General features: G+C 67.9%; 101 protein-coding genes, 2 tRNA genes and 4 pseudogenes (2 of these 107 running past the window's edge). 55 read left to right on the forward strand and 52 right to left on the reverse strand.

Annotated features, from left to right (window positions below; all coding sequences use genetic code 11):
* Together ACQ86G_RS10810 and ACQ86G_RS10815 are read right to left on the reverse strand one after the other, a co-directional pair.
* Positions 1-290 carry the 5' end (the start) of a pilus assembly FimT family protein gene (locus ACQ86G_RS10810; RefSeq protein WP_431260559.1) on the reverse strand. 355 nt of this gene lie to the left of the window's left edge, so 290 of the gene's 645 nt are visible here — the first part of the coding sequence; its start codon is at positions 288-290; the stop codon falls past the left edge of the window.
* Complete coding sequence (locus ACQ86G_RS10815; RefSeq protein ID WP_431260560.1) at positions 284-754, reverse strand: type IV pilin protein; 471 nt, start codon at positions 752-754, stop codon at positions 284-286. The genes ACQ86G_RS10810 and ACQ86G_RS10815 overlap by 7 nt, the downstream gene beginning before the upstream one ends.
* A gap of 271 nt (positions 755-1,025) precedes the next feature.
* Here ACQ86G_RS10815 and ACQ86G_RS10820 point away from each other — a divergent pair, with 271 nt between their 5' ends.
* From ACQ86G_RS10820 to ACQ86G_RS10845, 6 genes are all read left to right on the forward strand, one after another.
* The gene (locus tag ACQ86G_RS10820; protein WP_431260561.1) at positions 1,026-1,868 is read left to right on the forward strand and encodes an ABC transporter ATP-binding protein; all 843 of its coding nucleotides are present in this window, start codon (positions 1,026-1,028) and stop codon (positions 1,866-1,868) included.
* Positions 1,865-2,644, forward strand: a complete 780-nt coding sequence (mlaE, locus tag ACQ86G_RS10825; RefSeq protein ID WP_431260562.1) for a lipid asymmetry maintenance ABC transporter permease subunit MlaE — start codon at positions 1,865-1,867, stop codon at positions 2,642-2,644. Before ACQ86G_RS10820 ends, mlaE begins: the two co-directional genes overlap by 4 nt.
* A gap of 61 nt (positions 2,645-2,705) precedes the next feature.
* Positions 2,706-3,194 carry an outer membrane lipid asymmetry maintenance protein MlaD gene (gene mlaD / locus ACQ86G_RS10830; RefSeq protein WP_431260563.1) on the forward strand — a complete coding sequence of 163 codons (489 nt, stop codon included), beginning with the start codon at positions 2,706-2,708 and terminating at the stop codon, positions 3,192-3,194.
* The gene (locus ACQ86G_RS10835) at positions 3,191-4,240 is read left to right on the forward strand and encodes an MlaA family lipoprotein (RefSeq protein WP_431260564.1); all 1,050 of its coding nucleotides are present in this window, start codon (positions 3,191-3,193) and stop codon (positions 4,238-4,240) included. Before mlaD ends, ACQ86G_RS10835 begins: the two co-directional genes overlap by 4 nt.
* A gap of 126 nt (positions 4,241-4,366) precedes the next feature.
* Positions 4,367-5,011 carry an MlaC/ttg2D family ABC transporter substrate-binding protein gene (locus ACQ86G_RS10840; RefSeq protein WP_431260565.1) on the forward strand — a complete coding sequence of 215 codons (645 nt, stop codon included), beginning with the start codon at positions 4,367-4,369 and terminating at the stop codon, positions 5,009-5,011.
* Positions 5,012-5,015: 4 nt separating this feature from the next.
* Positions 5,016-5,330, forward strand: a complete 315-nt coding sequence (locus ACQ86G_RS10845; RefSeq protein ID WP_431260566.1) for an STAS domain-containing protein — start codon at positions 5,016-5,018, stop codon at positions 5,328-5,330.
* A 94-nt stretch (positions 5,331-5,424) separates the two neighbouring features.
* Here the strand turns inward: ACQ86G_RS10845 and ACQ86G_RS10850 are convergent, their stop codons facing one another.
* Positions 5,425-6,285, reverse strand: coding sequence for a MurR/RpiR family transcriptional regulator (locus tag ACQ86G_RS10850; RefSeq protein ID WP_431261376.1), 861 nt, complete (start codon positions 6,283-6,285; stop codon positions 5,425-5,427).
* Between the two features lie 10 nt (positions 6,286-6,295).
* Positions 6,296-7,741: a glucose-6-phosphate dehydrogenase gene (gene zwf, locus ACQ86G_RS10855; RefSeq protein ID WP_431260567.1), complete on the reverse strand. Its 1,446-nt coding sequence runs from the start codon at positions 7,739-7,741 to the stop codon at positions 6,296-6,298.
* 230 nt (positions 7,742-7,971) lie between these two features.
* Between zwf and tal the strand changes: the two genes are divergently transcribed.
* The 3 genes from tal to ACQ86G_RS10870 are packed head-to-tail and all read left to right on the forward strand — an operon-like array spanning position 7,972 to position 11,209.
* Positions 7,972-8,922 carry a transaldolase gene (gene tal / locus ACQ86G_RS10860; RefSeq protein ID WP_431260568.1) on the forward strand — a complete coding sequence of 317 codons (951 nt, stop codon included), beginning with the start codon at positions 7,972-7,974 and terminating at the stop codon, positions 8,920-8,922.
* Positions 8,919-10,547 (forward strand): glucose-6-phosphate isomerase, encoded by a 1,629-nt coding sequence (gene pgi / locus ACQ86G_RS10865; protein WP_431260569.1) that lies wholly within the window; start codon positions 8,919-8,921, stop codon positions 10,545-10,547. Before tal ends, pgi begins: the two co-directional genes overlap by 4 nt.
* A gap of 41 nt (positions 10,548-10,588) precedes the next feature.
* On the forward strand, positions 10,589-11,209 hold the full coding sequence (locus tag ACQ86G_RS10870) for an HAD family hydrolase (RefSeq protein ID WP_431260570.1): 621 nt from the start codon (positions 10,589-10,591) through the stop codon (positions 11,207-11,209).
* A 34-nt stretch (positions 11,210-11,243) separates the two neighbouring features.
* Here ACQ86G_RS10870 and ACQ86G_RS10875 read toward each other — a convergent pair whose 3' ends face one another.
* The 8 genes and pseudogenes from ACQ86G_RS10875 to ACQ86G_RS10910 all read right to left on the reverse strand — a co-directional run bounded on the left by ACQ86G_RS10875 (position 11,244) and on the right by ACQ86G_RS10910 (position 18,396).
* Positions 11,244-11,453 (reverse strand): DNA gyrase inhibitor YacG, encoded by a 210-nt coding sequence (locus tag ACQ86G_RS10875; protein WP_431048699.1) that lies wholly within the window; start codon positions 11,451-11,453, stop codon positions 11,244-11,246.
* A gap of 53 nt (positions 11,454-11,506) precedes the next feature.
* Positions 11,507-12,262 carry a cell division protein ZapD gene (gene zapD / locus ACQ86G_RS10880; protein ID WP_088407952.1) on the reverse strand — a complete coding sequence of 252 codons (756 nt, stop codon included), beginning with the start codon at positions 12,260-12,262 and terminating at the stop codon, positions 11,507-11,509.
* Between the two features lie 69 nt (positions 12,263-12,331).
* The gene (gene coaE, locus ACQ86G_RS10885; RefSeq protein WP_431260571.1) at positions 12,332-12,925 is read right to left on the reverse strand and encodes a dephospho-CoA kinase; all 594 of its coding nucleotides are present in this window, start codon (positions 12,923-12,925) and stop codon (positions 12,332-12,334) included.
* A gap of 28 nt (positions 12,926-12,953) precedes the next feature.
* Complete coding sequence (locus tag ACQ86G_RS10890; RefSeq protein WP_431261377.1) at positions 12,954-13,913, reverse strand: prepilin peptidase; 960 nt, start codon at positions 13,911-13,913, stop codon at positions 12,954-12,956.
* A 21-nt stretch (positions 13,914-13,934) separates the two neighbouring features.
* Positions 13,935-15,169 (reverse strand): annotated as a pseudogene (locus tag ACQ86G_RS10895) (type II secretion system F family protein).
* Between the two features lie 125 nt (positions 15,170-15,294).
* A complete protein-coding gene (gene pilB, locus ACQ86G_RS10900; protein ID WP_431260572.1) occupies positions 15,295-16,962 on the reverse strand; it encodes a type IV-A pilus assembly ATPase PilB in 1,668 nt (555 codons plus the stop codon).
* Between the two features lie 388 nt (positions 16,963-17,350).
* Positions 17,351-17,427 (reverse strand) — tRNA-Pro (locus tag ACQ86G_RS10905).
* 39 nt (positions 17,428-17,466) lie between these two features.
* Positions 17,467-18,396: a polyprenyl synthetase family protein gene (locus ACQ86G_RS10910; protein WP_431261378.1), complete on the reverse strand. Its 930-nt coding sequence runs from the start codon at positions 18,394-18,396 to the stop codon at positions 17,467-17,469.
* 319 nt (positions 18,397-18,715) lie between these two features.
* Between ACQ86G_RS10910 and rplU the strand changes: the two genes are divergently transcribed.
* The 4 genes from rplU (at position 18,716) to proB (ending at position 21,962) form a co-directional block, all read left to right on the forward strand.
* On the forward strand, positions 18,716-19,027 hold the full coding sequence (gene rplU, locus ACQ86G_RS10915; RefSeq protein WP_067065598.1) for a 50S ribosomal protein L21: 312 nt from the start codon (positions 18,716-18,718) through the stop codon (positions 19,025-19,027).
* Between the two features lie 37 nt (positions 19,028-19,064).
* Positions 19,065-19,322, forward strand: coding sequence for a 50S ribosomal protein L27 (gene rpmA, locus ACQ86G_RS10920; protein WP_088407914.1), 258 nt, complete (start codon positions 19,065-19,067; stop codon positions 19,320-19,322).
* Between the two features lie 234 nt (positions 19,323-19,556).
* A complete protein-coding gene (cgtA, locus tag ACQ86G_RS10925) occupies positions 19,557-20,753 on the forward strand; it encodes an Obg family GTPase CgtA (RefSeq protein WP_431260573.1) in 1,197 nt (398 codons plus the stop codon).
* A gap of 39 nt (positions 20,754-20,792) precedes the next feature.
* Positions 20,793-21,962: a glutamate 5-kinase gene (gene proB / locus ACQ86G_RS10930; RefSeq protein ID WP_431260574.1), complete on the forward strand. Its 1,170-nt coding sequence runs from the start codon at positions 20,793-20,795 to the stop codon at positions 21,960-21,962.
* Between the two features lie 92 nt (positions 21,963-22,054).
* On the opposite strand, the gene ACQ86G_RS10935 is transcribed toward proB, so the two are convergent.
* A complete protein-coding gene (locus ACQ86G_RS10935; protein ID WP_431260575.1) occupies positions 22,055-22,780 on the reverse strand; it encodes an RNA pyrophosphohydrolase in 726 nt (241 codons plus the stop codon).
* 136 nt (positions 22,781-22,916) lie between these two features.
* Between ACQ86G_RS10935 and ACQ86G_RS10940 the strand changes: the two genes are divergently transcribed.
* From ACQ86G_RS10940 to ACQ86G_RS10950, 3 genes are all read left to right on the forward strand, one after another.
* Positions 22,917-24,659 (forward strand): proline--tRNA ligase, encoded by a 1,743-nt coding sequence (locus tag ACQ86G_RS10940; RefSeq protein ID WP_431260576.1) that lies wholly within the window; start codon positions 22,917-22,919, stop codon positions 24,657-24,659.
* Complete coding sequence (locus ACQ86G_RS10945) at positions 24,656-25,756, forward strand: DUF418 domain-containing protein (protein ID WP_431260577.1); 1,101 nt, start codon at positions 24,656-24,658, stop codon at positions 25,754-25,756. The genes ACQ86G_RS10940 and ACQ86G_RS10945 overlap by 4 nt, the downstream gene beginning before the upstream one ends.
* An 88-nt stretch (positions 25,757-25,844) precedes the next feature.
* Positions 25,845-26,486 carry a lytic transglycosylase domain-containing protein gene (locus ACQ86G_RS10950; RefSeq protein WP_431260578.1) on the forward strand — a complete coding sequence of 214 codons (642 nt, stop codon included), beginning with the start codon at positions 25,845-25,847 and terminating at the stop codon, positions 26,484-26,486.
* On the opposite strand, the gene ACQ86G_RS10955 is transcribed toward ACQ86G_RS10950, so the two are convergent.
* The 9 genes and pseudogenes from ACQ86G_RS10955 to ACQ86G_RS10995 all read right to left on the reverse strand — a co-directional run bounded on the left by ACQ86G_RS10955 (position 26,477) and on the right by ACQ86G_RS10995 (position 34,841).
* The gene (locus ACQ86G_RS10955) at positions 26,477-27,070 is read right to left on the reverse strand and encodes a UbiX family flavin prenyltransferase (protein WP_431260579.1); all 594 of its coding nucleotides are present in this window, start codon (positions 27,068-27,070) and stop codon (positions 26,477-26,479) included. The genes ACQ86G_RS10950 and ACQ86G_RS10955 overlap by 10 nt on opposite strands.
* A complete protein-coding gene (grxD, locus tag ACQ86G_RS10960) occupies positions 27,070-27,384 on the reverse strand; it encodes a Grx4 family monothiol glutaredoxin (RefSeq protein WP_431260580.1) in 315 nt (104 codons plus the stop codon). Before grxD ends, ACQ86G_RS10955 begins: the two co-directional genes overlap by 1 nt.
* A 193-nt stretch (positions 27,385-27,577) precedes the next feature.
* Entirely contained in the window at positions 27,578-28,195 is a 618-nt protein-coding gene (locus tag ACQ86G_RS10965; protein WP_431260581.1) for a hypothetical protein, read from the reverse strand.
* Between the two features lie 298 nt (positions 28,196-28,493).
* Positions 28,494-29,240 (reverse strand): annotated as a pseudogene (gene prmC, locus ACQ86G_RS10970) (peptide chain release factor N(5)-glutamine methyltransferase); the annotation flags it as partial.
* On the reverse strand, positions 29,237-30,328 hold the full coding sequence (prfA, locus tag ACQ86G_RS10975) for a peptide chain release factor 1 (RefSeq protein ID WP_431260582.1): 1,092 nt from the start codon (positions 30,326-30,328) through the stop codon (positions 29,237-29,239). The pseudogene prmC and the gene prfA, both read right to left, overlap by 4 nt.
* 112 nt (positions 30,329-30,440) lie before the next feature.
* Complete coding sequence (gene hemA / locus ACQ86G_RS10980) at positions 30,441-31,769, reverse strand: glutamyl-tRNA reductase (protein WP_431260583.1); 1,329 nt, start codon at positions 31,767-31,769, stop codon at positions 30,441-30,443.
* 441 nt (positions 31,770-32,210) lie between these two features.
* Complete coding sequence (gene miaB, locus ACQ86G_RS10985; RefSeq protein ID WP_431260584.1) at positions 32,211-33,551, reverse strand: tRNA (N6-isopentenyl adenosine(37)-C2)-methylthiotransferase MiaB; 1,341 nt, start codon at positions 33,549-33,551, stop codon at positions 32,211-32,213.
* Between the two features lie 95 nt (positions 33,552-33,646).
* Positions 33,647-34,111: a hypothetical protein gene (locus ACQ86G_RS10990; RefSeq protein WP_431260585.1), complete on the reverse strand. Its 465-nt coding sequence runs from the start codon at positions 34,109-34,111 to the stop codon at positions 33,647-33,649.
* Between the two features lie 61 nt (positions 34,112-34,172).
* Positions 34,173-34,841 carry a L,D-transpeptidase gene (locus tag ACQ86G_RS10995; protein WP_431260586.1) on the reverse strand — a complete coding sequence of 223 codons (669 nt, stop codon included), beginning with the start codon at positions 34,839-34,841 and terminating at the stop codon, positions 34,173-34,175.
* Positions 34,842-35,309: 468 nt separating this feature from the next.
* On the opposite strand from ACQ86G_RS10995, the gene ACQ86G_RS11000 reads away from it, so the two are divergent.
* From ACQ86G_RS11000 to ACQ86G_RS11010, 3 genes are read left to right on the forward strand one after another with little or no spacing between them, the layout of a single operon-like run.
* Positions 35,310-38,558, forward strand: a complete 3,249-nt coding sequence (locus ACQ86G_RS11000) for an efflux RND transporter permease subunit (protein ID WP_431261379.1) — start codon at positions 35,310-35,312, stop codon at positions 38,556-38,558.
* A complete protein-coding gene (locus tag ACQ86G_RS11005; RefSeq protein ID WP_431260587.1) occupies positions 38,548-39,771 on the forward strand; it encodes an efflux RND transporter periplasmic adaptor subunit in 1,224 nt (407 codons plus the stop codon). The genes ACQ86G_RS11000 and ACQ86G_RS11005 overlap by 11 nt, the downstream gene beginning before the upstream one ends.
* Entirely contained in the window at positions 39,768-41,255 is a 1,488-nt protein-coding gene (locus tag ACQ86G_RS11010) for an efflux transporter outer membrane subunit (protein WP_431260588.1), read from the forward strand. The genes ACQ86G_RS11005 and ACQ86G_RS11010 overlap by 4 nt, the downstream gene beginning before the upstream one ends.
* A 19-nt stretch (positions 41,256-41,274) precedes the next feature.
* On the opposite strand, the gene ACQ86G_RS11015 is transcribed toward ACQ86G_RS11010, so the two are convergent.
* Entirely contained in the window at positions 41,275-41,595 is a 321-nt protein-coding gene (locus tag ACQ86G_RS11015; RefSeq protein WP_431260589.1) for an addiction module antidote protein, read from the reverse strand.
* On the reverse strand, positions 41,592-41,804 hold the full coding sequence (locus ACQ86G_RS11020) for a type II toxin-antitoxin system RelE/ParE family toxin (protein WP_431260590.1): 213 nt from the start codon (positions 41,802-41,804) through the stop codon (positions 41,592-41,594). The genes ACQ86G_RS11015 and ACQ86G_RS11020 overlap by 4 nt, the downstream gene beginning before the upstream one ends.
* A gap of 423 nt (positions 41,805-42,227) precedes the next feature.
* Here ACQ86G_RS11020 and ACQ86G_RS11025 point away from each other — a divergent pair, with 423 nt between their 5' ends.
* Complete coding sequence (locus ACQ86G_RS11025) at positions 42,228-43,682, forward strand: pectate lyase family protein (RefSeq protein WP_431260591.1); 1,455 nt, start codon at positions 42,228-42,230, stop codon at positions 43,680-43,682.
* A 26-nt stretch (positions 43,683-43,708) separates the two neighbouring features.
* Here the strand turns inward: ACQ86G_RS11025 and ACQ86G_RS11030 are convergent, their stop codons facing one another.
* Positions 43,709-44,905, reverse strand: coding sequence for an FAD-dependent monooxygenase (locus tag ACQ86G_RS11030; protein WP_431260592.1), 1,197 nt, complete (start codon positions 44,903-44,905; stop codon positions 43,709-43,711).
* Positions 44,906-45,036: 131 nt separating this feature from the next.
* Between ACQ86G_RS11030 and ACQ86G_RS11035 the strand changes: the two genes are divergently transcribed.
* A complete protein-coding gene (locus ACQ86G_RS11035; RefSeq protein WP_431260593.1) occupies positions 45,037-45,876 on the forward strand; it encodes an AraC family transcriptional regulator in 840 nt (279 codons plus the stop codon).
* Positions 45,877-45,958: 82 nt separating this feature from the next.
* Here the strand turns inward: ACQ86G_RS11035 and ACQ86G_RS11040 are convergent, their stop codons facing one another.
* The 5 genes from ACQ86G_RS11040 to ACQ86G_RS11060 form a co-directional block, all read right to left on the reverse strand.
* Positions 45,959-46,261, reverse strand: coding sequence for a hypothetical protein (locus tag ACQ86G_RS11040; RefSeq protein WP_431260594.1), 303 nt, complete (start codon positions 46,259-46,261; stop codon positions 45,959-45,961).
* A gap of 131 nt (positions 46,262-46,392) precedes the next feature.
* On the reverse strand, positions 46,393-46,968 hold the full coding sequence (locus ACQ86G_RS11045) for a hypothetical protein (protein ID WP_431260595.1): 576 nt from the start codon (positions 46,966-46,968) through the stop codon (positions 46,393-46,395).
* Positions 46,969-47,283: 315 nt separating this feature from the next.
* Entirely contained in the window at positions 47,284-47,505 is a 222-nt protein-coding gene (locus ACQ86G_RS11050; RefSeq protein ID WP_431260596.1) for a hypothetical protein, read from the reverse strand.
* The gene (locus ACQ86G_RS11055; protein ID WP_431260597.1) at positions 47,502-47,894 is read right to left on the reverse strand and encodes a T6SS effector amidase Tae4 family protein; all 393 of its coding nucleotides are present in this window, start codon (positions 47,892-47,894) and stop codon (positions 47,502-47,504) included. The genes ACQ86G_RS11050 and ACQ86G_RS11055 overlap by 4 nt, the downstream gene beginning before the upstream one ends.
* Positions 47,895-47,921: 27 nt before the next feature.
* Positions 47,922-47,998: transfer RNA gene (locus ACQ86G_RS11060), tRNA-Met, on the reverse strand.
* 99 nt (positions 47,999-48,097) lie between these two features.
* On the opposite strand from ACQ86G_RS11060, the gene ftsY reads away from it, so the two are divergent.
* Positions 48,098-49,399, forward strand: a complete 1,302-nt coding sequence (ftsY, locus tag ACQ86G_RS11065; RefSeq protein WP_431260598.1) for a signal recognition particle-docking protein FtsY — start codon at positions 48,098-48,100, stop codon at positions 49,397-49,399.
* A 42-nt stretch (positions 49,400-49,441) separates the two neighbouring features.
* Here the strand turns inward: ftsY and ffh are convergent, their stop codons facing one another.
* Positions 49,442-50,836: a signal recognition particle protein gene (ffh, locus tag ACQ86G_RS11070; RefSeq protein WP_431260599.1), complete on the reverse strand. Its 1,395-nt coding sequence runs from the start codon at positions 50,834-50,836 to the stop codon at positions 49,442-49,444.
* Positions 50,837-50,881: 45 nt separating this feature from the next.
* Here ffh and ACQ86G_RS11075 point away from each other — a divergent pair, with 45 nt between their 5' ends.
* From ACQ86G_RS11075 to ACQ86G_RS11105, 7 genes and pseudogenes are all read left to right on the forward strand, one after another.
* Entirely contained in the window at positions 50,882-51,715 is an 834-nt protein-coding gene (locus tag ACQ86G_RS11075) for a cytochrome C assembly family protein (RefSeq protein ID WP_431260600.1), read from the forward strand.
* Positions 51,716-51,767: 52 nt separating this feature from the next.
* A complete protein-coding gene (locus tag ACQ86G_RS11080) occupies positions 51,768-52,070 on the forward strand; it encodes a PP0621 family protein (protein ID WP_431260601.1) in 303 nt (100 codons plus the stop codon).
* Between the two features lie 14 nt (positions 52,071-52,084).
* Positions 52,085-54,508 carry a response regulator gene (locus tag ACQ86G_RS11085; RefSeq protein ID WP_431260602.1) on the forward strand — a complete coding sequence of 808 codons (2,424 nt, stop codon included), beginning with the start codon at positions 52,085-52,087 and terminating at the stop codon, positions 54,506-54,508.
* Positions 54,496-55,553 (forward strand): annotated as a pseudogene (locus tag ACQ86G_RS11090) (sigma-54 interaction domain-containing protein); the annotation flags it as partial. The gene ACQ86G_RS11085 and the pseudogene ACQ86G_RS11090, both read left to right, overlap by 13 nt.
* Before the next feature lie 736 nt (positions 55,554-56,289).
* Positions 56,290-59,226, forward strand: coding sequence for a ribonucleoside-diphosphate reductase subunit alpha (locus tag ACQ86G_RS11095; RefSeq protein WP_431260603.1), 2,937 nt, complete (start codon positions 56,290-56,292; stop codon positions 59,224-59,226).
* Between the two features lie 282 nt (positions 59,227-59,508).
* Entirely contained in the window at positions 59,509-60,681 is a 1,173-nt protein-coding gene (locus tag ACQ86G_RS11100; protein ID WP_431260604.1) for a ribonucleotide-diphosphate reductase subunit beta, read from the forward strand.
* A 220-nt stretch (positions 60,682-60,901) separates the two neighbouring features.
* Positions 60,902-61,534, forward strand: a complete 633-nt coding sequence (locus ACQ86G_RS11105; protein ID WP_431260605.1) for a histone — start codon at positions 60,902-60,904, stop codon at positions 61,532-61,534.
* Positions 61,535-61,689: 155 nt separating this feature from the next.
* Here the strand turns inward: ACQ86G_RS11105 and ACQ86G_RS11110 are convergent, their stop codons facing one another.
* The 11 genes from ACQ86G_RS11110 to ACQ86G_RS11160 form a co-directional block, all read right to left on the reverse strand.
* Positions 61,690-63,258 (reverse strand): DUF3426 domain-containing protein, encoded by a 1,569-nt coding sequence (locus tag ACQ86G_RS11110; RefSeq protein WP_431260606.1) that lies wholly within the window; start codon positions 63,256-63,258, stop codon positions 61,690-61,692.
* A 163-nt stretch (positions 63,259-63,421) separates the two neighbouring features.
* Entirely contained in the window at positions 63,422-64,318 is an 897-nt protein-coding gene (gene prmA, locus ACQ86G_RS11115) for a 50S ribosomal protein L11 methyltransferase (protein ID WP_431261380.1), read from the reverse strand.
* Between the two features lie 168 nt (positions 64,319-64,486).
* Positions 64,487-65,836: an acetyl-CoA carboxylase biotin carboxylase subunit gene (gene accC, locus ACQ86G_RS11120; protein WP_088406404.1), complete on the reverse strand. Its 1,350-nt coding sequence runs from the start codon at positions 65,834-65,836 to the stop codon at positions 64,487-64,489.
* A gap of 12 nt (positions 65,837-65,848) precedes the next feature.
* Positions 65,849-66,319 (reverse strand): acetyl-CoA carboxylase biotin carboxyl carrier protein, encoded by a 471-nt coding sequence (gene accB, locus ACQ86G_RS11125; protein ID WP_431260607.1) that lies wholly within the window; start codon positions 66,317-66,319, stop codon positions 65,849-65,851.
* 86 nt (positions 66,320-66,405) lie between these two features.
* The gene (gene aroQ, locus ACQ86G_RS11130) at positions 66,406-66,858 is read right to left on the reverse strand and encodes a type II 3-dehydroquinate dehydratase (RefSeq protein ID WP_431260608.1); all 453 of its coding nucleotides are present in this window, start codon (positions 66,856-66,858) and stop codon (positions 66,406-66,408) included.
* 167 nt (positions 66,859-67,025) lie between these two features.
* A complete protein-coding gene (locus ACQ86G_RS11135) occupies positions 67,026-67,580 on the reverse strand; it encodes a TlpA family protein disulfide reductase (RefSeq protein WP_431260609.1) in 555 nt (184 codons plus the stop codon).
* Positions 67,581-68,177, reverse strand: coding sequence for a hypothetical protein (locus tag ACQ86G_RS11140; protein WP_431260610.1), 597 nt, complete (start codon positions 68,175-68,177; stop codon positions 67,581-67,583).
* A 63-nt stretch (positions 68,178-68,240) separates the two neighbouring features.
* A complete protein-coding gene (locus ACQ86G_RS11145) occupies positions 68,241-68,987 on the reverse strand; it encodes a transglycosylase domain-containing protein (RefSeq protein ID WP_431260611.1) in 747 nt (248 codons plus the stop codon).
* An 11-nt stretch (positions 68,988-68,998) separates the two neighbouring features.
* Positions 68,999-69,922: a shikimate dehydrogenase gene (gene aroE / locus ACQ86G_RS11150; RefSeq protein ID WP_431260612.1), complete on the reverse strand. Its 924-nt coding sequence runs from the start codon at positions 69,920-69,922 to the stop codon at positions 68,999-69,001.
* A gap of 40 nt (positions 69,923-69,962) precedes the next feature.
* On the reverse strand, positions 69,963-70,820 hold the full coding sequence (locus tag ACQ86G_RS11155) for an energy transducer TonB (RefSeq protein ID WP_431261381.1): 858 nt from the start codon (positions 70,818-70,820) through the stop codon (positions 69,963-69,965).
* 16 nt (positions 70,821-70,836) lie between these two features.
* On the reverse strand, positions 70,837-72,894 hold the full coding sequence (locus ACQ86G_RS11160) for a ribonuclease catalytic domain-containing protein (protein WP_431260613.1): 2,058 nt from the start codon (positions 72,892-72,894) through the stop codon (positions 70,837-70,839).
* Between the two features lie 179 nt (positions 72,895-73,073).
* Between ACQ86G_RS11160 and ACQ86G_RS11165 the strand changes: the two genes are divergently transcribed.
* Both ACQ86G_RS11165 and ACQ86G_RS11170 read left to right on the forward strand, forming a co-directional pair.
* Positions 73,074-73,568 (forward strand): MFS transporter, encoded by a 495-nt coding sequence (locus ACQ86G_RS11165; RefSeq protein WP_431260614.1) that lies wholly within the window; start codon positions 73,074-73,076, stop codon positions 73,566-73,568.
* The gene (locus tag ACQ86G_RS11170; RefSeq protein ID WP_431260615.1) at positions 73,526-74,317 is read left to right on the forward strand and encodes a hypothetical protein; all 792 of its coding nucleotides are present in this window, start codon (positions 73,526-73,528) and stop codon (positions 74,315-74,317) included. Before ACQ86G_RS11165 ends, ACQ86G_RS11170 begins: the two co-directional genes overlap by 43 nt.
* A gap of 171 nt (positions 74,318-74,488) precedes the next feature.
* On the opposite strand, the gene ACQ86G_RS11175 is transcribed toward ACQ86G_RS11170, so the two are convergent.
* Positions 74,489-75,745, reverse strand: coding sequence for a glycosyltransferase family 4 protein (locus ACQ86G_RS11175; protein WP_431260616.1), 1,257 nt, complete (start codon positions 75,743-75,745; stop codon positions 74,489-74,491).
* A 174-nt stretch (positions 75,746-75,919) separates the two neighbouring features.
* Here ACQ86G_RS11175 and ACQ86G_RS11180 point away from each other — a divergent pair, with 174 nt between their 5' ends.
* The gene (locus ACQ86G_RS11180; RefSeq protein ID WP_431260617.1) at positions 75,920-76,561 is read left to right on the forward strand and encodes a hypothetical protein; all 642 of its coding nucleotides are present in this window, start codon (positions 75,920-75,922) and stop codon (positions 76,559-76,561) included.
* A 101-nt stretch (positions 76,562-76,662) separates the two neighbouring features.
* Complete coding sequence (locus tag ACQ86G_RS11185) at positions 76,663-77,589, forward strand: alpha/beta fold hydrolase (RefSeq protein ID WP_431260618.1); 927 nt, start codon at positions 76,663-76,665, stop codon at positions 77,587-77,589.
* A 66-nt stretch (positions 77,590-77,655) separates the two neighbouring features.
* Here the strand turns inward: ACQ86G_RS11185 and ACQ86G_RS11190 are convergent, their stop codons facing one another.
* Entirely contained in the window at positions 77,656-79,326 is a 1,671-nt protein-coding gene (locus ACQ86G_RS11190) for an aminotransferase class III-fold pyridoxal phosphate-dependent enzyme (protein ID WP_431260619.1), read from the reverse strand.
* A gap of 77 nt (positions 79,327-79,403) precedes the next feature.
* Between ACQ86G_RS11190 and ACQ86G_RS11195 the strand changes: the two genes are divergently transcribed.
* The 3 genes from ACQ86G_RS11195 to ACQ86G_RS11205 are packed head-to-tail and all read left to right on the forward strand — an operon-like array spanning position 79,404 to position 81,347.
* Positions 79,404-79,652: a hypothetical protein gene (locus ACQ86G_RS11195; protein ID WP_431260620.1), complete on the forward strand. Its 249-nt coding sequence runs from the start codon at positions 79,404-79,406 to the stop codon at positions 79,650-79,652.
* Complete coding sequence (asd, locus tag ACQ86G_RS11200; RefSeq protein WP_431260621.1) at positions 79,634-80,296, forward strand: archaetidylserine decarboxylase; 663 nt, start codon at positions 79,634-79,636, stop codon at positions 80,294-80,296. Before ACQ86G_RS11195 ends, asd begins: the two co-directional genes overlap by 19 nt.
* On the forward strand, positions 80,283-81,347 hold the full coding sequence (locus tag ACQ86G_RS11205) for a transporter (protein ID WP_431260622.1): 1,065 nt from the start codon (positions 80,283-80,285) through the stop codon (positions 81,345-81,347). The genes asd and ACQ86G_RS11205 overlap by 14 nt, the downstream gene beginning before the upstream one ends.
* 3 nt (positions 81,348-81,350) lie before the next feature.
* On the opposite strand, the gene ACQ86G_RS11210 is transcribed toward ACQ86G_RS11205, so the two are convergent.
* Positions 81,351-81,989 carry a YqiA/YcfP family alpha/beta fold hydrolase gene (locus tag ACQ86G_RS11210; RefSeq protein WP_431260623.1) on the reverse strand — a complete coding sequence of 213 codons (639 nt, stop codon included), beginning with the start codon at positions 81,987-81,989 and terminating at the stop codon, positions 81,351-81,353.
* Positions 81,990-82,283: 294 nt separating this feature from the next.
* Here ACQ86G_RS11210 and ACQ86G_RS11215 point away from each other — a divergent pair, with 294 nt between their 5' ends.
* Positions 82,284-85,034 (forward strand): zinc-dependent metalloprotease, encoded by a 2,751-nt coding sequence (locus tag ACQ86G_RS11215; RefSeq protein WP_431260624.1) that lies wholly within the window; start codon positions 82,284-82,286, stop codon positions 85,032-85,034.
* 154 nt (positions 85,035-85,188) lie between these two features.
* Here ACQ86G_RS11215 and ACQ86G_RS11220 read toward each other — a convergent pair whose 3' ends face one another.
* The 6 genes and pseudogenes from ACQ86G_RS11220 to ACQ86G_RS11245 all read right to left on the reverse strand — a co-directional run.
* Positions 85,189-86,469 carry a hypothetical protein gene (locus ACQ86G_RS11220; RefSeq protein WP_431260625.1) on the reverse strand — a complete coding sequence of 427 codons (1,281 nt, stop codon included), beginning with the start codon at positions 86,467-86,469 and terminating at the stop codon, positions 85,189-85,191.
* Positions 86,470-86,631: 162 nt separating this feature from the next.
* A complete protein-coding gene (locus ACQ86G_RS11225; protein ID WP_431260626.1) occupies positions 86,632-87,711 on the reverse strand; it encodes an AI-2E family transporter in 1,080 nt (359 codons plus the stop codon).
* Positions 87,712-87,823: 112 nt separating this feature from the next.
* Positions 87,824-89,188, reverse strand: coding sequence for a UDP-N-acetylmuramate:L-alanyl-gamma-D-glutamyl-meso-diaminopimelate ligase (gene mpl / locus ACQ86G_RS11230; protein ID WP_431260627.1), 1,365 nt, complete (start codon positions 89,186-89,188; stop codon positions 87,824-87,826).
* Positions 89,189-89,336: 148 nt separating this feature from the next.
* Entirely contained in the window at positions 89,337-90,623 is a 1,287-nt protein-coding gene (gene hemL / locus ACQ86G_RS11235; RefSeq protein ID WP_431260628.1) for a glutamate-1-semialdehyde 2,1-aminomutase, read from the reverse strand.
* 114 nt (positions 90,624-90,737) lie between these two features.
* Entirely contained in the window at positions 90,738-91,334 is a 597-nt protein-coding gene (locus ACQ86G_RS11240) for a bifunctional hydroxymethylpyrimidine kinase/phosphomethylpyrimidine kinase (protein WP_431260629.1), read from the reverse strand.
* 101 nt (positions 91,335-91,435) lie between these two features.
* A pseudogene (locus ACQ86G_RS11245) lies at positions 91,436-91,612 on the reverse strand (bifunctional hydroxymethylpyrimidine kinase/phosphomethylpyrimidine kinase); the annotation flags it as partial.
* Between the two features lie 217 nt (positions 91,613-91,829).
* Here ACQ86G_RS11245 and ACQ86G_RS11250 point away from each other — a divergent pair.
* The 18 genes from ACQ86G_RS11250 to ACQ86G_RS11335 all read left to right on the forward strand — a co-directional run bounded on the left by ACQ86G_RS11250 (position 91,830) and on the right by ACQ86G_RS11335 (position 112,729).
* Entirely contained in the window at positions 91,830-92,021 is a 192-nt protein-coding gene (locus tag ACQ86G_RS11250) for a rubredoxin (RefSeq protein WP_088406382.1), read from the forward strand.
* A 125-nt stretch (positions 92,022-92,146) separates the two neighbouring features.
* Positions 92,147-92,542 carry a response regulator gene (locus tag ACQ86G_RS11255; RefSeq protein ID WP_331615093.1) on the forward strand — a complete coding sequence of 132 codons (396 nt, stop codon included), beginning with the start codon at positions 92,147-92,149 and terminating at the stop codon, positions 92,540-92,542.
* 122 nt (positions 92,543-92,664) lie between these two features.
* Entirely contained in the window at positions 92,665-93,030 is a 366-nt protein-coding gene (locus ACQ86G_RS11260) for a response regulator transcription factor (RefSeq protein WP_088406380.1), read from the forward strand.
* 4 nt (positions 93,031-93,034) lie between these two features.
* On the forward strand, positions 93,035-93,553 hold the full coding sequence (locus ACQ86G_RS11265) for a chemotaxis protein CheW (protein WP_431260630.1): 519 nt from the start codon (positions 93,035-93,037) through the stop codon (positions 93,551-93,553).
* Between the two features lie 61 nt (positions 93,554-93,614).
* Entirely contained in the window at positions 93,615-95,879 is a 2,265-nt protein-coding gene (locus ACQ86G_RS11270) for a methyl-accepting chemotaxis protein (protein ID WP_431260631.1), read from the forward strand.
* Between the two features lie 87 nt (positions 95,880-95,966).
* Positions 95,967-102,731 (forward strand): Hpt domain-containing protein, encoded by a 6,765-nt coding sequence (locus ACQ86G_RS11275; RefSeq protein WP_431260632.1) that lies wholly within the window; start codon positions 95,967-95,969, stop codon positions 102,729-102,731.
* A gap of 62 nt (positions 102,732-102,793) precedes the next feature.
* Complete coding sequence (locus tag ACQ86G_RS11280) at positions 102,794-103,852, forward strand: GGDEF domain-containing protein (protein WP_431260633.1); 1,059 nt, start codon at positions 102,794-102,796, stop codon at positions 103,850-103,852.
* Positions 103,853-103,856: 4 nt separating this feature from the next.
* On the forward strand, positions 103,857-104,888 hold the full coding sequence (locus tag ACQ86G_RS11285) for an alpha/beta hydrolase family protein (RefSeq protein WP_431260634.1): 1,032 nt from the start codon (positions 103,857-103,859) through the stop codon (positions 104,886-104,888).
* Between the two features lie 328 nt (positions 104,889-105,216).
* Positions 105,217-106,662 carry a CHASE3 domain-containing protein gene (locus tag ACQ86G_RS11290; protein ID WP_431260635.1) on the forward strand — a complete coding sequence of 482 codons (1,446 nt, stop codon included), beginning with the start codon at positions 105,217-105,219 and terminating at the stop codon, positions 106,660-106,662.
* A complete protein-coding gene (locus ACQ86G_RS11295) occupies positions 106,643-107,281 on the forward strand; it encodes a response regulator (RefSeq protein ID WP_297526560.1) in 639 nt (212 codons plus the stop codon). The genes ACQ86G_RS11290 and ACQ86G_RS11295 overlap by 20 nt, the downstream gene beginning before the upstream one ends.
* 154 nt (positions 107,282-107,435) lie before the next feature.
* On the forward strand, positions 107,436-108,320 hold the full coding sequence (locus tag ACQ86G_RS11300; protein ID WP_431260636.1) for a response regulator: 885 nt from the start codon (positions 107,436-107,438) through the stop codon (positions 108,318-108,320).
* A gap of 40 nt (positions 108,321-108,360) precedes the next feature.
* A complete protein-coding gene (locus ACQ86G_RS11305) occupies positions 108,361-108,834 on the forward strand; it encodes a Csu type fimbrial protein (RefSeq protein ID WP_431260637.1) in 474 nt (157 codons plus the stop codon).
* 124 nt (positions 108,835-108,958) lie between these two features.
* On the forward strand, positions 108,959-109,717 hold the full coding sequence (locus ACQ86G_RS11310; RefSeq protein ID WP_431260638.1) for a fimbrial biogenesis chaperone: 759 nt from the start codon (positions 108,959-108,961) through the stop codon (positions 109,715-109,717).
* The gene (locus ACQ86G_RS11315) at positions 109,701-110,003 is read left to right on the forward strand and encodes a hypothetical protein (RefSeq protein WP_431260639.1); all 303 of its coding nucleotides are present in this window, start codon (positions 109,701-109,703) and stop codon (positions 110,001-110,003) included. The genes ACQ86G_RS11310 and ACQ86G_RS11315 overlap by 17 nt, the downstream gene beginning before the upstream one ends.
* Positions 110,000-110,701, forward strand: a complete 702-nt coding sequence (locus tag ACQ86G_RS11320; protein WP_431260640.1) for a hypothetical protein — start codon at positions 110,000-110,002, stop codon at positions 110,699-110,701. The genes ACQ86G_RS11315 and ACQ86G_RS11320 overlap by 4 nt, the downstream gene beginning before the upstream one ends.
* The gene (locus ACQ86G_RS11325; RefSeq protein WP_431260641.1) at positions 110,632-110,913 is read left to right on the forward strand and encodes a hypothetical protein; all 282 of its coding nucleotides are present in this window, start codon (positions 110,632-110,634) and stop codon (positions 110,911-110,913) included. Before ACQ86G_RS11320 ends, ACQ86G_RS11325 begins: the two co-directional genes overlap by 70 nt.
* Complete coding sequence (locus ACQ86G_RS11330; protein WP_431260642.1) at positions 110,910-112,223, forward strand: fimbria/pilus outer membrane usher protein; 1,314 nt, start codon at positions 110,910-110,912, stop codon at positions 112,221-112,223. The genes ACQ86G_RS11325 and ACQ86G_RS11330 overlap by 4 nt, the downstream gene beginning before the upstream one ends.
* Positions 112,220-112,729: a spore coat protein U domain-containing protein gene (locus ACQ86G_RS11335; protein ID WP_431260643.1), complete on the forward strand. Its 510-nt coding sequence runs from the start codon at positions 112,220-112,222 to the stop codon at positions 112,727-112,729. The genes ACQ86G_RS11330 and ACQ86G_RS11335 overlap by 4 nt, the downstream gene beginning before the upstream one ends.
* Positions 112,730-112,774: 45 nt before the next feature.
* Here the strand turns inward: ACQ86G_RS11335 and ACQ86G_RS11340 are convergent, their stop codons facing one another.
* Positions 112,775-112,965, reverse strand: partial view of a cryptochrome/photolyase family protein gene (locus ACQ86G_RS11340; protein ID WP_431260644.1) — the final stretch only. It continues 1,276 nt past the right edge of the window; only the last 191 of its 1,467 coding nucleotides appear in the window; its start codon lies beyond the right edge, outside the window; the stop codon is at positions 112,775-112,777.

Raw genomic sequence — 112,965 nt, forward strand, 5'->3', positions numbered from 1 at the left:
ATCACCTTGACGATCCAGTACTCGCCACCGGCGCTGGCGCGCTCATTGCCTGTGCAGCTGGTGTCGTTGGTGCGGAAGAGGACCACGGGCTGATAGCTCTTCACGGCCTCTGTCTGGGCCAGACGGATGGTCGTGCTCAGGCTGCTGCCAGCGGTCCGGGTTTGGGCGTTGGCTGCCAATCCGCGGATCGCGGGTACTGCCAAGGCCGTGGATAGCCCGATGATCGAGATGACGATGAGCAGCTCGATCAGGGTGAAGCCCCGTTCAGCGGTCCGGATCTGGCTCAGCATGGGTCACCCTTGCGCAGCAGCCATTTGGTCGTGCAGGTGTTCCATCCGGTGGGCGCAGCCTCTGTCGCCCGAACGTCGGCCTGAGTGACCGAGAACCGGAAACCGGTGAGATTGGCCTCGCTGCTGGTGGCCGTCACCTTGTAGCCTAAAGCGGTGGGGGCCTCTGTGCACTGGATGCGGAACTTCCCGGGCGTCTGCGCCGTGAGGCAAGGTGGAGAAGCTCCGCCGCTCGCTGCATAGGTACGGAAATTCTGATAGTAGGCTTCCATGTCGGTACGGGCCTGCGTCAGGCCGGAGGCTGCGTCGGTCAACGATCCTCGTATCACGTAGTCCCGGTAGGTGGGCATCGCAATCGCCGCGAGCACGCCGATGATCGCCACGACGATCATCAGTTCGATCAGCGTGAAGCCCCGGGCGGCCTGGCTGCCACCGTGAGCGGAAGAGATCTTGAGGTTCCCGAACATGAAGCACTCCTTGTTTGCGAAATTATCGACAGCGGCCTCTAGAAGGCGAGCCCGCTCGTCGTGCCTCGGATTCCGCCCGTCTCGCGACGATCTCCGAATGTGACGTCTGTCACGCCCGGGTCGCGGCGGTCGACCGTGGGGCAGATGCAGCGTCCTCTCATATATCTGCACCCCGCCCCAGGTGTCCTCCGGCATCAATTCGGGCTTTACCCTATGATCCCGGCTCCCGGACGGCTGCCGCCCGGCATCGTCCCGGATCGATCCCAACGAAATGGCCTTTACTGATCCCAATTCATCCAGAAGCGTCCGCCCACTGATCGAGGTGAAGGATGTGACCGTCGGCTATGGCGACAGGATCATCCTGAAAGACGTCAATGTGACGTTGCCACGCGGCAAGGTGATGGCGCTGATCGGCTCATCGGGCGGCGGCAAGACCACGTTGCTGCGGCTGCTGACCCGCCAGTTGAGGCCCCGTTCCGGACAGGTGCTGTTCGACGGCCATGACCTCGCGCCGATGGACCAGACCCAGCTCTACGCCCAACGACGTCGAATGGGGATGCTGTTCCAGTTCGGCGCGCTGTTCACCGATCTGAGCGTGTTCGAGAACGTGGCGTTCCCGCTGCGCGAGCACACCCGGTTGCCGGAACCCATGATTCGCGACCTCGTGCTGATGAAGCTCAATGCGGTCGGGCTGCGCGGCGCCCGCGATCTGATGCCCAGCGAGGTGTCCGGCGGCATGGCGCGTCGTGTCGCGCTGGCGCGCGCGATCGCGTTGGATCCGGACCTGGTGTTGTATGACGAACCCTTCGCGGGCCTGGACCCGATCTCGCTGGGCGTGACCGCCCGCCTGATCCGTGATCTCAATGACGCACTGGGTCTGACGAGCGTGATCGTCTCCCATGACATCCATGAGACCTTCGGCATCGCCGACCATGTCGTGATGGTCGCCAACGGCAGCGTCGTCGCCCAGGGAGCGCCGGACGAGTTGCGGCACAGCACCGACCCGCTCGTGCACCAGTTCGTCAATGCCGAATCCGACGGCCCCGTGCGCTTCCACCAGCCCGCCAAGCCGGTCCGAGAGGACTTCGGCCTGCCGCAGGAGGTGTCGGCATGATCGGTTTTGCCACCTCGATCGGACGCGGTCTGCGCCTGAAGCTTGGCGACTGGGGCGCTTCGGCCCGGCTCCTCGGCACATTGCTGTTGTGTCTGGGTGCCTGCCTGCGCCGCTTCTCCCTGGTGCGCGAGCAGATCTTCTTCGTCGGCAACCGCTCTCTGTCCATCATCGGTGTGTCCGGCCTGTTCGTCGGTTTCGTGCTCGCGCTGCAGGGTTACTACACGCTGCAGCGTTATGGCTCCGCCGAGGCTGTCGGCCTGCTGGTCGCGCTGAGTCTGGTGCGCGAGCTCGGGCCAGTGGTGGCGGCGCTGCTGTTTGCCGGCCGCGCCGGGACCTCGCTGACTGCCGAGATCGGCCTGATGAAAGCCGGTGAACAGCTCAGTGCCATGGAAATGATGGCGGTCGATCCGGTGCAGCGTGTCCTGGCGCCGCGCTTCTGGGCCGGTTTCATCGCGATGCCGCTGCTGGCGGCGGTGTTCTCCGCGGTTGGCATCATCGGCGGCTGGTTGGTGGCGGTGCCGCTGATCGGCATCGATGCGGGATCGTTCTGGTCGCAGATGCAAGGCGGCGTCGACGTGTTCAAGGACGTCGGCAACGGCTTCGTGAAGAGCGTGGTGTTCGGCGTGACCGTCAGTTTCGTCGCGTTGTTGCAAGGCTACGCCTGCAAGCCGACGCCCGAAGGGGTATCCCAGGCGACGACGCGCACGGTCGTGCTGTCGTCGCTGGCTGTGCTGGGGCTGGATTTCATCCTCACCGCCATGATGTTCTCGATCTGACGCGCGGCGCGCGATCCATCGACACCACAACCGAATTCAAGAGATATCTCGGAGTTGCCTGATGCAATCCTCTCGTTATGACGCGCTGGTCGGATTCTTCGTGCTGCTGGGCGGCGCGGCCTTGCTGTTCCTGGCCCTGAAGGCCGGCAATCTGCTGTCGCTGAATTTCCAGGACACCTACACCGTGACGGCCAAGTTCGACAACATCGGCGGTCTGAAGCCTGGCGCGGCCGTCAAGAGTGCGGGTGTCGTGGTCGGTCGTGTCGGCACGATCAGCTTCGACGACAAGAGCTTCCAGGCGCGCGTGATCCTGAACATGAGCCAGGGCGTCGCGTTCCCGAAGGACAGCTCGGCCAAGATCCTCACGTCCGGCCTGCTGGGCGAGCAATACATCGGCCTGGAGCCGGGTGCGGAAGAAAAGAACCTCGCCGCGGGTGACATCATCACGCAGACGCAGTCGGCGGTGGTGCTGGAGAACCTGATCGGCCAGTTCCTCTATAACAAGGCGGCCGACGCGTCCTCGACGCCGGCCTCGGGAGAGAAGCAATGACCACCACCACAACGGTCGGGACCGCTGGAGCGGGCCGGACCGAACTTGCGGCCGTCCTGTTGAGTGCCGCGCTGCTGTGCGCCGCAACGCCGGCGATGGCGCAGGCCGCTCAGCCGCTCGAACAGGCGCAGACGCCTGCCCAGCAGGCCGTCGCGGCACCACAAGCCGCGGAGCAGCAGGTCGACGAGTCGACGGCTGCGCCGCAGGCCGGCCCGGATGAAGCCGCGCAGGACCAGGCCGCCGCGCCGGCGTCCGCCGCTTCTGCGGCTGCGCCCGAAGCCGGGGCTTCTGCTGCCGAGCCGGCGGCGGCGGGACAGGCCGGTGCGGCCGCGGCAGCGGTGCAGGACGCTCCGACTCCGGGCCCGCGCGTGCGCAACCGCCTGGATCCCTGGGAAGGCTGGAACCGCAAGGTCTTCAACTTCAACGAGAAGCTCGACGAGAACCTGCTGCGTCCGGTCGCCACGGCCTATTCGGACCTCGTTCCGCAGCCGGCACGTCAGGCCGTGGACAACTTCTTCGGCAACTTCTCGGACGCATGGTCGGCGGTCAACCTGTTCCTGCAGGGGCGCTTCAAGACCGGTGCCACCCAGACCATGCGCGTCGCCGTGAATTCGGTGTTCGGCATCGCCGGCCTGATCGACATCGCCACGCCCGCAGGCCTGGAAAAGACCTCGGAAGACCTCGGCCGCACACTCGGCTACTGGGGCGTCAAGACAGGCCCGTACATCGTGTGGCCGCTGCTGGGGCCGTCGTCGCTGCGCGATTCCGTGACGCTGCCCGCCAACATCTATTACTCGCCGGCCTATCTGTTCGACGATGGCGAATACAAGTTCGCGATCTCCGCGCTCCAGCTGATCAACACCCGCGCCAACCTGCTGCGGGTGACCGACATGCTGGATGGCATCGCGCTGGACAAGTACACCTTCGTGCGCGACGCCTACCTGCAGCGTCGAACCATCAAGACGCACAAGGAACAGGAAGAAGAAGACGACTACGAGGTCATCACGCCGGACGAGAAGCCGGTCAACCCTCAGGGCGATCGCTGAACGACAGTGAAGACTCGTTGACCGCTGCAACAACCGGTAACGCCCATGGGGGCGACCGGTGAACCGGAACCGGACTTGCCACGTTGTGATCCGGTCCGTGTCATGAAGAGAGAGAAAGGACAACGCATGAATGCCACCAAACGACTGCTGCTGGGCGCGATCGTCTCGATCGCCGCGCTGAGCCCGCTGGCCTCCTTCGCCGCCGACAGCTCGGCACCGGATCAACTGATCCGTGAGCTGTCGATCGAGACGCTGGATGCCGTGAAGGGAGACAAGGCCATCCAGGGCGGCGACGTCAACAAGATCATGGAGCTGGTCGACACCAAGGTGATGCCGCACGTCGACTTCCAGCGCATCACTGCCACGGCGGTGGGCCGTTTCTGGCGTCAAGCGACGCCGGAGCAGAAGCAGCGTCTGCAGGACGAATTCAAGACGCTGCTGGTGCGCACGTATGCCGGCGCGCTGACGCAGGTCAAGGACCAGACGATCGCGATGAAGCCGATGCGTGCGTCGCCCGAAGACAAGGAAGTCATCGTGCGCACCGAGATCCGCGGCAAGGGTGATCCGATCCAGTTGGACTACCGCCTGGAGAAGCTCGATTCCGGTTGGAAGATCTATGACGTGAACGTCCTGGGCATCTGGCTGGCCGACCAGTACAAGAACAGCTTTGCGCAGGAGATCAATGCCAAGGGCATCGACGGCCTGATCAAGTCGCTGGCGGAGCGCAACGCGCGCCCGGCCCCGGCCGCTTCGGGCGCCAAGAAGGGCTGACGCGATGCTGAAGCTGCCGTCGCGGCTGCGTCTGGAGAATGTGCCCGAGGAGTGGGTGCGGCTCGAGAGCGCGTTGCGCGCCGAACTGGCGCAGGTCGGCAACGCGGCAGGTCGCAGCGTCACGTTGGACGCCAGCGGACTGAACGACTTCGATTCCGCGGCGCTGAGCCTGTTGCTCAGCGCGCTGCGACTGTGCGGTCAGGACGGCTGGCAATTGACGCTGCAGCAGGCGCCTCGTGAGCTGCGGGAGCTGGCTCGCGTGTACGCCCTGGAACACTTGTTCTGGGCAGATGCCCCGGCGCCCGCCGAGGTGGCCTGACGCGAGAGGTGTCCAACGAGAACAGGCCGCTGATGCGGCCTGTTTCCTTTCAGCGATGCCAGTCCTCTTGCGGAGGGTCGAGGGTCGCGAAGTCCTACTGCGCGTAGCGTTTGGTGCGGAGGTTGCGCTTGATCTCCTGCAGCATCGGACGGAGGTTCTCGCCTAGTCGCAAGGCGACGCCGGTGGTCAGCACGTCCACGACGATCAGGTGCAGCAATCGCGACACCATCGGACTGTAGCGGTCGTAGTCTTCCGGATGATCGACGGCCAGCAGCACCTGGCCTGGCAACTGTCCCATCTGGGCCAACGGCGAGCCGCTGGCGGTGATGATGATCGTCGTCGCCCCCTTCTTGCGGGCGATCTCGGCGGCATCCATCAGGTCGCGGCTACGACCCGAGTTGGAGATGATCACCGCGCAGTCGCCGGCGCCCAGCATCGTCGCGCTCATCAACTGCACATGGCCGTCGCTGCAGGCGAAGGTGTTGGCGCCGAGCCGGAAGAACTTGTGCTGCGCATCCTGCGCCACGATGCCGGAGTTGCCGACGCCGTAGAACTCGATGCGCTGACGCTGGCGGGCTGTCTCGGACAGTGCCGCGATGGCACGCTCGAAGGCGTGGCTGGCGGCATCGTTGCGGTAGTGAAGCAGCGCCGCGACGGCGTTGTCGACCACCTTGACGATCAGGTCTCCGGGCTTGTCATCCTCGTCGACGGCGCGATGCACGAAGGGCACGCCTTCATTGACGCTGCCGGCCAGCTTCAGCTTGAAATCGGCCAGGCCGTCGTACCCGACGCTGCGACAGAAGCGCACCACCGTCGGCTTGCTGACGTGGGAGCGGTCCGCGAGCTCGCTGACCGGCAGGCTCGCGAACGCGCGCGGATCGGCCAGCAGCAGCTTGGCGACGCGCTGTTCAGCGGGCGGCAGCGCGGGCAGCGCGGCCTTGACTCGTTCGAGCATGCTCATCGCGTCAGCATTCCTCGATCCAGGAGTGACCGTCGCGCGCCACCAGCGCGCTCGATGCCGGTGGCCCCCAGCTGCCGGCGACATAGGTGCGCGGTCCGGTGCTGTCCTGCTTCCAGAAGTTCAGGATCGGCTCGACCCAACGCCAGGCCTGTTCCTGCTCATCGCTGCGCACGAACAGGTTGAGGCGTCCGGCGATCGCATCGAGCAGCAGCCGCTCATACGCGCCGACGCGCGTGTGCGCGAAGGCCTTGTCGAAGTCCAGGTCGAGGGAGACCGGGCTCAGGGCCTCGGTGCTGGATCCGCCCTTGTTGGCCATCAGCTGGAGCTCCAGCCCGTCCTCGGGCTGCAACTTGATGATCAGGCGATTGGGACAGCTGCTGCCCGGGAAGATCGGGTGCGGCACCGGGCGGAAGTTGATGACGATCTGCGCGTCACGCGCGGCGAGGCGCTTGCCGGTGCGCAGGTAGAAGGGGACGCCTGCCCAACGCCAATTCTGGATCTCCGTCTTCAGCGCGACGAAGGTCTCGGTATGGCTGTCCGCCGGGATCTTGCCTTCGTCCAGGTAGCCCGGTACCGGCTTGCCCTCGGCGTTGCCCGCGCGGTACTGGCCGCGCACGACATCGCGCGCAACGCTCTCCGCCGTGAAGGGCTTGAGCGCGCGCAACACCTTCAGCTTCTCGTCCCGGATCGCGTCGGCGTCGTTGCTGGACGGCGCTTCCATCGCGATCATCGTCAGCAGCTGCAGCGCGTGGTTCTGGATCATGTCGCGCAGCGCGCCGGTGCCGTCGTAGAACGGACCGCGCGTGCCGACGCCCAGGCCTTCGGCCAGGGTGATCTGGATGTTGGCGATGCTCTCGCGCCGCCATAGCGGTTCGAACAGCGCGTTGCCGAAGCGCAGCGCCATCAGGTTCTGCACCGACGGCTTGCCCAGATAGTGGTCGATGCGGAAAGCCTGCGTCTCGGAGAACACCGAGCGCACGACGCGGTTGATCTCCTGCGCGCTGGCCAGATCGTGGCCCAGCGGCTTTTCCAGCACCACGCGCACGTTGTCTCCGTTCAGTCCCGCCGCGCCAAGCTGCTGGCAGATCTGCGTGAACAGGTGGGGACTGGTCGCCAGGTAGAACACGACGGTGTCGGCATCGCGCTCGCCCAGCCAGTCCTTCAGTCGCGCATAGTGATCGGGCTGCGACAGGTCCATGCGGCGGTAGTGCACCAGCTCGGAGAAGCGGGAGAACTCTTCGTCGTTCGGTCGCTTGCCGGCCTCGACTTCCTGGAAACGCTCCTTCAGCCATTCGCGGTACCGCTCGTCGGACTGCTCGTCGCGGGCGACGGCCAGGATGCGGCCGCCTTCGGGCAGCTTGCCGTGGCGGAACGCCTGGAACAGCGCGGGCATCAGCTTGCGCCAGGTCAGATCACCGGTGCCACCAAAGAAGACGAGGTCGAAGGACATGGGCGCGGCGCCCCGCGTCGGGGCGTAAGAGTTGTTGGCGATGTCTTGATGTAACGAAGTTACCGGAATTATGATGCCCCAGTTTCTTGGGCCGGTCAACGTGCGCGGCGCCTCCGAAGGCAGGGGGCCGCCAGCAGTTCTAATAGGGGTTTCTCCGTCGGTGGACTGGGGCAATGCCCATGCCTCCGACGCGTCCCGTCCGTTTTCGACCGCCCCAGGCGCCTACGCACATGAACCAGCTCGAACAACTCAAGGCCTTCACCACCGTCGTCGCCGACACCGGCAATTTCAAGCAGCTGGCGCAGTTCACGCCACGCGACGCGACGACGAATCCGTCGCTGATCCTGAAGGCGGTACAGTCCCCGGACTATGCCCACCTGCTCGAGGACACCGTCGCCGCGAACAAGACGGACGCGCTGGACCTGATCGTCGACAAGGTGCTGGTCGCTTTCGGTCTGGAGATCCTGAAAGTCGTGCCGGGCCGCGTATCGACCGAGGTCGATGCCCGTCTGAGCTTCGACACCGTGGCGACGCTGGCGCGTGCCCGCCGCCTGATCCAGATGTACGAAGACGCCGGCATCGGCCGCGACCGGGTGCTGATCAAGGTCGCCTCGACCTGGGAGGGGATCCAGGCGGCGCGCGAGTTGGAGCTTGAGGGCATCCACACCAACCTGACGCTGCTGTTCTCGTTCTGCCAGGCGGTGGCCTGCGGCGAGAACGGCATCCAGCTGATCTCGCCGTTCGTCGGCCGGATCTACGACTGGTACAAGAAATCCGCCGGTGCGAACTGGGACGAGGCGGCCAACGCCGGTGTCAACGACCCCGGCGTGAAGTCGGTGGCTGCCATCTACAACTACTTCAAGAAGCACGGCATCCAGACTGAAGTGATGGGCGCCAGCTTCCGCAACGTCGGCCAGATCCAGGCGCTCGCCGGCTGCGACCTGCTGACGATCAGCCCCGACCTGCTCGCCCAGTTGCAGGGCAGCGAGGCCCCGCTGGCACGCGCGCTCGACGCGGACGCTGCCAAGGCCCAGGACTTGCCCAAGGTCTCCTTCAACGAGGCGGCGTTCCGCTTCGCCCTCAACCAGGATGCGATGGCCACCGAGAAGCTGGCCGAAGGCATCCGCCTGTTTGCCGTCGATGCCGGCAAGCTGGACCAGATGATCGAAAGCCTGCGATGACCGAGTTCCCGCGTTGCGACCGCAGCCCGACCTGGGCGGCCTTGCACAGCCATTTCCAGCAATCCGGACGCGCGTTCGACGTGCGTCAGGCCTTCGCGGCCGACGAGGGCCGCTTCGCGGCCTGGTCGCTGCAGGCGCCGGAGGTGTTCGCGGACCTGTCGAAGAACCGCATCGACGCCCGCACGCTGGAGCTGCTGCTGACGCTGGCCCGGGACGTGCAACTGGAGTCGCAGCGCGAGGCGCTGTTCAACGGCGATCCCATCAATGCGACGGAAGGTCGCGCGGTGCTGCACACGGCGCTGCGTGCACCGGCGGGGCAGGGGCCGCACTCGGACGAGGTGCAGGCCTCGCTCGCGCGCATGCTGGCGTTCGCCGATTCGGTCCGCGACGCGGCCCGCAGCGGCATCACCGACGTCGTGCACATCGGCATCGGCGGCTCGGACCTCGGGCCGGCGATGGTCGTGCAGGCCTTGCAGTCGTATGTGCCGGCCGGATTGACGCTGCATTTCGTGTCGAACGTCGACGGGCACGACCTGGCCCCGGTGCTGCGGGACCTGGATCCGAAGACCACGCAGTTCGTGGTCGCCTCCAAGACCTTCACGACGCAGGAGACGCTGGCCAACGCGATGGCCGCGAAGGCCTGGTTCCTGCAGAACGGCGGGACCGACATCGCGAAGCATTTCGCCGCCACGACGAGCAACGCGAACGCGGCCGCCGAGTTCGGTATCACGACGACCTTCGGATTCTGGGACTGGGTCGGCGGGCGCTATTCGCTGTGGTCGGTGATCGGATTGCCGATCGCGATCGCCGTGGGCTCGGCACACTTCCGTGCGCTGCTGTCCGGCGCGCATGCGATGGACCAGCATTTCCGCAGCGCGCCGCTCGACAGGAATCTGCCCGTCCTGCTGGGCCTGCTGGACGTCTGGTATCGCAATTTCCACGGCTTCACGAGCCGCTCGGTGGCGCCCTATCACCAGGGTCTTCGCCGGCTGCCGGCCTACCTGCAGCAGCTGGAGATGGAGAGCAACGGCAAGGGCGTGGACCGTACCGGCGATCCGCTGGGCTACGCCACCAGTCCGGTGGTCTGGGGCGAAGCCGGCACCAACGGCCAGCACGCCTACTTCCAGATGCTGCACCAGGGCACCGACGTGATCCCGGTGGAGTTCATCGCCGTGAAAACGCCGAACTTCGGTGCGCATGTCCGCGGCGAACTGCTGGACAAGCTCCAGGACCAACACGTGAAGCTGCTGGCGAACTGCCTGGCGCAATCGCAGGCGCTGATGCAAGGCAAGACCGCGGAGGCCGCGCGCACGGAGAAGGCGCCGACGGCGTCCCAGGACCTGGACCCGGATGTGCTGGCGCGGCATCGGAGCTTCACCGGCAACCGGCCGAGCACGACGCTGCTGCTGGAGGCGCTGACGCCGTCGTCGCTGGGCGCACTGATCTCGCTGTACGAGCACCGCGTGTTCGTCAGCGGTGCCGTGTGGAACATCAACAGCTTCGACCAATGGGGCGTGGAGCTCGGCAAGGCGCTGTGCAACAGCCTGCTGCCGCGCCTGACCAGCGGCGATGCGTCGGGCCTGGACGCCTCCACGGCCGGCCTGCTGGCCAAGGTGCGCGGTTGAACGCGCTTTCCCCGATTTCAACGCTGTAGAGAACGAGTCAGATGAAGATCGTGTTCGATTTCGGCGCGGTGCTGTTCCGTTGGCACCCGCCGAGTTTCCTGGCCCGCGTCTGGGCCCACCGCGTCGCCGATGAAGTCGAGGGGGCGGCCGTCGCCAAGGACTTCTTCCAGGCCTACAGCGGCGACTGGGGTGCGTTCGACCAGGGGCTGGCGGATGCGCCGACCACGGCGGACCGCATCCACGCGCGCACCGGCTGGCCGCGCGAGGACATCGTCGCGGTGATGGACGCCGTGCCATCGGAACTGAAGCTCATCGAAGGATCGGCGGCGCTGATCCTGGAATTGAAGGCCCAGGGGCACACGCTGCACTTCCTGTCCAACATGCCCGAGCCCTATGCCGATTACCTTGAGCAGACCTTCCCGTTGAAGGACTGGTTCGTGTCGGGCGTGTTCTCGGGGCGTGTGAAGCAGTCGAAGCCGTCGCGCGAGATCTTCGACCTCGCGCTCGAGCAGTTCGGCGCCAAGCCCGACGAGGTGCTGTTCCTGGACGACCATCCGGACAACATTGCCGCGGCGAAGGCGCTCGGCTGGCACACGCACCTGTTCACGACGCCGGAGCTGGCGCGGCAAGACCTGGTACGTCGGGAACTGCTGCCGGCCTGAGGGATGGCGTTCGGCGCGCGCTGAGCGCGGCGACCTACTTCGAGGCGTCGTCCTCGTCGATCGTCGTCGGCGGCGCGGCCACGCGGAACGATTCGTCGGACCAGTGGCCCAGGTCGATCTGGCGGCAGCGCTCGCTGCAGAACGGGCGCCACAGGTTGCTCGGCGCGAACAGGCTGTCACCGCCGCAGGTGGGGCAGGGGACGATGCGAGGCGCCGGCGTGGCGGGGATGAATTTCTCGGGCATGACGGAGTCGGCACTACGGGTGGCGCGAGGCGCTCAGCGCCGCGCGCACCGGGTCAGGAACACAGGGTCAGTTCGAAGGTGGCGTCGACCGGCGCCGGTTTCAAGCGCCCGTCCTCATCCTGGCGCATCAGCCGGATCGAGACCATCAGCCGGTGGCCGCTGATCTCCGGGATCAGGCCCAGGCTGGGATCGATCCGCATGCGGAGCATGTGGAAGCTGCGGCCCGGCGGGAGGCTCTGCTGATACTGACCGCCGTGGGCGGCCACCTTGTGCGGCGAGCCGCTGTCGCGCAGCAGGCCCAGCAGCACGTTGAGCGCTTCGGCCAACGGCATCAGCGTCTGCGCCCACTGCATCAGGTCATTGCGCCGGCGCACCGGCAGCAGCTGCTGCCACGCGTAGTAGGCCGGCAGGTCGAACTCGCAGGTGCCGCCGGGGATCGAGATCCGGCTGCGGATGCTCATCAGCCACTCGTTGGTCGTGAGCGCGTGACCGGCCTTGCCGGGCAACTGGTTGAGCTTGTCGAAGGCGGCGTCGATGCGGCCAACCACCTCGTCCAGCACGGCTTCCGATACCGCAGGATTGCCGCGGTAGCTGTTGAACTGCGTGCGGTGACGTTCCAGCTCCTTGAGCAGGTCGGCCTTGAGGTCGGCGCGCGAGGCGACATCCATCACCTCGAAGATGGTGGCCAACGCGAAGTGGTGATCCATCGCCGTGTCGCGCGCCATCAACTGACCGAGCCGGTCGAACAGGTGTTCGAGTCTGAGCATCGTGCGGATGCTCTCGTTGAACGGGTATTCGTAGAGGACCAAGTCGACATCCCTTTGCGGCAAGTGACCATTGTTCCACAGTGTCACAGCGCCGCCCGATCGGGGGCGGTGTCAGAGCAGGGGACTCGTCAGCAGCAGGCGGACCTCGTCCTTCAGCTGTTCAAGCGTGAGGCCCTCGTTGTGGATCACCGCATCGGCGGCGGCCCGGCGTTGAGTCCGCGTCGCCTGTTGCGCCAGGATGGCGCGAACGGCCGACTCGCTCAGGCCCGATCGCGCGATGACGCGGGCGACCTGGGTCTCTTCTTCGCAGTCGACGACCAGCACCCGGTCGACCTGTCGTCGCCAGCGACCGGATTCGACCAGCAGCGGCACGTCGAACAAGATGAGCTGCCCAGGCGCTGCGAGTGCCGCCTGCCGTGCGGTCTCGACGCTGATCATCGGATGCAGGATGGCTTCGAGCGCCGTTTTGGCACGCGGGTCCCGGAACACCAGGTCGCGCATGGCGGCGCGATCGAGAGCGCCTTCCGGTGTGATGAGCGTCCGTCCGAAATGTGTCGAGAGGGCCGGCATCGCAGCGCCGCCGGCCAGGGTCAGTGCGCGGGAAATGGCGTCGGTGTCGACCAGCAACGCGCCGCCCAGATCCACCATCGCCATTGCCACAGTGCTCTTGCCGCTGCCGATGCCGCCCGTCAGGCCGATGCGCATGATGCGGGTCTTCGCTGGCGGACCGGAGTCAGGCAGGGGGAATCAGCCAGGTGGCGATGCGGGCCGGGCCGACCAGCAGCACCGCCAGTCCGCCGCCGGCCAGGAATGGGCCGAACGGGACGACATTCCCCTCGCGCAGACCGCCGTTGAACTTCATTGCCAGTCCCACCAGCGCACCGACAAGCGAAGCGCACAGCGCCACTGGAATCAGCATCTGCCACCCCAGCCATGCGCCAAGTGCCGCCAGCAATTTGAAGTCACCGTGGCCCATGCCGTCCTTGCCGGTCAACAGCTTGTAGCCCCAGTAGATGGACCACAACGACAGGTAGCCGATGACCGCGCCGATGAAGGCGTCATTCGGCGTCACCGGTATCCAGCCCAGGAATGCCCCCAGCAGGCCGGCCCAGAGCAGCGGCTGGTTGATGTGGTCGGGCAACAGCGTCGTGTCCCAATCGATGCCGGCGAGCGCCACCAGCGTTGCCGCAAATCCGCAATAAAGCAGCGCGACGGGCTCCGAATCCAGGCGCCAGGCGATGGCTGCGAACAAGGCACCGGTCAGCAACTCGATGAATGGATATCGGGCCGAGATCGGCGCCTTGCACGAGGCGCATTTGCCGCCGAGCCGCAGCCAGCCGAGCAGCGGCAGGTTTTCATGCCAGCGGAGCTGGTGCCCGCAATGTGGGCAGCGCGAAGCCGGTCGCAACAACGAGAAGGGCGGTTGCGCCGCCAGGGCCTCCCCCATCGGCGTGGCAGCCTCCGCCAGGTGACCCGCCTGGGCGGCGTCGATACCCGTATACCGCTGTAGCTCATCCGTGCGCGTCATCTGTTCCGCGCACTCGGACAGCCATTCCCGGTGCAGCATCACCGGCGTGCGGAAGATGACGACGTTCAGGAAGCTGCCGACGCACAGTCCGATCACCGCCAGGAATGCCGGTGACAGCAAGATCTCCCGCAGGATCGGATCCCGCAGGATCGGATCCCGCAGGATTTCCAACACGGCATCTTCCACTTACACCACCGCGCCCAGCTTGAAGATCGGCAGGTACATCGAGATCACGATGCCGCCGATCAACGTGCCCAGGAACACGATGATGAGGGGTTCCATCAAGCTGGACAGCGCCTTGACGGCGTCATCCACCTCTTCCTCATAGAAGTCGGCTGCCTTGCCCAGCATGTGGTCCAGTGAGCCGGATTCCTCGCCGATCGACGACATCTGCAGAACCATGATCGGGAAGATGCCCGTGGTCTGCATCGACGTCGTCAGCGACGCGCCGGTTGACACGTCGCGTTGGATCTTCTCCGTCGCCTCGACGAATACCGCATTGCCGGAGGCGCCACCCACCGAGTCCAGCGCTTCCACGAGCGGCACACCCGCAGCGAACATCGTGGCCAGCGTGCGGGTCCAGCGGGCAACGGCGGACTTGTAGAGCAACTGGCCGAAGATCGGAACCTTCAGCAGGAGTCGGTCCATGAACTTCTGCATCTTCTCGGAGCGCTTCCAGCTCTGGAAGAAGAAGTACAGGCTGCCGCCGATGACGCCGAAGATCAGCCACCAGTAGGCAACGAAGATCTCCGACATCGCCATGACGAACAGTGTGGGGGCAGGGAGATCAGCACCGAAGGACTTGAACACATCCTTGAAGGCCGGGATCACGAAGATCATGATCACGGCCGTCACCACGAAGGCCACGATCAGCACCGCGATCGGGTAGGTCAACGCTGACTTGATCTTGCCCTTCAGCGCAACGGTCTTTTCCTGATAGATCGCCAGTCGATCCAACAAGGCTTCCAGGATGCCCCCTGCTCGCCAGCCTCCACCAGGTTGCAGTACAGCGCATCGAAGTAGAGCGGATGCTTGCGGAAGGCGGCCGACAGTGAGGTGCCGGTTTCGACGTCCTGCCGGATGTCGGTCAGGAGCTTGGTCATGCGGGGGTTCGGGCTACCGCGGGCAACGATGTCGAACGACTGCAGCAAGGGCACGCCGGCGCGCATCATGGTTGCGAGCTGCCGCGTGAAGACGGCGATGTCCTTCTGCTTGATGGACTTGCCGCCGGAGCTGCGCCGCTTCTTGATCTTGCTGACCAGGATGCCCTGACGACGCAACGATGCGCTGATGACGGCTTCGCCGCCAGCCCGCATCTCACCGCGGACGATCTTGCCGTTGCGGTCCTTGCCTTCCCATTCGAAGACGTATTCCTTGATGCCCTTGGCCGCGCCCTTGGCGCCTGCGGTGGTCGTCGCCATATCACCTCCTGCCGTCGCGCCAGACGAGTGGCGCTCCCAATCTTTGACTCGTTCGATCGATCCTGGTGACCTGACGCCAGACGCGCGAACGCGGCGCCCAAGGACGCCGCGTCATGCTTCCGATGTCATTCGTTGGTGGCCGCCAGCACCTCTTCCAGTGTCGTGACGCCTGCCCGGACCTTGACCAGCCCGGACTGCCGCAGATCCCGCACGCCATCCGCACGGGCCTGGTGAGCAATGTCCACGGCCGTTCCCTCGGCCAGGATGATCCGCTGGATCGCCTCCGTGATGGGCATCACTTGGTAAAGACCGACCCGTCCACGATAACCATTGTTGCAATTCGCGCAGCCGACCGCCCGGTACGGCTTCCAGCTGCCGTCGAGATCTGGTTCCGTGAAGCCGGCGCGCAGCAGGGCCTCCCTCGGATATTCGGCGGGTGCCTTGCAGTTCTCGCACAGGCGGCGCGCGAGTCGTTGCGCGGTGATCAGCAGCACGCTCGAGGCGATGTTGAAGGGCGCGACGCCCATGTTCAGCAAGCGGGTCAGCGTCGTCGGCGCGTCGTTGGTGTGCAGTGTCGACATCACCATGTGGCCGGTCTGCGCGGCCTTGATGGCGATGTCCGCCGTCTCCAGGTCCCGGATTTCACCGACCATGATGATGTCGGGATCCTGACGCAGGAACGCCTTGAGCGCGGCCGAGAAGGTCAGCCCCGCCTTGTCGTTCACGTTGACCTGGTTGATGCCGGGCAGGTTGATTTCTGCCGGATCCTCGACGGTCGAGATGTTGGTGCCCGGCACGTTCAGGATGTTCAGGCAGGTGTACAGCGACACCGTCTTGCCCGAACCCGTCGGCCCTGTGACCAGGATCATTCCGTAGGGCCGCTGGATGCAATGAAGCAGCCGTTCCTTTTCGATCTTCTCGTAGCCCAGGGCCTCGATGCCGAGCTTGGCCGAGGACGGGTCCAGGATCCGGATCACGATCTTCTCGCCGAACAGGGTCGGCAGCGTCGAGACCCGGAAGTCGATCGCCTTGGAGCCGAACTTCAGCTTCATCCGACCGTCCTGGGGGACGCGGCGTTCGGAAATGTCCATCCGCGAGATCACCTTGATCCGGGATGAGAGCTTGTCCTTGATCGCGATGGGCGGCTGCGTGATCTCGCGCAGTTCGCCGTCGACCCGGAACCGGACGCGGTAGTGATATTCGAACGGCTCGAAATGCAGGTCCGATGCCCGCATGTTGATGGCGTCCACCAGCATCTTCTGCAGGAAGCGCACGACCGGTGCGTCTTCGACATCGGTGATTTCCTGCGATTCCTCGGGAGGGGGCGCATCGTCCTCGGCAATGTCGAAGTCGAAGTCCTCGCCCGCGATCGCTTCCAGGGCTTCTGATGTGGATGCGGCGGTGATGCCCAGCAGTTTGGCGAGCTTGTCGTGCTCGACGATGATCCACTCGGGCGTCAGCTGGGTGGCGAACTTGATGCGCTCGACGACTTCCTGTTCGGTCGGATCGGCTCCGCCGATGAACAGCCGGTTGCCTCGGCGCGCCAGCACCACGACCTGGTATTGCGCCGCCAGCTTGGCGTCGATGATGTTCTGTGGGAGCTTGTGCCCGTCGACCGAATTCAGGTCCAGCAGCGGCAGGGCGAGCGCATGCGACAGCGTGTGCGCCAGGTCGGATGGCGTGACCGTGCCGGAGGCCATGACCGCATTCACGAAGCTGGTCTTCTTTTCCCGGGCGAGCTTGACCAGGTCCTCGGCGGCCTGAGGCTTGAGCTTGCCGGCGTGCACGAGCACGCGAGCAACGCCTGACAGGGCGGACTGAGGGGTTCGGCCAGTGTGGTGTCCACGGATATCGCCATCGGGTAGGGTCTTGCCGGATGCCGGCGCGCGCGCCGGAGCAGCCCCTCACTTTACCCCCATGAACGGAGGGCAGGCAGGAGGGCCTATCCTGGCTTTCACTAAAGCACACGGTTCGTGCAGTTTCGGCCTTGGTCACTGGAAATTGAGCGCGAAATGTGCGAGACATCCCCAGCACCCACTCCTTCCGTGCAAGGCCTGACCCCGTGCCGTCTGGTCGACGCGATGTTCTGCGCTGGAGTGTCGTTGGGTGCGTCGTGAACGTGTTCCGGCGCGCGCAAAGAAAACGCCGCGAATCTTGCGATTCGCGGCGTCATCGATGTCCTGGTCGGGGTGAGAGGATTCGAACCTCCGGCCTCTACGTCCCGAACGTAGCGCTCTACCAGGCTAAGCTACACCCCGTTTTGGTCACTCGATCAAGAGTCTTTCAAGAACGTCTGTTCAAGAACTTCTCTCCACCGACTGAGCCGCAAATTCTAGCAGGCTTTCTTTCCACTTGGAAAGAGGGAGTGCCGACAAATGTTGTCTCGCCTGTGCGACCTCCGCGCGAGCGGCCTCGCGCGTCGCCTCCAGTGCGCCGGTCCGGCGCACGATCGAGACGATGTCCTGCAGGCGCTCGACTTCGCCATGCTCGATCGCGTGGCGGATCAGTGCGCGGTCTTCCTCGGTGCCGCGCTCCATCGCGATCAGCAACGGCAGCGTCGGCTTGCCCTCGCGCAGGTCGTCGCCGACATTTTTCCCCAGTGATTCGCTGGTGCCTTCGTAGTCGAGCGTGTCGTCGATCAGCTGGAAGGCCGTACCCAGGGCGCGGCCGTAGCCGGCGCAGGCTTCCTCGAGTGCAGGCGGCGCGTCGGCCAGTACCGCGCCCAGGCGCGCGCTGGCCTCGAACAGCTTGGCCGTCTTGTAGCGGATGACGCGAAGATAGCTGTCCACCGCGACATCCGGGTCGTGCATGTTCATCAACTGCAGGACCTCGCCTTCGGCGATGACGTTGGTCGCGTCGGCCAGTACCTCCAGGACGCGCATCCGGTTCACCGACACCATCATCTGGAAGGCGCGGGAATACAGGAAGTCGCCCACCAGCACGCTGGCGGCGTTGCCGAACAACGCGTTGGCGGTCTGCTTGCCGCGTCGCAGCGCGGACTCGTCGACGACATCGTCGTGCAGCAGCGTGGCGGTGTGGATGAACTCCACGACTGCTGCCAGCTCCCGGCTGGCGGGGGAGTCGGCATCCAGCGCGTTGGCGAACATCAGCACCAGCTTGGGCCGCATCCGCTTGCCGCCCGCGTGGATGATGTAGGCGGAGATCTGGTTGATCAGGGCGACGTCCGAGCGAAGCCGTTGCGCGATCACGGCATCGACTTCATTCATCTGCGCATTCAGCGCCTCGAGGACCTCGGCAACTGGGGTAGAGGCAATGGGCTGCACTCTGGACTCACTGTGAGGGGAAGCGCGGATTATAGGAAGGCGCGGGCACAGGTCCGTGCGCGTCGTCCGCGCCTTCGCACGCACGCGTCGCCGTGGCCTCGGAAGGCCGGCGGTTGCGGGCTTCCCGGCAACCCCGGGTTTGCATCAGTGAAGGGGTCTGTGCTACATTCTTGGGCTCCGCATCTTTATGCGGTGTTTTTTCTTGGGCGGTCGCTGAGTTCCTCTGGAGTCTGACGGGCCGCTCTCATGTGAAAGGGCTGATATGTACGCGGTCATAAAAACCGGCGGCAAGCAATACAAAGTTGCTGCTGGCGAAAAGATCAAGGTAGAACAGATTGCTGCGGAAGTTGGCCAAGAGATCGTGATTGACCAGGTGCTGGCTGTCGGAAACGGCGCGGACCTGAAGATCGGGACTCCCTTGGTTGCGGGCGCAAGCGTGAAGGCCACCGTTGTGGCTCATGGCAAGCACGACAAGGTGCGCATCTTCAAGCTGCGTCGTCGCAAGCACTACAAGAAGAGCCAAGGCCATCGCCAGACGTTCACCGAGCTGGAAATCAGCGCGGTCAACGGCTGATCTTTGACTCTCTCGTAATCTGATCAAGGAGTAATCCATGGCACAGAAAAAGGGCGGCGGCTCAACACGAAATGGCCGCGACTCGAAGCCGAAGATGCTGGGCGTCAAGGTGTACGGCGGCCAGACCATCTCGGCTGGCTCGATCATCGTCCGCCAACGCGGCACGAAGTTCCACGCCGGTACCAACGTGGGCATGGGCAAGGACCACACGCTGTTCGCGCTGATCGACGGCACGGTGTCCTTCACCGTCAAGGGCGAGAACAGCCGCTCCACGGTCGTCGTCACGGCGATCTGAGCGACTTGATGTCCTGACGCCGCGATGCGGGAGACGTGGTCTCCCGTGTTCGGCGGACCCAGAGCCCCGGCTTCGTCCGGGGCTTTGCTTTTTCCGGACCCGCGGTCGCGCGGGGTCGGCGCCGACTGTGAGTTCCGGCGAACCCTGACTCGCTCCGATTCAAAGCATGGCCTCGCGCGGGAGCGTGAGGGCGTGAATTACGATAGCCCCGCTCTCCGGGACTGAAGGCCATCCATGAAGTTCGTTGACGAAGCCACCATCGATATCGCCGCCGGCAACGGCGGCGCGGGTTGCGCCAGTTTCCGCCGCGAGAAGTTCATTCCCTTCGGCGGCCCGGACGGGGGCGACGGCGGCAAGGGCGGCAGCGTCTTCGCGATGGCCGACCGCAACCTCAACACGCTGATCGACTACCGCTACGCGCGCCGCCACGAGGCCCGCAACGGTGAAGCGGGCCGCGGCTCGGACCAGTTCGGCGCCGCTGCCGAGGACATCACGCTGAAAGTGCCGGTCGGCACCATCGTCCGTGACCTGGAGACCGACGAGATCATCGCCGAGCTGCTCGAGCCCGATGTGCCGGTGCTGCTGGCCAAGGGCGGCGACGGCGGATTCGGCAACCTGCATTTCAAGACCTCGACGAACCGCGCGCCGCGTCAGAAGACGCCCGGCTGGCCCGGCGAGATCAAGAAGATCAAGATGGAACTGCGCGTGCTGGCCGACGTCGGCCTGCTCGGTCAGCCCAACGCCGGCAAGTCGACGCTGATCGCCGCCGTGTCCAACGCGCGCCCAAAGATCGCCGACTACCCGTTCACGACGCTGTATCCCAACCTGGGCGTGGTGCGCGTGGGTCCGGAGAAGAGCTTCGTCATCGCCGACATCCCCGGCCTGATCGAGGGTGCCGCCGAAGGCGCCGGCCTCGGTCACCAGTTCCTGCGCCACCTGCAACGCACGCGCGTGCTGCTGCATGTGGTCGACCTGGCGCCGTTCAATCCGGACGTCGACCCGGTCGCCGAGGCCAAGGCCATCGTCAAGGAACTGAAGAAGTACGACGAGGCGCTGTATGAGAAGCCGCGCTGGCTGGTGCTGAACAAGCTGGACATGGTGCCGGTGGAAGAGCGCGCGGCCCGCGTGAAGGACTTCATCAAGCGCTACAAGTGGAAGGGGCCGGTGTTCGAGATCTCCGCGCTGACGCGCGAGGGCTGCGAGCCGCTGATCCGCGCCATCTACGACCACGTGGCGGCGATCCAGTCGCCGCCGGTGGAAGACCCGGACGCGCGTTTCGACGCGCCGACGATCGATCCGCCGAAGGCTTTCCAGGAAACGCGCAAGACGCGCGCCACGAAGGCCAAGGCGATCAAGGCGGCGAAAGCCGAGAAGGCGGAAAAGGCGGAAAAGCCGCCTGAGCGCGATCCGCGCTTCGATCCGCTGCCCTGACTTCCGGCTTCGGCCCCACCGTTCCCTGATCCTCCGCGCATGAGCAACGGCAACCTCACCGGCCCTCTGACTGGCACCCTGGGCGACGAACTGAACGGCGTCCTCAAGGACGCGCGACGCATCGTCGTGAAGGTCGGTTCCAGTCTCGTGACCAACGAGGGCCGCGGCGTCGACGCCGAGGCGATCGGCAACTGGTGCCGGCAGCTCGCGGAATTGGCACGCGAAGGGCGCGAGGTCGTGATGGTGTCCAGCGGCGCGATCGCCGAGGGCATGAAGCGGCTGGGCTGGGCGAGTCGCCCGAAGGAGCTGCACGAGCTGCAGGCCGCGGCGGCCGTCGGCCAGATGGGTCTGGCGCAGATGTACGAGACCAAGCTGCGCGAGCAGGGGTTGACCAGCGCGCAGGTGCTGCTGACGCATGCCGACCTGGCGGACCGCGAGCGCTACCTGAATGCGCGCTCGACGCTGCTGGCGCTGTTGCAGCACCGCGTGGTGCCGGTGATCAACGAGAACGACACCGTCGTCAACGACGAGATCAAGTTCGGCGACAACGACACGCTCGGCGCGCTGGTCGCCAACCTGGTGGAAGCCGATGCGCTGGTGATCCTCACCGACCAGAAGGGCCTCTACTCGGCCGATCCGCGCAGGGATCCGAACGCCCGCTTCATCGACCGCGCGACGGCCGGCAAGCCCGAACTCGAGGAGATGGCCGGCGGCGCCGGTTCCAGCATCGGACGCGGCGGGATGATCACCAAGATCCTGGCCGCCAAGCGTGCGGCCAGCAGCGGGGCCAACACCGTGATCGCCTGGGGCCGCGAGCCCGACGTGCTGCTGCGCCTGGCCGCCGGAGAGGCGATCGGCACGGCGCTGATGGCCTCGACCGCGAAGCTCGCGGCGCGCAAGCAGTGGATGGTCGATCACCTGCAGTTGCGCGGCAAGGTCATCGTCGACGCGGGCGCGGCGGTCAAGCTGCGGGAGGAGGGCAAGAGCCTCCTGCCGATCGGCGTGCAGGAGGTGTCGGGCGAGTTCCATCGCGGCGACGTCATCGCCATCGTCGACCTGAGCGGGAAGGAGCTCGCGCGCGGCCTGACCAACTACGGCAGCGCCGAGGCCCGGCTGATCGCGCGCAAACCGTCGTTCGACATCGAACGGGTGCTGGGGTATGCGGCCGAACCGGAGCTGATCCACCGCGACAACCTCGTGCTGCGTTGATGCGGCCAGGGATACCGCGCTGAAGCGTGTGCAGCAGAAACAAAGGCGCCCTCGGGCGCCTTTGTCATGTCCACATCGCCAGCAGCGGGCGCTCAGTCCTTCGGAGGTTCCACCGGGCCGCCATGGGCGGCGTTCGGCGGAGCGGCTTCGCGACCGTCGTGTTGCTCCTGATGCGTGACCTCCGCATGCGCCGGGCCGTCATGGTCGTGGGGCCGGTGATCGAAGCGCTCATGCCGGTGATGGTCCTGATCGCCGTGATGCTCACCGTGGTCGCCGTGTCCGCCATGACGGTCGCCGCGCGGCGGCGGTCGCATGCCGGCACGCAGGTAGCGGTTGTGATGATTCAAGCGCGGCAGGAAGCGCGCGAGTTCCGTCAACGCCATCTGATACACGCCGCGCTTGAATTCGATCACGGCTTCCAGCGGCACCCAGTACTCGTTCCAACGCCAGGCGTCGAACTCGGGGTGGTCGGTGGCGCGCAGATTCATGTCGCTGTCGCGACCCATCATCTGGAGCAGGAACCAGATCTGTTTCTGCCCGCGGTAATGCCCGCGCGCGTCGCGCCGGATGAAGTGGTCCGGCACTTCATAACGGAGCCAGTCCCGCGTGCGCGCGATGATGCGCACGTGGTCCGCAGTGAGGCCCACTTCCTCATGCAGCTCCCTGAACATCGCCTGCTCGGGCGTCTCTCCATGCTTGATGCCCCCTTGGGGGAACTGCCAAGAATGGGTGCGTATGCGCTTGCCCCAGAACACCTCGTTCTTGTGGTTGAGCAGGATGATGCCGACGTTGGGCCGGAAGCCTTCACGGTCGAGCATAATCAACCTTCAAATCATTCGTTGGATTGATTATTGCACCGGGGCTGCGACCCGGCGCGATCATCGCTAACCCTCGGTGATGCACGGTTTTTTCCGCGGCGGCCCGGCTGACCGCGGACTTTTATTTTCTGCGCCCATGAAAGCCTCCCAGTTCTTCATCTCCACGCTCAAGGAAGCGCCCGCCGATGCGGAAGTCGTCAGCCACAAACTGATGATGCGGGCCGGCATAATCAAGCGCCTGGGCGCCGGCATCTACAACTACATGCCGATGGGCCTGCGCGTGATCCGCAAGGTCGAGCACATCATCCGCGGCGAGATGAACCGGGCCGGCGCGGTCGAGCTGCTGATGCCGGTCGTGCAGCCGGCCGAGCTGTGGCAGGAGACGGGGCGCTTCGACAAGATGGGCCCGGAGCTGCTGCGTGTGAAGGACCGCCATGGGCGCGACTTCATCATCCAGCCGACGTCGGAGGAGGTCATCACCGACATCGCGCGCCAGGAGCTGCGCAGCTACAAGCAGCTGCCGAAGAACTTCTATCACATCCAGACGAAGTTCCGCGATGAGCGCCGGCCCCGCTTCGGGATCATGCGCGGCCGCGAGTTCACGATGAAGGATGCGTACTCGTTCGACCGCGACAAGGACGCGGCTGGCCGCAGCTACGACGCCATGTACGCGGCCTACGGCCGGATCTTCGACCGGCTGGGCCTGCAGTACCGCGCCGTGGCGGCGGACACCGGCGCGATCGGCGGCGACCGCTCGCATGAGTTCCAGGTCATTGCCGAGACCGGCGAAGACGCGATCATCTATTGCCCGACCAGCGACTACGCGGCCAACATCGAGCTGGCCGAGGCGCTGTCGCTGATCGCCACGCGCGGTGCCGCAACGCAGCCGCTGACGAAGACGCCGACGCCCGGCAAGGCCACCTGCGCCGATGTCGCCGAGCTGCTGAAGCTGCCGCTGACACAGACCGTGAAGTCGCTGGTGCTGGCGACGGACGAGCTCGACGACGAAGGCAACATCGTCAAGTCGCAGGTCTGGCTGCTGCTGGTCCGCGGCGACCACGACCTGAACGAAGTGAAGGCCGGCAAGCTCGAGGGCCTGAAGGGCGGCTTCCGCTTTGCGACCGCCGCGGAGATCGACGCGCACTTCGGCTGCAAGCCCGGCTACCTGGGCCCGATCGGCCTGAAGCAGCCGTTGAAGGTCATCGCCGACCGGACCGTCGCCAACATGACGGACTTCGTCTGCGGCGCCAACGAGGCCGACTTCCACTTCACCGGTGCGAACTGGGGTCGTGACCTGCCCGAGCCTGATCTGGTCGCCGACATCCGCAACGTCGTCGAAGGCGACCCCTCGCCGGACGGCAAGGGCGTGCTGGCGATCCAGCGCGGCATCGAGGTCGGGCATGTCTTCTATCTCGGCACGAAGTACTCGGCCGCGATGAACGCGAGCTACCTCGATGAGAACGGCAAACCCCAGTTGATGGAAATGGGCTGCTACGGCATCGGGGTGACCCGCATCCTGGGCGCGGCGATCGAGCAGAACCATGACGAGCGCGGCATCGTCTGGCCCGACGCGATCGCGCCGTTCACGGTGGTGGTGTGCCCGATCGGCATGGACCGCAGCGAAGAGGTGAAGACCGCCGCGACGAAGCTGTACGAAGAACTGCTCGACCTCGGCATCGACGTGCTGCTGGACGACCGCGGCGAGCGCCCCGGCGCGATGTTCGCGGACTGGGAACTGGTCGGTGTGCCGCATCGCGTGGTGATCTCCGACCGCGGTCTCAAGGAAGGCCAGGTCGAGTACCAGGGTCGCCGCGATGCCGCCGCCACCAAGCTGGCGCTGGCTGACGTCGTGGCTCACCTGAAGCAACGACTCGCGTGAATCCGGCCCGTCCGCCGCAGCGAGTCGCGGCGGTGGACGCGCTGCGCGCGCTGGCGCTGCTGCCGGTGGTCGCGGTCAATTGGGTCGGTTATCCGGCCTTGCCGGATGCGGGCCCCCTCAGCCCACCGTCGCCCGCCGACGGCGTCGGCGCCCAGATCGTCTCCTGGTTCCTGCACGCGCTCATTGCGGGCAAGGGCATCGCGCTGCTCGCCTTCCTGTTCGGCTACAGCCAGGGTCTGTCCCAGTCGCGAGGCGATGAGGCCCTGGGCAAGCGTCGACGGCGCCTCGCGAAGCTGCTGGTGCTTGGGCTGCTGCACGGCACGCTGCTCTACATGGGCGACATCCTGACGCTCTACGCGATCTCCGGCGCGGTGCTGGCGATCTGGGCCGGGCATTCGATGGCGATGCTCAAGGTCCGGCTGCGGGTGCTGATCGGATTGGAGCTCGCGGTGATCGCGCTCACGGTCCTGATGGCCAGCATGCCGCTGTCGGGCGAGCCGTCGATGCCGCTGTCGGCGTCGACCACGTGGGGCGACTGGACGCTGCGCAACGCGGGTCACTTCGTTGCCTCGACCATCGCCTTCGCCACGCTGGGGTTGCCCACGCCGCTGCTGCTGATGACTGCCGGACTGATGGCGGCGCGCCTGCGGCTGTTTTCCCATCCCCGTTGGGAGCCCGCGCTGCGGCGCTGGTCCCGCCGTGCGCTGTGGCCGGCGGTGGCGGTGAACATCGCGTTCGCGTCCCTGCTCTGGCCCGGTTTGCGCGACGGTGACAGCCATGTCACCGGCCGCTATGCGATCTTCTATCTCTATCCGACGATGCTGCTGCTGAGTGCTGCCGTGCCCGCGCTGGTGCTGCGCATGCGCAGCGATCCACGACTGCTGGGTGCGCTCGCGCCGTTGGGGCGGCACACGCTCAGCCTGTACCTCTTCAGTTCGGTCCTGAGCTTCGCGCTCTTCAGCGGCGTCGGCCTCGCCTGGCAGCCGGGCACGGTGGTGGCAGCCGGTCTGGCGCTCGCCTACTGGACCGGTGGCCTGCTGCTCGCGCGCGTGCGCGGTCCGCGACCTTTGCCGCTGGAACGCTGGCTCTCCCGCTGACGGCGGCGGCGCGCGCCGTTATGCTGCCGCGCCGCGCCCCTCGCGCTTGTCGATCGAATTCCGACGCCCCCTGACCTCCGCCGTTCCCGTGACTGACTCTGGCTTCAAGACGATTGCCCCCACCTCGCGCCGCGCGCTGCTGCTCGCCGGCGCGGCCTGCTGCCTGCCGCGCCCGGCGTTCGCTGGCGCCCAGGTGGAGGAGCCACTGGCCGATGCGGTCCGCTCCGCGATGTCGGCGGCGATCGCGTCGGACGCGCCGCCCAAGCCGCATTTCGACTCGATCGAGCCGCGCCTGGCCTACCTGCGCTGGTTGGGCGAGATGAGCGAGCGCATGAAGCGCAAGAAGAGCGAGACCCAGATGCGGATCGAGTTCCTCGAGACGATCTGGTACGAGAGCGCCCGCGCGGGCCTCGAGACGGCGCTGGTGCTGGGGCTGGTGCAGGTGGAGAGCGGCTTCAAGAAGTACGCGATCAGTGTCGCGGGCGCCCGCGGCTACATGCAGGTGATGCCGTTCTGGATGCGCTCGATCGGCGACGGGCAGGTGTCCCGGCTGTTCCACATGCAGACCAACCTGCGCTTCGGCTGCGTGATCCTGCGGCACTACCTGGACCGCGAGAAGGGCGACCTGTTCCTTGCGCTGGGCCGCTACAACGGCAGCCGCGGACGCGCCGAGTATCCCAACATGGTCATGGGCGCCCGCAAGGGCTGGTTGATGCCGGGTCAGACCTGAGGCCGCAGCCCCAGCCAGGCCTGCGGCGTCGCGCCGGGCAGTTGCGCCAGTTCGAGCACGCGCTCGACGGTCTCGGCCACCATCTCGTCGATGGTCGTCGGCTTCAGGTACAGCGCCGGCAGCGGCGGGAAGACGATCCCGCCCATCTCGGTCACCGCGGTCATGTTGCGCAGGTGGGCGAGGTTGAACGGCGTCTCGCGCACCATCAGGATCAACCGGCGACGCTCCTTGAGCGTGACATCGGCGGCGCGGGTCATGAGGTTGTCCGAGAGCCCGTGCGCGACCGCGGCGAGGGTGCGCATCGAGCAGGGCGCGATCACCATCGCGGCGGTCGGGAAACTGCCGCTGGCGACGCAGGCGCCGATGTCGCCGGGCGCGTAGGCGAAGTCCGCCTCGCGCTCCAGCGCATCGCGCGCGAGCCCCAGTTCATGGTGGGCATTGAGCACGCCCGCGGGGCTGAGCACCAGGTGGGTCTCCGCGCCGATCGCGCGGGCCCGCCGCAGCAGTTGCAGTCCGTAGGCGGCGCCGGTCGCGCCGCTGATGCCGACGATCAGACGCGGCCGCGGTGCTGCCGCGGCGGTCATCAGGCCTTGGCCAGCAGCTGCTGCAGCTCGCCGCTCTCGTACATCTCCATCATGATGTCGGAGCCGCCGACGAATTCGCCGTCGATGTAGAGCTGCGGGATGGTGGGCCAGTTGGCGTAGTCCTTGATGCCCTGGCGGACGCCTTCGTCCTCGAGGACGTTGAAGGTCTTGAGCTCGGCGGCGCCACTGGCCTTCAGGATCTGGATCGCACGGCCGGAGAAGCCGCACATCGGAAACTGCGCGGTGCCCTTCATGAAGAGCACGATGCGGTTGCTCTTGACCAGGTCGGCTATGCGTTGCTGAACGTCGCTCATGGCGGAAATCCTCTGAAAGCAGATGCGGAAAGGCTGATGCGGTGCGAGGCAGGATCCGTTCCGGGCCCACGGGCGTGGGTCGGCGCGGTACCGCGCGATACGAGGATTATCAAGCAGCGCGCAAGCCCGCGCTGGGCTGGGCTCAAGTCGTTCGAACCGCGGTGCCGGGCAGCGGCCTGTGGCGCGGGCAGTCTCAGAAGCTGTAGCTGACGCCGAACTGGACGACCGGCTTGTAGCGCAGGTCCTGCGACAACTCGGCCTGTGGCGCGCTGTTGCCCAGGCGCAGGCTCGAGGCACCGCCGCCTACCACGCCGACGTCGGCGCTGAAGCCCCAGCCGCCTCGCAGCGAATAGCTGGTGTAGCCGACGCCCACGTAGGACAGGGACAGGTTGGGCTCGCGGTCGGGGCCGGTGAGCAGGCTGAGGCTGCGGCGACCGGCCGACAGCGACGGCGAGACCGCCGCGCTCTGGCCCAGCGCCAGGCCGGAGCTGCTCTGCAGCAGCGACATCGGGCCCAGCATCAGGCCGCCGGTGGCCCGCAGGCCGCCGCGCGTGCCGGCACCGAGGCCGGATCCGGTCAGGTAGTAGTCCGCCAGCAGGTTCGCGCTCAACAAGCGGCTGCCGTTGCGGGCGTCGAAGGAGAGGCTGTCGTTGTCCTGGGCCTGGCTCAACTGCAGCCGGCCCTGCCAGCTGGTGAACGCCTTGCGGTCCGGTTTCAGTTGCAGGCCCTGTTGGGCCCACGCCGCGCCGGCCATGCAGACACTGCCGGCCAGGACCACGGCAAGGCGCAGGAGCAAGGGGGCGGCGCTCATGGCAGGTCTCCCACACTGACGACGAACCCGTTTCAAGATGGATCAAAACGGGCACCAAGTCAGACCATGCTACGCCCGCCCCGGTTACGGCGCCAGATCGAGTTGAGGGGGATTCCAGGCACTGTTGCGGATTCCCGGCGCGGATTCCCGCAGTGTGGAAACAGTCTGTGAGGCGCACCACATTCCTGTGCCTCACGCCACATTCCTTACGCCGGCCAGCGGCCGCCCGTGGCGCGGGGCTGCCCCCCAGATCGCGGCGATTCTCGACGTCGACGAAGCCTCGTGCGCTCAGCAGATCGGCCACCGCCCCGGCTTGGTCATACCCATGTTCGAGGAGCAGCCATCCATTCGGGCGCAGCCGCCCTGGCGCGCCGGCGATGAGCGCCCGCAGGTCGTCCAGTCCGTCGCCTTCCGGCGTCAGCGCCATGCGCGGTTCATGGCGCAGGGCATCGAGGTGGTGATCGTCGCCCGCAACGTACGGCGGGTTACTGAGGATCAGGTCGAATGCCGATTGACCCGCCAGCGGCTCGTACCAGTTGCCGAGATGGGCCTCGACGGCCAGGCCCAGCCGACGGGCGTTGTCCTGGGCGACGGCCAGGGCGCCGGGGCTCGCGTCGACCATCCGGACGTCGGCGTCAGGGCGCCGCGACTTGATCGAGAGCGCGATCGCGCCGGTGCCCGTGCCCAGGTCGACGACCCGGGGCGTGTCCAGGCCTGCGAGACGTTCGAGCGCCCATTCCACCAGCACCTCGGTGTCCGGTCGCGGGATCAGCGTGTCCGGCGTGACGCGCAGCGTCAGGCCGAAGAATTCCTTCTCGCCGGACAGGTAGGCCAGCGGCACGCCATCGAGCCGGCGGGCGAGCCAGTCCTGGAAACGCTCTTGCTGGCGCGCGTCGAGCGGATCGGTGTCATGCGCGATCAGCCACGCGCGAGAGGCGCCGAGCAGCGCCTGCAACAGGTACTGCGCTTCGGCGCGCGGCAGGCCGGCCGCGATGGCGGCACGTCCGGCGGCGGCGACGGTCAGCGACTCCCCGGCGGGGCTCATGCCTGACCGCCTTCCAGCGCCGCGAGCTGCTCCGCGGCTTGCGCCTGCTGCAGGCCCTGCAGCACGTCGGCGAGATCGCCGTCCATGATCGCGCCGAGCTTGTAGAGCGTCAGGTTGATCCGGTGATCGGTCAGCCGTCCCTGCGGGAAGTTGTAGGTGCGGATGCGGTCGCTGCGATCGCCGCTGCCGATCAGGCTCTTGCGCTGCGCGGCCTCCTTGGCGGCGCGCTCGTTGCGGTCCTTGTCGCGCAGCCGCGCGGCGAGCACCGCCATCGCCTTGGCCTTGTTGCGATGCTGGCTGCGGTCGTCCTGGCACTCCGCCACGAGGCCCGTGGGCAAATGCGTGATCCGGATCGCGCTGTCGGTCTTGTTGACGTGCTGCCCGCCCGCGCCACTCGCGCGGAAGGTGTCGATGCGCAGGTCGGCGAGGTTGAGCTGGATCTCCTCGGCCTCGTCGGGCTCCGCCATCACCGCGACCGTGCAGGCGCTGGTGTGGATGCGGCCCTGCGACTCGGTGGCGGGCACGCGTTGCACGCGGTGACCGCCTGACTCGAACTTCATCTGTCCGTACACGCCGTCGCCATCCAGCCGCAGCACGATCTCCTTGTAGCCGCCCAGATCCGATTCACTCGCCGACAGCACTTCGCAGCGCCACCCCCGGCCTTCGGCGAAGCGGGTGTACATACGGGTCAGATCGCCGGCGAAGAGCGCCGACTCGTCGCCGCCCGCGCCGGCGCGGATTTCGAGGAATGCCGGCCGGTCGTCGTCGGGATCCTTCGGGATCAGCGCGAGCTGCAGTTCCTGGTCGAGCTGCGCCAGATCGGCCTCGGCGCCGGCGATCTCCTCGCGCGCCATCTCGATCATGTCGGCGTCGCCGCTATCCAGCAGCTCGCGCGCCGCGGCGAGGTCCTGCTCGCGCTGGACGTAGCGCCGGTAGCGCTCGACCAGCGACGACACCTCCGACTGCTCGCGCGTCAGCGCGCGGTAGCGCTTCATGTCGGCGGCGACACTGCCGTCGGCCAGCGTGCTGTCGAGCTCCGCCAGCCGGTAGCCGAGGCGGTCGAACTTCTGGCGCAGGGCGTCTTTCATGGGAATGGGAGGAAGGCGAAGAAGCGGAAGGGCGATCGGTCGATGGACCGGGAGCAGGCGGCACGGTGTGCCTGAGCAGCCGGTACCGGCTGCTCGCGCGTGGAACGCGCCGCTACGAATCCGCTTCGTCGCCGAGTGCGTCCGGGCGGGCGCCCGTCGCCTTCGGGCTGCCGCGCAGGAACAGCCGCGACACGGTCTGCGCCATCTGCAGGCGCTGTTCACCGTCGCTGCCGTTGAGTTCCGCCATCGCGCCGTGCAGCATCTTCTGTGTCAGTCCGCGCGCCAGCGCGTCCAGCACGCTGTCGATGTCCTCGCCCTTGGCGATCAGCTTGCGCGCGCGCTGGAGTTCGGCCTGGCGCCAGCTGTCGGCCTGCTGGTGCAGGGCCTGGATCAGCGGCACCGTGTGACGCTGACCCAGCCAGTGGACGAAGCTCTGGACGCCGGTCTCGATGATGGCCTCGGCCTGCTGGACCGCGGCCTGGCGCTTCTCGCCAGCGGTCTGGACCAGCTTGGACAGGTCGTCCACGGTGTAGAGGTAGACGTCGTCCAGCTTGGCCACCTCCTGCTCGATGTCGCGCGGCACGGCGAGGTCGACCATGAACATCGGCTTGTGACGGCGCTTCTTCAAGGCGCGCTCGACGGCGCCCAGGCCGATCAGCGGCAGGCTGGAGGCGGTGCAGGAGATCACCGCATCGAATTCGTGCAGGCGGTCGGGCAGGTCGGCCAGGCGGAAGGCCTCGCCGCCCAGTTGATGGGCGAGCTTCTCGCCGCGTTCCTGCGTCCGGTTGGCAATCGCGATCGCCTTCGGTCCCTTGGCGGCGAAATGCGTACCGACCAGCTCGATCATCTCGCCCGCGCCGACCAGCAGCACCTGGATGTCGGCGAGGTTCTCGAACAGCTGCGATGCCAGTCGCACCGAAGCCGCGGCCATGCTGATCGAGTGGCTGCCGATCTCCGTGGAGCTGCGGACCTCCTTGGCGACCGAGAAGCTGCGCTGGAACAGCTGGTGCAGCGTGGTGCCGAGCGTGCCGGCCGAATCGGCCTCGCGCACGGCCTGCTTGAGCTGGCCGAGGATCTGCGGTTCGCCCAGCACCATCGAGTCCAGCCCGCTGGCGACGCGGAACGCGTGCCGCGCGGCGGCGCCGTCCTCGACCACGTAGGAGTGGTCCATCAGCATCGAGCTGCCGACCCCGCCGACCTGCGCCAGCCAGTCGACGGCGGGGCGGACCATGTCGGCGTCGCCGGCGACGTAGAGCTCGGTGCGGTTGCAGGTCGAGAGGATGGCGGCCTCCGCGGCGGCGGTGCGGCGGCGTGGGTTCGTGCCGATCTGGTCCTGGAAACGCAGCAGCGTCGGGGCCAGTTGCTCGAGCGTGAACGCGAAACGTCCACGCAGATCGAGCGGCGCGGACGTGTGGTTCAGACCCAGGGCAAAGACGGACATGCAGCGATTATAAAATTCCCGCCCGACCCGTGTCTCGCACGGGCCTTGGCGGCGCGCTCATCGCCCCGGGATGCGTCAAGAAAGACGCCTTTCGACTGCCGTCCCGTTACAACTACCTCGCCCGGAGCGACCCGAACCGTGGACCCACTCGACGCCGTCTGGCATTTCGGCAACCTGTTCCTGCCCGCCTGGGGCGTTGCCGCGCTGGCGGCCGCGGCGCTCAAGCTGATCTGGCGCGAGAGCCTCGCCGACATGCGCTGGCGCACGCTGGCCTCCTGGGGGGCTCGGCGGCACGCTGGGCCTTTTCGCCGCGCTGATGCTCACCGGCAGCGACGGCACGATGGCCGGCTACGGCCTGATGCTGCTCGGCATCACCGTCACGCAGTGGGGCGTCAGTTACAAGCGCTGAAGGAACGCGCTACCGCTTTCGAGTGAGGCGGCTCAGCCCGCGAGGTCCTCGGTCACCGGCACCTCGCCGCGCAGCGAGTGCGCGAAGGCCTCGGTGATGTGCATCGGGATGATCTGGTGCATCAGCCGCTCGTGGCCCTTGAAGTTGACGATGCGGTTGCACTCGGTGCGCCCCATCAGCTCCGTCGCGTCCCGGCGGGCATGACCCGACACCAGCACCGGCACGGTCTTGCCGACCATGCCATGGTTGTAGCGGACGGCGGTCGCCTCGATCTCGGCCTGCAGTTCCTGGAGCCGGCGGACCTTCACCTCATGCGACGTATCGTCGGCGAGGTTGGCGGCCGGTGTCCCCGGACGCGGACTGAAGATGAAGCTGAACGAGGCATCGAAGCCGATGTCGCGCACCAGCTGCATGGTCCTGGCGTGGTCCTCGTCCGTCTCGCCGGGGAAACCGACGATGAAGTCCGACGCGATGCGGATGTCCGGCCGCACCGCGCGCAGCTTGCGGACGATGCTCTTGAACTGCAGCGCGGTGTAGCCGCGCTTCATCGCCATCAGGATGCGGTCCGAGCCGTGCTGCACCGGCAGGTGCACGTGGTTCACCAGCTTCGGGATCGTGCCGTAGGCGTCGATCAGACGCTGGCTGAATTCGTTGGGGTGGCTGGTCGTGTAGCGGATGCGCTCGATGCCGGGGATCTCGGCGACGTACTCGAGCAGCAGCGCGAAGTCGGCGATCTCGTCCGTGCCGCCCATCGTCCCGCGATAGGCGTTGACGTTCTGGCCCAGCAGCGTCACTTCCTTGACGCCCTGGTCGGCCAGTCCGGCGACTTCCTCGAGCACGTCCTCGAAGGGCCGGCTGACTTCCTCGCCTCGGGTGTAGGGCACGACGCAGTAGGAACAGTATTTCGAACAGCCTTCCATGATGGACACGAAGGCGGACGCCCCCTCGACCTTGGCCGGGGGCAGGTTGTCGAACTTCTCGATCTCCGGGAAGGAGATGTCCACCTGGGGCTTCAGCTGCGCCTGGCGCTGGGCCAGCATCTGCGGCAGCCGGTGCAGCGTCTGCGGGCCGAAGACGACGTCGACGTAGGGCGCGCGCTCGATGATCGCCGCGCCTTCCTGGCTGGCGACGCAGCCGCCGACGCCGATCAGGACGCCCTTGGCCTTCAGGTGCTTGATGCGGCCGAGGTCGGAGAACACCTTCTCCTGGGCCTTCTCGCGGACCGAGCAGGTGTTGAACAGCACCAGATCGGCCTGCTCGACATCGGTGGTCGGTTCATAACCTTCGGCGGCGCGCAGGACGTCGGCCATCTTGTCCGAGTCGTACTCGTTCATCTGGCAGCCGAAGGTCTTGATGAAGACTTTCTTGCTCATGGGGAGCTCCGGGAATCGGGAGGAATGCGGCGGCCCCGCGACGATGCGCCGGTCCGGTGGTCCCGGGGGCGCGGCGCGGTCGGGCGCTCAGTCGTTCAGGGCTTGCGCCACACCTGGCTGGCCTGGTCGAAGACCAGCTTGGACGCCTGGTCCGGCGTGGTCGGCCAGGACTTGTTGGCCAGCTCGACCTCGTTCAGCACCCAGACGTCCATGATCAGGCCGTTGATGTCGGCGGTGTAGAGGACGGTGACCTTCTGGTCGTACAGCGAGCCCGGCGTGGCGAGCTGGTCGACCGTGTTGCGGATCCGGGCGCCGGGGGCGAGGCGCGCTGCCTTGCCGTTGAGCTTGACGTCCGGCGCGACGCCGACGATCAGCTCGCCGCGCAGCGCGCGCTGCGGGAAATAGCGGTGACCGGGGACGATCTGGGCCTCGGCGGTCGAGGGCGTCGTCACGGCGGCGAGGCCGCCGAACGCGGCGACGAGGGCGAACAGGGCGGTGCTGGCGGCCGTCGCCATCATCGATCGACGGCGGGGCAGGGCGGGCGAGGCACAGCGGTACATGGTGTAGATCCAGTGGCTGCGGAAATGCGCAAGGGCGCAAGTGTAGCGGGGAGGCCCCGGCTCACAGGCGCCCGGTGGCGGTGCCCTGCGCGACGGCCGCGGGACCGGGTTCCGGCAGCACGTAGACGACGCCCGGTCCGTGGCCGAGCACGGGCGCGACGACGCGGTCGAAGAAGTCGCCCGCGACGACGACGCAACCGAGCGAAATGCGGTTGTCGTCCGGCGAGGGCGAGGCGAGCCGCTCGGCGCGGCGCTCGTAGGCGGGGCTCGGACGCAGCCGGTGGATGGCGAACGCGGCGTCGTAATCGACCCAGATGACGGTCTCGCCCTTGAGATTGGGACCGGGTTGGCTGTCGTAGCGACCGGAAGGCGTGGTACGCAGGCTGGGCGGAATGCCGGTGCTCACCATCTGGCCGACGCCGGGGGCGACGGTGTCGCCGCGCGCCAGCCCCAGCAGCGCCGGCGCCGCGCCGACGAGCTGGCCGTCGGCATTGAAGACGAAGAGCTTCGCCTCCTTCTTGTCGACGACAGCGAACGGGCGTCCCTTGGCGTCGAAACCCTCGAACGCCGCACGGGCCACGGCGCGTGCTTCGGGAGAGGCGGCCTCGCCGTGGAAGTCGACGGCGAGCGGCGCGATGTGCGCGGAAGGCGGCGGCATCTGCTGCTGAAGCGCGGGTTCGGCGCGAACGCCGCCGGCCATGCCCAGCGTCGCCGCGATGACCGCAGCCATCGCCATCCCTGCCCAAACCGCCTGTTTCGACTGACCCGACGACCCGATCGACTTCATACTGCCCGATGTCTTTCTGGCGGACGGTCTGAGGTGCTCCGGCGAGGGCCGGGCGAGTCCGCTCGGGCCGCATATTAAGGAGCAACGCGTTGCTTCAACGGTCGATCTGTCGGCAAAAACGGCAGGACTTTCCCGGAAATTTGTAAGACGTGCGGGTTGCGGCACGAATCGACGTACGTTAGGTGCGAGATAGGAACTTCTCGCTGATCGGTGCGCGATGTTGCGTCAGGCATCGCACCACGCCGATGCATGCCGCCCAAACGAGGGGTGAGTGCCCCCGTACGCGTACGGTCATTACCGATCAGCAATACATGGGCGCGTGCCGACACACAAAATCCGCGCTCGACAAGACCGGACAACGGTCGTCCACCAGAGAGCAACGATGACAACGATCGTGGGAATCCGTCCATGCTGATGGCCGCCGTGCGCGTCGCGCTGCGACGCCCTTACACCTTCTTCGTGCTGGCGCTGCTGCTGCTGATCATCGGCCCGCTGGCGGCCCTGCGCACGCCCACCGACATCTTCCCGGAGATCAAGGTGCCGGTGATCGCGGTGGCCTGGCAGTTCACCGGACTGCCGCCGGACCAGATGGCCGGCCGCATCTCGACGCTGTTCCAGCGCACGCTGACGACCACCGTCAACGACATCGAGCACATCGAGGCCAACACCTATCCCGGCGTCTCGGTGGTGAAGATCTTCTTCCAGCCCGGCGTGAACATCGCGGTGGCCAACGCGCAGGTGACCGCGGTCGCACAGGTCGCCGTGCGGCAGATGCCGGCCGGCACGACGCCGCCGCTGATCCTGAACTACAACGCCGCCACGGTGCCTATCCTGCAGCTGGCGCTGTCGGGCAAGGGGTTGTCGGAGCAGCAGCTCTTCGACCTCGGCTTCAACACGATCCGCACGCCGCTGGTGACGGTCCCCGGCGCGGCGATCCCGCTGCCCTACGGCGGCAAGCAGCGTCAGGTGCAGATCGACGTCAACCCGGCCGCGCTGCAGGCGCGCGGGCTGTCGGCGCAGGACGTGGCCACGGCGCTGGCGACGCAGAACGTGCTCACGCCGATCGGCACGCAGAAGATCGGCGAACTCGAATACACGCTGCAGCTCAACAGCGCGCCTTCAGCGATCGAGGAACTGGGGCGGTTGCCGGTGAAGGTGGTCAACGGCTCGACGATCTATCTGCGCGACGTCGCCGACGTGCATGACGGCAACGCGCCGCAGACCAACATCGTCCATGTGGACGGCGGGCGCTCGGTGCTGATGTCGGTGCTGAAGAACGGTGCGGCGTCCACGCTCGCGATCGTCGACGGCGTGCGCGCCAAGCTCGGCGAACTGCGACCGTCGCTGCCCGATGAGCTGGAGGTCAAGCCGATCAACGACCAGTCCGTCTTCGTGCGCGCCGCCATCAAGGGCGTCGCGGTCGAAGGCGCCATCGCCGCGGCGCTGACCAGCCTGATGATCCTGCTGTTCCTGGGCAGCTGGCGCTCGACGGTGATCATCGCGGTGTCGATCCCGCTGTCCATCCTGGGATCCATCATCGGCCTGGCGGCGATCGGCGAGACGCTCAACCTGATGACGCTGGGCGGCCTCGCGCTCGCGGTGGGCATCCTGGTCGACGACGCGACGGTGACCATCGAGAACATCAACTGGCACCTGGAGCACGGCAAGGGCGTCGAGGAGTCGATCATGGACGGCGCGCAGCAGATCGTGACGCCGGCCTTCGTCTCGCTGCTGTGCATCTGCATCGTGTTCATCCCGATGTTCTTCCTGGAGGGCGTGTCGCGCTTCCTGTTCGTGCCGATGGCCGAGGCGGTGATCTTCGCGATGGTGTGCTCGTTCATCCTGTCGCGCACGCTGGTACCGACGATGGCCAAGTACCTGCTGCATCCGCACGCGCCGCTGACCGACGGTCACGGACATCTGGCGCAGCCGCCCTCGCGCAATCCGCTGGTGCGCTTCCAGCGCAACTTCGAAGCCCGCTTCGAGCGCGTGCGCGAGGGCTACCGCCGCATGCTAGAGACCGCGCTGGCGAGCAAGAAGACCTTCCTGACCGGTTTCGCGGTGGTGGTGCTGGCGTCCTTCGCGCTGGTGCCCTTCATCGGCAGCAACTTCTTCCCGCAGGTCGACTCGGGCCAGATCCTGATGCATGCGCGGGTGCCGGTGGGCACGCGCGTCGAGGAGACCGCCGCGCGCTTCGCCAAGATCGAGCAGGCGATCCGCCGCGTGATCCCGTCCGACAAGATCGAGACCATGGTCGACAACATCGGCCTGCCGCCGTCGTCGATCAACCTGACCTACAACAACACCGGCGTGCTGGGCACCTCCGACGGCGACTTCCAGATCGCGCTGAAGGAAGGCCACGCGCCGACGGCCGACTACGTGCGCCAGCTGCGCCAGATCCTGCCGCGCGAGTTCCCGGACACGACCTTCTCGTTCCCGCCGGCCGACATCGTCAGCCAGATCCTGAACTTCGGCGCGCCCGCGCCCATCGACGTGCAGGTGCGGGGCCGCGACGTCGAGTCCAACTTCGTCTACGCGCAGCAGCTGCTCAAGCGCATCAAGGCGATCCCGGGCGTGGCCGACGCGCGCATCCAGCAGTCCAACAAGGCGCCGACCTTCAACGTCGACGTCGACCGCACGCAGGCGCAGCTGCAGGGCCTGACCACGCGCGACGTCGCCAACAGCCTGGTCGTGAACCTCGCCGGCAGCAGCCAGGTCGCACCGACCTTCTGGCTGAATCCGCAGAACGGCGTCAGCTACTCGATCGTGATGCAGACGCCGCAGCATCAGCTGGATTCGCTGGCTTCGCTGAGCAACCTGCCCATCGGGAACGGCAGCCAGCCGGGCACCTCGACGCTCGGCGGCGTGGCGACCTTCCAGCGGGTCAACAGCCCGGCGCTGATCAGCCAGTACGACGTCGCGACGATGGTGCAGATCCATGCGACGACGCAGGACCGCGACCTCGGCGCCGTCGCGCGCGACATCCGCAAGGTGCTCGCCGACACGCAGGCCGACGTGCCCAAGGGCTCGAACGTGCAGCTGCTCGGACAGGTGCGCACGATGGACCGCGCCTTCTCGGGCCTGCTGTTCGGGCTGCTCGGCGCGGTGGTGCTGATCTACCTGCTGATCGTCGTGAACTTCCAGTCCTGGCTGGATCCGGCGGTGATCGTGTCGGCGCTGCCCGCGGCGCTGGCCGGGATCGTGTGGATGCTCTTCGCGACCGGGACGACCTTGTCGGTGCCCGCGCTGACGGGGGCGATCATGTGCATGGGCGTGGCGACCGCCAACAGCGTGCTGGTGATCAGCTTCGCACGGGAGCGTCTGGAGGAACTCGGCGACGCCTACGCCGCCGCGATGGAAGCCGGTTTCGTGCGCTTCCGTCCGGTGCTGATGACGGCGCTGGCGATGGTCATCGGCATGCTGCCGATGGCGCTGGGCCTGGGCGAAGGCGGCGAGCAGAACGCGCCGCTGGGACGCGCCGTGATCGGCGGCCTGGTCTTCGCCACTTTCGCGACGCTGGTCTTCGTGCCGGTGGTGTTCAGCATCGTGCATCGACACCACCGCAAGACCGGCCCCGCCGCCGACCTTTCTGAATCGAACGACTTGACCGCCGGCGCCAGCGCGCTGCCCGGGGCCGGAGATGCTTCCCATGCGAACTGATAACGACAACACCGTGGTGTCCTCGCGTCCTCCCGCGCGCTTCAAGCTCGCCGCGACCGTCGCGGTCGTGATCGCGGTGTCGGTGGTGGTCGTGGGGCTGTGGTCCCGCAAGTCCAACGCCGAGCAACTGCAGAGCACGGCCGACGAACGCGGCCAGCCCAGCGTCGCGCTGGTCTCGCCGCAGCCCTTGACCGAAGGCGGCCTGGAGCTGCCCGCGCGGATCGAGGCCTGGTCGCGTGCGCCGATCTACGCGCGTGTCAGCGGCTATCTGAAGCGCTGGAACGTCGACATCGGCGGCAAGGTCAAGGCCGGGCAGCAGCTCGCCGAGATCGAGACGCCCGACCTCGACCAGCAGCTGATGCAGGCCAAGGCCGAGCTCGCGACCGCGCGCAGCAATGCCGCGCTGGCGGCGAGCACGGCCAAGCGCTGGCAGGGGCTGCTGGAATCGGACTCGGTGTCGAAGCAGGAAGTCGACGAGCGCACCGGCGACATGACCGCCAAGCAATCGCAGGTGACGGCGCTGCAGGCCAACGTCGACCGGATCGAGGCGCTGAAGCGCTTCACGCAGTTGACGGCGCCGTTCGAAGGCGTCGTCACCGCGCGCAACACCGACGTCGGTGCGCTGATCAACATCGGCGGCGCGCCGGGCAGCGAGCTGTTCGTCGTCTCCGACACGCGCAAGCTGCGCGTCTACGTGAACGTGCCGCAGCGTCAGGTCGCCCAGGTGCGCGCCGGAGGCAAGGCCGTGCTGACGGTGCCTGAGCGGCCCGGACAGCGCTTCGCCGCGACGGTGCAGTCGACCTCGCAGGCCATCAACACCGCCAGCGGCGCGATGCTGGTGCAGCTCGCCGTCGACAACGACAAGGACGAGCTGCTGCCGGGCGGTTTCGCGACGGTGCGCTTCGACGGTGCGGCGCCCGCTTCGGCGAGCGGGCAGGCCGGCGCACAGGCGAACGTGGCGGTCTCGCTGCCGCCGGGCGCCGTGATCATCAACAAGGACGGCGTGCAGGTCGCGACGGTCGACGCGGGCAATCGCGTGAAGCTGCGCAAGGTCACGATCGCGCGCGACATGGGCACGCGAATCGAGCTCGGCGGCGGGCTGACCGCTGCGGACCGCGTGATCGCGAATCCGCCGGACGGCATCGCCGACGGCGACGTGGTGCGCGTCGCGCAGCCCGCGGCCGCGGCGGCATCGGCGAAGGGACGCACATGACGACACGCCCGTCTGCCGGCGCCGTTCGCGGCGTCACGCTCGCCATCGGCGCATTGACGGCTGCGTTGATCGCCGGCTGCGCTCAGCCGCCGAAGACGGTGCTGCCCGAGGTGCCGATGACGACGGGCTTCAAGGAAGCGCGGGGTCCGTGGGTCGAAGCCGGGTCGTCGTCTTCGACAGCCACGCCCATCGCCTTCGACGGCTGGTGGAGGGGCTACGGCGATCCCGAGCTCGACGCGCTGCAGCAGCGGCTGGTCGAGAACAGTCCCGACCTCGCGTCGGCGCTCGCCCGCTACCAGCAGGCGAAGGCCGCGACCGACAGCCTGCGTTCGGCGCAATCGCCGACGCTGAACAGCACTCTCAACGGGCAACGCGACCGGCAGTCGGAGCGTCGCCCGCTGCGCGTGCTCGGGCCGACCTCCCCCGATTGGTACAACAGTGCGACGCTGGGCCTGGACCTGAGCTACGAAGTGGACCTGTGGGGCCGCATCTCGCAGCAGGTCCGCGCCGGACTGGCGTCGGAGCGGGCGGCGGCGGCGGACCTTGCCGCGGCGCGCCTCGCGCTGCAGGCGCAGCTGGCTGATTCCCTGCTGCAACTGCGCGGACTCGATCGCGACAACGCCTTGCTGGCCGATGCCGAAGAGGCCTACACACGCGCCTTCGATCTGATTTCCCGCCGGCACCAGGCCGGCATCGCGTCAGGTCTTGACCAGGCGCGGGCCGAGGGCCAGCTGGAATCGGCGCGTTCACAGCGTCGGCAGTCGCAGGCTCAACGCGCGGTGCTCGAGCACGCGATCGCCGCGCTGGTCGGCGCGAACGCTTCGAGCTTCCGCATCGAGCCGGCCGCGTCGCTGGACCTGGCGATGCCGGTGGTGCCGCCGGGGCTGCCTTCGACCTTGCTGGAGCGTCGTCCCGACATCGCCGCGGCGCAGCAGCGCGTGGTGGCGGCGACCGCGACGCTGGGCGTGGCGAAGACGGCGTTCTTCCCCTCGGTGGTGCTGAGCGCGCAGGGTGGATTCCAGAGCAGCGACTTCGGTCGTTTCCTCGAAGCGCCCAACCTGTTCTGGGCCATCGGGCCGACGCTGGCCTACAACCTGTTCGACGGCGGCCGACGCAAGGCCGAGGAAGCGCGCGCCTCCGCGGCGCTGGACGAATCGGCGCAGCGCTATCGCGGCACGGTGCTCGCGGCGTTCCAGCAGGTCGAGGACCAACTGGTCCTGCTCGACCGCTACGGCGAGGCGCTGGAGTCGGAGAACAAGTCGGTCGACGCGGCGGAGCGCTCGCTCGCGCTGGCGACGAACCGCTATCGCGCCGGCGCGGCGGCCTACCTGGAAGTGGTCACCTCGCAGACGGCGGGACTGCAGGCGCGTCGCAGCGCCGTGGATCTCGCCACGCGGCAACGCCGCGCGACGGTGGCGCTCGTGAGGGCGCTCGGCGGTGGGTGGCAGCAGCCGGTGGAGATGAAGGCGGACGCGCGGCCCTGAGGCCTTGCCGCCCGACTGCTCAAACCGAGTTCCGGGCCGAGCCCATGGGCGTGGCGATGAGGCGTACGCCCAGGGCCGCGCAGACCCTGTTGATCGTGTCAAAGCGCGGCGCGCTGCCTGGACGCAGCGCCTTGTAGAGCGCCTCCCGCGTGATCCCGGAGGCTTGAGCGATCTGGTTCATGCCGCGCGCGCGGGCGATGTCGCCCAGTGCCGCGGCGAGCAAAGCGGGATCGTTGTCCTCAAGGACCGCAGTCAGATAGGCTGCGATCTCTTCTTCGTCGGTGAGGTACTCGACCGCATCGAACTCCGGGATCTCAGAGATCTTGATCTTCTTGGTCACGTGTCCTCCAGGGTGTTGGCCAACTGAACGGCCCTTCGGATGTCGGCCTGTTGCGTCGACTTGCCGCAGCCGCCGAGCATCACGATGACCGTGCCGCCCCGCTGTGCGTAGTACATGCGCCATCCGGGTCCGAAGTGCTCGCGCATTTCATGAACCCCGTCGCCGACCACCTTGACATCGCCGAGATGGCCGAGCTGCGCCTTGCGCAAGCGCTTGCTCAGGCGCTCACGGGTGCGCGGGTCTTGCCAAGCTCCGGAGCCAGTTCGAGAACTCATCGAGGCGGATGACGGTATAGGGCATGGTGGCAGTGTAATCGAACGATTACACCGCGCACCTCCATGGCGCCTCTGATGAATTCTCGTAACGCTAGATCGGCAAATGTAAAACGCCTTTCCGAAAACTAGCGGCCTCGTTAGTCTCCCTCCCGTTGTCGACATGGCCGCGCCTGCGCGCTGGCGTGTCGACACGTGGCCTGTGCCGACGGCCACCGTCCCCGACGCGGATCCTGCTGGTCCGCGCCGCGCGAGGCGGAGGAAACGGCGTTGGGTTCCCGAGCATTTCTTGATTCACCGCTGACCGGTGAGGGCGAAGCCATGCCCGCGCCGATCGCTTTAACCATTGGGAGACATTCGATGAAGAGCACCCGAATTGACGAGTCCATCGTGCTGGTCGCGCCGAAGCCGCCGACCGCCGGATCGCTGCGCGCTCCGAGCCCGCGGCACGGTCTGATGGCGATGGCGGTCGCTGTCGGCGTCGTCGCGCCGATCGGCGCGGCTCACGCGGCCGACTGGCCGTCCGGCTATTCCAAGTGCGCGGACGAAGGCGGCACCTGCAAGGTCGGTGACACCGCGCGCCAGGTCTCGTTCGGCGTGAAGGACAAGTGGGTCATCAAGAGCCTGAAGGGCAATGTCGCCTGCACCTCGGCGACCTTCGGCGGCGCGGATCCCAACCCGGGCAAGGCCGAGAAATGCGCGGTGGGACCGGCCGGTTCCCCGGCGCCTTCGCCGTCCCCGGCGCCGTCCCCCTCGCCAGCGCCATCGCCTTCTCCCGCGCCGTCACCGGCCCCGGCCGGCCACAGCGGCGGCTACGCGGGGCAGGTCACCGGCGGCGGTTCGGCGACGCCGGTCACCGTGACGACCGCGGCGCAGATGCAGGCCGCGATCGATGCCTACAGCGGCACCGGTGGCCTGGTGATCCGCTACACGGGCACCTTCGATTTCGGCACCATCCCCGATCCCTGCACGCAGTGGAAGAAGGCCGCGGGCGCCGTCGTCGAGGTCAAGAACAAGAGCAACGTCACGATCGAAGGCGTCAACGGCTCGGCGGCGAACTTCGGGCTCGCGATCAAGGCCGCGGCGACCAACATCATCATCCGCAACATGACGATCGGGCTGCTGCCCGGATCCATCGACGCCATCGGCATCGAAGGCCAGAGCGGCAAGTTCCCTGGCTACGTCTGGATCGACCACAACACGCTGTTCAGCTCGACCGCCGAATGCTCCGGCGCCGGCGACCTGGAGTTCGACGGCCTCATCGACAGCAAGGCCGGCGCGCATCACATCACCTACTCGTACAACTATCTGCACGACCACCACAAGGTCGGCCTGATCGGATCGAGCGACAGCGATGCGAGCGACCGCTACATCACCTTCCACCACAACGTGTACAGCAACGTCGGCTCGCGGCTGCCGCTGCAACGCGCGGGCTACACGCACCTGTACAACAACCTGTACTCGGGCGTGCTGACCTCGGGCGCCAACATCCGGATGGGGGCGTACGCGCTGATCGAAGGCAACTACTTCGAGAACGCGCAGAACCCGGTGACCTCGCGGGACAGCTCGTCGATCGGCTACTGGGAACTGCGCAACAACAACGTGCGCAGCCCGGCCGACTTCGCGACCTACGGGATCAAGTGGGTGGCCAGCGGATCGAGCCCGTCGCGCGACGCGACCGATTGGGTGACGACGGCGAACTTCCCGGTGGGCATCCCGTATTCGTACACGGTGCACACGCCGGCTTGCGTGAAGCAGAAGCTGCTGACCGTGGCCGGTGCGGGGAAGAACCTGGCGACCCTGAGCTGCAATTGAGCTCGCGCTGAGTTCGCGCGGCGTCGTCAATAGACCGGCAGGACGAAGTCCTCTTCGACCTGCCGGGCGCGACGAGCCGGGCTCGGTGTCAACAGGCGCTGCATCGGCGCGCTGCCGAAGAACCGTTGCAGGAGCCGCGCGATGGCGATGCCGACCGGTGTGCGGACATGCATGAGGCGGACGAAGCGGGGACTGAGTTCCTGCTGGCAGCGCTCGGCGTAGGGACGCAACAACGCCTCGTACGCGCGGAACGCTTCCGTGTGTGAGGCGGCCTTGCTGAGTTCGCCCGCCAGCACGTACGCGCCGACCAGCGACAGCGCCGTGCCCTTGCCCGTGAACGGCGTGGGGCAGTGCGCCGCATCACCCAGCAGGACCAGTCGGCCGACCGACCAGGTCGAGGCCTGGACCTGGCTCATCGGCCCGAAGTAGAAGTCCTGCACCGTGTCCAAGGCGTCGATCAGCCGATCGGCGATGGTGCCGCGTCCCTGGAGCGCGGCGACCAGCAGCTCCCGTCGGGACCGGCGTGGGGTGCCGTCCAGCTCGGCGGGCTCGGCGGGGAATGTGACCAGCGCGGTCGTTTCCGTCGCGCCGCCTGGTCGCAGGTTGATCATCGTGCCGCCGATGCCGTTGACCGAATGCGCCCAGAGGTCGTCGCCCGGGTGCTTCGGGATCTTGAAGAAGGCCATCCATGCGCCGAGGTGGCGCATCCGTGTCTGGGCTTCGAGCTTCAGGCTGCGCGTCGACGAGCTGAGGCCCTCCGCGCAGATGACGAGCGAGAAGGCCTCCCGGGTTCCGTCGTCGAAGATGACGAGCGCGCCCTCGTCGCCGTCCACGATGTCCGTGACGTGTCGTCCGAAGCGGTATTCGCAGCTGTCTCGCGTGGCCTCGAACAGCAGTCGCGCGAAGTCGCCCCGCAGGATCTCGAAGTCGCTGGTCAGGCTGCCGAAGCCGTCCTTCGGAAAGACGGCGACGACCTTCCCATTGGCGTCCAGCCATTTCTGTCCACACTCGCCCGTGTTGAGCGCCTGGACCTGGTCGTCCAGTCCCATGCGCCGGATGACCTGCTGCCCGGCGCCCTTCACGTCGACGTTCTGTCCTCCGTCGCGGAACGACATCGCCTTCTCGACGATGACCACGGAGAAACCATATCGCCTCAGCCAGTACGCGCAGGCGGGCCCGGCAATGCCGCCGCCGCAGATCAGGATCTTCTTGCTGCTTGTCATGGGTCCGCATTCACATCCGTTGGTTGACAGGGATGGACGTTAGGAGGGCGGGGTGTTGGTCACAAGAAGCGGTCATGCCAAGATCTGTTGAATTCCTGCCACGCCCCTTCCGGGCGCCAACTGCCCCCGTCATGCCGCTGTTTTCGAGAGATTTGCTGGTCGATTGGGAGGAGCCCGATCTGGTTCCCCGTCCTGTTGTGACCCTGGGTGCGGTAGGGCTGGACGCGTCCGATTGGGTCGACGTCGATGATGTCGCCGCGCCGTCGCAGCGGGGGCGCGAGGCGGTCTTCCACGCACATCGGAAGGGGCAGTTCCTGCTGTGGATGCGAGGGCTGCTCACCTGTGAGGTCGAGGGCGGGTTCTGGCTCGTGCCGCCCGGGCAGGGTATCTGGGTGCCGGCCGGCGTCCAGCATCGGATGGAGACCGCAGGGCGGGTGGAGTGCTACGTGGTGTACGTGGATCCTGCGGTAAGCGGTCCGTTGCCCACGCAGTGCTGCACCCTGGCCACCACGCCGTTGCTGCGTGAACTGGTCGTTCGTTCAGCGGCGCTGCCCATGCGCTATGCGGAGGAGGGCATGGCTCCGCGACTCGTGGCGTTGCTCCTGGATGAACTGGCCCTGGCGCCGGCAGGGCGGCTCCATTTGCCCCTGCCGGCCGATGGGCGGCTGCGGCCCCTTGTCGACTGGATGATGGCCCACCCGGCGGAGCGCGGCAGCGTCGAGGCTTGCGCAGGATGGATGGGCCTGAGCGCCCGCACCTTGTCGCGGTTGATCGCTCACGAGACCGGGATGAGCTTCGGTCGCTGGCGTCGGCAACTGCATCTGCTGCTGGCGCTGCAGTGGCTCGCGAAAGGCGCGGCGGTCCAGGATGTTTCGGAGGGGCTGGGCTACGAGAACGCCAGCAACTTCGTCGTGATGTTCCGGAAGGCGCTGGGTGAGTCGCCGGGACGGTATCTGGCGACGCGGCGCTGAGGGCGGCTGGAAGCGGAGAGGCCCTCGCGGTGACGAGGGCCTCCGGATCAGCAGGTCCGCAGGACTGCGGGCCTGGTTCGGATCAGAAGGGGTAGCTCTTCGACAGGAGCGTGTAGTTCTCGAAGATCCAGGCTTTCACCTTTGAACGTCCTTGGAGGTTGGACGGCAGCTTCTCGTGGATCATCCATTCACAGATCTGCCGCACGCGGATGTCCAGGTCCCCGCCGTCCTTGGACGTGAGGGAATTGAGCAAGGTGAGCACCTCGTAGCCCTCCTTGCGGCTGAAGCGGTCCGCGTCTTCGACGGTCCTGTGCGGGTTGTCTCCCGGCACGGCGTTCCAGCTGTAGTTGCTGTACTTGAGATCGCTCTTCTTGAGAGTCGGCATATCGCCCCTTTCTCGGTAGTTGAGCTACCTCGGTGGTGGGACGGGCCGCAGGAGTTTGGTCTGGACTTGCTGGATGGGGCTCGCCGACTCGCGAACCCTCGTTGTTGCGAGAGCCTCAGTCTGCAAACGCTCTACTTGTCTGCGGACTTGTACAGCTCGTAGACGAGGTTATCGACGGCCTCAATCCGCAGCAGCGAAGTCGAAGACATGCTGTCGTCGGGCTTGGAGCCGAACTTCACCAGTTCCCGCGAGAAGGCCGGCAACCGAACGCCGGGTGGGCGTTTGCAAGAGGCGTTCATCGCGATCTTCTCGCCCTTGATGACGGCCAGTCCTGCGTGGAACGGGCAGTCTCCTCCCACGCATTCGGTCATCAGGTATCTGAAGTTGCCGCGGTCGAACCAGACCTGGCTGACCCAAGCGCGCGGCGCGACGGGCGAGACCGTGCCGCTGAAGAAGCGGCCGTTCTCCGGCGTTGCCGCGAACTCGTTTTCCACGGTGCCTGAAGCCCCGTAGCGATAGGTGAGTGCGGTGAGCGCGGCCTCGGTGGGCGAGGCGCAAAGCGATGCTGTCTTCTTCCCCGTGAAGCAGTTGAAGACCACCTCCTCATCTGCTTTGCACAATGCGTCGCCTGGCTCGGCCGCTGAGGCGAGCATCGGTAGCAAGAGCACGCAGGCGGCCAGCGCCGTTCGACTATTCAAAGCGTTCATAAGCGGTCGTGAAATGCGTCTGGCGTTGACCACCCGTGGGACGCGGTCGACGTCAGCAGTGGCGCTGCCTTTGTCTGCGAGACGGCCTGCCCGTTCTGGGGGCGATTCCGCCGCTTTCCGTGGGCATCACGCAAAGTGTCTCCCCGTGCCTGAGCCCACGTCCCTGGCCTTGCTCCTGGCCGGGGCCACGGTGCACCTAGCTTCCAACTGTCCAACTTCTTGGGGTCAGTTCACTACGAAGCAGACCCTCTTGGTAAATCACCGCGTCGCGGACTGCCGCGATGAGCATGGGGGCATAGGGCTTGGGAATGCTGATCATGAGCCCTTGGGTCTTCGACCGGCCCACCTGAAGCCGACCACGCCGCCTGCGATCAGGCAGACAGCCATGAAGCCCAGGGCGGTCATGAAGGCGTCCCCGATGTCCGAATCCGACTTGATGTAGCGGGGCCCATACCAAAGTGCGAAGAGCTCCACGAGTCCATAGGACACCAGGGCAAAGACGATCGCACCGAGGAGGGTGAAGAAGGCTCGCTTCATGTCATCTGCCAGAACCAGATGGCCTTGGCCTTGCGGTAGTCGCTCCAAAAGCCTTGGATGGCAAAGCCCGTGGCGATACGAAACCAAGAGGAGGTGTCGGTCATGCGGGACTCTTTGGACAGGTCGATGTGGTCGCCACTGAGCCCGGGGCCGTAGTAGTCCTTGATGAAGATCACGCCTTGCTTGCCCTTGATCTTCTCAAACGAGGTGGCCACATCCTTGCCCGTGGACTTCTGGATCTTGCCCGGAAGCACCGCTGCATTCTTGTCTAACCAGGTCGCGAGCTCTTCGGCCCGGATCGGGTATTTGGGCTTGTCCGAGGCGGTGTGGCCATGGCGGAAGTTGCGCGACTTCTTGTGCCACTCCGGCCCAATGAACAAAGCCCGCAAGACTTGCGTCTTGCGGGCTTTGAAATTTGGTGGCGCTTCAGGGATTCGAACCCCGGACCTGCGGATTATGATTCCGTCGCTCTAACCGGCTGAGCTAAAGCGCCTTGCGAAGACAGCGACTATAGCAAAGATTTAGAAGACAATGCAAGCCCCGCCGATCACGGCATCGAAATTTCGGCGCGCGAGTCCCACTCGACCCCTCCATGTTCAGCTTCCTCAAGAAAAAACTGGGCTTCGGCGCCGCCGAACCCACACCGGCTCCCGCTCCCGAAGCGCCGCCGGCCCTCGACATCGCGCCCACTCCGGCCGCCCCCGCCCCCGCCCCCGCGCCCGCCATCGAGCCGACGTCGACTCCGGCACCCGCGCCGGTCGCGCCGGTCGCGCCGCAACCCCTGACCCCGCCGACGGCGCCCGTTCCAGCCGCCGCAGTCGCAGCGCCGGCCATTGCTCCGGCGCCCATCGCAGCGCCCGCGCCAGTTGCGCCTGCACTTGCACCGACGCCCGCGCCCGTTGCCTCGCCGAAACCCGCTCCTGCTCCCGCACCCGTGGCGGTGACTCCGGTCGCGGTGGTTGCGCCCGCGCCTGCGCCGGTCCCTGAGCCGGCACCGCGCAAGAGCTGGATGGACAAGCTCCGCCAGGGCCTGCGCAAGACCGGGTCGAGCATCTCCCAGGTCTTCACCGGCACGCAGATCGACGACGCGTTGTATGAAGAGCTCGAGGCCGCGCTGCTGATGGCCGATGCCGGCGTGAAGGCGACCGAGTTCCTGCTCGACGACCTGAAGCGTCGTGTGAAGGACGCCAAGGCCACCGATCCGGCCGCCGTGCGGCAACTGCTGGTGGACGCGCTGACGGAGCTGCTGCAGCCGCTGCAGCGGCAGCTCGTGATCGGCGAGCACTCGCCGACGGTGATGATGGTGGTCGGCGTGAACGGCGCCGGCAAGACGACCAGCATCGGCAAGCTCACGCGCCATCTGGCCGATGCCGAGGCCAACGTGCTGCTGGCTGCGGCAGACACCTTCCGCGCCGCTGCGCGCGAGCAGCTCGCCGTGTGGGCGGACCGCAACCGCGTGCAGATCGTCAGCCAGGAGGGCGGCGATCCGTCCGCGGTGACCTTCGATGCGGTGGTCGCGGGCAAGGCACGCGGCTGCGACGTCGTCATCGCCGACACTGCCGGCCGGTTGCCGACGCAGCTCCATCTGATGGAGGAGCTCAAGAAGATCAAGCGCGTGATCGGCAAGGCGCAGGAGACAGCGCCGCACGAGGTGCTGCTGGTCGTCGACGGCAACACCGGCCAGAACGCGCTGATGCAGGTGAAGTCGTTCGACGACGCGCTCGGCTTGACGGGACTGATCGTCACCAAGCTCGACGGCACGGCCAAGGGCGGCGTGCTCGCAGCGATCGCGCGCGAGCGGCCGATCCCGGTCTACTTCATCGGCGTCGGCGAGAAGCTCGAAGACCTCCAGACCTTCGACGCGCGAGAGTTCGCGCAAGCGCTGCTGGAATGAAAATCGGCTCCCTCGGGAGCCGATTTTCATTGGTGGGTAGGGTTACATCGGGAACCCGCCGCCCCCGCCGCCCATGAGGTTCTTCAGGCCGCCCATCTTCTTCATCATCTTCATCAGGCCGCCGCCCTTCATCTTCTTCATCATCCCCTGCATCTGGTCGAACTGATTGAGCAGGCGGTTGACCTCCTGGATGTGGACGCCCGCGCCCGCGGCGATGCGGCGCTTGCGGCTGGCCTTGGACTTGCCGTCCATCAGCAGCGCCGGCTGGCGGCGTTCCTTGGCGGTCATGGCGTTGAGGATGCCTTCCATGCGCTTCATGTCGCGCTCGGCCTTGTCCATGTCGGGCTGGCCGGCCTTGGCGGTCATCTGCGTGGGCAGCTTGTCCATCAGTCCGGACAGTCCACCCATCTTCTTCATCTGCGAGATCTGCGCGAGGAAGTCGTTCAGGTCGAAGCCGTCGCCGGACTTGAGCTTCTCGGCCAGCTTCTGCGCCGCCTCGACGTCCACGCCCTTCTGGACTTCCTCGACCAGCGCGACGATGTCGCCCATGCCGAGCACGCGGCCCGCGTGGCGCTCGGCGTCGAAGACCTCCAGGCCGTCGATCTTCTCCGACACGCCCGCGAACTTGATCGGCGCACCGGTGATCTGCTTGACCGACAACGCCGCACCGCCGCGCGAGTCGCCGTCGAGCTTGGTCAGCACGATGCCGGTCAGCGGCAGCGCTTCCTTGAAGGCCTTGGCGGTGTTGATCGCGTCCTGACCCTGCATCGCGTCGACGACGAACAGCGTCTCCACCGGCTTCAGCGTCGCGTGCAGGTCGCGGATCTCGGCCATCAGCGCTTCGTCGATCGCCAGGCGGCCGGCCGTGTCGACCAGCAGCACGTCGAAGAAGTGACGCTTGGCGTGATCCAGCGCCGCCAGCGCGATGTCGTGCGGCTTCTGGTCCGGCGCCGACGGGAACCATTCGGCGCCCGCCTGCTTCGTCACCGTCTTGAGCTGCTCGATCGCGGCCGGGCGGTACACGTCCGCCGAGACCGTCAGCACCTTCTTCTTGCGCTTCTCGGTCAGGTGCTTGGCCAGCTTGGCGGTCGTCGTCGTCTTGCCGGCGCCCTGCAGGCCGGCCATCAGGATGATGGCGGGCGGCTGCGCGGCCAGGTTGATGTCGGCGACGCCGTCGCCCATCGTCGCGGCCAGTTCCTTGTGGACGACCGAGACCAGCACCTGACCCGGATTCAGCGAGGCGGCCACCTCCTGGCCCAGCGCCTTCTCCTTCACGCGGGCGACGAAGTCGCGCACCACGGGCAGCGCGACGTCGGCCTCCAGCAGCGCCATGCGGACCTCGCGCATCATGTCCTGCACATTGGACTCGGTGATGCGGGCTTGACCCCGCATGGTCTTCACAAGCCGGCTCAGTCGATCGGTCAGGGTGGATGCCATCGTTTCGGCCCCGCGCAAGCGGGCGCGCCTCATTACACTTTGCAGATGATTTTATCGTCCGCCTCCGCCGAGCCCAGCGGCCTGCTCCTCGCCGCCCTCAGCGCCGCCGGGGCACTGGCCTATGCCGCCGCCGCCGTCTTCGCCCACCGGCGCCCCCGCACCTGGCGCGCGGTGCTGGTCCTGGCCTGGCTGCTGCACCTGGCCGCGCTGGTCGTGGACATCGGCGGCATCGGCGCCGCGCCGGTCAACGGCGGGCATGCGGCGCGCTTCGGATTCGCGCCGTCGCTGTCGATGACGATCTGGCTCATGATCGGCGTCTACCTGGTCGAAAGCCGCTTCCTGCCGTTGCCGTCGGCGCAGCGGCTGCTCAGCCTGCTGGGGCTGGCCGTCATGCTGGTGGCCTGGGCCTTTCCCGGTGAGTACCGCCCGCAGGCGGGTTCGCCGCTGGCGCCGTTGCACTGGGCCATGGGCCTGGCGTCGTACGGCCTGTGCGGCGTCGCGGTGATGCACGCGGTGATGCTCAACCGCGCCGAGCGCCAGATGCGTTCCCAGAAGGGGCAGGGCGCGCCCGCCTTCGGCACGCCGCTGCTGCGGCTCGAGCGCCTGACCTTCCAGTTCGTGGGCGCCGGCGTCGTCGTGCTGTCGATCGCGCTGCTGCTCGGCGTCGCCTTCACGCCCGAATGGCGGTGGGATCACAAGACGTTGTTCGCCGTGCTCGGCTGGATCGTGCTGACCGGGCTGCTCACCGGTCGTCGCGTCTTCGGCTGGCGCGGCAAGCGCGCCACGCGTTGGCTGTACTTCGGTGCCGCGCTGCTGCTGCTGTCCTACGCCGGCTCGCGTTTCGTGCTCGAAGTCGTGCTGCAGCGCGCGCCGGTCTGATCGCAGATCGCCCCGATGACGTTTCCCCTTCGATCCCTTCGACTGCCCCATCGTGATCAAGCTGCTCTTCTGGATCGTCCTGCTGGCGGTGGTCGCCTTCATGCTCGGCTTCAAGCGGGGCCGCCCGGCATCGCGTGAGGAACGGGCCCCGGCGGCGCCCACGCCGGCGCCGCCGCCCGCGCATGAACTCGAATCCATGGTGAGCTGTGCCGAGTGCGGCACCCACCTGCCGGCCGGCGAGGCCTTGCCCGGTCGCGGCGGCCAGTTCTGCAGCGCGTCCCATCGCGCCGCCCATGAGGCCCGCCTGGACGCGGCCGCGGCGGAGCGCGCCCGCGGCGCCTCCTCCGGACACTGACCGCCGGAGCACGCATGGCCACCCACGAGGCCCGCGGCGCCATCAGCGCCAGCACCATCCAGCGGCTCTACCGCGCCTTCATGGGCGCGCGCGCCGCGCTCGGCCTCGCCCTGCTGGCCACGCAGTCGCTGGCCGGCCTGATGGGCGCGCGGCCGACCGGATGGGTCGCGCTCCTGGCGCTCGTCTACGGCGTGCAGACGGTCCTGGCATGGCTGCTGCCGCGCTGGTTCGGCGGCGGCGAGGCGCCGTCCAAGGACCGGACCGGCCTCAGCGCGCGCCAGTTCCTGGTCAGCATCGGCGCCGACCTGCTCCTGTTCACCGGGCTGCAGCTGCAGGAGCCGGGCGGTCCCTACGGCGCGCTCTTCTTCATGCCCGCCCTGATGGCCGGGGCGCTGATGCCACGCCTGCGGGCGCTGGGCTGCGCCGCGCTGCCGAGCCTGGTGCTGCTGGCGCTGTCCGGCTGGGCCGTGCTGAGCGAGCGCGACGGCGCGTTGCGCATCAGCCAGGCGGGCCTGCTGGGCTGCGGGCTGTTCGTCGTCACGCTGCTGTCCAACGAGATCGCCTCCCGCCTCGCGCGCGAGGAGCGTGCCGCGCGCGGCAGTCTCGAGTACGCCCGCCAGCAGGCCGACCTGAACCGCCTGGTCATCGAGGAGATGGAGGAGGGCGTCCTCGTCGCGGACCGCCGCGGGCTGGTGCGCACCGCCAACCCGGCGGCGCGCGCGCTGCTGGCCGAGGGCGCCTCGTTGCGCTCGGGCGCGTTCCGGCTCGATGCGACGCCGGCCTGGAAACCGCTGCTGCGCGCGATCGAGAAGGCGTTCGGCGGCGAGCAGTGGCCCGAGCCCGGTCGCGATCTGCTGCTGGACTTCGGCCGCGGCAAGCAGCGCTCGTTGCGCGTGCGGATGCGCTTCACGCAGCGGCCGGTGGACGGCGACGACCTGTGCGTGCTCTTCATCGAGGACAACCGGATGCTGGAGGCGCGCAACCGGCAGGAGAAGCTCGCGGCGATGGGGCGCGTCTCGGCCGGCATCGCGCATGAGATCCGCAATCCGCTGACGGCGATCGCGCAGGCCAACGCGCTGATGGCCGAGGACCTCGCGGAGGACCCGCGCCTGGAGCCGCTGACGCGGATGGTGGCGTCCAACGTCGAGCGGCTCAAGCGTCTGGTCGACGACGTGATGGAGGTCGCGCCCGGCATCGCGCCCGTCTCGCTGACGCTGGCGGCCTCGCCGCTCGTGCGCGAGTACTGCGCCGACTGGGCCGTCACGCAGCGCCTGCCCGAGGGCGACGCCAGCCCGCTGCGCATCGAGATCTGGCGCGACGGGCTGCTCATCAGCTTCGAGCCGGAACATCTGCGCCGCGTGCTGATCAACCTGCTGGACAACGGCCTGCGACATGCGCGGCCCGGGCCGGGCTCGCTGCGCGTGCAGCTGGCGGAGTCGGACGAGTGGGTGCGCCTGTCGGTGTTCAGTCGGGCCGAAGCCATCCCTCAGGACGTCGAACGGCACCTGTTCGAACCCTTCTTCTCGACGCGCAGCCGCGGATCGGGTCTCGGCCTGTACATTTGCCGCGAGCTGTGCGAACGCTACGGTGGTCGCATCAGCTATCACCGCCATGCCGCCCCCTCGGGGGGCCGGCGGACGCCGAGGCCAACGAATTCCGCGTGCTGCTGCCGCGCGCGGCGACGCCGGCCGGCGTGCTGGCCTCGATCCCGTCCGCGGGACCCGACTCCTATTTCCCCGATACCGAACTCCATGAGCGCTGATCCCCGCCTGCTGGTCGTCGACGACGAGCCCGACCTGCGCACCCTGTACGAGATGACGCTGCTGCGCGAGGGCTTCACCCTGGACAGCGCCGGCACCGTCGAGGACGCGCTGGAGCTGCTGGGCGCCCGCCGCTACGACGCGGTCATCACCGACATGCGGCTGCCGGATGGCAGCGGGCTGGACATCCTGCGCTGGCTGGAGCAGCAGGGGCGCAGCGAGCGCGCCCTGGTGATCACCGCCTACGGCTCGGCGGAGAACGCCGTCGAGGCGCTCAAGGCCGGTGCCTACGACTACCTGACCAAGCCCGTCGATCTCCGCCAGTTCCGCATGGTGGTCGCGTCCGCGCTCGGGCGCGCGCCCAAGGCCGAAGGTACCGTGCCGAAGCCCTTCTCGTCGGCGCCGCCGGTGTCGGCGCCGGTGTCGGCGCCTGTGTCGGCGCCTGTGTCGTCGTCTTTCTCGTCGTCTGTTTCCCCGCCGCCGCCCGCGGGCCCGGGGGCGCAGCGGCTGGATCGTTCAATCGCCTGCCGGGCGCCACCGCCGCCGGGGCTGGCGGCGCGGCGGACGACGCGTTCGCGCCGACCGCGCCCGGCACCTTCGACGTGCTGCCGCCGGTGGATGCGCCCCGGCCCGGCACGCCGGAACGGCGCAAGGCACCGCGCGCCGCGCCGCCGTTGACCGGCTCCACCTCGGCGCTGGCGCGCCTGGTGGGCGACTCGGCGCCGATGCGCCAGGTGCGCGAGCTGATCGAGAAGGTGGCGCGCAGCATGGCGCCGGTGCTGATCAACGGCGAGTCCGGCACCGGCAAGGAGCTGGTCGCCCGCGCGATCCACGACGTCAGCGCGCGACGGCCGCAGCCGTTCATCGCGGTGAACTGCGGCGCGATCCCGGAGCAGCTGCTGGAGGCCGAGTTCTTCGGATATCGCAAGGGGGCCTTCACCGGCGCGAGCGAGGATCGCGAGGGCTTCTTCCAGGCGGCGCAGGGCGGCACGCTGTTCCTCGACGAGATCGGCGACCTGCCGATCGCGATGCAGTCCAAGCTGCTGCGGGCGCTGCAGGAGCGCTCGGTGCGTCCGGTGGGCGCGGTGGCCGAGATCCCGGTCAATGTCCGCCTGCTGAGCGCCACGCACAAGGACCTGACGGCGGAAGTCGCGGGCGGCCGCTTCCGGCAGGACTTGTATTACCGGCTCAACGTCATCCAGATCCGTGTCCCGCCGCTGCGGGAGCGCATGGAGGACCTGGCGCCCATCAGCGCGCGGATCCTGCTGCGCATCGCGGCGGACGCCGGCGTGGAGCCCGTGCCGGCGCTGACCTCGGCGGCCTTGGCGACGCTGTCGCGCTACAGCTTCCCGGGCAATGTGCGCGAACTCGAGAACCTGCTGCATCGGGCGCTGGCGCTGTCGAGCGGCGACGGCATCGACCTGGCCGATCTCGGTCTCCCCGACAGCGTGCTGGGCCTGGACGATGCGCCGGCCGACGCCGCCTTCAGCGGGAGCGCCCCCCGGCGTCTTCGGCGCTGCCTGCGGAAGCCGGCGGCGGTGCGCCGCTGCCCTCCGATCTCGCGGTCTATCTGGACGAGGTCGAGAAGCAGATCCTGCTGCGGGCGCTCGAACGTCACCGCAACAACCGCACCGCGGCCGGCGCGAGCCTGGGCCTGTCGCTGCGCCAGATGCGTTACCGCATGGCGCGCCTGTCGATCTCGATCGGCGGCGACGAGGCCTGATCGCCAATCGACTTCCCAAGGCCCGTGGGCAGCGAATGCCGGTGGGGCCGGAATGATGCATGGGGTCCCTGGAGGGGCGCCCCATGCATCGTGGAGTGCCCGCGCTGGGCCCCGCATGCGACCGCTGCAGGATCTCCCCCGTTCGCAAGCGGAAGCAGGGACAGGCCCCCCAGTTGGGCGGTCTCAAACGTGCGCCTTCCGACCTCGAATGCGCGCATTGCGACCATGCCCCCACCGCCGGTAGCGGCTACGGGAAGGTCCTGATCGGGACTTGTCCTACCCCCGGGGACACCCTGCGAAGTCGTCATCGGATTGCCATCGTCGCAAGCGCAGCAACCATGGGCGTTTGCAGCGCATTCAGGCCGCCAGCCCGCGTCAATGCTGAGGGTCCAAACAGGATGCGCGAATCCATCGGGGCTGTGCGGGGTCAGGTCTTCCGGCTAGCCCAGCGGGGGTGGGAGTCAAGCGGGGACGACGCTACCGCTAGTTCCTTGAAGGTCCCCCGACCACTAGATATAGTGTTTTGCATGCTATCCTGCTGACTTCGCAAACACGGCGATGAATGCTCCATCAGAAGTCTTGTCCGCGGCGCCGGCTCCCCAGCCGGAAGAGCGGAATCACCAAGCCACGGCGCATCAGCAGCATCGCGAACACCACCTGACCCCCTGACGTTTGGCCCTTCGGAAAAGCCGGGCCGGGCGCAGCTTTTTTGTTTTCAGACCAGAACGAGGAACCCATGCAGACAGTCGCCGCCACACCGACCGCTGAAACGGGCCTGGCGCAGGCTCCCCGCGAGTCCGCCGCCGCTTCGGCCAGCTTCCCGCAGCATCAGATCATCCGCCGCAACGGTGCGGTGGTGCATTTCGAGCCGAGCAAGGTGGCGGTGGCGATGATGAAGGCGTTCCTCGCGGTGCACGGCACCAGCGGCGCCGCCTCCGCGAGCGTGCGCGAGACCGTCGACGCGCTGACCGATTCCGTGACCCGCGGCCTGCTGCGTTCGCGCCCGGCCGGCGGTACCTTCCACATCGAGGACGTGCAGGACCACGTCGAACTGGCGCTGATGCGCGGCGGCCACCATGAAGTGGCGCGCGCCTACGTGCTGTACCGCGAGCGCCGCACGCAGGAGCGTGCCCGCCAGGGCGAGCAGCAGCAGGCGGCCGTGCTGGAGTCCGGCATCTCGGTGACCGAGAACGGCGTGCGTGTCCCGCTCGACCTGAACAAGCTGGCCGCGCTGATCGCGTCGAGCTGCGAGAACCTGGGTGCCGACGTCAAGCCGGACCCGATCCTGGCCGAGACCAAGCGCAACCTGTACGACGGCGTGCCGATCGACGAGGTCTACAAGGCCGCCATCCTGGCCGCCCGCACGCTGATCGAGAAGGATCCCGGCTACACGCGTGCCACGGCCCGTCTGCTGATGCACACGATCCGCCGCGAGATCCTGGGCGAGGACGCGACGCAGGCCGAGATGGCCACCAAGTACGCCGACTACTTCCCCGGCTTCATCAAGAAGGGCGTGCAGGCCGAGCTGCTCGACGAGCGGCTGCAGCAGTACGACCTGGCCAAGCTGGGCGCCGCGCTGAAGGCCGAACGTGACCTGCAGTTCGACTACCTGGGCCTGCAGACGCTGTTCGACCGCTACTTCCTGCACGTCGACGGCACCCGCATCGAACTGCCGCAGGCGTTCTTCATGCGCGTCGCGATGGGCCTGGCGCTGGGTGAGATCGACCGCGAAGCCCGCGCCATCGAGTTCTACGAAGTCCTGTCGACCTTCGACTTCATGAGCTCCACGCCGACGCTGTTCAACGCCGGCACGCGCCGCTCGCAGCTGTCGAGCTGCTACCTGACGACGGTGGCCGACGACCTGGACGGCATCTATGAAGCGCTGAAGGAAAACGCGCTGCTGTCGAAGTTCGCCGGCGGCCTGGGCAACGACTGGACCCCGGTCCGCGCGCTCGGTTCGCACATCAAGGGCACGAACGGCAAGTCGCAAGGCGTCGTCCCGTTCCTGAAGGTCGTCAACGACACGGCCGTCGCCGTGAACCAGGGCGGCAAGCGCAAGGGCGCCGTCTGCGCGTACCTGGAGACCTGGCATCTGGACATCGAGGAATTCCTCGAGCTGCGCAAGAACACCGGCGACGACCGCCGCCGCACGCACGACATGAACACGGCGAACTGGATTCCCGACCTGTTCATGAAGCGCGTCATCGAAGGCGGCGACTGGACGCTGTTCAGCCCGTCCACCTGCCCGGACCTGCACGACCTGTTCGGCAAGGCCTTCCAGACCGCCTACGAGGCGTACGAGGCCAAGGTCGACCGCGGCGAGCTCAAGCTCTACAAGCGCATGCCGGCCCGCGACCTGTGGCGCAAGATGCTGACGATGCTGTTCGAGACCGGCCATCCCTGGATCACGTTCAAGGATGCCTGCAACGTCCGCAGCCCGCAGCAGCACGTGGGCGTGGTGCACTCGTCCAACCTGTGCACCGAGATCACGCTGAACACCAACGACAACGAGATCGCGGTCTGCAACCTCGGCTCGGTCAACCTGTCGCAGCACGTCAAGGACGGCCAGATCGACCAGGAGAAGCTGAAGAAGACGGTGTCGACGGCGATGCGCATGCTCGACAACGTCATCGACATCAACTACTACGCGGTCAAGAAGGCGCGCGACTCGAACCTGCGCCACCGTCCGGTGGGCCTGGGCATCATGGGCTTCCAGGACGCGCTGTACCAGCTGCGCGTGCCGTACGCCTCCGACGCCGCCGTCGAGTTCGCCGACCGTTCGATGGAAGCCGTCTGCTATCACGCCTACTGGGCGTCGACCGAGCTGGCCGCCGAGCGTGGCCGCTACAGCAGCTACCACGGTTCGCTGTGGGACCGCGGCATCCTGCCGATCGACTCGCTGGACCTGCTGGCCGAAGCCCGCGGCGGCTTCGTCGACGTGGACCGTTCGTCGACGCTGGACTGGGACGCGCTGCGCGCCAAGATCGCCCGCGACGGCATGCGCAACAGCAACTGCGTGGCGATCGCGCCGACCGCGACGATCTCCAACATCATCGGCGTCGACGCATCGATCGAGCCCTGCTTCGGCAACCTGTCGGTGAAGTCCAACCTGTCGGGCGAGTTCACCGTGGTGAACGAGCACCTGGTCCGCGACCTCAAGAAGCTGGGCCTGTGGGACGACGTGATGGTCATGGACCTCAAGCACTTCGACGGCTCGCTGCGCCGCATCGACCGCGTGCCTGAGGAACTGAAGCAGCTCTACGCGACCGCGTTCGAAGTCGACACCGTGTGGCTGGTGGAAGCCGCCGCGCGCCGTCAGAAGTGGATCGACCAGGCGCAGAGCCTGAACATCTACATGGCCGGCGCGTCGGGCAAGCGTCTGGACGACACCTACAAGCTGGCGTGGCAGCGCGGTCTGAAGACCACCTACTACCTCCGCACGATGGGTGCGACGCACGCCGAGAAGAGCACCGTGCAGAACGCCGGTCAGCTCAACTCGGTGAGCAGCGGCGCGGGTGGTTTGAGCGCGGCGCCGGTGGCGGCCGCACCGATTTCCGTCGCTCCGATCGCGACGATCGCTGCATCGACGGCGCCTGATCTGGGCAGCGCGACGCCGGCCACCGACGTCACGTTCTGCGCGATCGACGATCCGGGTTGCGAGGCCTGCCAGTAAGTCGAAACAGGAGGTGTCGACGCCGTGCGCCGACACCTCCGACGCTCGCGATGCGAGTGTTCATCGATGTTTGCGGCGATCGGCGGTTTTCTCCGCGACGTCCGCCGGCGATCGATGAATGCTTGAAACGACGCCCCGCCGCGCTCATCGAGAGGCGCGCAGCACACGGTCCCACGCGGCAAATGCGATGCGGACCAGCAACAGCGAAGCGGCGTCAAAGTCAAGAAGTCCTTTGTGTTTGAACACAACACTCCGATAATCCGCGACCATAGGAAGACCACCATGCTGGTTTGGGAAGAAGACCGTAAATCCTCGAGCAACGCGCCGCAGTCGGGCGCATCGATCAACGCAGCGACGCCCGCCGTCGCGCGTGATGCCGCCACCGTCGCGGCTGGCTCGGTGTCCTCTTCTGCGTCGTCTACCGCCGATGCCAGCGAGCGCCGTGTGAACGTCGCCGACAAGCGCATCATCAACGGCCAGACCGACGTCAACCAGCTGGTGCCGTTCAAGTACAAGTGGGCGTGGGAGAAGTACCTCGCCACCTGCGCGAACCACTGGATGCCGCAGGAAGTGAACATGTCGCGCGACATCGCGTTGTGGAAGGACCCGAACGGTCTGACCGACGACGAGCGCCGCCTGATCAAGCGCAACCTCGGCTTCTTCGTCACCGCCGATTCGCTGGCCGCCAACAACATCGTGCTGGGCACCTACCGCCACATCACGGCGCCCGAGGCCCGCCAGTTCCTGCTGCGCCAGGCCTTCGAGGAAGCGATCCACACGCACGCCTACCAGTACATCGTCGAGTCGCTGGGCCTGGACGAGAGCGAGATCTTCAACGCCTATCACGAGGTGAAGTCGATCCGCGACAAGGACGAATTCCTGATCCCGTTCATCGACGCGATCATGGATCCGAACTTCGTCACCGGCACGCCCGAGAACGACCAGACGCTGCTGAAGTCGCTGATCGTCTTCGCCTGCCTGATGGAAGGCCTGTTCTTCTACGTCGGCTTCACGCAGATCCTGGCGCTGGGTCGCCAGAACAAGATGACCGGCGCGGCCGAGCAGTACCAGTACATCCTGCGCGACGAGTCGATGCACTGCAACTTCGGCATCGACCTGATCAACCAGATCAAGCTCGAGAACCCGCACCTGTGGACGCCTGAATTCCGCGCGGAGATCAAGGCGCTGTTCCAGAAGGCCGTGGAGCTCGAGTACCGCTACGCCGAGGACACCATGCCGCGCGGCGTGCTGGGTCTGAACGCGGCCATGTTCAAGGGCTACCTGCGCTACATCGCGAACCGCCGTGCGACGCAGATCGGCCTGGAACCGCTCTTCCCGAACGAAGAGAACCCGTTCCCGTGGATGAGCGAAATGATCGACCTGAAGAAGGAACGCAACTTCTTCGAGACGAGAGTGATCGAATACCAATCGGGCGGCGCGCTGTCCTGGGACTGAGTCCCGGTGCGGAGCGACCCCCGAGCATTGTTTGTTGAAGAAGAGATCAAGATTGGCGATGCCCCCTGAGACCGACGCAGAAGCGGCTCAGACGCATCGCACCCCGATTCACCGCACCGCGGAGCGCAACTCCCGCGCGTCGTGGGCGGTGAATACCTGCACCGGCATCAACCGGTTGATGACGGGCAGGGCTATTTCCACTTGATCAAGGAGAACTGAAATGGCAACTGCGAAGAAGGCCGCTCCGGCCAAGAAGGCGGCTCCGGCCGCGAAGAAGGCTGCTGCGAAGAAGGCTCCGGCCGCGAAGAAGGCAGCTCCGGCGAAGAAGGCTCCGGCCGCCAAGAAGGCCGCTCCGGCCAAGAAGGCTGCTGCGCCGGCGAAGAAGGTCGCTGCGAAGAAGGCGGCTCCGGCGAAGAAGGCCGCTCCGGCGAAGAAGGCTGCTGCTGCGAAGAAGGCAGCGCCGGCGAAGAAGGTGGCAGTGAAGAAGGCGGCTCCGGCGAAGAAGGTCGCTGCCGCCAAGAAGGCTGCACCGGCCAAGAAGGTCTCGGCCGCCAAGAAGCCCCCGATCAAGGCCAAGGCTGCGAAGCCCGCCGCGAAGAAGGCTGCTGCTCCGGCGAAGAAGGCCGCTGCCCCCAAGAAGGCTGCTGCTCCGAAGAAGGCCGCTGCCCCCAAGGCCGCTGCTGCCAAGCCCGCTGCGAAGCCGGCCGCCAAGAAGGCTGCTGCTCCGAAGAAGGCCGCCGCCAAGCCTGCCGCTGCCCCTGCCGCGAAGCCTGCCGCTGCGCCCGCTCCTGCCGCGAAGACCGCGCTGAGCCCGCAAGCCGCGTGGCCCTTCCCGACGGGCAACAAGCCCTGAGCTTGAACGATGACCGGGCCTTCGGGTCCGGTCCTCTCGAAACCCGGCGCAAGCCGGGTTTTTCTTTGGGGCGCCGCAGGGGCGGACCCGCAAAGACGAAGGGCGCCGAGGGCGCCCTTTGACGTTGAGTACGCGTGTGCTGGCGCTGGCGACGCTCAGGGATAGAACAGCTCGACCGAGTAGCCGCTGATCTTCTGCGCGCCGCTGTCGAAGACCACCTGCAGCTGCTGATCGGCGCCTGCGGGCAGCGCCGTGCGGCCGGCCTGCATCTCCGCCGGCGACAGCATGCGGCGCACGACGAGCACCCCGCTCGCGTCGGTCAGGCTCAGGTCCACCCACGGCTGCGCGACTTCCCAGTTGCTGCGGTTGCGCAGGCTGATGCTGAAGCGGTAGTGGTTGGCGGCGCCGGCCGGGTTGAGGCTGCTGCTCTCGACGCTGAGCGCCTCGATGTGCTGCCAGGGCTTGATCTCCTGGCCCATCGCCTGGGCGATGGAGACCAGCGCCGGCTTCGCCTCCGGATACTGTGCAGCGATCGCTTCGCGCGCATGCCAGAGCAACTGGGCCATCAGTCCCAGCGCCAGCACCGTGGTCAGGCTGCCCAGTGCCAGACGCACGCCCGGACGACCCCAGCGGCGCGCCGCTTCGGCCTGGCGCATGAAGCTCGGCAGATGTTCCGGCATGACGCTCGGCGAGCCTTGCGCCGAGGCCGCATCCGCCATCGCCGCGCGCGCGGCCATCAACTCGGACTCGGCGGCGAGCACCGTCATCGTCGTTTCGGGACTCTCCGTGGTGGCGCGTTCGCGCTTGCGTCTGAACAGCGACCACGGGCGGCGCGGCTTGGCCGGCTTCTTCACCGGCTTCCTGGTGGCGTCCTTGTCGGCCTTCCTGGCCTCGCGCTTGGCCGCCTTGGCGGCGCGTTTGGCGTCGGCGATCGTCTCCTCGTCCGCCGGCATCATCGACGAGCTCGGCTCGAGCGACGGTTCCACGCCCGTCGACAACTCGTTCGCGCGCAGCTGCGCCGCCGTCGCGGGACTCAGGGCCAGCGTCACGTCAGGGCGATCGTCCTCGTCGATCATCGGCGGCGGCAGCTCGTCCTCTTCGAAGCGCATGCCCTTGGGTTCGGGCAGATGCTCGCGAGGATCCGGTGCGGCCGGTGCTTCGAGGAAGGGCTCGCGGCGCTCCTCGAACGAGGGCTCGTCATGACGCGATGCCGAGGCATTGAAGCGCGCGTCGACGATGTCGTCCGTCGGCTCGTGATCGGGCACGCGACGCGGCGGGGCGAAGGGATTCAGCGATTCATCGTCGGCCGCCATCCAGCCGCTGTCGCGCGGAGCCTGGTGGTGATGCGGCGGCGGTTCCGGCGCAAAGACCGGCGTCGGCGCAAAGACCGGCGTCGGCGTGAAGACCGGGGCCGGGGAGGGTGGCAAGGGCGCGGGCCGGCTCGGGGCGAAGTCGCTCGGATGCGGCGCGTAGGACGGCGTCGGTGCGGCGGCCGGCGTGGGGGCCGGCGGCGGCGGACGGCGTTCGGTGGTCGCGGGCTCGGTCGGTGCGCTCAGCGGCGGCCAGGGCGGTGGGCTGTCGCGCTCGAGGTCGAACAGCTGCTCGCGTGCGTCGAAGACCTCGGCGCAACGGCCGCAGCGGACCCAGCCTTCGGAGACGCGCAGCTGATCCTGCACCACCCGGAAGATGGTGCCGCAGGTCGTGCAGCGGGTCGCGAGATTCATGGACGCGATGATGCCACGAAGCAGGGTCAGTCCTTGCCGCGAACACCCCCAGGTTGACACTCGGTCACCGGGTGGGCGAAGGCGGAGAACCGTCTGTTCATCGGGGCTGGCGGTCGGTCGGGCGTCGGCGTGGCGGCGGTCGGGCGTGCGGTGCGGCGCAAGGTCAGGCCGCGCGTCGCGCGGTCATGAGGATCCAGCCGTCCTCGCTGTCCGCGACCTCGAGCTGGACGTGCGGCGCGTACGCCGCCTTCAGCTCGTCCGCCTGGCGCTCGAGGATGCCGGCCAGCACCAGGTGCGCGCCGGGGCGCAGATGGTTGCACAGCAGCGGTGCCAGCAGCTTCAGCGGCGTTGCCAGGATGTTTGCCAGCACGACCGGGTACTCGCCGCGGGCGGCATCCGGCAGGGCGGCGTTCAGCGTCACGCCGTTGTCCTTGGCGTTCTGCGTCGAGGCGATGAGCGCGGCCGGGTCGATGTCGACCGCGTCGATCGCCTTCGCGCCGAACAGGCCCGCGGCGATCGCGAGGATGCCCGAGCCGCAGCCGTAGTCGAGCACGCGGTCCCAGCCGGCCGCCTCGGCGCCGTGGCCCGCGATCCAGCGCAGGCACATGCGCGTCGTCGGATGCGTGCCGGTGCCGAAGGCCAGGCCCGGGTCGAGCCGCATGATCTGCTTCGCCTGTGCGGGCGCCTCGTGCCAGGACGGCACGATCCAGAACTCCGGCGTGATCTCGACCGGCGCGAATTGCGATTGCGTCAGCCGCACCCAGTCCTGCTGCGCGATCGTCTGGATAGCCTGGACGTGCACGTCCTCGGCCCAGTCCTGTGCCAGCAGCAGCGTCGCGGCCTCGGTCGCCTCCTCTTCGGTGGCGAACAGCGCCTTGACCACCGAGCGGTCCCAGCCCGCGCGCGGCGCCGGCATGCCCGGTTCACCGAACAGCGCGCGCTCGGCGGGCGTGTCGGCATCGGCGTCCTCGACGGACACGGCCAGCGACTCCACCTCCATCAGCGCGTCGCTGACGGTCTCGACGTCCTCTTCGCGGCAGATGAGCACGAGCTCGTGCAGCAGGGGGTCGTTGGCGTGGTCTTCGCCGTGGTCTTCGCTCATAGCGGCTCCGGGACTTCGATGGACTTCGGAAATGGAGAAGCCCTCAAGACGGACTCGCGTCCATGCCTGAGGGCCTCGGTATTGTCGCTCAGCGATCGTGTCCGATCGCCGGCGAACCGTGCGGGGTCAGCGCTTGTGCGCGGCCATCCATTGCTCGAGGTAATGGATGTCGGTGCCGCCTTCGATGAACTTCGCATCGGCCATCAGCTCGCGGTGCAGCGGGATGTTGGTCTGGATGCCTTCGATCACCGTCTCCGACAGCGCGATCCGCATGCGGGCCAGCGCCTGCTCGCGGGTATCGCCGTGGACGATGATCTTGCCGATCATCGAGTCGTAGTTCGGCGGCACGAAGTAGTTGGTGTACGCATGCGAGTCCACGCGCACGCCGGGGCCGCCCGGCGGGTGCCACATCGTGATGCGGCCCGGCGACGGGATGAACTTGACCGGATCTTCCGCGTTGATGCGGCATTCAATCGAGTGGCCGCGCATCGTGATGTTGCGTTGCGTGAAGGGCAGCTTCTCGCCCGCGGCGATGCGGATCTGCATCTGCACGATGTCGATGCCGGTCACCAGCTCGGTCACCGGATGCTCCACCTGCACGCGGGTGTTCATCTCGATGAAGTAGAACTCGCCGTCCTCGTACAGGAACTCGAAGGTGCCGGCGCCGCGGTAGCCCATCTTCTTGCAGGCGGCCGCGCAGCGGTCGCCCACGCGCTCGATCAGGCGGCGCGGGATGCCCGGCGCCGGCGCTTCCTCGATGATCTTCTGGTGGCGGCGCTGCATCGAGCAGTCGCGTTCGCCCAGCCAGACGGCATTCTTCTGCCCGTCGGCCAGCACCTGGATCTCCACGTGACGCGGATGCTCCAGGAACTTCTCCATGTAGACCTGCGGATTGCCGAAGGCCGCGGCCGCTTCGGCCTTGGTCATCTGCACCGCGTTGACCAGGGCGGCCTCGGTATGGACGACGCGCATGCCGCGTCCGCCGCCGCCGCCGGCCGCCTTGATGATGACCGGGTAGCCGATCGCGCGGGCGATGCGGACGATCTCCTTCGGGTCGTCCGGCAGGGCGCCCTCGGAGCCGGGCACGCAGGGCACGCCGGCCTTGATCATGGCCTGCTTGGCCGAGACCTTGTCGCCCATCGTCCGGATGTTCTCCGGGGTCGGGCCGATGAAGGTGAAACCGCTGCGTTCGACGCGTTCGGCGAAGTCGGCGTTCTCCGACAGGAAGCCGTAGCCGGGGTGGATCGCCTCGGCGTCGGTGACCTCGGCCGTCGCGATGATGGCCGGCATCGACAGGTAGCTCTGCGCGGACGGGGCGGGGCCGATGCAGACGGCCTCGTCGGCCAGCTTCACGTACTTCGCGTCGCGGTCCGCTTCCGAATACACGACGACCGACTTCACGCCCAGCTCGCGACAGGCGCGCTGGATGCGAAGGGCGATCTCCCCGCGATTCGCGATGAGGATCTTCTTGAACATCTGGGGACCGCCTTACTCGATGACGATCAGCGACTGGCCGTATTCCACCGGCTGGCCGTTCTCGACCAGGATCTTGACGATCGTGCCGGACTTGTCGGCCTCGATCTCGTTCATGATCTTCATCGCCTCGATGATGCAGATGGCGTCGCCTTCCTTGACCTGCTGGCCGACCTCGGCGAAGGCCTTGGCATTGGGGCTGGACGCGCGGTAGAAGGTGCCGACCATCGGCGATTTGACGATGTGGCCGGTCTCGGCGGCCGGGGCCGGGGCGGCGGCGGGCGCCGCGGCGGCGGCGGCCGGCTGCGCGGCGACCGGCTGGGCCGCCACCTGGGGCGCGGCCTGCATCACTGGCATGGCAGCCACCAGGGGCTGGCCATCGGACTTGACGATGCGCACCTTGCCATCGGCCTCGGTGATTTCAAGTTCAGAGATGTTCGACTCGGACACGAGGTCGATCAGGGTCTTGAGCTTGCGCAAATCCATAAGAATTCTCCAACGGGGATCGGTGATCGGTAGTGATCTTCGGTGATGTCTTCCGGTCCGCGACGAGGATCGACGGACCGCGGCGCTCAGGTGGACGAGGCTGGCCGGCTCAACTGCTGAATCGCGAACTGCAGGGCCAGCCGGTAACCGGTCGGGCCCAGGCCGCAGATCACGCCCTCCGCGAGTGCCGACAGGTAGCTGTGGTGCCTGAACGATTCGCGCTTGTGGATATTGGACAGGTGCACCTCGACGAACGGCAGCGCCACCGCCGCCAGCGCATCGCGGATCGCAACGCTGGTGTGGGTGTAGGCCGCCGGATTGATCAGGATGAAGCGCGTTCCATCGCGACCCGCCGCCTGGATGCGGTCCACCAGCGCACCTTCGTGGTTGCTCTGGTAGCTCTCCAGGACTACGCCGGCATCCTGCGCGATCTTGCGAAGATCTGAATCGATCTCCGCCAAAGTGGTCGCGCCATACACCCCAGGCTCGCGGGTGCCGAGCAGATTGAGGTTGGGGCCGTGTAGTACCAGAACTTGCATTCAGCGACCGGTCCTGCCAATTAGAGCGAAGACACTAGAAGCGTAAAAGGGTGGACTTTACGCGTTTTGAGACCAGATCCCGGCAGCAACCCAAAAATAAATGGCTTGACCGGTCCTGGGGTGACCGCTATGACCAGTCACCACCCCTTCTAGGGGTTGACCCTGGGTCAGGCCTTGGTGGTGCGCACCATCGCGCGCAATTCCTCGAGATTCGTCGCCCCCAGTTTGCGCCAGATCGGTTCGCCTTGGGTACCGAAAGCGACGGTAAACGGCAGGCCGCCCTTGGCATTGCCCAAGGTCTTGGACAGGTCGGTCCCGGTGAAGCCGGCGAGGGCGACCGGGAACTTCAACGGGATCCGTTCCAGGAATCCGCGCACCGGCGTCGGGGCGTCGACGGCCAGGCCCAGCACCTGCCAGCCCTGCGCGCTGAACTCGTCGTGGAACTGGTTGATCTCGGGCAGCTCCTTGACGCAAGGGGCGCACCAGGTGGCCCAGAAGTTCAGCAGCAACGGCTTGCCACGCAGGTGGACGGCCGGTTGATAGGTCTTCTGGTCGAGCGTGTCGAAGCTGGCATTCCAGAAGGCCGCGGCCTCCGCGGACAACGGGCCTGCCGCTGCGCCGGCTGGTGCGGCCTGCCTTTCATGATGAAGTGCGAGATACGTGCCCGCGCCCGCCGCCACCAGTCCGGCGGCGCCCAATCCCAGAACAGCGCGTCGTTGCATTCAATCGTCCTTCGAATTCATCAGTTGGCGCAGCGCCGCCAGGTCGCCGCGTTCGGTCCGGCCACGGGCATCGGGCTTGAGTCCGCCGCGCAGATCGTCATGGTCCAGGATGGTCAGGGCGATCGCGACGCGTTCGTTCAGCGCGCGGCACGGCGCGTCGATGATCAACTGGTCCACGGTGGCGCCCTTCGCATTGCGCGACTGGCCGACGTCGAAGTCGATGCCCTGGTTCAGCAGGGCGATCTCCGTCGATTTGCTGTCATCGCAATACAGCTGCAGATGGATGGGGGACAGCCGCGTGGCCGTGCCGCGCCAGACGGCGCCGGTCAGGTGCGGCCGGAACTCGGCCAGCCGTTCCATCCACACGGCGGCGAGCTCACGCAGCGCCTGCAGTTCCGCGGGCTGGGTGTCGGCGCAGAAGATGTCCAGGTATTCGCGGACCTGATCCTCGAGCTCGTCGTTGTTCGGCAGCGCGGTGCGCGGCGGCAGCCCCAGCACCTTCAGCGCGCGGGACTTGGCGGGGCCGTATTCCAGGCCTTCCTCCACCACGAGCCGGGCGGCGGTGGCGGCGATCTCAATCGTCAGTTCGGATGTCATGGCGGTCTCCCGGCCCGGGTCGGGCGATCCGGAGGGCACACGGCGATGCGCCTGCGGAGGCGGTCAGGGTACCTCGACCGCGCCCATCCGGGCCTCGATGGTGCCAGCACGCCCGACCACATAGGGCGAACCTGGGCGTTTCTCGAACCGCTTCGGTGCCGGCAGCATCACCGCCAGCCTGGCGGCCTGGTTCGGACCGAGCCGGGAGGCGTCGACGCGGTAATAGTGACGCGCCGCCGCCTGGGCGCCGAACACGCCTTCGCCCCACTCGACGTTGTTCAGATAGATCTCCAGGATGCGCTGCTTGCTGAGCAGCGTCTCCAGCATCAAGGTCAGCACGAGTTCCTGGCCCTTGCGCGCCAGGTTGCGCTCGGAATTGAGGAAGAGGTTCTTGGCCAGCTGCTGCGAGATCGTCGAGCCGCCGATGACCTTCGGGACCGGCGGCGGTCTGGCCGGATTGGTCTTGGCGAGCCGCGCGGCGCGCTTGTCGGCCTGCTCCTGCGCGCGCTGGTTCTTGTCCCAGGCCTTTTCGAGCGCGTCCCAGTCGACGCCGCCGTGTTCGTTGAACCCGGCGTCCTCGCTGGCGATCACCGCGCGCTTGAGGTTGCGGCTGATCAGGGCGTCGTCGACCCATTGCTGGGACCAGGCGATGTAGTGCTTCTCGCGCAGCAGCCGCATGGCCTCGGAGCGCTGGAAGGTCGTCGACTGCGGCGACACGACGGCCATCAGCGCGATGCGCGCCGCAAAGAAGAGCTGCAGGCAGATGACGCTGATCAGCAGCATCCCGGCGAAGCGCCAGAACTGTTTCATGCCTCGGTTCCTCAGTGGGCCGCGAGTCGCTGGCGGAGGTCCGCGAGCACCGTCGCGCTGTCGGGGCGCACGCCGCGCCAGAACAGGAAGGCTTCTGCCGCCTGTTCGACCAGCATGCCCAGGCCGTCGCGTGCGGCGCCGCCCGGACCGGCCTGTTCGGAGGCCCAATCCAGGAATGGCGTCGCCGACGGGCCGTACATCATGTCGACGGCCAGGCCACCGCGTGCGAGGACCGGCGCGTCCGGATCGGGCAGCGGCAGGCCGGCCCCGCTGAGCGAGGCGCTGGTGCCGTTGATCAGGACGTCGTGCCGGCCGTCCGGTGCCGCGGCGTCGAGGGCGCCGGCGCTCAATCGGACGCCGTGCTCCGTCGCCCAGGCGCGATGGCTGTCGGCGAGCGCGAGGGCCTTGTCGGCGCTGCGGTTGACGATGCGGATCTCCGCCGGCCGCCCGGTGATCAGGCTGCCGAGCACGCCCGCCGACGCGCCGCCCGCGCCGATCAGCAGCACGCGCAGCCCGCGCAGCGGGCGGGCGGCGTTGCGCTCGATGTCGGCGAGCAGGCCCGCGCCGTCGGTGTTGTCGCCGAGCCAGCCGCCTGCCGAGGCGTCGTCGAAACGGAAGGTGTTGACCGCCCCGGCCAGCTGCGCGCGCGGCGTCCTGCGCGCCGCCAGGCGGAAGGCCTCGAACTTGAACGGCACGGTGATGTTGCAGCCGCGGCCGCCCGCGGCGACGAACGCGCGGATAGCCGCCTCGAACCCGTCCAACGGGCAGAGCAGCCGGTCGTAGACCAGCGACTGGCCGGTCTGTGCGGCGAAGGTGGCGTGGATCTCGGGCGAGCGGCTGTGCGCCACCGGATTGCCGGCGACCACGTAGCGGTCAAGGCCGGCGCCCTCATCGGCCGTCGGATCGGGAGTCGATGCGGTCGTATCAACGCTCATGACATGTCCATGGGAACAGGAGGACCGGCCCTGGAAGGGCTCAGGACGGTTGCGTGCTGAGGGTCGTTTCCACGCTCTCGTCGCGATTGAACCGGAAGCGGAAGGTCATCACGAGCACCTCCGCGCCGCGCCGCATCTCCGACGTGAACTGGCCGAACGGTCCGCTCGCCCGCACGATGGCGACGGCGCGGCGGTCCAGCACCGCGTTGCCCGAGCCCTGGACGATCTCCGTCTCCACGACACGTCCGCGATAGTCGACCTGGATGTTCATCGTGAGCTCGCCGTAGAGCTTGCGGCCCTGGTAGCTCGGGAAATCGCGCGTGCCGCGCGCCTCGATCCGGCGGCGCAGCTGGTCGTAATAGAGCGCATGCACCGTTTCACGCGTGGCGGGGCTGACGTAGCGCTTCTTCGGCCGGGCGTTCTCCGTGTTCACCCGCTTCTCGATCTCCGCCAGCGTCTGCACCAGCTGCCGCCGGTGCTCGGCGATCTGTCGGCCTTCGGCGGTGCTCTTCTCCCGTGCGGGATCCGGCGGCGGCAGCATCGCCAGTTGCCGGCGCAACACGGTCAGCAGCTGTTCCTGCGCCTGCTGCAGCTGCTGGATCTGGCTCTTCTGGAGTTCGATGCTGTCGCCGGTCTCCTCGAGCGGCGACGGTGCGAGCGGCGAGGTCGCCCGCACGTTGGCGGACAGCTCGCCGCCGCCGGCCAGGTTGGCCTGCGCGAGCGCCTGCGCCTTGGAGGGCGCTTCCTGGCCGCGCGCGTTGACGAGGATCACCTCGAGCGGTTCGTCCTGGAAGATCCGGTCGAACTGCTCCGGGGCGACCAGCTTCAACGTCCCCAGGCCCAGGTGCACCCCGGCCGAGACGATCAGCGCGTAGTGCAGAAGGCTGAGCTTGGGCATCTTGAACAAGGAAGGATCAGGAAGCGGCGGGGGCGGGGGCGACTGCCGCGCCTTCGCCGCTCTTGGGAGAGTCGGTGCCGTCGTCGTTGACGTCGATCGCCAGTGTCAGCACGCCGCTGGGCTCTTCGTCCTCGTCGGCCGCTTCTTCCGCATTCACCGGCGCGGCTTCGGCGTCGAGGCGCTCGACCAGGTTGGCGTGCAGGTCCAGCGTCAGTTCATCGATCCCGGTGATGCGGACCTTCACCTGGGCGTTGCGCGGCAGGTTTTCGCAGCCGAGCGCGCGGAACACCAGCGGCAGCGCGTCGGCGCGGACCAGGCCGTCCTTCAGCACGGCGGCGGTCAGTTCGGTGATGCCCTGCTGCTGCAGGTAACGCAGCGTCCAGTAGCGTTCGATGCCGGACTGGAAGCCGTTGTAGGCGCTGTAGGCGGCGTCGAAGCCCGAGATCACCGAGAACAGCTGTGCGTCCTTCGGCTTGAACGGCGCGGCCAGCGCGGCGGTCTTGCCGTGGCGGGCGCAGGCGATGATCTGCCACTGGTTCACGAGGTCGACATAGCGGCGCAGCGGCGAGGTCGCCCAGGTGTACTGCGCGACGCCCATGCCGGCATGCGGCGCGGGCTTGGTGCCCATGCGGACCTTGATGCCGGGGGCGAGGCTGGCCTGGCTGCGGTAGATGCCGGGCACGCCGCACTCGGCCAGGAAGCCGCCCCAGCTGGAGTTCGCCAGGATCATCGCCTCGGCCACGATCAGGTCCAGCGCGGTCCCGCGCTTGCGCGTGGAGATGCTGACCTGCTCGGTGCCGGCGGGCTCATGGCCGTCGTTGTCGAGGCGGAAGTTGTAGTCGGGCCGGTTGAAGGTCTCGGGCTTGCCGCGCACGACCTCGCGCTTGGCCTTGAGGTCCTTGGCGAGCCGGTAGGCGAAGGCCAGTTCCGCCGCGAAGTCGTAGTCGGCCGGCGCCGCGCCGGTCAGCGTCGCGTCGGTGATGACGTCGTCGAGCTTGTCGTGGCGCAGGTTGGCGGCGATGGGTACGCGGTCCAGCTTCGTCTCACGCGCGGTGATCTCCAGCGTCGCCTCGTCCATCGTCAGGTAGATGCTGACGGCGGGGCAGTCGCGGCCTTCGATCAGCGTGTAGGCCTGGACGACGTCGTCCGGCAGCATCGTCAGCTTCCAGCCCGGCATGTAGACGGTGGAGAAGCGTTCGCGGGCGACCTTGTCGACCGGCGAGTCCGGCTGGATGGCAAGACCTGGCGCGGCGATGTGCACGCCGAAGATCACCGTGCCGGTGCCCAGCCCCTGGACAGACAGGGCGTCGTCGATCTCGGTCGTGGCCGAATCGTCGATCGAGAAGGCGCGCACCGGGGCGAGCGGCAACGCGTCCTTGATCTCGGGCGCGGAGAGCGCGGGGAAGTTCGTACCCTTCGGGAAATGTTCGAAGAGGAAGCGTTTCCAGTGGAACTGGTAGGGGCTGGCGATCGCGCCGGCGTCCTTGAGCAGGTCCAGCGGCGCCTTGTGGCTGCGCTTGGCGGCCTCGACGACGGCCTTGTACTCCGGCCCGTTCTTGTCGGGGCGGAACAGGATCTTGTAGATCTGGTCGCCGATCGGCGCCGGGCACTGGCCTTCGGCCAGTTCGGCCGCCCACTGTTCGATCTGCGCGGCGATCTGTTTCTTGCGCTCGATGCCGAGCAAGGCCGCCTTGACGGTCTCGGCCGGCGCCTTCTTGAACACGCCCTTGCCCATCCGGCGGAAGTAATGCGGCGCGTCGAACAGGCGGAACAGCGCGCCCGCCTGCTGGGCGAGCGTGGACTTGGCGTCGAAGTAGTCGGCCGCCAGGTCGGCGAAACCGAACTCGCCTTCCGGCGCGAATTCCCAGGCGAGGTCGAGGTCGATCTCCTCGGCCAGGCGCTGCCCGTCCGCGATCAGTTCGGCCGGGGAGGGCTTGTCGAACTTCAGCAGGACATGGGCGGTCTTCACTTTGACGCGCTTTCCGGAGTCGAGCTCGATCTGCATCGAGGAATCGGCTTCGGAGAGGATGCGGCCGGCGAGGAATTTTCCGGCGTCTTCGAACAGGGCAAACATAGCGGCGGGATTGTCGCTGATCGTGGAGGGGGCGCCGGGTGGGTGCCGGGACCGGGCGTGTCAATTCGTTCGGAAGGTGTTGCGACGACGCCGACCGAGGCCCGTCGTCGCGATGTCAAGGGCATGTCAACGGTCGGTCACGCCGTTTTCGCATACTCCCGGCGAACTGTCCGCCCTTCATGCCGCCGCGCTTCCACACCCTCATTGCCGCCCAGTTCCTTTCCGCATTGGCCGACAACGCGCTCCTGATCGTCGGCATCGCGCTGCTGAGGGAGATGGGCCAGCCCGTCTGGTGGGCGCCGCTGCTGAAGCTGTGCTTCACGCTGGCCTACGTCGGGCTGGCGCCGGTGGTCGGGCTGATCGCGGACGCGTGGCCCAAGGTCGCGCTGATGACCTGCATGAATGGGTTGAAGGCGCTCGGCGTCGGGGCAATGGCGGCGGGACTGGATCCGCTGCTCTCGTTCGGGATCGTCGGGATCGCGGCCGCCTGTTACGCGCCGGCCAAATACGGACTGATCACCGAGATCGTTCCGCCGACGCGGCTGGTGGCGGCGAACGGCTGGATCGAGGTCTCGGTCGTGTGCTCCGTGCTGCTGGGCACGGTGCTGGGCGGGCTGCTGGTCAGCCCCTGGTGGATGGCGGCGATCGGGGGCTGGGCGTCGCTCGACCCCTGACTGCATCGCTGTGCGCGCTGCTGGGGGTCTACGCGCTGGCGGCGGCGTTGCAGCTCCGCGTGCCGGAAAGCGGCATCGTCTATCCGAAGCCGCCGCGCCGCATGCGCGAGATCCTGCGCGATTTCCGGATCTCGAATCAGGCCCTGTGGCGCGACCGGCTGGGCGGTCGTCTGTCGCTCTCGATGACGACCCTGTTCTGGGGCGCCGGGGCCACCCTGCAACTGGCGGTGCTGCAGTGGGCGCAGGATGTGCTGGGGCTGCGCCTCAACCAGGGCGCCTACCTGCAGGCGACCGTGGCGATCGGCGTCGTCGCGGGGGCAGGCCTTGCGGGTCGCTGGATCGCGCTGCATCACTCGTTGCGCGTGATGCCGCTCGGCCTGATGCTCGGCGCATTGATGCTCGCGACGCCGTGGGTGACCTCCCTCGGTTGGGCCCTGCCCGCGATGGTGATGGTCGGCGCCGTCGGCGGCGCCATGGTGGTGCCGATGAATGCACTGCTGCAGCATCGCGGCGTGCAGATCCTGAGCGCAGGCCGCTCGATCGCCGTGCAAGGATTCAACGAGAACCTGAGCATCCTGCTGATGCTGGGCGCCTACGCGCTGCTTCAGGCGCTCGGCGTCCCGCTGGTCTGGCTGATGAGCGGGCTCGGCGTGTTCGTCTTCACCGGCGTGCTGGTCCTCATGGTCCGGCAACGCGGACGTCGCGAAACACTGTCCGCCGATGTCGCGGGTGGCGGCATCGTCGGTTGAATCGACCGAGCCAGACGAAGAGCGCCCGGGGCCGTCGGCGTCGTCCGCCTCGGGGCGCCAACTCGCGCCGCTCACCTTCGGTTCGCTCTGCTCAGGCAGACGGCGCCCAGTCAGATGGGGAAGGCGGACGACGCCGACGGCCCCGGGCGCCCTTCGTCCACAACGAGCAGTTCAGTGCGCGCGGGCCTCGAGACCCGAGAGCTGCGAGCCGGCGCGAAGCGCCACGGAGGTGCCGTCGATGGCAGAGGCGTAGACGTGCTCGATGCCCTGCACGATGCCGTCCCAGTCCAGCGACTCCGCACTTTCACGCGCAGACAGACGCATGGCGCGCAGACGAGGCAGATCCTCGAGCAGCGACAACGTGCGCGACTGGAAGACCGCCGGATCGTTGAACGGCGCGAGTCCGCCATTGATGCCGTCGCGCACCAGCAACGCCGCCGCAGCGTACTGGTAAGCCATCACCGGAAGGCCGCTCGCGAGCGCCTCAGGCGTGACGTTGCCGTAGGTCTCGGTGATGCTGGGGAACACGAAGCAATCGCCGCTGGCGTAGCAGGCCGCCAGGTCCTCGCCATGCTTCATGCCGGCGAAGACGACGTTGGACGAGGGCGGCAGCAGCTGCTGGAAATCGGCCCGTGCCGGACCGTCTCCGACCAGCACCAGGCGCGCGCGCGGATGCCGTTGGCGGACGGCCGGCCAGAGGTCGACGAGCAGCTGGAGATTCTTTTCCGCGGCCAACCGGCCGACATGCAGCAGCACGGGATCGCCCGGCGCGGCGCCCCAGCTTTCGCGCAGCGCGTCGCTGCGGCGCGAGGGATGGAAGAGTTGCGTATCGACGCCGCGCGCGATGACGCTGACGTGGCGGAAACCCTGCGCCATCAGTTCGCCGGCGAGGGTGGCGTTGGGCACCATCGTCGAGTGGCAGCGGTTGTGGAACTTGCGCAGGTACGCGAGCAGCGGCCGGCGCAGCCAGCCGATGCCGTAATGCTGGGCGTAGGCGTGGAAGTTGGTGCGGAACTCCGACACCACCGGCAGCTTGAGCTGGCGCGCTGCCTGGAGCGCCGACCAGCCCATCGGGCCTTCGGTCGCGATGTGGACGATGTCGGGACGCCTGCTGGCCCAGAGGTTGACCAGCGTGCGCTTGGACACGACGCCCATGCGCAGATGCGGGTAGCGCGGCACGGCCAGGCCGCGCATCAGCACTTCATCGACCGGCGCCTCGGTCGCGAGCGGCGACCCCGCCGGGGCCTGGCGCGGACGCAGCAGCTGCACCGCGTGGTCGCGGGCCTGCAGGCCCTGGACCACGCAGGCGATGCTGCGCGCCACGCCGTTGACCTCGGGCGGATAGGTCTCCGTCACGACCGCGACGCGGAAATGCCGCTGCCGTGTGGGGAGCTCGTCGACTTCGAGTTCGATCGCCGGTGTCGTCATGGCGCGGATGATGGGTCGCGAACGCAACAGTTCTGTGACGGTGGGGTTCGTCACGCGCCTGACACGGCCGATGGACACAGTCGCCACGCGTCCGTCATCGATCCATCACCGTGCCATCACGGCAGTGCCATCGAACGGCGTCACGCTCACCGCTCATTTCAAGGACGAGGCCCCATGAAGGACTTTCTGGCACTTCTGAATGAACAGCGTTGGGACGACCACCGCTACTACCACCATTGCCGCATCAACCAGTCGCTGCATCTGCTGAGCGCCTGCTGCTTCGTGGTGGCCTACGCGCTGCTGCTCGTGGACCCCGCGTGGTCGGCGCTGCTGGCGTGGGGCGTGTCGATGACCAGCCGCCAGGCCGGGCACTTCTTCTTCGAGCCCAAGGGCTACGACCACGTCAACCAGGCGACCCACGAGCACAAGGAAGAGATCAAGATCGGCTACAACCTGCGCCGCAAGGTCGTGCTGATGGCGTTGTGGGCGGCCTCGCCGGTCGCGCTGTGGCTGAAGCCGGGCTTGTTCGGCCTGTTCGCGCCGGCCGCCAGCTTCACCGAGTACCTGCATCAGCTCGGCCTGGTGTGGTTCTGGCTGGGCGTCGGCGGTCTGGTGTTCCGCGTGCTGCAGCTCGCGGTGATCCGCGACCTGCGCACCGGCCTGGCCTGGGCCACGAAGATCATCACGGATCCGTTCCACGACATCCAGCTCTACCACCGGGCGCCGTTGCAACTGTTGCGCGGTGAGCGGCTGGATCCGGCGCTGTGGCCGCGCGACGATGGGCACAATGCCGGCAACGGCGAGCAGGCGGCCTGATCCACCAGGGATGACGCGCCGCGCGGCCCCTCCCGGAGGGCAGCGCGCAGGCGCGGGTGGATGCGGGAACAGGCCGGTTCGCCGGAAGAAGGAGTTCCCGCATGTCTGGAGTTGTACGGCGCCTTCGGGCGCCGATGTCGTTGGCGACGGCCTTTCCGGCCCTCTCGGCCTTCCTGGCGCTGTTTGCCGCGTTCGCCCTGTTGACGGGCTGCGCCAGTCCGATGCCGAACACCGGCAACCAGCGCGTGACCGGCGGTCCGATCGTCTTCACCAAGGTGGGCCACGGCGAGCCGACCATCGTCCTGCAGTCGGGACTCGGCGACGGCCGGGATCCGTGGGTGAAGGTCCTGAACGAGCTGCGTACCGACTACAGCGTCTTCGCCTACGACCGCCCCGGCTATGGCGACAGCACCGCGACACCGCCGGTGCCGCGCAATCCCTGCGGCATCGCGACCGAGTTGCACGGCCTGTTGCAGAGTGCCGGCATCAAGCCGCCGTACGTGCTGGTCGGCCACTCGATCGGCGGGCTGTACCAGTACGCGTTCTCGCGGCTGTATCCGGACGAGGTGGCGGGCATCGTGCTGGTCGACGCGACGCATCCGCTGCACCTGCGGCGCATGCAGGTCGAGGTACCGGTGATGGCCAACATGCTGGACAACATGAGCCGGCGGGTGTTCCGGGGGATGATGCAGGCGGAGTTCCTGCAGCAGCAGGACTGCATCGACACGCTGTGGCAGAAGCCGCGTCCGAGCGTACCGGTGCGGGTGCTGACGCGCACGGTCTATTCGCCGACGGAGATGGCGAGCGGTTTCGAGACCATGGTGCACAACCTGGAACCGAACTGGCTGCCGCTGGTCGGCGGCAAGGCATTGCAGCCCGTCGAGGGATCGGGGCACTACATCCAGCGGGACAAGCCGGAGGTCGTCGTCAAGGCGATCGAGGAGGTCGTCAGGGAGGCGCGGGAACGCGCCCGTCCTGCCCCGGAGACAGCCCTCGGATCACCGCCGGGAACGCCGCCGGCACGCTGACGGTGACGCCGGTGGGGACATCGATGGGGACGTCGATGGGGACGTGGTCGGCCCCGCGGTCGGAGATCAGTTGCGCAGTCCCAGCGTCTCCATCAGCAGCCGGCGCTTGATCGCCTGGTTGGTCGGCAACGCAGGGCTGCTCCACCAGCCGCCGTCGCGCATCGCGCGGGCCGCGGCGACGATGCGGCGTTGGACCTCGTCGAAGTCCGCGTCGCTGAAGTCCAGGCTGAAGATCAACCGGCCCGTGCCCACCCAGCTCAGCGCCAGGCCCTGCTCGCGCAGGAAGTACTGCAGCATCCAGTTGTAGCGCGACGGCTCCGTGTAATAGAGCGTCCAGATCGACGACATGTTGGCCGCGCGCAGCGGCAGTTGCTCCGCCTCGAGGGCGGCGTTCAGCCGCGCGCGCCGGCCGTCCTGCTGCGCATCCTGCTCATCGAGCTGGCGCAGGCGTTCCGGATCCTCGAGTGCGTCGAGGAACACCGACATCGCGCCCATCACATACGGATGCGTGTTGAAGGTGCCGCGGGCGAAGCAGACGTCGGCGGGGCGCTCGTCGCGGAAGCGTTTCATCCAGGCGGCGCGGCCGCAGACGACGCCGACCGGCAGGCCGCCGCCCAGCGTCTTGCCGTAGGTCACCAGGTCCGCCTGCACGCCGAAGTACGCCTGCGCGCCACCCGCGCCGAGGCGGAAGCCCATGAACACCTCGTCGAAGATCAGCGCGATGCCCCGCTCGGTGCAGACCTGACGCAACTCGCGCAGCCAGGCGGCGTAGGCGTCCTTGTCGTAGGACGCGCGCCGGGAGCTGTCGACCAACGAACCGTCGCCCGGCGCCGGCTTGTTCGGATGCAGCGCCTGCAGCGGATTCACCAGCACGCAGGCGATGTCACGCCGCGTGCGCAGCACCTGCAGGCTGCGTTCATGCATGTCGCGCAGCGTGTAGGTGCGTTCGGCGGGCAAGGGGTTGCCGGGACCTGGCTGCGCCTCGTCCCACCAGCCGTGATACGCGCCGCAGAAGCGCACCAGGTGCGTCTTTCCCGTGTGGTACCGCGCCAGCCGCACCGCCTGCATCACCGCCTCGGTTCCCGACATGTGGAAAGACAGCTGATCCATCCGCGCATGCGTGAGGATGCGGCGCACGTTGTCCTCGACCAGCGGGTGGTAGACGCCGAGCACCGGCCCGAGCGCGTCCACGCGCGCCGCGCCTTCGGCGATGCAGCGCTGGTAGAACGCGTAGCCGAACAGGTTCACGCCGTAGCTGCCCGCCAGGTCGATGAAGCGCTCGCCGTCGAAGTCGGTCAGCCAGTGGCCATCGCTGGCGACCATCACCGGGCCCAGCGGCAGCTCGCGCTGCACCAGCGGGCTGAACGACGGCGGCACCCGGTAGCTGCTGGTGAACTGCAGGTCGGGCAGCGACGGCTTCATCGACTGGGTGGCGGCGATGCTGCGCGCGTGCCGCGTCTTCAGCGTGTGCGACAGGGTGCTGAAGCTGGAACGACGCGTCGCGACGATCTCGGCCGGCGCGTCGTCCGCATTGAAGAAGTGCGCGTCGTCGAAGCGTTGCGTCGGCATCAGCCTCGCCAGCCGCACCGCCATCCGCGAGTGCCCCGCCAGCGACGGGTGCTTCGCCCGGGAGAGCTGCAGGCGGCGCCAACCGGTCGGCGCGTAATACAGCGCGAGCAACCCGGCCGCCGCGGCGGCGACGGGCAACAGGTCAAAGGTGAAGAACGTCGTCGACATGGGCATGGGCCTCCGGAGCCTCGTTCAGCTGTCACACAGCGTTGGCAAATTACCGGGGTGTATCCGACGGAATTGACATGTCTATGAAACTGGCCCGCTGGCGTGACCGTCTGACCCAGCAAGAGTCCCTCAACTTCCTCCTCACCAACCGCGTGCCCCGCCTGGCGCTGACCCGCTTCATGGGCCGGTACGCCCGGATCGACAGCCCCGCGCTGACGCGTTTCAGCGTCGCCGTCTGGCGGATGTTCACCGACCTGGACCTCAGCGAGGCCGAGCCCCCGCCCACGGCTACCGGTCGCTGCGCGACGTGTTCACGCGCCGGCTGAAGCCGGGGCGGCGACCGGTCGACCCCGCGCCGGCGACGATCGTCAGCCCCTGCGACGCGATCGTCGGGGCGCACGGACCGGTCTCGCGCGGGATGGCCCTGCAGGCCAAGGGCATGGACTACCGCATCACCGACCTGTTCGGCGACGCCGCACGTGCCGCGCCCTACCTCAACGGCACCTACGTGACCTTGCGGCTGACCTCGGCGATGTACCACCGCTTCCACGCGCCGGCCGACCTGCGCATCCAGCGCGTCACGCACATCGCCGGCGATACCTGGAACGTCAATCCGATCGCGCTCAAGCGCGTCGAGCGTCTGTTCTGCCGCAACGTGCGCGCCGCCGTCGAATGCACGCTGCCCGACGGCACGCCGATCGCGCTGGTGCCGGTGGCGGCCATCCTGGTGGCGAGCCTGCGGCTGCATGCGCTGGACCTGACCCTGCGTCCGGACCATCCCGGTCCGCATCGCTTCGACGTCGGCCACGATCACGCACGGGGCGAGGAGATGGGCTGGTTCGAGCAGGGGTCGACGATCATCGTCTTCCTCCCTCCGGGCGTGCACCTGTCGGCGGGCTTGCAGGTCGGACAACGGGTCCGCATGGGCGAGGCGATCGCGCATCTACCATCCGCGGATGGCGATGAATGACACGACGCAACCCCCGGGCGGATCGACAGGCTCGTTGGCCGGCTCGCTGGCCGGCCCGTACGGCGGAGACGAACACGGCCTGATCTGCGGCTTCTGGATCCACCCGGACCGTCCGACCGAGACGCTGCCGACGCTCGCGCAGGCGCAGGCCCGGCTGTCGCAGCCGGACGGCGGTTATCTGTGGCTGCACCTGAACCTGGCGCATGCGGGCGCGCTGCCCTGGCTGCGCCGCAACGCCGCGCTGGCCGAGAGCTTCGACGAGGCGCAGCAGCAGGGCTCGCGCTCATCGCGCATCGAGCGTGTCGGCGAGCACCTGTTCGCGGTGCTCAACGACGTGACCTTCGATTTCGCCTTCGACGTGGGCGACGTCTCCACGCTGTGGATGCAGGTCAGCGAGCACCTAGTGCTGAGCGTGCGGCGCGCGCCGTTGCGCTCGGTCGACCGCCTGCGGATGGCGATCAAGCGCGGCGACCGGCCGCGGTCCAGCGTTGCGCTGCTCGACCACCTGCTGCGCGACCAGGCCGACGAGTTGCAGCGCATCGTGCGTCAGGCCACCGAGCGGGTCGACGACATCGAGGATGCGCTGCTCGCCGGGCGTCATTCGGGACACGGGTCCGAGGTCGCCGCGCTGCGGCGGCTGATGGTGCGCCTGCAGCGGCTGCTCGCGCCGGAGCCGAGCGCGCTGCTGCGCATGCTGTCGAACCCGCCGGAGTGGGTCGTGGCGCGCGACAAGCAGCAGCTGCAGCAGGCGAGCGAGGAATTCGCGCTGGTGCTGCGCGACATCCAGGCGCTGCAGGAACGCATCCGCGCGGTGCAGGACGAGACCTCGGCGCGCGTCGCGCAGGAGAACAACCAGACGCTGTATGTGCTGACGATGGTCACCGTGCTGGCGCTGCCGATCAACCTGATCAGCGGCCTGTTCGGCATGAACGTCGGCGGGCTGCCGTTGCTCGAGCATCCCCACGGTTTCTGGGTCGTCGTCGGCTTGATCGTCCTGCTGACCGGGCTGGTGACGCTGCTGCTGCTGAAGGCGACAGGCCGGAGGAAATAGGGATCAGAGTCCCAGGAACGTCGTCAGTTCGTCCAGGTGATCGTCGAAGTCGGCCAGACCGTGGTCGCTGCCTTCGAGCAGCTTGATCCGGCACGGGGCGTAGCGCGCGTGCATCTCTCGCCAGTCCAGCACTTCGTCGCCCTTGGCGATCACCGCCAGCATCCGGTCCGGGTGCGCCAGCGTGCCGACGTTCAGCGCGACGAGTTCGTCGACGAACTCGGGTCGGAAGAAGAAACGCTCCTCCGGGTTCTGCCAGCAGGTCTGCTCGCCGATGTAGTTCGCGAGGTCGCGGGCCGGATCCACCGCCGGATTCAGCAGCACGGTCCGAGCGCCCGTGCGCTGGGCCACCGAGGTGGCATAGAAGCCGCCGAGCGAGCTGCCCATCACGGCCATCGTGTCGCGCGGCCAGTCGCGGATCAACGCGTCGACGAGCGCCATCGCCTCACGCGGGGACGGCGGCAGTTGCGGACTGGCGAACACCAGGTCCGGACGGTGTTCGGCCGTCCAGCGCGCCATCCGCAAGGCCTTGGCCGAGCGCGGCGACGACCGGAAGCCGTGCAGGTAGAGGAAGTGGGTGCGACGGCCTGCCGCGGGGGCGGTCGGCGTGGCCGCGGCGAGCGGGGAGGGCGACGGAGAGCTCATGGCGGGGCAGTGTAGGCGGCCCCCTTCCGCGCCCTTCTGCCCTCGACCGCCCTCGACCGCCCCCTCTCCCCGTGTGGCGGGTCACTTCCGGCACGGGTGGGGCCGGCCGGCGTGGGCGATCATCGCCACACACGCGCTTCGCGAGGCTTGCGCGCTCGTTAGTGCGCATTGACGCGCGGGCCCCGGCCCCGCACATTGCCCGCTTCACCGGGGCCATGCGGCGCCACGACCGCAACGCCCGCTTTCTCAACACGATCCGACCGGTTCCGGACGGACTCACGACCACATCGATCCATGATCCACAGGGACACGATCCAGCTGACGGCCATCGCCGCCGCGGCGCTGCTGCTCACCGCCTGCGCCACGACGGGCCCGACCGGCGCCTCCTCCACCGCGCCGTCCGCGCAGGCCGCCCAGCCGCCGGCCAGCGCCGCCTCGGGTGCTCCCGGCGCACCGGGCGCTTCCTCGCCGATGACCGCCGCGCGCCCGACCGTCGATCCGACCGCGCCCAAGCCGTTCGCCGAGGTCAGCCGCGACGCCAAGCGCGACGACGGCCTGTTCCCCATCCTGCGCAAGGACGAGAAGGTCTGGCTCGAGATCCCGCGCGCGATGCTGAACAAGCCTTTCCTGTTCACCATCAACATCACCAGCTCCATCGGCGAGCGCGGCTTCTACGCCAGCCAGATGGGCCCCGAGATCCTGGCCGAGTGGCGCCGCATCGGCAACTCGATCCAGCTGGTCGCGCTGAACACGGCGTTCCGCGCCGAGGGCGGTGGCAAGCGTGCCGGCGAGGAGGCGTTCTCGCCCAGCCTGCTGGCCGCAGGGCCGGTCGCCAGCGCGGACCACCCCGAGCGCAAGGCCTTCCTGATCGACGCCGGCATGCTGCTGAGCGACATCCCGGGCATGTCGACGCGGCTGGAGATGGCCTACCGGCTGCCCTACAACGTCGATCGCGGCAACTCGTTCTTCGAGCTGACCCGCGCCGACGCGCAGCTCACGACGCTGAACGCGAAGGTCCACTACTTCACGCCGCGCATCCCGGCGCCGCCGCTGGTGGCCCCGCCCGTGCCGGTACCGACGCCGCCGCAGGCGCTGCCGGATCCGCGGTCGATGTTCATGGGCTTCGTCTACAACTTCCGCGCACTGCCGGAAGAGAAGATGGCCACGCGCCGCGCCGACGGCCGTCTGGGTCACTTCACCGAGTCCTTCACCGACCTGGGCGACGATGCCAAGCCCAATCCGCGCGTCCACTACATCGCGCGCTGGCGCCTGGAGAAGAAGGACCCCGCCGCGGCGCTGTCCGAGCCGGTGCAGCCGATCACCTACTGGATGGACAAGAACATCCCGCCGAAGTACCGCGCCGCGGTCGAGGCCGGCATCCTGGAATGGAACAAGGCCTTCGAGAAGATCGGCTTCAAGAACGCGGTCGTGGCCAAGCAGCAGCCCGATGACGCGGACTGGGACAACATGGACGCGTCTCACGCGTCGATCCGCTGGTTCGTCGGCTCCGACGTGGGCTTCGCGATCGGCCCCAGCCACCTGGACCCGCGTACCGGCGAGATCCTGGATGCCGACATCGGCATGAGCGACGTGTTCGCCCGCAGCGGCCGATCCTTCATCGCGGAGGATGCGCCGCGCGGCATGGCCGGCGCCCAGGTGTCGACGCTGGCGGAAGAGGCGCAGGCGCTGGCCGCGCTGAACCAGGGCTGGCGCGAAGGTCGCAACGCGACCTACTGCACCTACGCGCACGACGCGGCGGCCGAGATGGACTTCGCGCTGGACGTGCTCGAGGCCCGCGGCGACATCGCGCCGGACAGCCCCGAGGCCGACGCCTTCATCCAGGCGCGGATCAAGGACGTGATCATGCACGAGGTGGGTCACACGCTCGGCCTGAAGCACAACTTCAAGGCCTCGACGCAGGTGACGCAGGCGCAGCTGAAGGACAAGGCCTGGACCGACGCCAACGGCCTGTCGGCCTCGGTGATGGACTACAACGCCTACAACATCCCGCTGGAGGGCGAGGCGCCGACGACGTACAACAACACGACGCTGGGCGCCTACGACTACTGGGCGATCGAGTACGCCTACAAGCAGGTGCCGAAGGAGCAGGAAGAGGCCGAGCTCAAGCGCGTCGCCGCGCAGAACTCGCTGCCCGGCCACGCCTACGCGGACGACACCGACGCCGGCGGCTTCGGGCCGTTCGACGGGATGGATCCGACGATCAACCGCTTCGACCTCGGCGACGATCCGATGGCCTACTTCCGCAAGCGCCTGAAGCTGACGCAGGAGCTGTGGACGCGCGTGCAGAACCGGACGCCGGAAGCGGGCGACGATCCGCTGCGCCAGCGCCGTCAGCTGGCCAGCGGCTTCAACCAGCTGGGACGCGCCTCCGACCTGGTGGGCAAGTACGTCGGCGGCATGTACACGCACCGCGATGTGCCGGGCTCGTCGGTCGCGGCGATGCGGCCGGTCGATCCCGCCAAGCAGCGCGAGGCGCTGCGCTTCCTGGCGCAGGGCATCTTCAGCGCCGACAGCTTCCGCTTCAAGCCGGAGTTCCTGACCTCGATCACGACCGACTATGTCGAGTTCAATCGCGCGGGCTTCGTGAACATCCCGGCAGCGGTGGCGCGGGTGCAGCTGGGTTCGCTGGACCGCCTGCTGCAGGCGCAGACGGCGATCCGCCTGATGGAGCTGCCGGCCTACGTGCCGGTGTCGCAACGCAAGGGACTGATCACGATCGGCGAGGTCTACGGAACGTTGCAGTCCTCGATCTGGAGCGAGCTGAAGACCGGCGCGGAGATCGATCCGCTGCGCCGCAACCTGCAGCGCGAGTACCTGCGCCGCATCCAGGCCAACCTGACGAAGAGCGGGGCGGCCTCGGGCCAGTTCGCCGATGCCTACGCGGTGCTGCGACTGCACGCCGTGCAGCTGCAGAGCGACCTGCGCGCCGCGCAGGGCAAGGGCTCGATCGAGACCCGCGCGCACCTGGCGGAAAGCCTGGACTTCCTCAGCAGCGTGCTGAAGGCGACGATGACCCGTACCTGATCGCGTCGGTATGCGGCGGCTTCGGCCGTCCGTGCCACCGCATCAGTCGTGCGCACCGAGCGTACGCACCATGACAAAGGGCCGGCATTCGCCGGCCCTTTGTCATGGTGGGGCTGCCGCGACGCGAGAACGCATCGCGGCAACCGGGTCGGGGTCAGCCCTTCTTCGGGCAGGCTGCCGCGGCCGGGGTCAGGGGCTCGGGCAGCAGCTGGCCGCCTTGAAGGATGCGGCTGACCCTCAGCCTGCAGTAGAGCCCGCCGACGTCCATGCGGGCTTCGTAATCGGCACCGGCTTCCGGCACGAAACTCATCGTCAAGGTGTTGCAGCTCTTGCCCTGTCCCTGACTGTCGAACGAGAAGTCCAGCGTGACCGGCGCCTCGGCCGTCACTTCACGTTCCACGAAGTAGGCCTTGGAGCCGAGCTGGCTGCGCTCACCCACCGTGCGCGAGGCCTCCGTCTCCGGCATCCCGATGGACGTATTGCCGGCGACGCCGGCCAGCGAACCAAAGGCCTTCCAGAAACCGGAGCCGGCACTCGACGCGCTGTCAGACGAGGCGCAGGCCGCTTCGTTGGTGAGCCCGCCGCCGAGGCCGTTCTGCTGGAACAGCCGGACGCGGGCCTTGGCGCTGCCGATCGGTCCGCCGCCGGCGGCTGCTGACGTCGATGCGGAGGACGACGCGGCGGACGACGCCGGAGAGGGCGCGCGCGCCGCCGCCAGCAGCTCCTGGCGCATGGCTTCGAACCGGCGTTGTTCCTCGGACTTCTCAGGCGCCGCCATCAGGGTGTCGAGGCGCCGGCGCGATTCCTCCTCGCCATAGGTCGCGGCGAGGATGGGGCCGCAGACCGCGCGGACCTCTGCGGCGAGGTTGGCATCGGCGGCCACCTGCCGGGCCGGCGTCGGCTCCAGGCGCAGGTAGTCCATCCAGGGCTGCTGCGGCGCCCCCGTCAGATCGAGGGAGGCGAACACGACCTTGCCCGCCTCGAGGATCCGTCCGGTCTCGCAGTGCACGGCCCGGCGCTCGGCGCTCGAGAACATGCGCGCCGTCGAAGCGCCGTTGATGGGCTGCACGGTGATGCGCGACCAGTACAGGTACCAGGCGCCGGGACCGCCGGGCGTCGCCTTCTCGGCGTTGCGCTTGAGCTCCTTGTAGGCGTTCTCAGGCATCGGCACGCCCGCCGAGACGACGCGCCGCAGCACGCGGCTGCGGTCTGCCGTCTCCACGAGGGGGACCTCGAGGCTCTCGAGCTTCCCGGCCATGGTCCAGGCCTTGAGGATGTTGTGGTACTTGAGAAAGGTCCCGCTGTAGGGCGCGTCGGCCTCAAGCAGGAAATCGCCGTACTCGGTCGCCGCTGCATGGGCTGTTCCCGCCGCGACGGTCAGGGCCAGGACGATCCAGGCCCGGCCAGATGGCCGTCCATTCGCTTGCTGCTTCATTTCTCGCGGGCCTCCCTGCCCATTCGTCACAAAGCCGAGCACCTTATCGGTTCGCGGCCGGTGGCAACACCGTCTCAAGGGGGAGGGGCGCGAGCGTCACGCGGGATGCGTGACGGATTGCAAGGAGGGGCCGCCGTCGCTGACGCGGCGAGGCGACAGGCGTCAGTGCGGGTCGCCGACCGGGTACCGCCGTTCCGCCGCGACGATGTCCCAGACCGCGATGAACATCGCCGCGATCAGCGGGCCGATGACGAAGCCGTTGATGCCGAACACCGCCATGCCGCCCAGCGTCGACAGCAGCACGACGTAGTCCGGCATCTTGGTGTCCTTGCCGACGAGCAGCGGCCGCAGCAGGTTGTCGACCAGGCCGATCACGACGGTGCCGAACACGATCAGGCCGATGCCCGAGCCGACGTGTCCGGTCGACAGCAGGTAGATCGCCACCGGCGCCCACACCAGCGCCGCGCCGACGGCGGGCAGCAGCGACAGGAAGGCCATCAGCACCGCCCACAGGACCGGCGCGTGGATGCCCAGCACCCAGAACGCCAGACCGCCCAGCGCGCCCTGGATCGCGGCCACGGCGATGTTGCCCTTGACCGTCGCACGGATCACGGTGCGGAACTTCTCGCCCAGCTGGCGCTTGTACGAGTCCTGCAGCGGCAGCGCGTCGCGGATGCGCACCGAGAGCTGCTCGCCGTCGCGCAGCAGGAAGTACAGCAGGTAGAGCATCACGAAGAAGCTCACCAGGAAATCGAAGGTGTCCTGCCCGAAGCCCAGCGCCTTGGTGGCCATGAACTGGCTGCCCTGGTTCAGCGCGCTGCCCAGCTTCTCCTGCAGGTTCGACAGGTCGTGCAGGCCCAGCCGCTCCAGCACGTCGATCAGCCATGTCGGCAGCGCCGCGTAGATCTGCGCCACGTAGGTGTTGAAGTTGAACTGGCCGGACTTGACCATCTCGAAGACCACGGCGGCCTCGCGCACCAGCGCGCCCATCACGTAGGTCAGCGGCAGCACCACCAGCAGCAGGATCACCAGGATCGTCAGCCCCGCCGACGGCCCGGGCCGCTTCGTCTTGCGCAGGAGCTGGCGATACAGCGGCTGGAACACGATGGCCAGCGCCACGCCCCAGAGGATCGCGCTCATCATCGGCCAGACGATCCAGCCGAACGCCACCGTCACCAATGCCAGCAGGCACAGGAAGGATCGGTTCTGCAGCGCGGGCACCAGTTTGCCAGGACCACTCATCGTGAAGTCGCTCCTCGGGAATCTTGCGGGGACAGGGAATCGCAGCCACGGCATGTGGCGTGCCAGCCCGCGTGCCGGCGCTCGCCGGACGCGGCGGCGCAGGATCGCCGGTTTACTTCAGCGCGTCCAGCAGCTTTTCGTGGATGCCGCCGAAGCCGCCGTTGCTCATGCACAGCACGTGGTCGCCGGGCCTGGCCGCACGCTTGACCATCTGCACCAGCTCGTCGACGTCCGCGCCGATCAGGCCCTGTTCGCCGAGCGGCGCCAGTGCCTCGCGTGCATCCCAGGTCAGGCCGTCCTGGTTGCACAAGCTCAGGTCGGCTTCCTCCAGCGCCCAGGGCAGCTGCGCCTTCATGGTGCCCAGCTTCATCGTGTTGGAGCGCGGCTCGAAGACGGCCAGGATGCGCTCCTGCGGGGCGATCCGGCGGCGCAGGCCGGCGATCGTCGTGTGGATCGCCGTCGGATGGTGCGCGAAGTCGTCGTAGACCTTGATGCCGCGCGCCTCGCCGCGCAGCTCCAGCCGTCGGCGCACGTTCTTGAAGCTGCCCAGCGCCTCGGCCGCCTGCTCCGGATCGACGCCGACGTGCTCCGCCGCCGCGATCGCCGCGAGCGCGTTGAGCTGGTTGTGTTCGCCGAGCAGCTCCCAGTTGACGTGGCCGACCTTCAAGCTGCCGCGCAGCACGTCGAAGGACTGCGGCTCGCCCCGGGCGCGCAGCGCGCCTGGTTCTTCCTTGCGGGCGCCGAAGCGTTGCACGTCGCTCCAGCAGCCGCGCGACAGCACGCGCTGCAACGCGTCCTCACGCGCGTTGACGACCAGCCGTCCCGACGCAGGGACCGTCCTCACCAGATGATGGAACTGGGTCTCGATCGCGGCCAGGTCCGGGAAGATGTCGGCGTGGTCGTGCTCGAGGTTGTTCAGGATCGCGGTGCGCGGCCGGTAATGGACGAACTTGCTGCGCTTGTCGAAGAAGGCGGTGTCGTACTCGTCGGCCTCGATGACGAAGAACCGGCCGTCGCCCAGGCGTGCCGACACGCCGAAGTTCTGCGGTACGCCGCCGATCAGGAATCCGGGTGACAGTCCCGCCGATTCCAGGATCCAGGTGAGCATCGAGGTCGTCGAGGTCTTGCCGTGCGTGCCGGCCACGGCCAGCACGTGTTTGCCCTGGAGCACATGTTCCGCCAACCATTGCGGGCCACTGGTGTACGGCAGACCGGCGTCGAGAATGGCCTCCATCAGCGGAAAGCGGCCTTCGGACGAGCGCGTCACCACGTTGCCGATCACGAACAGGTCGGGCTTGAGCGCCAGCTGCTCCGCGCCGAAACCCTGGATCAGCTCGATGCCCAGGGCCTCCAGCTGCGTCGACATCGGCGGATAGACGTTGGCATCGCAGCCGGTCACCGTGTGGCCGGCTTCCCGGGCGAGGGCCGCAAGGCCCCCCATGAAGGTGCCGCAGATGCCAAGGATGTGGATATGCATGTCTGTCTCTCAGCTGCTGTACCAATCGGTAAGCAAGCGTAATGCCTGTCGCGGATTGAAAAGATCGCGACAGCCCTGGCTCGGTGTTTGCCGGGCCCAGGCTTTCCCGAACCGGCAACCGGGCAGCCTGCCCGGTGCGCCGCCGCCATCAGCGCAGGGCGGCGCGGGCGGCTTCGAGCGTGGCGTCGATGTCCGCATCGGTGTGCGCGGCGGACACGAAGCCCGCCTCGTACAACGCTGGCGCCAGGTACACGCCGGCGTCCAGCATGCCGTGGAAGAAGCGGTTGAAGCGCTCCTTGTCCGTCGTCATGACGGTCGTGTAGTTCTGCGGCAGTTCCGGCATCAGGAAGAAGCCGAACATGCCACCTTCGCTGTCGGTGCTGAACGGCACGCCGTTCTCGGTCGCCACGGCCTTCAGGCCGTCGACCAGGCGGCGCGTGCGCGCCGAGAGGGCGTCGAAGAAGCCGGGCTTCTTGATCTCGCGCAGCGTTGCCAGGCCGCAGGCGGTGGCCACCGGGTTGCCCGACAGCGTGCCCGCCTGGTAGACCCCGCCCAGCGGGGCGAGGTGGCGCATGATCTCGCGGCTCGCGCCGAAGGCCGCCAGCGGCATGCCGCCGCCGATGACCTTGCCGAACACGCTGATGTCCGGCACGAAGCCGGGGATCAGGTCCGCATACACGCCCTGCGCGCTGCGCAGCCCGACGCGGAAGCCGGTCATCACCTCGTCCAGTACCAGCAGCGCGCCGTGCTGGCGGCACAGTTCGCGCATCCGGGTCATGAAGGGCACGCTGGCGCGCACGAAGTTCATGTTGCCGGCGATGGGCTCGACGATCACGCAGGCCAGCTCCGGGCCGTGCAGCGCGAAGGCCTCTTCCAGCTGGGCGACGTTGTTGTACTCCAGCACGATGGTGTGCTGGGCGGTCGCCTCGGGCACGCCGGCCGAGGTCGGGTGACCGAAGGTCGCCAGGCCCGAGCCTGCCTTCACCAGCAGCGCGTCGGTGTGGCCGTGGTAGCAGCCCTCGAACTTGATGAACTTGTTGCGCTGCGTCGCGCCGCGGGCCAGGCGGATGGCGCTCATCGTCGCCTCCGTGCCGGAGCTCACCAGCCGGACCTGCTCGCAGCTCGGGACCAGCGCCAGGATCTCCTCGGCCAGTTCGACCTCGCGCTCGGTCGGCGCGCCGAAGGAAAAGCCTTCCAGCACCGCCTTCTGGACTGCCTCGACGACGGCCGGATGGCCGTGGCCCAGGATCATCGGGCCCCAGGAGCCGATGTAGTCGATGTAGCGTTTGCCGTCGGCATCCACGATGTGGGCGCCTTCGCCCCGCGTGATGAAGCGCGGCGTGCCGCCGACGGCGCGGAAGGCGCGTACCGGCGAATTCACGCCGCCGGGAATGACGCGCTGGGCGCGGGCGAACAGGGTCTCGTTCTGGCTCATGGGGGGAATCCGGTGCGGCGACTGCCGCGAGCCAGGCTCACGGCCGATGGATGCAGGTGAAGGCCGATGACGGCAGGAAAGCACGAGGGCGCCGCGCGGGCGCCCTCGGCGGTCTCAATGGATGCGGCGGGGGCCGCGGCTCGGGGGCTCGTCGATCGGCATCTCGTCCGTGGCGGGCACGACCTCGGCGCCTTCCTCCCCTTCCTCGCCGGGCGGCAGCGCCCAGAAGAAGCGGTCCGGCACCACGTTGCCCATGCCGGGGCGGAAGCCCGCCTCCAGCGACTGGTCGAGGAAGGCGAGTGCCTCGCCGACTGCGTCGTGCGGTTCCGAGCCGACCGACAGCAGGGCCGCCAGCGCCGCCGACAGCGTGTCGCCCGAACCGACGAAGCTGGCCTCGAAGCGTTCGAACTTCTCCCCGGTGATCGCGCCCTGGGAATTCGCCAGCACGTTGTCGATGTACTGGTTGGGCAACTGGATACCAGTCACCAGCACGTTCGCGGCGCCATGTTGCTGCGCGGCCACGGCCAGTTCACGGGGGGATGCGGGCCGGTCGGCGTCCCAGTCGGGCAGCAGGCAGTCGCTCAGTGTCTTCTGGTTGCCGACCAGCACCAGCGTCTGAGGCAGCACGAGCTCCCGGAAGGCGTCCAGATAGCTCTGCTGCTGTTCCTCGTCCAGCCAGGAGATGCTGGGCAGGTAGGCGACCAGCGGCACGTCCGGATAGTCGGACAGGACCTCGGCGACCGAGGAGACCCCTCGGCGCTGCCCAGGAAGCCGACCTTCCAGGCGGCGACCGGGACGTCCTCGAGGATGGAGCGGGCCTGCTCGACGATGCAGTCGCCGTCCAGGGTCTGGTGGTCGAAGACCTCGGCGGTGTCGCGCATGACGATGGCGGTCACGACCGGCAGGGCGTGCGCGCCCATGGCGGCGATGGTGGCGACGTCGCCGGCGCTGCCGCCCGCGCCGCTGGGGTCGGACGCGTTGAAGCTCATCACGCAGGCGGGGGCGGCGAATCCTGGTCCTCGATCGCGGCGGCGTCCTGGGGATCTTGTTGGTGCGGGTCTGGGCGGCTCATGAATGGTTCGGCGAGAAGCCGTGAACTGGTGCGCAAAACGTGGAGAAGCACCGCAACCGACTGTTGTTTCATCGGTACTTCCGCCCCCCGGGCCTGACCGGGGGCATGGCTACAATCTTTCGATCATTGTAGTGATGCAAAGTCAACCCATCGTGAGCGAAGCAAGGACCTGGATGTGCCTGATCTGCGGCTGGATGTACGACGAGGCCGTGGGCGACCCTGAACACGGCATCGCCGCCGGCACCCGTTGGGAAGATGTCGACATGAACTGGACCTGCCCCGAGTGCGGCGCCCGCAAGGAAGACTTCGAAATGGTCCAGATCTGACCCTCGCATCGACCTTTCGGCAAGGCACCGGTCCTCGATCATCCGGCGGTCCTTCCAGTGCTCGTCGTTTGTCGCGAGCCTGAAATCTCTCTGACAACCATTGTCTGAACAATACGGAGAAGAGCTTGGATTCCAGCGCAAGCCCCCGCACGGCGACCAAGGTGCTCGTCATCGACGACAGCAACACGATCCGCCGCAGCGCCGAGATCTTCCTGAAGCAGGGCGGCCATGAGGTCGTCCTGGCCGAGGACGGTTTCGACGCGCTCGCCAAGCTGAGCGACTACCAGCCCGACCTCGTGTTCTGCGACATCCTGATGCCGCGTCTGGACGGTTACCAGACCTGCGCCATCATCAAGCGCAATCCACAGTTCGCGTCGGTGCCCGTGATCATGCTGTCGTCCAAGGACGGCCTGTTCGACAAGGCCCGCGGCCGGATGGTCGGTTCGCAGGACTACCTGACCAAGCCCTTCACGAAGGACCAGCTGCTGCAGGCGGTCCGACAGCATTGCCAGGTGGGCTGACCGGCTCGACGGACAGCCCGCTTCCCACGACCTCATCCACGACATCCAACGACGCTCACGCCTGGCTCGAACGACGACTCCACCGACGCGAATCGACACGAGCCAAGACAGAGGGAGATCCCATGCCCATCCACAAGATCCTGCTGGTCGACGATTCGAAGACCGAGCTGCACGCGCTGAGCGACCTGCTGACCAAGCGCGGCTTCACCGTGCGCACCGCCGAGAACGGCGAAGAGGCGATGAAGCGCCTGGCCGAGGAAAAGCCCGACCTCATCCTGATGGACGTGGTCATGCCCGGCCAGAACGGCTTCCAACTGACCCGCGCGATCACCCGTGACGAGCGTTACGCCGACGTCCCGGTGATCATGTGCACCAGCAAGAACCAGGAAACCGACAAGGTCTGGGGCATGCGGCAAGGCGCGCGCGACTACGTCGTCAAGCCGGTCAAGGCCGACGAGCTGCTGGCCAAGATCAAGGCATTGGGCTGACATCATGGCCAACAAGCAAGCGCTGCGCGAACTTCAACAACGGCTGGCGCAGCGCATGCAGGCGGCGCGCGAAGCGCCGCAGGCTGCGAGTTGGCTGGCGGTCGAGTGCGCGGGCCTCGGCCTGCTGCTTCCGCTCAAGCAATCCGGCGAAATTTTCACGCCGGTGCCGCTTCAGGCGGTCCCGTACACGCAACCTTGGATGCTGGGCGTGGCCAACTTGCGGGGCGGTCTGCACACGGTGGTGGACCTGTCGGCCTTCCTGGGCCTGCGGGGGCCGGCACCGCTGACATCAGCCCACCGGCTGATTTCGATCAATCCGGATCTGGGCATCAACTGCGCGCTGCTGGTGGACCAGCTGCTGGGGCTGCGCGGCGATGAACAGCTCCAGGCCGAGCCCGACGAGGGCGGCCATCCCGATTTCGCTCCTGCCCGCATGCGCGACGGGCAGGGCCGGCGCTGGCAAGTGCTGGACCTGGATGCGCTGACGCAGCATCCGCAATTCCTGCGCATTGTTTTGAACTGATAGCCAGACGACGGTCCCGTCACAGGCGCCGATTCGACGAACGAGATCAAACGAGGGTGAGATGAGCTTCCTGGACAAGATCAAGAACAAGGGCAAGAACGAGGGCAACGACGACTTCGACGCCGGTCCGCAGACCGATGCGTCGGGCGCCGTTCCGGAGGACACGCAAGACTTCCAGCCTTCGATCATCACCACGGCGCAGCCCACGCCGGAGTTCCAGGACACGTCCGCGGGCTACCAGCCTTCGGCGTCCGCCCCGGAATCACCTCAGCCGATGCCGGCCGTGGCCCGTCAGCCCGAGCAGCGCCGCACCGGCCTGCTGACGGCGCTGGTCGCCGCCGGCCTGATCGGCACGACGCTGACGGTGTCCTGGTCGCTGATCAGCTCGAACCGCTCCGCGGCGCAGGTGCGCGGCGCGGGTCAGGCGGCGACGCAGTCCCAACGTCTGGCCAAGGCGGTCTCGACCGCGCTGCTGGGCAACAAGAACGCGTTCCCGGAAATGAAGGAAGCGTCGGAGATCCTGACCGGCGTGATCGGCTCGCTGCGCGACGGCAGCGGCGAACTGGCCAAGGCGCCGGGCTCGGTCGATCCGCTGCTCGAGAAGATCGCCCCGATGGTGGCGCGCGCCGACAAGAACACCAAGGTCATGCTGGCGCAGGAGAAGGTGTTGACCCAGGTCGGCGCCGCGCTCCGCGCGATCAACCGGCAATCGTCCGACCTGCTGGAAAGCGCCGAGGCCGTGGCCTCGCTGTCGCTGCAGAGCTCCGCCCCGACCGGTGAAGTCGCCGCGGTCGGTCAGCTGGTGATGCTGACCCAGCGGATCGGCAAGTCGGCCAACGAATTCCTGACGCAGGAAGGCGTGAGCCCCGAGGCCGTGTTCCTGCTGGGCAAGGACTTGAACGCGTTCCGCGAGATCGCCCAGGCGCTGCTGAACGGCAACCCCGAGCTGCGCCTGAACGGCGCCAAGGACGCGCAGGTGCGCGAACGGCTGAAGGTGCTGCTGACGCAGTACGATCAGACTCGCTCGCAAGCCACCGCCATTCTGTCGAACCTGCAGGGCCTGGTGTCCGCGCGGGAAGCGCAGACGGCGATGCTGAATGACTCGGAACTGCTGCGCAAGGACCTGGACGACCTGGGCGTCGGCCTGGAGTCGGCCGGCGGCCTGAACCCGGCGGTGCTGATCGCCATGCTGGCGTCGCTGGCGGTGCTGGTGATCGGCTCGGTGGGCTTCCTGCGGCTGTACGTGTCCGACCAGTCGCGTCGCGCGCAGATGGCGGAAGAACAGCGTCGCGAAGCCGAGGCGCAGGAGCAGGAAGCCAAGCGCGTCAACGACGCGAACCAGGCGGCCATTCTGCGACTGATGAACGAACTGCAGACGGTGGCGGAAGGCGACCTGACGCACCAGGCGACCGTGACCGAGGACATCACCGGCGCGATCGCCGACTCGGTGAACTACACGGTGGAAGAACTGCGCTCGCTGGTGCACCAGGTGCAGACGACGGCGGTCCGGGTGACGGACACGACCGCGCAGGTCGACCAGACGTCGACCGAGCTACTGGCCGCGTCGACCGAACAGCTGCATGAGATCCGCGCCACCGGCGAGGCGGTGCTGCAGATGGCGCACCGGATCAACCAGGTGTCCGCGCAGGCGCAGCAGACCGCCGACGTGGCCCGCCAATCGCGGGAAGCGGCCGAGCAGGGTCTGGAGGCGATGCAGAACAACATCGGCGGTATGAACCAGATCCGCGACCACATCCAGGAAACCTCCAAGCGCATCAAGCGTCTGGGCGAGTCGTCGCAGGAAATTGGCGAGATCACCGAGCTGATCTCGGACATTACCGAACAGACCAACGTGCTGGCGCTGAACGCGGCCATCCAGGCAGCGTCCGCAGGCGAAGCGGGTCGCGGCTTCTCGGTGGTGGCGGAAGAAGTGCAGCGGCTGGCGGAACGCTCCGCCGACGCGACGCGCCGGATTGCCGCGCTGGTCAAGACCATTCAGACCGACACGCACGACGCGGTGGCCGCCATGGAGCGCTCCACGTTGGGGGTGGTCGAAGGGACGAAGCTGTCCGACGCGGCCGGTCGCGCGCTGGAAGACATCGACTCGGTGTCGCGTCGCCTGGACGACCTGATCGGTCAGATCTCGTCGGTCGCCCAGAACGAAGCGCGCGCCGCCAACGAGGTCGGTGCGAACATCCAGCACATCTTCGCGGTGACCGAGCAGACTTCCGACGGTACGCGTTCCACTGCCCAGATGGTGCATGAGCTGTCGCGGTCGGCGGAAGCGCTGAAGCAGTCGGTGGCCCGGTTCAAGGTCACGTCCTGATCGGACGGGCCTCCGCCACGCGGCCACACCGGTAGAACAGGGATCACCCCGCACCGCGTCGACAATTAGAAGAGAACAAGAGCGAGCATGGACCTTACGCGCGAATCCGAGTTCCCCGCCGACCTGAGCCCTCTGGCCTGGGTCCAGGAGGAGCTGCGCCGCACGCTGGAATCGGTGCACAAGGCCCTTCGCCGCGTGCTGCGCGATGCCGATGCGCGGTCGACGACGCTGGGTGGCGACGGCCAGCCCAGTCCCGCCCTGCAAGGCGCGGCCCAGCAGATGCACCAGGCTGCCGGCGTGCTGGCGGTGGTCAGCCTGCCCGCGGCGGCGCATCTGTTGCGTGCTGCCGAGGCGACGCTGTTCCGTCTGGCCGAGAACCCGGCCGGCGTGAGCATCGCCGAGGTCGAGGCGGTCGAGCGCGCGGACTTCGCGGTGCTCGCCTTCATCGCCAAGACGCTGGCCGGCGGACAGCCGAGCTCGCTGGCACTGTTCCCTGCCTATCAGACGTTGCAGGAACTCAACGGCGCGGGCCGTATCCACCCGGCCGACCTGTGGACCGAGGAATTCCGCTGGCGCGAGCTGCCGCTGGACCGTGGCGTGCGTGCCTTGACGTCGGAACAGATGCGCACGCCGTTCGAGGCCTTGCTGCTCAAGCAGATGCGCGCGCCGGCCCCGGGACAGGGCCAACTGCTGAGCGATCTGTGCGCCGGCTTGGCGTTGACGCAGACCCAGGCCAATGCGCGGACGCTGTGGATGTTGGCCGCTGGCCAGTTCGAGGCTCAATCGCGCGGTCTGCTGCCGGTGGACACGCTGGTCAAGCGGCTTGGCTCGCGCCTGCTCGCGCAATTGCGCGCCGGTAGCGACGCCGCGCCGTCGGAGCGTCTGGCCAAGGACCTGCTGTTCTTCGCCGCCGCCGCCAAGCATGCGGAACCCGGCTCCGCGCCGCGCCTGAGCGCGGTTCAACAGGCCTATGGCCTGATCGAAGCGGACACAGTCGATTACCGCGACGACGCGCTGGGCCGCATCGACCCGAACTGGGTCGCGGCCGCGAAGCGTCGCGTCATCGCGGCCAAGGAATCCTGGGCTTCCGCCGCCGAAGGCGAGACCCACCGTCTGGGCGGGCTGGACGAGCAGTTCGCCAACGTCGCCGAATCGCTGCAGAAGCTGTTCCCGAGCGGAGAAGTGCTCGGCGACACGCTACGCCGCGCCGTCGTGACGACGCTGCGTTCTGGCCGTGCGCCCGAGCCGGCGCTGGCGATGGAGATCGCCACGTCGATGCTCTATCTGGAGGCTGCCCTCGAGGACGAGGCCTTCGACCAGCCGGAGCAGGGCGAGCGCGTGAAGAGCCTGGCCCGTCGCATCGAGTCGGTTGGCCACGGCGAGGCGCCGCTGGCGCTCGAAAGCTGGATGGAAGAGCTCTACCGCCGTGTTGCCGATCGGCAGACGCTGGGCTCCGTCGTCCATGAACTGCGCGCGAGCCTCTCCGAGGTCGAGCGCCAGTGCGACGAGTATTTCCGCGACCCCGGCAAGCGTGACCGGCTGATCCCGGTGCCGGGACAGTTGCAGGCCATGCGTGGCGTGTTCAGCGTGCTGGGTCTGTCTCAGGCTGCGCAAGCGACGCTGAAGATGCGTGACCAGGTCGATGAATTGGCCAACACCGAGGTCGATCCGACGCTGTCGGGACCGCGCGCGCAATTCGACCGGCTCGCCCACAACCTGGGCGCGCTGGGATTCCTGATCGACATGCTGAGCGTGCAGCCGCAATTGGCCAAGCGCATGTTCCGCTTCGAGGAAGACACCGGGCTGCTGCAGTCGCTGGTGGGCCGCGAAAGCGAACTGCAGCCGCAGGAGCCGGACCCGGCCGCTGCGTCGGCCGAGTCGCAGCCGCAGCCGCAGCTGATCGATCAGTTGCAGGCCGCGGCGCAAGCCGTGGCGCAGGGTGATCGCTCGACCGAGGACCTGGCTCGCGATCTGGAACGGATCTCCCACGAAGCGCGTGCTGCCGACGACCTCGGCATGGCACAGGCGGCGCAACAGGCTCAGCAGCAACTGCTGTCGGCCGGCGGCGACGCCGCGGGCAGTCATGCGGCCGAATCGCTGCAGCAATTCATCGAGGCCGCCGCGCCCGCGGCGCCTCCGGCGCAGGCACCGAGCGCACCGATCCCGCAGGCCGAGGAGGCCATCGACGAGGAGATGCTGGGCATCTTCCTGGAAGAGGCTGCCGAGGTCGTGTCGACCGCTCGCGACGCGATGGCCGCGCTTGCCCGCAACGGCAGCGACAAGGAACAGCTGACGACCGCACGTCGCGCCTTCCACACGCTGAAGGGCAGTTCGCGCATGGTCGGGCTGAACGAGTTCGGCGAAGCCGGCTGGGCCTGCGAACAGCTCTACAACCATCGTCTGTCGGAGCATCCGCAGGCCGACTCGGACCTGCTGCGCTTCAGCAACGAAGCGCTGGATGCCTTCCAGACCTGGGCCGCCGCGATTGCCGACACGCGTCCGCATGGCTTCCACAGCGCCCCGTTCCGCGCTTCGGCCGACGCGCTGCGCCTGGAAAACCGTTACCTGCCACTGCAGGTGTCGGCCGAGCCGGCAGCCCCGGTGGCTGCGCCGATCGCTGTCCTGCCTGAGGCGGTCGAGGTCGTCGAACTGGTCGAAGCAGGCGCGATTCCCGAATTGATCGAGGCCGCCGAGGTGGTCGAAGTCGTCGAGGTTCCCACCGTCGACGAAGTGCACGAGCTCGACCTGACGGGCCTCCCGGAACTGTCGCTCGCCGACGAGGTCGCTGCGCCCGCGCAGTCGACCACGCCTGACGAGCAGGCGGCGCTGGACCTCCTTGCCACGCTGGACGCGACACCCGTGCCCGCAGGCTCGGTCCTGCCGTCGCTGGATCTGCCGGGCCTGGACGTGCCCCCGCTTCCGGTGGCCGACCTGGACTTCGTCACCGATGTCGAGAGCGTCACACCGTCCGATCTGTCCTTGGATCTGCCGGGCGAGGTGCCCGAGCTGACCCAGGCCGTGCCGGAGTTGAGTTCCTCGATCGACCTGGACGCGCTGTCTGCGGCCGACCTGCCCGCGCTTGACGCGACGATGTCGCTGCCGACCGTGGCGGATGTGATCGAGCCGTCGGCGCTGCAGGCGCCGTCGGCATCCGAGCCGCCGCTGAACGTCGAGCCGCCGGTCTTCCACGACGAGCCGACGCAGGCTCTGGAGCCGACGTTGACGCCCGCTGATGAAGCGACCGTCACGCTGAATCTGCCGGAAGGATGGCCGGCGGATGCGCCGATGGTCGAGATCGAGGCCACGACGCCGATGCCGCTGGACGAGCTGCCGGTGGAGCCGGTGGTCGACGAGCCTGCCTTGGACCTGCTGGATCTCTCGGATCTGAATACCGAGCCGGTGACCGCGCTGGACGCGGCATCGACGCCCGACCTGTCGCTGACGCTGGACCTGGGCCAGGAACTGGTCGAGACGCCGCCGGAAGGCCTGTCGCCGCGCACCCTGTCCGATCTGGACCTGCCGGACCTCGACCTGGACACGCCGGTCGCGCCTGCGACGCACGCGGCACCCGCGCTGAGTCTGGTGGGTGGAACGGCGGTCGTGCCGCCAATCGCCGAGGCTCCGATCGAGACGCTGGACGAGGACATCGCTGATGACAGCGACGAAGGCGTCAAGATCATCGGCCCGCTGCGCATCAGCATCGCCCTGTTCAACATCTTCCTGAACGAGGCCGACGAGCGTTCGCGCCGTCTGCAGGTGGAGCTGACCGAATGGTCGCTGCTGCCGCAATCGCCGCTGCCGCAGGACGCGGAAGCGCTGGCGCACGGCCTGGCTGGCAGTGCGGCAACGGTCGGCTTCGACGACCTGTCGACGCTGGCCCGTTGCCTGGAACATGCCCTCGGCCGTGCCGTGGGCCACGTGGTGGGCGACCCGACGCTGTTCCAGCGCGCTTCGGACGAGATCCGCCGTCTGCTGCATCAATTCGCTGCCGGTTTCCTCAAGGAAGCCGACCCGGCCTTGCTGCTCGAACTGCAATCCTTCGAGCCTGGCGCGGTGCTGCCTGACGGTCATGCCGACAGCGACGAGGGCCTGTTGGCCATGTCGCTGGAGGAAGTGTCCACGGCCTCGCTGCCGGCCAGCCTGCTGAACGTTCCGGTGGCCCCGGTCACCCCGTTCGATCCTGATTTCCCGACTTCGCAAGCCGCTTTCCACCAGGCGGCCGAAGCCACGGACGACGATTTCGACTTCAGCCAGCCCGACCAGATCGAGCCGGAACTGATGCCGATCTTCGAGGAGGAAGCCGAGGATCTGCTGGGCCAGTTGCACGGTGCACTGCGCGAGTGGGCCGCCCAGCCGGCGGACACCAGCCGAGCCGCGGCCTGCATGCGTGTGCTGCACACCTTCAAGGGCGGCGCTCGTCTGGCCGGCGCCATGCGCCTTGGCGAGGAGGCCCACCGCCTGGAGTCGCAGGTCGAGCATCTGCTGGCCGAAGGCGAACCGAGCTTCGAGCAGTTGCTCGCGCTGCAGGACGCCGGCGACAGCCTGGAGCACACGTTCAAGACGCTGCAGCGCACATGGCGCAATCCTGTGCCGGTCGTGCCCGCGCCGATGGCACCGCCCGTGCCGGTGGCGCCGGTCGTCGAGCCGACCGCGCCGATCCCGGCCGCCGAGGCGGTGGTGACCATCGAGTCGCCCGCGGAGGGTTCCGATGCGATCCCGGCACCGGTCGCTGAGGTGATTGCCGCCCCCGAGGCTCCGATCGAAGAGATCGTCGAGCCGGTGGAGCCAGTGCCCGAGGCCGTTGAGTCGGTGGAAACGCCGATCGTCGAGCCGGTGATCGAGCCGGTCGCCGAGATCGTGGAGCCGATCGTCGAGGAGCCTGCTCCCGTGGCGGCGCCGGTGCCCGCGCCTCTGGCCGACATCGACATCGACTGGGCCCACTTCAGCGAGGTCGCCGACCTCGGCCAGCCGCTGGAAAGCGCGCCGGTCGCGCCGGCCGCGCAAGTGCGCGTCCGTGGCGCGCTGCTGGAGCGCATGGCGGCGCTTTCGGGCGAAGTGTCCATCCGCCGTGCCCGCCTGGAATCCGAACTGGGCCAGATGCGCACGTCGCTGGGCGACCTGGACGACAACCTGGAGCGTCTGCGCACGCAGTTGCGCGAGCTGGAACTGCAGGCCGAGGCCCGCATCGCCGCCCGCCAGGAAGCCGCGCAGGCCACCGGCAAGGACTTCGACCCGCTGGAGTTCGACCGCTACACCCGCTTCCAGGAACTGACCCGGATGCTGGCCGAGTCCGTCAACGACGTGGCGACGGTTCAGCGCGGCCTGCAGCGCAACGTCGCGGCGGGCGAAGACGAGCTGGCCGGCCAGTCCCGGCTGACGCGCGAGCTGCAGGACGACCTGCTGCGCACGCGGATGGTGGAATTCGACAGCAGCCTGGGCGAACGTCTGCATCGCGTGGTGCGACAGGCTTCCCGCGAGAGCGGCAAGCAGGCGCAGCTCGAGATCCGCGGCGGCGGCGTCGAACTGGACCGGGCCGTGCTGGAGCGTCTGACGGGCGCCTTCGAGCATCTGCTCCGCAACAGCGTGGTGCACGGCATCGAGACGCCGGAGGTCCGCCAGCAGGCAGGCAAGGCGCCGGTCGGCCGCATCGTGCTGAACCTGCATCAGGAAGGCAACGAGATCCAGGTCCGCTTCAGCGATGACGGCGCCGGCCTGAACCTGGCGCGGATCCGCGCCCGCGGCGAGAGCCAGGGCCTGATCCAGCCGGGTCAGGACGTCAGCGACTCGCAGCTGATGGACCTCATCTACGAGCCGGGCTTCTCCACCGCCGATGCGCTGACCGAAATGGCCGGGCGCGGCGTCGGCATGGACGTGGTCCGGTCGGAAGTGAACACGCTCGGCGGCTACGTGCTGACGCAGTCGACGGCGGGCCAGGGCGCGAGCTTCGAGCTGCGCGTGCCGCTGACGACGGCGCTGACGCAGGTCGTCGTGCTGCGCTATGGCGACCGCAAGGTCGCGGTTCCTGCGGCCCTGATGCTGTCGGTGCAACGTCTGCCCGTCGAGACGGTGGAACAGGCTTACGTTGACGGCTCGCTGATGGCGGCCGGCGAGCGCATGCCTTTCTACTGGCTGGGTGGCCTGATGCGTCACAGCGATCGCGGCTTCGCCCATGGCAAGACGCTGCCGGTGGCGCTGGTGCACAGCGCGCAGCAGCGTCTGGCGCTGCACTGCGACGAAGTCCTGGGCAACCAGGAAGTCGTCATCAAGAACCTGGGCCCGCAGCTGATGCAGGTGCCGGGCCTGGCGGGCATCAGCCTGCTGGCCTCCGGCGATGTCGCGCTGATCTACAACCCGGTGGCGCTCGCCAACCGCTATGGCCATGCCGCGCAGCAGCGCGTGCACGACGCCGAAGCGGCGGCCCGCCAGGTGGTGGTCGAGGAAGCCAAGGTCCAGCTGGCGCCGCTGGTGATGGTGGTCGACGACTCGTTGACCGTCCGTCGCGTCACGCAGCGTCTGCTGGAACGCGAGGGCTACCGCGTGCTGCTGGCCAAGGACGGTCTGGATGCGATGGAACGCCTGGGCGGCGACGAGCTGCCCGCGGTCGTGCTGTCGGACATCGAGATGCCGCGCATGGACGGCTTCGACCTGGTCCGCAACCTGCGCGCCGACACGCGTCTGGCGGGTCTGCCCGTGATCATGATCACGTCGCGGATCGCGCAGAAGCATCGCGAGTATGCACAACGGCTCGGAGTCAACGATTACCTGGGCAAGCCCTATGACGAAGAGCACCTGCTGGGTCTGATCGCCCGATACACTTCGCATCTGTCCGCCGCTCAGCCGGCGAGGGCGTAGCGTCCGGCCTCCCGGACATCGGGAAGCCGGCGCCTGGATCCTCCCTCCACGCTGCAAACACCATGTCCGGGGTAGTCGACCATCTTGCCGAACTGACGGGCTTCCGTGACCGCGATGTCATGGACGTCACGCTCGTCACCGCGCTGCGGGATCTGCTGAGCGGGCCGGTGGCCGCGGTGGCGATCTACCGCTGCGTCGGCGAGCCCGGGCAGCATCGTTGGCTGACACGCGCCCGCCTGCGCTCAGGGGACTCGGTCGCCACGGCCGATTCGCTCTGGGTCGATCCCGAGTCGCTCCCCAGACTGGCCGAACACCCTCGCCGCCTCGAGTGCCTGACGCAGCGCAGCGTGCTGCAGCAGCGCGAAGGCGATGAGTGGGTGACGCTGTTCCCGCTCGCCACCGAGCGCGAGGTCGTCGGCGTGCTGGAACTGCACACGGCGCGCCGGCTCAAGGCCGAAGCGCAGCGCATGGTCTCCAGCGTGCTGCGGATCTATCACAACTTCCAGGGCCTGCTGGATTACAGCGAGCGCGATACGCTGACCGGCCTGCTCAATCGCAAGACTTTCGACGAGAGCTTCCTGAAGGCCGTGTCGGAACTGCCGATGCGCTCGCTCAGCGAAGCGGCGGCACAGGACGAGGCGGGTCAGGATCGTCGTCATGCCGCGGTGCATCCGCGCTACTGGCTCGGCGTCATCGACATCGACCTGTTCAAGTCGATCAACGACCGCTTCGGCCATCTGATCGGCGACGAGGTCCTGCTGCTGCTGTCGCGCCTGATGCGCAGCAGCTTCCGCTTCAATGATCTGCTCTACCGTTTCGGCGGCGAGGAGTTCGTCGTGCTGATGCGCTGCGAGGACGAGCCCGATGCGGCGCATGCCTTCGAGCGCTTCCGCAACAACACCGCGCAGTATGCGTTTCCGCAGGTCGGTCGCATCACGGTCAGCATCGGCTTCACGCAGATTCGTGCCGGCGATTCGCCGGCCGCCGCTTTCGAGCGCGCCGACAAGGCGGTCTACCATGCCAAGGGCGCCGGACGTAACCAGGTGCAGAGCCACGCCACGCTGGTCGCGCAGGGCGCGATGTCCGAGGCCAAGCACCTGAGCGACGTCGAACTGTTCTGACGTCGTGAACAGGACGTGGCGCTGGTCCACGCTCGCCGTCTCGGCGATGGCGGCCCTCGCGGCCCTGCTGATCGGTTGCGCCTCACCTCCGCCCGTGAGCGGCCCGGATCTTCCCGCGCAGCCTGGCGTGCAACTCGCCGACGACGGCAGCCACCACTGGCAGGACTTCGACTGGATCGATCCGTCCCGCCACCGCGCGGTCCCCGTTCGCATCTACTGGCCCCAGGGCGAGGCGCCTGACGGGGGCTGGCCGGTCGTGGTGTTCTCGCATGGCATGGGCGGTTCGCGCCGCGGCTACAGCTACCTGGGCAGCTACTGGGCTTCGAACGGCGTGGTCGCCCTGCATGTGCAGCACATCGGCAGCGACCGCCGCCTGTGGTCGGGCGGTTTTGGCTGGTCGAATTCGCTGAACCTGGTGCTGCGCCTGCAGCAGGCGGCCCAGCGGGAAGAGGCCGTCGATCGTACGCAGGACGTGCGCTTCGCGCTGAACCAGTTGCTCGCCGGCCCACTCGCTCCCCGACTCGACCCGTCGCGGCTCGCGATCGCGGGACATTCCTACGGCGCCAACACCAGCCTGCTGCTGGCCGGTGCGAAGGTGCCTGGCTCCGGGGCGCCATTGCCGACATTGGCGGATCCGCGCTTCAAGGCGGCGATCCTCATCTCCGCGCCGCCGTTCTACGGCGAGGGTGACCCGGCGCCAATACTGGGTGGCATCTCGATCCCCACGCTGCATATCAGCGCCACCGACGACGAGATCACCATTCCTGGTTACTACAGCGGCGCTGCGGACCGCCTGGCGCTGTTCGACGCGATCGGCGGCCCGCACAAGGCGCTGGCGATGTTCAGCGGCGGCTCGCACAGCATCTTCACCGACCGGATGAACACCGGCGGCCTGGATCTCAATCCGAAGGTCAAGGCGGCCACGCGCGAACTGAGTCTGGCCTATCTGCGCCTGGTCCTGAACGGTGAGGAGGCACCCCTGCACGATTGGCAGCGGCGTCACGCCGCGTTGCTCGCGCGGTGGCAGGCACCTTGATCGCCCTGCGCGTGTCAAGCCCTGACCCCCGAACACGCCGTACGTCTGGGCACTTCATGCGTTGCCATGACCGGGACGTGGCTTTCACGGTACGCGGCACGTGAGCAGGGACTTGCTTTTCCCGCGCTACCCCTCTAGCGTTAGGCCCATGTGAACGGTCTCCGCAGAGAGACATGGCACCGGCCCCGGATGCGAGGGGCCTTAGAGAGGCGCGACGACACGTCGCGAGCAACAGAAGCACTGGGGTGGATGTCGGCGCGGATGTCATCGCTGTGATGCCGTCGTCCACAGGGTTGTACCAACACGGGCGCGCAAGCCCGGACCTTCGATGCGCATGCTGACCTTTCCGGTGGCTGCGGGCCTGTTGCTGGCCGGCTGCATCGCTTTTGTGGCCACCGCTTACGGCGAATACCGCAGTCTTGGCGAATTGACGCGTCAGGAGAACGTGCGCGCCCACGCGCTGCGCACGCAGCAGCTCATCTCCGACCTCAATGCGCTGCTGATCGACCTCGAGACGGGCACGCGCGGCTTCCTGATCACCGGTGACGCGGTGTTCCTCCAACCGTATGAACGCGCGCAGCGCGATCTCGACGCGCATTACGCCGAGCTCAAGACCGCGCTCGCGCGCTCCGGCGACCAACAGGACACGGCCTTCGAGCGCCTGGACCGGTTCATCGCGGAGCGCCGCCACCAGGTCGAGCGTCAGGTGGAAAGCCGCTGGAAGGACGGTGAATCCGCGTTGAAGGATCGCCAGGCCTACGTGGCGGGCAAGCAGCTGATGGACGAGATCCGCGGCGAGCTCGGTCGTTTGAAATCCCTGCAGCAGCAACGGATCGACGGGATCGAATCGGCCGTCGCGATCCAGACGAAGGAGACCACCTTGCTGGCGCAGGTGCTGCCGCTGGCCGGGGGCGTGATGGTGGCCGCGGCGATGGCGGCACTCTGGATGGAGCGCGAGCGGCGTGACCAGGCTGAGCGCGCCTTGCGCGACAGCCACGCGCAACTGGAGGGCGCCGTCGTCGAACGCACCCGTGAACTGACCGAGGCGCTGGCGCGCATCCAGAGTTTCGCGGCGGAACTGGATCGCAGCGTCGAGGCGGAACGGCGCCGTCTGGCCCGCGAAGTCCACGATCAACTGGGACAACTCGGCACGGCGGCCAAGATGCTGGCGCTGTCCATGGCGCGCAAGATCGCGCCGGCCAAGGAGCCGATGCACGAGGAGATGCTCGCCATCGCCGACGAGGTCATCGGTGCGGCGCGCCGTATCGCCAACACGCTGCGGCCGCCGCTGCTGGACGATTTCGGTTTCGGTGCGGCAGTGCAGCATTACGTGCAGGGGCTGCAGCGCCAGAGCGATCTCATCGTCGACGTGGATCTCGCGTCCGACGAGGCCCTGACGCCCGAGCAGCACAACCAGCTGTTCCGGCTGCTGCAGGAGGCCGCGACCAACGTCCTGCGGCATGCGCAGGCGCAGCAGTTGACGATCGAGTCGCGCCTCGAGGGCGGCGAGTACCGGCTGCGGATCGAGGACGACGGCGTCGGCCCGGGTCAGGTGCGTGTCGACGCGTCAGGTTTGCGGAACATGCGGGAGCGCGCCGTGCTCGCAGGCGGGGAGATGGTGTTCGGGCCGGCACCCCGGCGCGGCACGCGGATCGACGTCCGGGTGCCGGTGGGGGCCGACGGAAGTGAAGCGGAGGACGCGGACGGCGCCAACGGTGGCGCCGGCGCGAGACGGGAGAACGAGGAGGGTTGGGATGAGATTTCTGATCGTTGACGACCATCCGATCATGCGGCTCGGGGTCAAGCAATTGATCCAGGGCTACTGGCCGCAGGCGGTGATCGACGAAGCGTCGACCATCGCCGAGGGGCTGCAACTCGGCCAGGCGCACAAGCCGGACGCGCTGGTGCTGGATCTCTCGTTGCCCGACGCGAGCGGGACCGAGGGCGCCAGCCGCATGCTGCGCGCCATCAAGGGCGTGCCGGTGCTGGTGCTGAGCCTCAATGCGGAGTCGGCCTATGCGGCACGGTTGCTGCAGATGGGCGTTTCCGGCTATCTGCCGAAGGACAAGGCGACCGACGAACTGGTCGTCGCGTTGCAGCGGCTGTTGCAAGGCGGACGCTACGTCACGGCGGCAATGGCCGACCACCTGCTGGGGCTGCTCAGCGGCGCGACGCCGGGCCAGCTGCCGCACGAGCAGCTGTCGGCCCAGGAGCACCGCGTGATGCTGCTGATCGCGGCCGGCAAGACGCCGGCCGAGATCGCCGACACCATGCACCTGTCGGCCAAGACGGTCGGTACCTACCGCGCGCGCATCCTCGAGAAGACGGGCTGGCGCAACAACACCGAGCTGACGAAATACTGCGTCCAGCACGGTCTCACGGACATCCAGTGACCTGCCGGAGGACGTAGGTGATCGCCCGACAAACCCTGCGGAGGGAACCCGACACCAGCTTGGGCGGGGTGCCGCTGATGCGGGCCGGGGGCGCGCGCAAGATGCCGGACAGGCGGTGACAACCAGTCGCCGCATCGATCCGGAGCATCCTTCCATGGACATCTTTCTCGTCGAGGACTCGTCGGCCATCCGCCGGCTCCTGGCACGCCGGCTCGAGGACATGCCCGGCGCACGCGTCGTGGGCGAGGCGGACTCCGCGCCGCAGGCGATCGCGCTGATCGACTGGCTGCAGCCGGACACGGTGCTGCTGGACATGACACTGCTGGTCGGCACCGGGATCGACGTGCTGCGCGGCCTGCGCGGCAAGGGATACCGGGGCCGCATCCTGATGCTCACGCACCACGCGATGGACGCCTACCGCGACATGTGCATGAAGGCGGGCGCCGACGGGTTCTACGACAAGGGGTCGGGGCTGGAGACGCTCTTCGGCGACCTCGATGAACTGCTGCAGAGCGAGCTGGCCGGAGGTCGGCAGCAGCGTCCGTCGCCACTGCTGCGCGACGCCGCGACCGGTCTGCTCGGCCAGGTCGCGTTGCTCGAGCGCCTGGACCAGGTGCTGCGCATGGTCAACGCCGAGGCCGGCAAGGTGGCTGTCACCGTGGTGGTGCTGAAGGGCCTGGAGGCGTTGCTGCGCAGCCAGGGCGTGTCGGCGGCGGCGCCGGTGCTGGTCGAGATCGGCCGGCGGATGGCGGGCTGCGCGGGCCCGGCCGACCTGCTGGCGCGGCATGCCAACGAGCAGTTCGCGCTGGTTGTCTCGCGCGCCGGTTCCGTGCAGGAGGCGGAAGCGCTGACGGACCGCATCCGCGAATCGCTGGCCGACCCCTTCGACCTCGGCGGCCACGAGGTGCGGCTGGACAGCCATGTCGGCCTGGCGGTCTATCCCCGCGACGCGATCTCCGCGCGCGGACTTCTCATCCTTGCGGAGGCCCGGGCCCATGGGACGCGGCTGCCCGAAAGGGGCAGCGCCGTGGTGCACTGACGGGACACGGATGCGGAGAAGCCTCCCGCTGCTCCTGATCATGGCCGCACTCGTCGGCCTGATCGGCGTTGCGCGCGGCGGCACGGCGACCAATACGCTGACCTCGCAGACGACGGTGTCGTCGGCGTGCAATGTGTCGGGCTCGACGCTGGCCTTCGGTTCGGCGATCAACCCGATCGGCGCGGGGCCGGTGAACGGCACGTCGACGCTCACCATCGAATGCACGGCCACCACGGCTTACACCGTCGCCCTGAGCGCCGGCAGCAACGCCGGCGGCGCGGCCAACTTCTCGGCCCGCAAGATGGTCAACGGCGCCTACACGCTGGGTTACCAGCTCTACGTCGACGCGTCGCGGACTTCCGTCTGGGGGAACAGCACCGGGGGCAGCACGGTCTACAGCGGCACGGGCAGCGGCGGCGTGCAGAGCGTGACGATCTACGGACAGGTACCGTCGCTCACCGGGGCGGTGCCGGGGGCCTACACGGACACGGTGACGGTGACGGTGACCTACTGAGCTCGATCGGAGGCCGCCGTCGTACGGCAGGGAAGGCAGGGAAGGCAGGGAAGCAGGAGGACGGCTTCGGGCGGCCGGAACGCCCAGGGAGACATCGGACGACAAGACAACAGGAGAGAGACCGATGAACACGATCCGACGCGGGCTGGCGGCCGTCCTGGGCAGGACGGCCATGCTGGCGGGAACACTGGCGGCAGTGCTGGCGATGCCGGCGGCCTGGGCCGCGGACGTCAGCATCATGCCGGTCAACGTGCGGCTGGATCGCGCTAACGACCGGGCGACGGTGCAGGTCCAGAACAACGGCACGGAGCCGGTGACGATGCAGGCCGAGGGCATCCGCTGGACGCGGGAGAACGGCCAGGACGTCGACGGTCCGACGACGGACCTGCTCGTCAATCCGCCGATCTTCACGCTGCAGGCCGGGCAGGCCCAGGTCCTGCGCGTGGGCCTGCGACGCCCGCCCGACCTCCAGCAGGAGGCGACCTATCGGATGGTGCTGCGCGAGGTGCCGGTGGCGCGTCAGGGCGGCGACACGCAGGTCACCGGCGCGGTGCGGGTGCTGGTGGCGCTGCGGGTGCCGGTCTACGTGGCGCCCAACCAGGTGCGGCGCGACTCGAGCTGGAGCGTGCAGCGCGCCAGCAGCGGCGAGACCGTGGCGACGGTGACGAACGCCGGCAACGTGCACGTGAAGGTCAGCGAACTGCGCCTGACAGGCGCCAACGGCGAGGTGAAGTCGATGGCGGTACCGGGCGCGCAGAGCGTGGTCTTCCCTGGCGAGCAGCGCAGTTACCGCATCCCCACACCCGCCGGGCCGCCGGGCAACCTGCAGGTCATGACGGACCAGGGATTGCAGCAGGTCACGGCCGGTGCGGCGGGCAAGTGATCTCGGCGTGCTGCCGGCGGCGGTCTGCCTGTGCGTGACCGCGGCGGCGCAGGCGCAGCAGCCTCCGCCGGTGCCACCGTTGCCGCCCGCGCCGCCCGCTTCCGACCCGGCGCAGGCCCTGGCCCAGGCGCCGCGCTTCGGCGAGACGCTGCTGCTCGGGCTGAAGATCAACGGCATCCCCCAGCCTCAGACCGTGCGCGCGGTGCGCGTGCCGGAGGGCCTGGCAATCCCTCAGGCGCTGTGGACCGAACTGAAGTTCCGCCCCCCGCGCTGCCGCCGCGCATGATCGACGGCGAGCTCCACATGATCCTTGGCGAGGGTCCCACCGAACTGATGCGCTGGCGCGTCGAGGAACTCAGCCAGACGCTGGAGATCGACGCACCGCCCCAGGCCTTCTCCGAACAGCAGATCGAAGTCGCGCGCTCGGCCACGCAGGTCACCTTGCCGTCGACCTTCGGGCTGTATGCCAACTACGACGTGCAGTGGCAGAAGCGCCTGAGCGGTGACGGCAACGTCGACGGGGTCACCGAACTCGGCGTGCTGACGCCGCGGGGCGATCTCAACCACCAGCAGCTCTACCGCAGCGGCATGGGCGGCGGCTGGGTGCGGCTGGACTCGCGCTGGACGATCGACCGCCCGGAGCACCTGACCAGTTGGCGGCTCGGCGACAGCATCGCGCAGCCGGGCACCTGGGGCCAGGCGATGCGGTTCGGGGGCGTGCAGTGGAGCACCGACTTCTCGTTGCGCCCGGGCTTCCTGAGCTTCCCCTTGCCGACGCTGCGCGGCGAGGCGTCGCTGCCGTCGACGGTGGACGTCTTCGTCAACAACAGCCAGCGGCTGCAAGGGCGCGTGCAACCGGGCCCGTTCGACATCAGCGACCTGCCGCTGGTCACCGGCCAGGGGAGATCCGCACCGTGGTGCGGGACCTGCTCGGCCGCGAGCAGATCGTCGTGCAGCCGTACTACATCAGCCCGTCGCTGCTGAAGCCGGGGCTCTCGGCCTACAGCGTCGAGGCCGGCTGGCTGCGCCTGAACTACGGCATCGACAGCAACCGCTACGGTCGCGCGGTGCTGGCCGGCACCTGGCGCAACGGCCTCACGCCTGTTTCACGCAGGAATGGCGCGGCGAGCTCACGCAACGCCAGCAGGCGCTCGGCGCGACGGGCCTGTGGCTGTTCCCGGCGCTGGGCACGGTGAGCCTGGCGGGCGTGGCCAGCCGCAGCGACGATCCCGAGGCGCGCCGCGGCGCGCTCGCGACGTTGGGTGTCGAGCGTCAGGGCATGGACTGGAGTGGCGGGTTTCAGGTCAAGCGCGCCACGGCGGGTTTCACGCAGCTCGGCAATCCCGTGCTGCCGAAATGGAGCGTCTCGGCGTCAGTGGGCACGTCGTGGAAACAGTGGGGGCTGGGCATCGGACTGGTCAACCAGGGCGCGCCGCAGCGGCCCGCGCCGCAAGGGCAATTGCAGGTGGCCAACAAGCTCTGGTCCTTCAATGCGAGCCGCAGTCTCGGCGGATGGGGCTTCTTCGGCCTGTCCGCGCTGAAGGCGGGCAACGGCGGCGGCACGGCGATCTCGGTCTTCTGGAGTCTGCTGCTCGACGGCAACAAGAGTCTGTCGACGGCCTGGCAGGGGCAGCGCGGCGGCGGGCAGGAGTCGCGCGATCTCTGGCAGGTCCAGTTGCAGAGCAATCCCCCGGTCGGCGAGGGCCTCGGCTACCAGCTGCTGACGGAGTCGAACGGCCGGCAGCAGGCGCAGGCCCAGTGGCAGACGAACAGGGTGGCGCTGGATGGCGGCGTCTCTCGAACGGCCGGCCAGACCGACGTGCGCCTCGGCGCGAGCGGCGGGCTCGCCTACATCGACGGCAGCGCCTACGCCAGCCGGCGCATCGACGGTGGCTTCGCGGTCGTGCAGGTCGACAACCAGGCGGATGTGCGCATCCTCCATGACAACCAGCCGGTCGCGCGCACCGATGCGAAGGGACGGGCGTTCCTGCCGGCCTTGCGCGGCTACCAGATGAACCGCGTCGGCGTGGTGGCCGACGATCTGCCGCTCGACGCCGAGATCGAGGCGCTGGAGCTGCAGGTCATGCCGGCGGCGCGCAGTGCGGCGCTGATCCGCTTCCCGATCACGCACAGCCGGACGGCGACGTTCCGGGTCGTCGACGAGACCGGCGAACCGTTGCCGCCGGGGACCGAGTTGCAAGTCGCCGGATCGAGGCGCACATTCCCGATGGGCCTGGACGGCCGGGCCTTCGTGACGGGGCTGCCCGACGGCTCCGGCGCGGTCGGCGACGTGCTGGCGCGGCGCGGGGACGGCACGCCGTGCCGGCTCGAACTGCGTCTGCCGGCGCAGGCGACCGAACTGCCGGACCTCGGCACCGTGGTCTGTCGCAGGATCGCCGCCTGGTCGACCGGCACGCCACCCCAGCCTGACGCGTCCGGCGCGCCGGATCACGCGCAAACTCCCGTCAAGACACCCGCAGAGACCACCCGCAAGGAGTCGCCATGAACGCCATGCCCTTCCGCCTGCTTCGTGTGCTGCCCTGGCTGGCGCTGATGGGCGCGGCACCCTCGGCGCATGCCCTGTGCGTGCAGGGACTGTGCTCGTGCACCGTCACGACGACCTCGGTGCTCTTCGCCAACTACAACCCGCTGGCCTACGGCAACACCGACTCCACCGGCACGGTCACGGTGAAGTGCGGCGGCGTTGCGGGGCTGCTCATCCCGTTCACCGTCGCCTTCAACCAGGGCAACGGGCCCAGCATCTCCGCCCGACGACTGACCTTCGGGGCGAATTCGCTCAACTACAACCTGTACATCGACAACACCTACACGACGGTGTGGGGCGACGGCACCACCGGCACGATGGTCGGCGGCGGCCTGCTGCTCGACGCGCTCGGGCTGTCGCCGGGGCTGGTCTACACCGTCTACGCGCGCATCCCGGGTCGGCAGACCACGGTGCCGCCAGGCGGGCCGTACACCGACTCCGTCAGCGTGACGCTCACCTACCAGTGACGCGCCACGATCCGGTCCCAAGCGCCCTGGGCGCCCAGGGGACGCTCATGCGTCGGGGAAGGTCCGGTCCTTCACCACGGCGTAGCGCGCCATCGTCGCCATCCGCGCCGTCTCGTGGCGCACGACCGGTTCCGGATAGTCGCGGCCCAGCACCACGCCGCAGGCCGCGAGTTCCGCCGGCTTCGCCAGCCAGGGCGCATGGATCAGCTTGGGCGGCAGCTTCGCGAGCTGCGGCA

This window comes from Roseateles chitinivorans, assembly GCF_050632145.1.
Lineage (GTDB): Bacteria > Pseudomonadota > Gammaproteobacteria > Burkholderiales > Burkholderiaceae_C > Roseateles > Roseateles chitinivorans_B.

What these genes read in the sequence shown, in the direction of transcription:
- ACQ86G_RS11005 (WP_431260587.1), top strand. Translation starts at nt 38,548, where the DNA reads ATGCGAACTGATAACGACAACACCGTGGTGTCCTCGCGTCCTCCCGCG.
- ACQ86G_RS10995 (WP_431260586.1), bottom strand. Translation starts at nt 34,841, where the DNA reads ATGGCTGCGGTCATCGCGGCGACGCTGGGCATGGCCGGCGGCGTTCGC.
- ACQ86G_RS10875 (WP_431048699.1), bottom strand. Translation starts at nt 11,453, where the DNA reads ATGCCCGAGAAATTCATCCCCGCCACGCCGGCGCCTCGCATCGTCCCC.
- ACQ86G_RS11210 (WP_431260623.1), bottom strand. Translation starts at nt 81,989, where the DNA reads ATGAGCTCTCCGTCGCCCTCCCCGCTCGCCGCGGCCACGCCGACCGCC.
- ACQ86G_RS11195 (WP_431260620.1), top strand. Translation starts at nt 79,404, where the DNA reads ATGTCTATGAAACTGGCCCGCTGGCGTGACCGTCTGACCCAGCAAGAG.
- ACQ86G_RS10990 (WP_431260585.1), bottom strand. Translation starts at nt 34,111, where the DNA reads ATGTACCGCTGTGCCTCGCCCGCCCTGCCCCGCCGTCGATCGATGATG.
- ACQ86G_RS11320 (WP_431260640.1), top strand. Translation starts at nt 110,000, where the DNA reads ATGATCGACGGCGAGCTCCACATGATCCTTGGCGAGGGTCCCACCGAA.
- accB (WP_431260607.1), bottom strand. Translation starts at nt 66,319, where the DNA reads ATGGATTTGCGCAAGCTCAAGACCCTGATCGACCTCGTGTCCGAGTCG.
- ACQ86G_RS11295 (WP_297526560.1), top strand. Translation starts at nt 106,643, where the DNA reads ATGAGATTTCTGATCGTTGACGACCATCCGATCATGCGGCTCGGGGTC.
- ACQ86G_RS11035 (WP_431260593.1), top strand. Translation starts at nt 45,037, where the DNA reads ATGCCGCTGTTTTCGAGAGATTTGCTGGTCGATTGGGAGGAGCCCGAT.
- proB (WP_431260574.1), top strand. Translation starts at nt 20,793, where the DNA reads ATGAGCAACGGCAACCTCACCGGCCCTCTGACTGGCACCCTGGGCGAC.
- accC (WP_088406404.1), bottom strand. Translation starts at nt 65,836, where the DNA reads ATGTTCAAGAAGATCCTCATCGCGAATCGCGGGGAGATCGCCCTTCGC.
- ACQ86G_RS11050 (WP_431260596.1), bottom strand. Translation starts at nt 47,505, where the DNA reads ATGAAGCGAGCCTTCTTCACCCTCCTCGGTGCGATCGTCTTTGCCCTG.
- coaE (WP_431260571.1), bottom strand. Translation starts at nt 12,925, where the DNA reads ATGCGCATCGGCCTGACGGGCGGCATCGGCAGCGGCAAGAGCACTGTG.
- ACQ86G_RS10820 (WP_431260561.1), top strand. Translation starts at nt 1,026, where the DNA reads ATGGCCTTTACTGATCCCAATTCATCCAGAAGCGTCCGCCCACTGATC.
- ACQ86G_RS10910 (WP_431261378.1), bottom strand. Translation starts at nt 18,396, where the DNA reads ATGAATGAAGTCGATGCCGTGATCGCGCAACGGCTTCGCTCGGACGTC.
- aroE (WP_431260612.1), bottom strand. Translation starts at nt 69,922, where the DNA reads ATGAGCGTTGATACGACCGCATCGACTCCCGATCCGACGGCCGATGAG.
- ACQ86G_RS10850 (WP_431261376.1), bottom strand. Translation starts at nt 6,285, where the DNA reads ATGCTCGAACGAGTCAAGGCCGCGCTGCCCGCGCTGCCGCCCGCTGAA.
- ACQ86G_RS11215 (WP_431260624.1), top strand. Translation starts at nt 82,284, where the DNA reads ATGATCCACAGGGACACGATCCAGCTGACGGCCATCGCCGCCGCGGCG.
- ACQ86G_RS10870 (WP_431260570.1), top strand. Translation starts at nt 10,589, where the DNA reads ATGAAGATCGTGTTCGATTTCGGCGCGGTGCTGTTCCGTTGGCACCCG.
- ACQ86G_RS11135 (WP_431260609.1), bottom strand. Translation starts at nt 67,580, where the DNA reads ATGCAACGACGCGCTGTTCTGGGATTGGGCGCCGCCGGACTGGTGGCG.
- ACQ86G_RS10845 (WP_431260566.1), top strand. Translation starts at nt 5,016, where the DNA reads ATGCTGAAGCTGCCGTCGCGGCTGCGTCTGGAGAATGTGCCCGAGGAG.
- ftsY (WP_431260598.1), top strand. Translation starts at nt 48,098, where the DNA reads ATGTTCAGCTTCCTCAAGAAAAAACTGGGCTTCGGCGCCGCCGAACCC.
- ACQ86G_RS10965 (WP_431260581.1), bottom strand. Translation starts at nt 28,195, where the DNA reads ATGAGCGCCGCCCCCTTGCTCCTGCGCCTTGCCGTGGTCCTGGCCGGC.
- ACQ86G_RS11010 (WP_431260588.1), top strand. Translation starts at nt 39,768, where the DNA reads ATGACGACACGCCCGTCTGCCGGCGCCGTTCGCGGCGTCACGCTCGCC.
- ACQ86G_RS11025 (WP_431260591.1), top strand. Translation starts at nt 42,228, where the DNA reads ATGAAGAGCACCCGAATTGACGAGTCCATCGTGCTGGTCGCGCCGAAG.
- zwf (WP_431260567.1), bottom strand. Translation starts at nt 7,741, where the DNA reads ATGTCCTTCGACCTCGTCTTCTTTGGTGGCACCGGTGATCTGACCTGG.
- ACQ86G_RS11040 (WP_431260594.1), bottom strand. Translation starts at nt 46,261, where the DNA reads ATGCCGACTCTCAAGAAGAGCGATCTCAAGTACAGCAACTACAGCTGG.
- tal (WP_431260568.1), top strand. Translation starts at nt 7,972, where the DNA reads ATGAACCAGCTCGAACAACTCAAGGCCTTCACCACCGTCGTCGCCGAC.
- ACQ86G_RS11225 (WP_431260626.1), bottom strand. Translation starts at nt 87,711, where the DNA reads ATGAGTGGTCCTGGCAAACTGGTGCCCGCGCTGCAGAACCGATCCTTC.
- ACQ86G_RS10940 (WP_431260576.1), top strand. Translation starts at nt 22,917, where the DNA reads ATGAAAGCCTCCCAGTTCTTCATCTCCACGCTCAAGGAAGCGCCCGCC.
- ACQ86G_RS11095 (WP_431260603.1), top strand. Translation starts at nt 56,290, where the DNA reads ATGCAGACAGTCGCCGCCACACCGACCGCTGAAACGGGCCTGGCGCAG.
- ACQ86G_RS11270 (WP_431260631.1), top strand. Translation starts at nt 93,615, where the DNA reads ATGAGCTTCCTGGACAAGATCAAGAACAAGGGCAAGAACGAGGGCAAC.
- ACQ86G_RS11190 (WP_431260619.1), bottom strand. Translation starts at nt 79,326, where the DNA reads ATGTCGACGACGTTCTTCACCTTTGACCTGTTGCCCGTCGCCGCCGCG.
- ACQ86G_RS11265 (WP_431260630.1), top strand. Translation starts at nt 93,035, where the DNA reads ATGGCCAACAAGCAAGCGCTGCGCGAACTTCAACAACGGCTGGCGCAG.
- ACQ86G_RS11165 (WP_431260614.1), top strand. Translation starts at nt 73,074, where the DNA reads ATGCCGCCGCGCTTCCACACCCTCATTGCCGCCCAGTTCCTTTCCGCA.
- grxD (WP_431260580.1), bottom strand. Translation starts at nt 27,384, where the DNA reads ATGAGCGACGTTCAGCAACGCATAGCCGACCTGGTCAAGAGCAACCGC.
- prfA (WP_431260582.1), bottom strand. Translation starts at nt 30,328, where the DNA reads ATGAAAGACGCCCTGCGCCAGAAGTTCGACCGCCTCGGCTACCGGCTG.
- cgtA (WP_431260573.1), top strand. Translation starts at nt 19,557, where the DNA reads ATGAAGTTCGTTGACGAAGCCACCATCGATATCGCCGCCGGCAACGGC.
- mlaD (WP_431260563.1), top strand. Translation starts at nt 2,706, where the DNA reads ATGCAATCCTCTCGTTATGACGCGCTGGTCGGATTCTTCGTGCTGCTG.
- ACQ86G_RS10935 (WP_431260575.1), bottom strand. Translation starts at nt 22,780, where the DNA reads ATGCTCGACCGTGAAGGCTTCCGGCCCAACGTCGGCATCATCCTGCTC.
- ACQ86G_RS11260 (WP_088406380.1), top strand. Translation starts at nt 92,665, where the DNA reads ATGCCCATCCACAAGATCCTGCTGGTCGACGATTCGAAGACCGAGCTG.
- aroQ (WP_431260608.1), bottom strand. Translation starts at nt 66,858, where the DNA reads ATGCAAGTTCTGGTACTACACGGCCCCAACCTCAATCTGCTCGGCACC.
- ACQ86G_RS10815 (WP_431260560.1), bottom strand. Translation starts at nt 754, where the DNA reads ATGTTCGGGAACCTCAAGATCTCTTCCGCTCACGGTGGCAGCCAGGCC.
- ACQ86G_RS11220 (WP_431260625.1), bottom strand. Translation starts at nt 86,469, where the DNA reads ATGAAGCAGCAAGCGAATGGACGGCCATCTGGCCGGGCCTGGATCGTC.
- ACQ86G_RS11085 (WP_431260602.1), top strand. Translation starts at nt 52,085, where the DNA reads ATGGCCACCCACGAGGCCCGCGGCGCCATCAGCGCCAGCACCATCCAG.
- ACQ86G_RS11300 (WP_431260636.1), top strand. Translation starts at nt 107,436, where the DNA reads ATGGACATCTTTCTCGTCGAGGACTCGTCGGCCATCCGCCGGCTCCTG.
- hemL (WP_431260628.1), bottom strand. Translation starts at nt 90,623, where the DNA reads ATGAGCCAGAACGAGACCCTGTTCGCCCGCGCCCAGCGCGTCATTCCC.
- ACQ86G_RS11280 (WP_431260633.1), top strand. Translation starts at nt 102,794, where the DNA reads ATGTCCGGGGTAGTCGACCATCTTGCCGAACTGACGGGCTTCCGTGAC.
- rpmA (WP_088407914.1), top strand. Translation starts at nt 19,065, where the DNA reads ATGGCACAGAAAAAGGGCGGCGGCTCAACACGAAATGGCCGCGACTCG.
- miaB (WP_431260584.1), bottom strand. Translation starts at nt 33,551, where the DNA reads ATGAGCAAGAAAGTCTTCATCAAGACCTTCGGCTGCCAGATGAACGAG.
- ACQ86G_RS11110 (WP_431260606.1), bottom strand. Translation starts at nt 63,258, where the DNA reads ATGAATCTCGCGACCCGCTGCACGACCTGCGGCACCATCTTCCGGGTG.
- ACQ86G_RS11160 (WP_431260613.1), bottom strand. Translation starts at nt 72,894, where the DNA reads ATGTTTGCCCTGTTCGAAGACGCCGGAAAATTCCTCGCCGGCCGCATC.
- ACQ86G_RS11185 (WP_431260618.1), top strand. Translation starts at nt 76,663, where the DNA reads ATGTCTGGAGTTGTACGGCGCCTTCGGGCGCCGATGTCGTTGGCGACG.
- mlaE (WP_431260562.1), top strand. Translation starts at nt 1,865, where the DNA reads ATGATCGGTTTTGCCACCTCGATCGGACGCGGTCTGCGCCTGAAGCTT.
- ACQ86G_RS11290 (WP_431260635.1), top strand. Translation starts at nt 105,217, where the DNA reads ATGCGCATGCTGACCTTTCCGGTGGCTGCGGGCCTGTTGCTGGCCGGC.
- ACQ86G_RS11275 (WP_431260632.1), top strand. Translation starts at nt 95,967, where the DNA reads ATGGACCTTACGCGCGAATCCGAGTTCCCCGCCGACCTGAGCCCTCTG.
- hemA (WP_431260583.1), bottom strand. Translation starts at nt 31,769, where the DNA reads ATGTCCGTCTTTGCCCTGGGTCTGAACCACACGTCCGCGCCGCTCGAT.
- ACQ86G_RS10835 (WP_431260564.1), top strand. Translation starts at nt 3,191, where the DNA reads ATGACCACCACCACAACGGTCGGGACCGCTGGAGCGGGCCGGACCGAA.
- ACQ86G_RS11305 (WP_431260637.1), top strand. Translation starts at nt 108,361, where the DNA reads ATGGCCGCACTCGTCGGCCTGATCGGCGTTGCGCGCGGCGGCACGGCG.
- ACQ86G_RS11045 (WP_431260595.1), bottom strand. Translation starts at nt 46,968, where the DNA reads ATGAACGCTTTGAATAGTCGAACGGCGCTGGCCGCCTGCGTGCTCTTG.
- ACQ86G_RS11250 (WP_088406382.1), top strand. Translation starts at nt 91,830, where the DNA reads ATGCAAAGTCAACCCATCGTGAGCGAAGCAAGGACCTGGATGTGCCTG.
- mpl (WP_431260627.1), bottom strand. Translation starts at nt 89,188, where the DNA reads ATGCATATCCACATCCTTGGCATCTGCGGCACCTTCATGGGGGGCCTT.
- ACQ86G_RS11105 (WP_431260605.1), top strand. Translation starts at nt 60,902, where the DNA reads ATGGCAACTGCGAAGAAGGCCGCTCCGGCCAAGAAGGCGGCTCCGGCC.
- ACQ86G_RS11205 (WP_431260622.1), top strand. Translation starts at nt 80,283, where the DNA reads ATGGCGATGAATGACACGACGCAACCCCCGGGCGGATCGACAGGCTCG.
- ACQ86G_RS11175 (WP_431260616.1), bottom strand. Translation starts at nt 75,745, where the DNA reads ATGACGACACCGGCGATCGAACTCGAAGTCGACGAGCTCCCCACACGG.
- pgi (WP_431260569.1), top strand. Translation starts at nt 8,919, where the DNA reads ATGACCGAGTTCCCGCGTTGCGACCGCAGCCCGACCTGGGCGGCCTTG.
- rplU (WP_067065598.1), top strand. Translation starts at nt 18,716, where the DNA reads ATGTACGCGGTCATAAAAACCGGCGGCAAGCAATACAAAGTTGCTGCT.
- ACQ86G_RS11145 (WP_431260611.1), bottom strand. Translation starts at nt 68,987, where the DNA reads ATGAAACAGTTCTGGCGCTTCGCCGGGATGCTGCTGATCAGCGTCATC.
- ACQ86G_RS11310 (WP_431260638.1), top strand. Translation starts at nt 108,959, where the DNA reads ATGAACACGATCCGACGCGGGCTGGCGGCCGTCCTGGGCAGGACGGCC.
- ACQ86G_RS10955 (WP_431260579.1), bottom strand. Translation starts at nt 27,070, where the DNA reads ATGACCGCCGCGGCAGCACCGCGGCCGCGTCTGATCGTCGGCATCAGC.
- ffh (WP_431260599.1), bottom strand. Translation starts at nt 50,836, where the DNA reads ATGGCATCCACCCTGACCGATCGACTGAGCCGGCTTGTGAAGACCATG.
- ACQ86G_RS11140 (WP_431260610.1), bottom strand. Translation starts at nt 68,177, where the DNA reads ATGACATCCGAACTGACGATTGAGATCGCCGCCACCGCCGCCCGGCTC.
- ACQ86G_RS11075 (WP_431260600.1), top strand. Translation starts at nt 50,882, where the DNA reads ATGATTTTATCGTCCGCCTCCGCCGAGCCCAGCGGCCTGCTCCTCGCC.
- ACQ86G_RS11335 (WP_431260643.1), top strand. Translation starts at nt 112,220, where the DNA reads ATGAACGCCATGCCCTTCCGCCTGCTTCGTGTGCTGCCCTGGCTGGCG.
- ACQ86G_RS11155 (WP_431261381.1), bottom strand. Translation starts at nt 70,820, where the DNA reads ATGCCCAAGCTCAGCCTTCTGCACTACGCGCTGATCGTCTCGGCCGGG.
- ACQ86G_RS10840 (WP_431260565.1), top strand. Translation starts at nt 4,367, where the DNA reads ATGAATGCCACCAAACGACTGCTGCTGGGCGCGATCGTCTCGATCGCC.
- ACQ86G_RS11180 (WP_431260617.1), top strand. Translation starts at nt 75,920, where the DNA reads ATGAAGGACTTTCTGGCACTTCTGAATGAACAGCGTTGGGACGACCAC.
- ACQ86G_RS11030 (WP_431260592.1), bottom strand. Translation starts at nt 44,905, where the DNA reads ATGACAAGCAGCAAGAAGATCCTGATCTGCGGCGGCGGCATTGCCGGG.
- ACQ86G_RS11100 (WP_431260604.1), top strand. Translation starts at nt 59,509, where the DNA reads ATGCTGGTTTGGGAAGAAGACCGTAAATCCTCGAGCAACGCGCCGCAG.